Annotated in this window: 84 protein-coding genes and 1 riboswitch; of the genes, 46 read left to right on the top strand and 38 right to left on the bottom strand. The window is 72.5% G+C overall.

Translation table 11 applies throughout. From position 1 onward, the window contains the following. Positions 1-1,443 precede the first annotated feature (1,443 nt). Positions 1,444-2,658, top strand: a complete 1,215-nt coding sequence (serB, locus tag ACWD0J_RS19580; RefSeq protein ID WP_451497069.1) for a phosphoserine phosphatase SerB — start codon at positions 1,444-1,446, stop codon at positions 2,656-2,658. Positions 2,659-2,728: 70 nt separating this feature from the next. Here serB and ACWD0J_RS19575 read toward each other — a convergent pair whose 3' ends face one another. The 4 genes from ACWD0J_RS19575 to ACWD0J_RS19560 form a co-directional block, all read right to left on the bottom strand. Continuing rightward, positions 2,729-3,247, bottom strand: coding sequence for a SixA phosphatase family protein (locus ACWD0J_RS19575; protein ID WP_451497068.1), 519 nt, complete (start codon positions 3,245-3,247; stop codon positions 2,729-2,731). A gap of 65 nt (positions 3,248-3,312) precedes the next feature. Continuing rightward, on the bottom strand, positions 3,313-3,519 hold the full coding sequence (locus tag ACWD0J_RS19570) for a hypothetical protein (RefSeq protein WP_451497067.1): 207 nt from the start codon (positions 3,517-3,519) through the stop codon (positions 3,313-3,315). Positions 3,520-3,694: 175 nt separating this feature from the next. Next, positions 3,695-3,811, bottom strand: a complete 117-nt coding sequence (locus ACWD0J_RS19565; RefSeq protein ID WP_086023195.1) for an SGM_5486 family transporter-associated protein — start codon at positions 3,809-3,811, stop codon at positions 3,695-3,697. Positions 3,812-3,859: 48 nt separating this feature from the next. After that, positions 3,860-5,194: a CynX/NimT family MFS transporter gene (locus ACWD0J_RS19560; protein WP_451497066.1), complete on the bottom strand. Its 1,335-nt coding sequence runs from the start codon at positions 5,192-5,194 to the stop codon at positions 3,860-3,862. Between the two features lie 70 nt (positions 5,195-5,264). Between ACWD0J_RS19560 and ACWD0J_RS19555 the strand changes: the two genes are divergently transcribed. Continuing rightward, entirely contained in the window at positions 5,265-5,951 is a 687-nt protein-coding gene (locus tag ACWD0J_RS19555) for a FadR/GntR family transcriptional regulator (protein ID WP_451497065.1), read from the top strand. Here ACWD0J_RS19555 and ACWD0J_RS19550 read toward each other — a convergent pair. The 3 genes from ACWD0J_RS19550 to fabG all read right to left on the bottom strand — a co-directional run bounded on the left by ACWD0J_RS19550 (position 5,935) and on the right by fabG (position 8,040). Next, positions 5,935-6,312 carry a hypothetical protein gene (locus ACWD0J_RS19550; protein WP_451497064.1) on the bottom strand — a complete coding sequence of 126 codons (378 nt, stop codon included), beginning with the start codon at positions 6,310-6,312 and terminating at the stop codon, positions 5,935-5,937. The genes ACWD0J_RS19555 and ACWD0J_RS19550 overlap by 17 nt on opposite strands. Before the next feature lie 250 nt (positions 6,313-6,562). Continuing rightward, on the bottom strand, positions 6,563-7,330 hold the full coding sequence (fabI, locus tag ACWD0J_RS19545) for an enoyl-ACP reductase FabI (protein WP_451497063.1): 768 nt from the start codon (positions 7,328-7,330) through the stop codon (positions 6,563-6,565). Between the two features lie 5 nt (positions 7,331-7,335). After that, positions 7,336-8,040, bottom strand: a complete 705-nt coding sequence (gene fabG / locus ACWD0J_RS19540; protein WP_451497062.1) for a 3-oxoacyl-[acyl-carrier-protein] reductase — start codon at positions 8,038-8,040, stop codon at positions 7,336-7,338. A 244-nt stretch (positions 8,041-8,284) separates the two neighbouring features. On the opposite strand from fabG, the gene ACWD0J_RS19535 reads away from it, so the two are divergent. The 3 genes from ACWD0J_RS19535 to tyrS are packed head-to-tail and all read left to right on the top strand — an operon-like array spanning position 8,285 to position 12,526. Then, complete coding sequence (locus tag ACWD0J_RS19535) at positions 8,285-9,808, top strand: TldD/PmbA family protein (protein ID WP_451497061.1); 1,524 nt, start codon at positions 8,285-8,287, stop codon at positions 9,806-9,808. Continuing rightward, entirely contained in the window at positions 9,805-11,199 is a 1,395-nt protein-coding gene (locus ACWD0J_RS19530) for a metallopeptidase TldD-related protein (RefSeq protein WP_451497060.1), read from the top strand. Before ACWD0J_RS19535 ends, ACWD0J_RS19530 begins: the two co-directional genes overlap by 4 nt. A 58-nt stretch (positions 11,200-11,257) precedes the next feature. Continuing rightward, complete coding sequence (gene tyrS, locus ACWD0J_RS19525) at positions 11,258-12,526, top strand: tyrosine--tRNA ligase (RefSeq protein WP_451497059.1); 1,269 nt, start codon at positions 11,258-11,260, stop codon at positions 12,524-12,526. 58 nt (positions 12,527-12,584) lie between these two features. Here the strand turns inward: tyrS and ACWD0J_RS19520 are convergent, their stop codons facing one another. After that, positions 12,585-12,863, bottom strand: a complete 279-nt coding sequence (locus ACWD0J_RS19520) for a GlsB/YeaQ/YmgE family stress response membrane protein (protein WP_451497058.1) — start codon at positions 12,861-12,863, stop codon at positions 12,585-12,587. Between the two features lie 244 nt (positions 12,864-13,107). Here ACWD0J_RS19520 and ACWD0J_RS19515 point away from each other — a divergent pair, with 244 nt between their 5' ends. Together ACWD0J_RS19515 and ACWD0J_RS19510 are read left to right on the top strand one after the other, a co-directional pair. Next, positions 13,108-13,506 (top strand): DUF3099 domain-containing protein, encoded by a 399-nt coding sequence (locus tag ACWD0J_RS19515; protein WP_451497057.1) that lies wholly within the window; start codon positions 13,108-13,110, stop codon positions 13,504-13,506. 257 nt (positions 13,507-13,763) lie between these two features. Then, positions 13,764-13,985 (top strand): hypothetical protein, encoded by a 222-nt coding sequence (locus tag ACWD0J_RS19510; RefSeq protein WP_451497056.1) that lies wholly within the window; start codon positions 13,764-13,766, stop codon positions 13,983-13,985. Here the strand turns inward: ACWD0J_RS19510 and moaA are convergent. From moaA to ACWD0J_RS19495, 3 genes are all read right to left on the bottom strand, one after another. Continuing rightward, complete coding sequence (moaA, locus tag ACWD0J_RS19505; RefSeq protein ID WP_451497055.1) at positions 13,982-14,971, bottom strand: GTP 3',8-cyclase MoaA; 990 nt, start codon at positions 14,969-14,971, stop codon at positions 13,982-13,984. The two genes, ACWD0J_RS19510 and moaA, sit on opposite strands and share 4 nt — an antisense overlap. Positions 14,972-15,123: 152 nt before the next feature. Beyond that, entirely contained in the window at positions 15,124-16,749 is a 1,626-nt protein-coding gene (locus ACWD0J_RS19500) for a solute symporter family protein (protein WP_451497054.1), read from the bottom strand. Continuing rightward, on the bottom strand, positions 16,746-17,102 hold the full coding sequence (locus tag ACWD0J_RS19495) for a DUF485 domain-containing protein (RefSeq protein ID WP_451497053.1): 357 nt from the start codon (positions 17,100-17,102) through the stop codon (positions 16,746-16,748). The genes ACWD0J_RS19500 and ACWD0J_RS19495 overlap by 4 nt, the downstream gene beginning before the upstream one ends. Before the next feature lie 263 nt (positions 17,103-17,365). Between ACWD0J_RS19495 and ACWD0J_RS19490 the strand changes: the two genes are divergently transcribed. The 9 genes from ACWD0J_RS19490 to ACWD0J_RS19450 all read left to right on the top strand — a co-directional run bounded on the left by ACWD0J_RS19490 (position 17,366) and on the right by ACWD0J_RS19450 (position 28,256). Next, complete coding sequence (locus ACWD0J_RS19490) at positions 17,366-18,895, top strand: S8 family peptidase (RefSeq protein ID WP_451497052.1); 1,530 nt, start codon at positions 17,366-17,368, stop codon at positions 18,893-18,895. 119 nt (positions 18,896-19,014) lie between these two features. After that, the gene (locus ACWD0J_RS19485) at positions 19,015-20,580 is read left to right on the top strand and encodes a S8 family peptidase (protein ID WP_451497051.1); all 1,566 of its coding nucleotides are present in this window, start codon (positions 19,015-19,017) and stop codon (positions 20,578-20,580) included. 129 nt (positions 20,581-20,709) lie between these two features. Then, complete coding sequence (locus tag ACWD0J_RS19480; RefSeq protein ID WP_451497050.1) at positions 20,710-22,089, top strand: CoA transferase; 1,380 nt, start codon at positions 20,710-20,712, stop codon at positions 22,087-22,089. Between the two features lie 100 nt (positions 22,090-22,189). Further along, on the top strand, positions 22,190-23,197 hold the full coding sequence (locus ACWD0J_RS19475; RefSeq protein ID WP_451497049.1) for a CopD family protein: 1,008 nt from the start codon (positions 22,190-22,192) through the stop codon (positions 23,195-23,197). 310 nt (positions 23,198-23,507) lie between these two features. Continuing rightward, positions 23,508-24,500: a DEDDh family exonuclease gene (locus tag ACWD0J_RS19470; RefSeq protein WP_451497048.1), complete on the top strand. Its 993-nt coding sequence runs from the start codon at positions 23,508-23,510 to the stop codon at positions 24,498-24,500. Between the two features lie 79 nt (positions 24,501-24,579). Continuing rightward, entirely contained in the window at positions 24,580-24,813 is a 234-nt protein-coding gene (locus ACWD0J_RS19465) for a hypothetical protein (protein WP_071528763.1), read from the top strand. Between the two features lie 49 nt (positions 24,814-24,862). Beyond that, positions 24,863-25,654, top strand: coding sequence for an SURF1 family cytochrome oxidase biogenesis protein (locus ACWD0J_RS19460; RefSeq protein WP_451497047.1), 792 nt, complete (start codon positions 24,863-24,865; stop codon positions 25,652-25,654). 56 nt (positions 25,655-25,710) lie between these two features. Next, a complete protein-coding gene (locus ACWD0J_RS19455; RefSeq protein ID WP_451497046.1) occupies positions 25,711-27,495 on the top strand; it encodes a glycoside hydrolase family 15 protein in 1,785 nt (594 codons plus the stop codon). A gap of 5 nt (positions 27,496-27,500) precedes the next feature. Then, positions 27,501-28,256, top strand: a complete 756-nt coding sequence (locus ACWD0J_RS19450) for an SDR family oxidoreductase (protein WP_451497045.1) — start codon at positions 27,501-27,503, stop codon at positions 28,254-28,256. Positions 28,257-28,293: 37 nt separating this feature from the next. On the opposite strand, the gene amaP is transcribed toward ACWD0J_RS19450, so the two are convergent. The 5 genes from amaP to ACWD0J_RS19425 all read right to left on the bottom strand — a co-directional run bounded on the left by amaP (position 28,294) and on the right by ACWD0J_RS19425 (position 30,663). After that, positions 28,294-28,881, bottom strand: a complete 588-nt coding sequence (amaP, locus tag ACWD0J_RS19445) for an alkaline shock response membrane anchor protein AmaP (protein ID WP_451497044.1) — start codon at positions 28,879-28,881, stop codon at positions 28,294-28,296. After that, entirely contained in the window at positions 28,878-29,543 is a 666-nt protein-coding gene (locus tag ACWD0J_RS19440) for a DUF6286 domain-containing protein (protein ID WP_451497043.1), read from the bottom strand. Before ACWD0J_RS19440 ends, amaP begins: the two co-directional genes overlap by 4 nt. Next, positions 29,540-29,923, bottom strand: coding sequence for a hypothetical protein (locus tag ACWD0J_RS19435; protein WP_451497042.1), 384 nt, complete (start codon positions 29,921-29,923; stop codon positions 29,540-29,542). The genes ACWD0J_RS19440 and ACWD0J_RS19435 overlap by 4 nt, the downstream gene beginning before the upstream one ends. Beyond that, positions 29,923-30,114 carry a hypothetical protein gene (locus ACWD0J_RS19430; RefSeq protein WP_451497041.1) on the bottom strand — a complete coding sequence of 64 codons (192 nt, stop codon included), beginning with the start codon at positions 30,112-30,114 and terminating at the stop codon, positions 29,923-29,925. Before ACWD0J_RS19430 ends, ACWD0J_RS19435 begins: the two co-directional genes overlap by 1 nt. A gap of 63 nt (positions 30,115-30,177) precedes the next feature. After that, positions 30,178-30,663: an Asp23/Gls24 family envelope stress response protein gene (locus ACWD0J_RS19425; protein ID WP_451497040.1), complete on the bottom strand. Its 486-nt coding sequence runs from the start codon at positions 30,661-30,663 to the stop codon at positions 30,178-30,180. Positions 30,664-30,749: 86 nt separating this feature from the next. Between ACWD0J_RS19425 and ACWD0J_RS19420 the strand changes: the two genes are divergently transcribed. Further along, positions 30,750-31,460 carry a nucleopolyhedrovirus P10 family protein gene (locus ACWD0J_RS19420; RefSeq protein WP_451497039.1) on the top strand — a complete coding sequence of 237 codons (711 nt, stop codon included), beginning with the start codon at positions 30,750-30,752 and terminating at the stop codon, positions 31,458-31,460. A 4-nt stretch (positions 31,461-31,464) separates the two neighbouring features. On the opposite strand, the gene ACWD0J_RS19415 is transcribed toward ACWD0J_RS19420, so the two are convergent. The 3 genes from ACWD0J_RS19415 to ACWD0J_RS19405 form a co-directional block, all read right to left on the bottom strand. Further along, positions 31,465-32,277 carry an enoyl-CoA hydratase/isomerase family protein gene (locus ACWD0J_RS19415; RefSeq protein ID WP_451497038.1) on the bottom strand — a complete coding sequence of 271 codons (813 nt, stop codon included), beginning with the start codon at positions 32,275-32,277 and terminating at the stop codon, positions 31,465-31,467. Positions 32,278-32,394: 117 nt separating this feature from the next. Next, positions 32,395-32,616 (bottom strand): helix-turn-helix domain-containing protein, encoded by a 222-nt coding sequence (locus tag ACWD0J_RS19410; protein WP_004002281.1) that lies wholly within the window; start codon positions 32,614-32,616, stop codon positions 32,395-32,397. 375 nt (positions 32,617-32,991) lie between these two features. Further along, entirely contained in the window at positions 32,992-34,590 is a 1,599-nt protein-coding gene (locus tag ACWD0J_RS19405; protein WP_451497037.1) for an ABC-F family ATP-binding cassette domain-containing protein, read from the bottom strand. 283 nt (positions 34,591-34,873) lie between these two features. Here ACWD0J_RS19405 and ACWD0J_RS19400 point away from each other — a divergent pair, with 283 nt between their 5' ends. Continuing rightward, complete coding sequence (locus ACWD0J_RS19400; RefSeq protein WP_451497036.1) at positions 34,874-35,287, top strand: VOC family protein; 414 nt, start codon at positions 34,874-34,876, stop codon at positions 35,285-35,287. A gap of 13 nt (positions 35,288-35,300) precedes the next feature. Here ACWD0J_RS19400 and ACWD0J_RS19395 read toward each other — a convergent pair whose 3' ends face one another. The 3 genes from ACWD0J_RS19395 to ACWD0J_RS19385 form a co-directional block, all read right to left on the bottom strand. Next, on the bottom strand, positions 35,301-36,725 hold the full coding sequence (locus tag ACWD0J_RS19395) for a hypothetical protein (RefSeq protein ID WP_451497035.1): 1,425 nt from the start codon (positions 36,723-36,725) through the stop codon (positions 35,301-35,303). Positions 36,726-36,942: 217 nt separating this feature from the next. Beyond that, complete coding sequence (locus tag ACWD0J_RS19390) at positions 36,943-38,070, bottom strand: alpha/beta hydrolase family protein (RefSeq protein ID WP_451497034.1); 1,128 nt, start codon at positions 38,068-38,070, stop codon at positions 36,943-36,945. An 88-nt stretch (positions 38,071-38,158) separates the two neighbouring features. Next, positions 38,159-38,890: a class II aldolase/adducin family protein gene (locus tag ACWD0J_RS19385; RefSeq protein ID WP_451497033.1), complete on the bottom strand. Its 732-nt coding sequence runs from the start codon at positions 38,888-38,890 to the stop codon at positions 38,159-38,161. A 430-nt stretch (positions 38,891-39,320) separates the two neighbouring features. Between ACWD0J_RS19385 and ACWD0J_RS19380 the strand changes: the two genes are divergently transcribed. From ACWD0J_RS19380 to cobI, 9 genes are all read left to right on the top strand, one after another. Continuing rightward, complete coding sequence (locus tag ACWD0J_RS19380) at positions 39,321-40,571, top strand: anion permease (protein WP_451497032.1); 1,251 nt, start codon at positions 39,321-39,323, stop codon at positions 40,569-40,571. Between the two features lie 43 nt (positions 40,572-40,614). Continuing rightward, positions 40,615-40,836, top strand: coding sequence for a hypothetical protein (locus ACWD0J_RS19375; protein WP_451497031.1), 222 nt, complete (start codon positions 40,615-40,617; stop codon positions 40,834-40,836). Positions 40,837-41,017: 181 nt separating this feature from the next. After that, positions 41,018-41,157: riboswitch (cobalamin riboswitch) on the top strand. Positions 41,158-41,258: 101 nt separating this feature from the next. After that, positions 41,259-42,200 (top strand): cobalamin biosynthesis protein, encoded by a 942-nt coding sequence (locus ACWD0J_RS19370; protein ID WP_451497030.1) that lies wholly within the window; start codon positions 41,259-41,261, stop codon positions 42,198-42,200. Further along, a complete protein-coding gene (locus tag ACWD0J_RS19365; protein WP_451497029.1) occupies positions 42,197-43,705 on the top strand; it encodes a cobyric acid synthase in 1,509 nt (502 codons plus the stop codon). Before ACWD0J_RS19370 ends, ACWD0J_RS19365 begins: the two co-directional genes overlap by 4 nt. Further along, a complete protein-coding gene (gene cobN / locus ACWD0J_RS19360) occupies positions 43,702-47,373 on the top strand; it encodes a cobaltochelatase subunit CobN (RefSeq protein ID WP_451497028.1) in 3,672 nt (1,223 codons plus the stop codon). Before ACWD0J_RS19365 ends, cobN begins: the two co-directional genes overlap by 4 nt. Further along, positions 47,370-49,385 (top strand): putative cobaltochelatase, encoded by a 2,016-nt coding sequence (locus ACWD0J_RS19355; protein ID WP_451497027.1) that lies wholly within the window; start codon positions 47,370-47,372, stop codon positions 49,383-49,385. Before cobN ends, ACWD0J_RS19355 begins: the two co-directional genes overlap by 4 nt. Then, positions 49,385-49,984, top strand: a complete 600-nt coding sequence (gene cobO / locus ACWD0J_RS19350) for a cob(I)yrinic acid a,c-diamide adenosyltransferase (protein ID WP_451497026.1) — start codon at positions 49,385-49,387, stop codon at positions 49,982-49,984. The genes ACWD0J_RS19355 and cobO overlap by 1 nt, the downstream gene beginning before the upstream one ends. After that, the gene (locus ACWD0J_RS19345) at positions 49,981-51,420 is read left to right on the top strand and encodes a cobyrinate a,c-diamide synthase (RefSeq protein ID WP_451497025.1); all 1,440 of its coding nucleotides are present in this window, start codon (positions 49,981-49,983) and stop codon (positions 51,418-51,420) included. Before cobO ends, ACWD0J_RS19345 begins: the two co-directional genes overlap by 4 nt. Beyond that, positions 51,417-52,148 carry a precorrin-2 C(20)-methyltransferase gene (gene cobI / locus ACWD0J_RS19340; protein WP_451497024.1) on the top strand — a complete coding sequence of 244 codons (732 nt, stop codon included), beginning with the start codon at positions 51,417-51,419 and terminating at the stop codon, positions 52,146-52,148. Before ACWD0J_RS19345 ends, cobI begins: the two co-directional genes overlap by 4 nt. Before the next feature lie 17 nt (positions 52,149-52,165). On the opposite strand, the gene ACWD0J_RS19335 is transcribed toward cobI, so the two are convergent. Beyond that, complete coding sequence (locus ACWD0J_RS19335; RefSeq protein ID WP_451497023.1) at positions 52,166-52,936, bottom strand: ZIP family metal transporter; 771 nt, start codon at positions 52,934-52,936, stop codon at positions 52,166-52,168. A 102-nt stretch (positions 52,937-53,038) separates the two neighbouring features. Between ACWD0J_RS19335 and cobM the strand changes: the two genes are divergently transcribed. From cobM to cobC, 6 genes are read left to right on the top strand one after another with little or no spacing between them, the layout of a single operon-like run. Further along, positions 53,039-53,857, top strand: a complete 819-nt coding sequence (gene cobM, locus ACWD0J_RS19330) for a precorrin-4 C(11)-methyltransferase (RefSeq protein WP_451497022.1) — start codon at positions 53,039-53,041, stop codon at positions 53,855-53,857. Continuing rightward, positions 53,854-55,086 carry a precorrin-6y C5,15-methyltransferase (decarboxylating) subunit CbiE gene (cbiE, locus tag ACWD0J_RS19325; protein WP_451497021.1) on the top strand — a complete coding sequence of 411 codons (1,233 nt, stop codon included), beginning with the start codon at positions 53,854-53,856 and terminating at the stop codon, positions 55,084-55,086. The genes cobM and cbiE overlap by 4 nt, the downstream gene beginning before the upstream one ends. Beyond that, complete coding sequence (gene cobJ / locus ACWD0J_RS19320) at positions 55,083-56,804, top strand: precorrin-3B C(17)-methyltransferase (protein WP_451497020.1); 1,722 nt, start codon at positions 55,083-55,085, stop codon at positions 56,802-56,804. The genes cbiE and cobJ overlap by 4 nt, the downstream gene beginning before the upstream one ends. After that, positions 56,801-57,391: a precorrin-8X methylmutase gene (locus tag ACWD0J_RS19315; RefSeq protein ID WP_451497019.1), complete on the top strand. Its 591-nt coding sequence runs from the start codon at positions 56,801-56,803 to the stop codon at positions 57,389-57,391. The genes cobJ and ACWD0J_RS19315 overlap by 4 nt, the downstream gene beginning before the upstream one ends. Continuing rightward, complete coding sequence (locus ACWD0J_RS19310) at positions 57,388-58,314, top strand: sirohydrochlorin chelatase (protein ID WP_451497018.1); 927 nt, start codon at positions 57,388-57,390, stop codon at positions 58,312-58,314. The genes ACWD0J_RS19315 and ACWD0J_RS19310 overlap by 4 nt, the downstream gene beginning before the upstream one ends. Next, positions 58,304-59,395: an Rv2231c family pyridoxal phosphate-dependent protein CobC gene (gene cobC / locus ACWD0J_RS19305; RefSeq protein WP_451497017.1), complete on the top strand. Its 1,092-nt coding sequence runs from the start codon at positions 58,304-58,306 to the stop codon at positions 59,393-59,395. Before ACWD0J_RS19310 ends, cobC begins: the two co-directional genes overlap by 11 nt. 190 nt (positions 59,396-59,585) lie before the next feature. Here cobC and ACWD0J_RS19300 read toward each other — a convergent pair whose 3' ends face one another. From ACWD0J_RS19300 to ACWD0J_RS19285, 4 genes are all read right to left on the bottom strand, one after another. Next, positions 59,586-60,677, bottom strand: a complete 1,092-nt coding sequence (locus tag ACWD0J_RS19300) for an amidohydrolase family protein (RefSeq protein ID WP_451497016.1) — start codon at positions 60,675-60,677, stop codon at positions 59,586-59,588. Between the two features lie 132 nt (positions 60,678-60,809). Then, positions 60,810-61,601 carry an amino acid ABC transporter ATP-binding protein gene (locus tag ACWD0J_RS19295; RefSeq protein WP_451497015.1) on the bottom strand — a complete coding sequence of 264 codons (792 nt, stop codon included), beginning with the start codon at positions 61,599-61,601 and terminating at the stop codon, positions 60,810-60,812. Further along, positions 61,598-62,431 carry an amino acid ABC transporter permease gene (locus ACWD0J_RS19290; protein WP_451497014.1) on the bottom strand — a complete coding sequence of 278 codons (834 nt, stop codon included), beginning with the start codon at positions 62,429-62,431 and terminating at the stop codon, positions 61,598-61,600. The genes ACWD0J_RS19295 and ACWD0J_RS19290 overlap by 4 nt, the downstream gene beginning before the upstream one ends. A gap of 4 nt (positions 62,432-62,435) precedes the next feature. Further along, positions 62,436-63,287 (bottom strand): transporter substrate-binding domain-containing protein, encoded by an 852-nt coding sequence (locus ACWD0J_RS19285; protein ID WP_451497013.1) that lies wholly within the window; start codon positions 63,285-63,287, stop codon positions 62,436-62,438. A gap of 206 nt (positions 63,288-63,493) precedes the next feature. On the opposite strand from ACWD0J_RS19285, the gene ACWD0J_RS19280 reads away from it, so the two are divergent. The 6 genes from ACWD0J_RS19280 to thpD all read left to right on the top strand — a co-directional run bounded on the left by ACWD0J_RS19280 (position 63,494) and on the right by thpD (position 68,792). Continuing rightward, a complete protein-coding gene (locus ACWD0J_RS19280; protein WP_451497012.1) occupies positions 63,494-64,594 on the top strand; it encodes a pyridoxal-phosphate-dependent aminotransferase family protein in 1,101 nt (366 codons plus the stop codon). Between the two features lie 152 nt (positions 64,595-64,746). Continuing rightward, positions 64,747-65,274: a DinB family protein gene (locus ACWD0J_RS19275; protein ID WP_451497011.1), complete on the top strand. Its 528-nt coding sequence runs from the start codon at positions 64,747-64,749 to the stop codon at positions 65,272-65,274. A 315-nt stretch (positions 65,275-65,589) separates the two neighbouring features. Next, positions 65,590-66,108, top strand: a complete 519-nt coding sequence (gene ectA, locus ACWD0J_RS19270; protein WP_451497010.1) for a diaminobutyrate acetyltransferase — start codon at positions 65,590-65,592, stop codon at positions 66,106-66,108. 27 nt (positions 66,109-66,135) lie between these two features. Further along, entirely contained in the window at positions 66,136-67,407 is a 1,272-nt protein-coding gene (ectB, locus tag ACWD0J_RS19265) for a diaminobutyrate--2-oxoglutarate transaminase (RefSeq protein ID WP_451497009.1), read from the top strand. A 55-nt stretch (positions 67,408-67,462) separates the two neighbouring features. Continuing rightward, the gene (locus ACWD0J_RS19260; RefSeq protein WP_451497008.1) at positions 67,463-67,867 is read left to right on the top strand and encodes an ectoine synthase; all 405 of its coding nucleotides are present in this window, start codon (positions 67,463-67,465) and stop codon (positions 67,865-67,867) included. A 7-nt stretch (positions 67,868-67,874) separates the two neighbouring features. Continuing rightward, positions 67,875-68,792 (top strand): ectoine hydroxylase, encoded by a 918-nt coding sequence (thpD, locus tag ACWD0J_RS19255; RefSeq protein WP_451497007.1) that lies wholly within the window; start codon positions 67,875-67,877, stop codon positions 68,790-68,792. Positions 68,793-68,884: 92 nt separating this feature from the next. Here the strand turns inward: thpD and ACWD0J_RS19250 are convergent, their stop codons facing one another. From ACWD0J_RS19250 to ACWD0J_RS19235, 4 genes are all read right to left on the bottom strand, one after another. Further along, a complete protein-coding gene (locus tag ACWD0J_RS19250) occupies positions 68,885-69,934 on the bottom strand; it encodes an aminotransferase class V-fold PLP-dependent enzyme (protein WP_451497006.1) in 1,050 nt (349 codons plus the stop codon). 97 nt (positions 69,935-70,031) lie between these two features. Then, positions 70,032-70,748 carry a DsbA family oxidoreductase gene (locus ACWD0J_RS19245; protein ID WP_451497005.1) on the bottom strand — a complete coding sequence of 239 codons (717 nt, stop codon included), beginning with the start codon at positions 70,746-70,748 and terminating at the stop codon, positions 70,032-70,034. Between the two features lie 260 nt (positions 70,749-71,008). Continuing rightward, on the bottom strand, positions 71,009-71,617 hold the full coding sequence (locus tag ACWD0J_RS19240; RefSeq protein ID WP_451497004.1) for a DUF1349 domain-containing protein: 609 nt from the start codon (positions 71,615-71,617) through the stop codon (positions 71,009-71,011). Positions 71,618-71,739: 122 nt separating this feature from the next. Further along, positions 71,740-73,269 (bottom strand): aldehyde dehydrogenase (NADP(+)), encoded by a 1,530-nt coding sequence (locus ACWD0J_RS19235; protein ID WP_451497003.1) that lies wholly within the window; start codon positions 73,267-73,269, stop codon positions 71,740-71,742. 145 nt (positions 73,270-73,414) lie between these two features. Between ACWD0J_RS19235 and ACWD0J_RS19230 the strand changes: the two genes are divergently transcribed. From ACWD0J_RS19230 to ACWD0J_RS19220, 3 genes are all read left to right on the top strand, one after another. Next, on the top strand, positions 73,415-74,188 hold the full coding sequence (locus ACWD0J_RS19230; RefSeq protein ID WP_451497002.1) for an IclR family transcriptional regulator: 774 nt from the start codon (positions 73,415-73,417) through the stop codon (positions 74,186-74,188). A gap of 4 nt (positions 74,189-74,192) precedes the next feature. Next, the gene (locus ACWD0J_RS19225) at positions 74,193-74,663 is read left to right on the top strand and encodes a GNAT family N-acetyltransferase (protein WP_451497001.1); all 471 of its coding nucleotides are present in this window, start codon (positions 74,193-74,195) and stop codon (positions 74,661-74,663) included. Between the two features lie 94 nt (positions 74,664-74,757). After that, positions 74,758-76,209 carry a peptidoglycan D,D-transpeptidase FtsI family protein gene (locus tag ACWD0J_RS19220; RefSeq protein WP_451497000.1) on the top strand — a complete coding sequence of 484 codons (1,452 nt, stop codon included), beginning with the start codon at positions 74,758-74,760 and terminating at the stop codon, positions 76,207-76,209. Between the two features lie 47 nt (positions 76,210-76,256). Here the strand turns inward: ACWD0J_RS19220 and ACWD0J_RS19215 are convergent, their stop codons facing one another. After that, positions 76,257-77,714 carry an NCS2 family permease gene (locus tag ACWD0J_RS19215; protein WP_451496999.1) on the bottom strand — a complete coding sequence of 486 codons (1,458 nt, stop codon included), beginning with the start codon at positions 77,712-77,714 and terminating at the stop codon, positions 76,257-76,259. A 273-nt stretch (positions 77,715-77,987) separates the two neighbouring features. On the opposite strand from ACWD0J_RS19215, the gene ACWD0J_RS19210 reads away from it, so the two are divergent. From ACWD0J_RS19210 to ACWD0J_RS19200, 3 genes are all read left to right on the top strand, one after another. Continuing rightward, positions 77,988-78,557 (top strand): SigE family RNA polymerase sigma factor, encoded by a 570-nt coding sequence (locus ACWD0J_RS19210; protein ID WP_451496998.1) that lies wholly within the window; start codon positions 77,988-77,990, stop codon positions 78,555-78,557. Beyond that, on the top strand, positions 78,554-79,402 hold the full coding sequence (locus tag ACWD0J_RS19205; RefSeq protein ID WP_451496997.1) for a hypothetical protein: 849 nt from the start codon (positions 78,554-78,556) through the stop codon (positions 79,400-79,402). The genes ACWD0J_RS19210 and ACWD0J_RS19205 overlap by 4 nt, the downstream gene beginning before the upstream one ends. Positions 79,403-79,482: 80 nt before the next feature. Then, positions 79,483-80,313, top strand: a complete 831-nt coding sequence (locus tag ACWD0J_RS19200) for a pectate lyase (RefSeq protein WP_451496996.1) — start codon at positions 79,483-79,485, stop codon at positions 80,311-80,313. A 129-nt stretch (positions 80,314-80,442) separates the two neighbouring features. Here the strand turns inward: ACWD0J_RS19200 and ACWD0J_RS19195 are convergent, their stop codons facing one another. Beyond that, positions 80,443-81,597, bottom strand: a complete 1,155-nt coding sequence (locus ACWD0J_RS19195) for a right-handed parallel beta-helix repeat-containing protein (protein WP_451496995.1) — start codon at positions 81,595-81,597, stop codon at positions 80,443-80,445. Between the two features lie 236 nt (positions 81,598-81,833). Between ACWD0J_RS19195 and ACWD0J_RS19190 the strand changes: the two genes are divergently transcribed. Next, positions 81,834-84,065 (top strand): family 43 glycosylhydrolase, encoded by a 2,232-nt coding sequence (locus ACWD0J_RS19190; protein ID WP_451496994.1) that lies wholly within the window; start codon positions 81,834-81,836, stop codon positions 84,063-84,065. A gap of 87 nt (positions 84,066-84,152) precedes the next feature. On the opposite strand, the gene ACWD0J_RS19185 is transcribed toward ACWD0J_RS19190, so the two are convergent. The 5 genes from ACWD0J_RS19185 to ACWD0J_RS19165 all read right to left on the bottom strand — a co-directional run. Further along, on the bottom strand, positions 84,153-85,265 hold the full coding sequence (locus tag ACWD0J_RS19185) for a right-handed parallel beta-helix repeat-containing protein (RefSeq protein WP_451496993.1): 1,113 nt from the start codon (positions 85,263-85,265) through the stop codon (positions 84,153-84,155). Between the two features lie 44 nt (positions 85,266-85,309). Beyond that, a complete protein-coding gene (locus ACWD0J_RS19180) occupies positions 85,310-86,470 on the bottom strand; it encodes a dienelactone hydrolase family protein (protein ID WP_451496992.1) in 1,161 nt (386 codons plus the stop codon). Next, positions 86,457-87,734 (bottom strand): pectate lyase family protein, encoded by a 1,278-nt coding sequence (locus ACWD0J_RS19175; RefSeq protein WP_451496991.1) that lies wholly within the window; start codon positions 87,732-87,734, stop codon positions 86,457-86,459. The genes ACWD0J_RS19180 and ACWD0J_RS19175 overlap by 14 nt, the downstream gene beginning before the upstream one ends. Next, on the bottom strand, positions 87,727-88,764 hold the full coding sequence (locus ACWD0J_RS19170; RefSeq protein WP_451496990.1) for a pectinesterase family protein: 1,038 nt from the start codon (positions 88,762-88,764) through the stop codon (positions 87,727-87,729). Before ACWD0J_RS19170 ends, ACWD0J_RS19175 begins: the two co-directional genes overlap by 8 nt. A gap of 1 nt (position 88,765) precedes the next feature. Beyond that, positions 88,766-89,822 (bottom strand): pectinesterase family protein (locus ACWD0J_RS19165; RefSeq protein WP_451496989.1); only part of this gene is annotated, 1,057 nt, incomplete at its 5' end.

Genomic DNA, 89,822 nt, shown 5'->3' with positions numbered 1-89,822 from the left:
GCTACGGGACCGCGCTGTTCGCCGGCGCCTGGCTGAATCTCCAGTGGGGCTTCACGCCCACACCGGAAAGGACGCTGGGCTGGAGCGCCGGAGGCCGGGGGTGGCGGAGGTGCTCGGTACGGGGGTGGGGCCGGGCGCTCGTACGAGGGGGCGCCGGGCGGTCGGGGCGCGGCTCGGGCTCGGCCTGGGGCGGGACCGTACGCCGGGGTGCCCGGAGGTCCGTACGGGAGCGAACCCGGGAGCCGGCACGCGGCCGAGGCCGGAGGACCACCCGCCGGGGAGACCGGGCGGCGGCCGTACGGAAACGAGCCAGGGCGGTCGCACGACGGTGCGCCGGGGGATCCGGGGCCGTACTCCCCCGGCTCGCCGTACCGGCCGCCCAACCCGGCCACCAATCCGTATCTGCGGATGCCGGAGGACGCGCGGGAGCCGGAGGACGCGCGACCACCGGGGGCTGGGCCGGCGCCCGGGGACGGGCGGACTCCCGCGGACGGGCCGGCCGATGGGCGCCCGCCCGGATACGAGGCCTCGGGCTCGGGGTGGGGCTCCGGTGCGGCCGAGTCGGCCAGGAACGCCGGGCGGGGCGGTGGTCCCGGGGCAGACCCTGGTCCGGGGTGGGCCGCAGGTGCCGGCCCGGATCACAGCCCCGGGCCGGCGGCCGGTGCCGGGCGGCCGCACGACGAGCCGCGATGGGTCGGCGGCCCGCGAACGCCCCGCGACGGCCGGGCCGCCGGTCACCCCGCAGCCGCCCCCGGCGGTGCGGCCGGTGGCGGTCCCGGAGCTGCCCCGGCCGGCCCTGGCCATGACCGGGGGCATGACTCCGCCGCGGCCCGTGACGACCAGGCATCCGGCGAGACGCCGCGGCCCGGCGGCCCGCGGTCGCCCGGTGACGACCTGTACGGCGCGCCCACGGTGGCCAGGCCGCTCGGCCCTCCTCCCCGTTCGCCCCGGCGGCCTCCCCCGTCGCGGCCCGACCACGGCTCGACGTCCGGGCCGGACGACGGGCCACCGCCGCCACCACCACCGCCACCGCCGCCTCCCCCACCGCCCGGGAGGCCGAAGGGGCGACGGTGACGGAATGCTCCGGTGCGGAGGCGGCGGACCTGCCTGGCCTGGCCGCGGCTGGGACCCGGCAGTCACCGCCGCAGGGCCAGTGTCGGCGCGTCGCAGCTGTTCGGGCCACCCCGACGCCCCGCTCGCCCCCCGCCGGCACCGCCCCTGCACCCCGCCTGGCGATGCCGCCCGGTCGCCCCGCCCGCGGCATGCCGGTCGCGCGGGCTCCGACGGCCGGGTCGGCCCGTCCCCGGCGGCCCGGTGGCCCGCGCCGCGCACTCGTGGTCAAGACGTGAGGTCAGGGCCATCGACCCGCCATCCAGTGTTCCCTGTCCGTCAGCCGGACCTCGGAAGCGGCAGGCACCGCGTGCCGGATACGGTGGGAGCACCATGAGCGCTTCGCAGACTTTGTCCTCCGACGTCCCCACCCTTCTCGTCAAGATCTTCGGCAAGGACAGGCCGGGCATCACGGCGGGACTCTTCGACACCCTTGCCGCCTACTCCGTCGACGTGGTCGACATCGAGCAGGTCGTCACCCGTGGCCGGATGGTGCTGTGCGCGCTCGTGACGGCGCCGCCCCGCGGGCTGGACGGCGATCTGCGGGCCACCGTCCACAGCTGGGCGGAGTCGATGAGGATGCAGGCGGAGATCATCTCGGGGCTCGGTGACAACCGGCCGCGCGGCCTGGGGCGTTCCCTGGTGACCGTGCTCGGGCATCCGCTGACCGCGGAGGCGACGGCGGCGGTCGCCGCCCGGATCACCCGGACCGGCGGCAACATCGACCGCATCTTCCGACTGGCCAAGTACCCCGTGACCGCGGTGGAGTTCGCGGTGTCGGGCGTGGAGACGGAGCCTCTGCGCACCGCCCTGGCGACGGACGCGGCGGCGCTCGGCGTGGACGTCGCCGTCGTCGCGGCCGGTCTGCACCGGCGGGCCCAGCGGCTGGTCGTCATGGACGTCGACTCGACGCTCATCCAGGACGAGGTGATCGAGCTCTTCGCCGCGCACGCCGGCTGCGAGAAGGAGGTCGCCGAGGTGACCGCGGCCGCGATGCGCGGCGAGCTGGACTTCGAGCAGTCGCTGCACGCGCGCGTGGCGCTGCTCAAGGGGCTGGACGTCTCGGTGGTGGACAAGGTGCGGGCCGAGGTGCGGCTGACGCCGGGGGCGCGCACGCTGATCCGCACGCTGAAGCGGCTGGGCTTCGAAGTCGGGGTGGTGTCGGGTGGGTTCACCCAGGTCACCGACGACCTGAAGGAGCGGCTGGGGCTCGACTTCGCCCAGGCGAACACGCTGGAGATAGTCGACGGGAAGCTGACCGGCAGGGTCACCGGGGAGATCGTGGACCGCGCGGGCAAGGCGCGGCTGCTGCGCCGGTTCGCCGCCGAGGCGGGCGTACCGCTGTCCCAGACGGTGGCGATCGGTGACGGCGCGAACGACCTGGACATGCTCAACGCGGCCGGACTCGGGGTCGCCTTCAACGCCAAGCCGGTGGTGCGGGAGGCCGCGCACACCGCGGTGAACTTCCCCTTCCTCGACACGGTCCTGTATCTGCTGGGCGTCACCCGCGAAGAGGTCGAGGCGGCGGACGCGCACGAGGAGGGCTGAGCGGTCCCGCACGGTGAAGGGGCCCGGCGCGATCACGCTCCGGGCCCCTCGCGCGTTCGCGGGGGCCGGGTCAGTCGGACGGCGCCCAGTAGTCGAGGAGGGTCGCCACGCCCGGCTCCAGGGCCTTCCAGGATCCGCTGAACGACAGGACGGCGAAGGCGGCGGCCGGGAACCCGCGCCGGCTCAGCCGGTCCCGGGTGTCGCCCTCGGCCGAGCCGGCCAGGACGTCGGCGAGGCCCTGGATGCCCGGGTTGTGGCCGACCAGGAGGATGTTCCGCGCGTCGTCGGGGGTCTCGTTGAGCACGGCGATCAGTTCGCCGGGCGAGGCCTCGTAGATCCGCTCCTCATAGACCGTTTTCGGCCGCTGCGGGAACTCCTGGACGGCGAGCTTCCAGGTCTCGCGGGTCCGGACCGCGGTGGAGCACAGGGCCAGGTCGAAGGAGAGGCCCGTCTCGGTCAGCCTGTGTCCGGCGACCGCGGCATCCGTACGGCCCCGCTCCGCGAGCGGCCGCTCGTGGTCGGTCACCTGCGGCCAGTCGGCTTTCGCATGCCGGAACAGGACGATCCGGCGGGGTTCTGCGTCGCTCATGGGATCCAGCTTCGCATGAAACAGGCCATGGGGCGCAGGGAGTTGGCGGGTGGCTCTGGCCGTGTTCAGCGCGATATCAGCTGCTGGAGGCGCTCGAAGAACACAGTGACAGCCGGGTCGCCGGTCGCCGCCCGGGCGTCGGTCGGGTTCAGGATCAGCGCGAGGAGCACGACGAACGCGAGCGTCGGCAGGGCGAGGGCCCACCAGGGCAACCGGATGTCGACGCCGCCCCGGGAGGCCGGGTGGGGCCGGGTGTGCGTAGGGGCCGGCATGGGTGCCTCCGCTGGTCTTCGAGTGGTCCGTGGTCCGCCTCTCGCGGCCTCTTCTCGAAGCTACGGAACCCGCGCTCCTCAACCCATCCGGTGATCCACCCAGTTGACCCTGACACTCACCCCCTAGGGGATGGGGGTGCCAGCCCCACCATGGGGCCGCGGACGCGGGGCACGGTCAGGGTGAGGCGATCGTCGCGATGATGGCGATGATCACGAAGATGGCGAAGAACGAGCCGAAGACCAGGAGCATCTTCTTCTGGCCGTTCTGGGGGTTCGGATCGAGCACTGGCATACGGCAAGTCTCGCATCCGCTGCCGCCGGGATGCGCGCCGGGGCGGGGTCAGCGCGCCGCCTCGTCCTCCACCGTGCGGTCGCGCCCCGCGAGGACGCCCACGACCATCTGCGGGATCATCAGGGCGGTCATCAGCGCGATCGGCAGTCCCCAGCCGCCGCTGCTCTCGTAGAGGATGCCCACCAGGAGCGGACCCGGGATGGAGATCAGATAGCCGGTGCTCTGCGCGAAGGCCGACAGCTGGGCGACGCCGGCGCCGGTCCTGGCCCGCATGCCGACCAGGGTGAGGGCGAGCGGGAAGGCGCAGTTGGAGACGCCGAGCAGCACGGCCCAGGCCCAGGCACCGCCGGCCGGCGCGAGGTACAGGCCGGCGTAGCCCGCCAGACCGCAGACGCCGAGCGCGAGCACGATCGGGCCCTGGTGCGGCAGCCGGGTGGCGACGCGGGGTATGACGAAGGCCAGCGGCACGCCCATGACCATCGTGACGGCGAGCAGCAGTCCGGCCGTGCCCGCGGGCACGCCCGCGTCCCGGAAGATCTGCGCCATCCAGCCCATGGTGATGTAGGCGGCGGTGGCCTGGAGCCCGAAGAAGACCGCGAGCGCCCAGGCGGTACGGCTCCGGGTGATCCGCAGCGCGGCCGGCGGCCGCTCGCGCGCGGGTGCCCGCTCGGCCGGCGCCTCGCGCGCGGGTGCGTGCTCCGCCCGCGCCGGCCCTCGTTCCCGTACCAGCGGGATCCACGGCACCACGGCCGCCGCCGCCAGGACGGCCCACACGGAGAGTCCCGACTGCCAGCTTCCGCCCAGTGCCCGGGTCACGGGGACGGTCACGGCCGCCGCGGAGGCGGTGCCGAGGGCGAGGGCCATCGAGTACAGGCCGGTCATGGAGCCGACCCGGTCCGGGAACCAGCGCTTGACGATGACCGGCATCAGGACGTTGCTGACGGCGATGCCCATGAGGGCGAGGGCGCTGCCGGCCAGGAATCCGGCCGTGCCGCCCGCGTACGGCCGGATCAGCAGGCCCGCGGCGATGGCGGCCATGCCCGCGCACACCACCGCGCCCGCCCCGAAGCGGCGGGCGAGCCGCGGGGCCGTCACGCCGAAGACGGCGAAGCAGAGCGGGGGGACGGACGTGAGCAGTCCGGCCACGCCGCCGCTCATGCCGAGCCCGTCGCGGACCTCTTCGAGGAGGGCGCCGAGGCTGGTGATGGCGGGGCGCAGGTTGAGGGCGGACAGCACGATGCCGACGACGACCAGGCGGGCCGCCCACGCGCGCGTGCCGGCCCCCTTGGGCACGACAGTTCCCCGGGAGTCGTCGGCGGCCGGGCTGCGTACGCTCGTGGACTGCGTCGTCCGGGTTTCCTCGCTTGCCATGCCGCCCATCATAGAATCATGGGATGATTGGTTGTCCACCGCCGCGTCGTCCGCTCCGGTCCCGCCCGTGCGAAGGTGTGCCATGCCTCTGAGCCATCCCCGCCGGTCGGCACTGTCCGAGCAGGTCATCGCCGCGCTGCGGCACCAGATCACCTCGGGCGAGTGGCCGGTCGGAGCCCGGATCCCCACGGAACCCGAGCTGGTCGAGCAGCTCGGTGTCGCCCGCAACACCGTCCGCGAGGCCGTCCGCGCGCTGGCGCACAACGGCCTGCTGGACATCCGTCAGGGCTCGGGCACGTACGTCGTGGCGACCAGTGAGCTGGCGGGGGTGATGCACCGCCGCTTCGCGGACGCGGACCCCCGGCACATCGCGGAGCTGCGGTCCACGCTGGAGTCGTCCGCCGCCCGGCTCGCCGCCGAGCGGCGCACGGAGAAGGACCTCAGGCAGCTCGACACGCTCCTGGTGCGGCGCGAGGAGGCCTGGGAGTCGGGCGACGCGGAGGCGTTCGTGACGGCGGACGCGACCTTCCACCTGGCGGTGGTGGCCGCCTCCCACAACGACGTGATGACGGCGATGTACGCCGATCTGGGCGAGGTGCTGCGCGACTGGCTGCGCGAGGACATCGGCGAGGAGCTGACTCCTCAGACGCACATGGACCACGCGCGGCTCGTCGACGCGATCCGCGCGGGCGACGCCACGACGGCGGCCACGGAGGCCGCCGGCTACCCGTTCCGGTGCCGTCCGGGCCGGTTCAGCGCTCCTGCTTGAAATGGGTCTGCCTGGTGTGGCTGACCCACACCGAGCGGACCTCCTTCCAGCAGCGGCCGGTGAGCCGCACGGTCTGCGCCGGACCGGCCACGACCGGGGCGCCGTCGCCGTCGACGTCCCACCAGCGGGCGCACTCGATGTGCAGGCTCACGCGGTCCGCCTGCGGGTACGGGTTGTGGCAGTACGCGGTCACCTGGGAGCCGGTGACCCGGCTGCGGCACGTCGCGCCGAACGGCTCCGGCGCGGCGGCCTGGTGCGCCTCCCCGCGCGCGTGCGGTGTCGCCTCGTAGGACTCGCAGGACAGGGACAGCACCAGACAGACGCCGACGGTCACTGGGGCCAGGCTGCGGGACAGGTGCACAAGGGGACCTCCTCGGCCGGGCTGGGGAGGGAGACGCGTGGTGAACGCCTACTCCAGGGTGCCCAGTTGCGGCCCCCGCCCGCCCGGCCGGGTGGTCCGAACGGGTGACGCCCCGCTCCCCGCGCGCTGCGGGGGACGGGGCGTCGACGACGTACCGGAGAGGCGTACGCGGAAGTCGTACGGAAAAGGCCGTACAAGAAGGCCGTACAGGCCGTACAAGAAGGTCGTACGGAGAGCCCTCGCGGGAGCGTCACGCACCGATGGCGTGCAGACCGCCGTCCACGTGGATGATCTCGCCCGTGGTCTTGGGGAACCAGTCGCTGAGCAGGGCGACGACGCCCTTGCCGGCCGGCTCGGGGTCCTTGAGGTTCCACTCCAGGGGGGCACGGTCGTCCCACACGGAGGCCAGCTCGGCGAAGCCCGGGATGGACTTGGCGGCCATCGAGCCGATGGGGCCCGCGGAGATGAGGTTGCAGCGGATGTTCTGCTTGCCCAAGTCGCGCGCCATGTAGCGGCTGGTGGCCTCCAGGGCGGCCTTGGCCGGGCCCATCCAGTCGTACTGGGGCCAGGCGTACTGGGCGTCGAAGGTGAGACCGACGACGGAGCCGCCGTTCTGCATCAGCGGCAGGCAGGCCATGGTCAGCGACTTCAGAGAGTACGCCGAGACGTGCATGGCCGTGGCGACCGACTCGAACGGGGTGTTGAGGAAGTTCCCGCCGAGCGCGTCCTGCGGCGCGAAGCCGATGGAGTGCACGACGCCGTCCAGGCCGCCGAGCTCCTCGCCGACGATGTCCGCGAGCCGGCCCAGATGCTCGTCGTTCGTCACGTCCAGCTCGATGACCTTGGTGGGCTTCGGCAGCTTGCGGGCGATGCGCTCGGTCAGGGTGGGCCGCGGGAACGCGGTCAGGATGATCTCGGCGCCCTGCTCCTGGGCCAGCCTGGCGGTGTGGAAGGCGATGGAGGACTCCATCAGCACACCGGTGATCAGGACGCGCTTGCCCTCGAGAATTCCGCTCATGGTGATCAGTGACCCATTCCCAGTCCGCCGTCAACGGGGATGACGGCTCCAGTGATGTACGAGGCGTCGTCCGAGGCGAGGAACCGCACCGTCGCGGCGACTTCCTCCGGCTGCGCGTACCGGCCGAGCGGCACCTGCGACACGATGCCGGCGCGCTGCTCGTCGGTGAGCACCTTCGTCATGTCCGTGTCGACGAAGCCGGGGGCGACGACGTTGAAGGTGATGTTGCGGGATCCCAGCTCGCGCGCCAGGGAGCGGGCGAAGCCGACGAGGGCGGCCTTGGAGGCGGCGTAGTTCGCCTGCCCCGGGGAGCCGTACAGCCCGACCACCGAGGAGATCAGGACGACGCGGCCCTTCTTGGCGCGCAGCATGCCGCGGTTGGCGCGCTTGACGACCCGGAAGGTGCCGGTGAGGTTGGTGTCGACGACCGAGGTGAAGTCCTCCTCGGACATCCGCATCAGCAGCTGGTCCTTGGTCACGCCGGCGTTGGCGATCAGCACCTCGACCGGACCGTGCTCGGCCTCGATCTCCTTGTAGGCCTGCTCCACCTGCTCGGAGTCGGTGATGTCGCACTTCACGGCGAGGAAGCCGGCCGGCGGCTCACCCGAGCGGTACGTGATGGCGACCTTGTCGCCGGCGTCGGCGAACGCGCGGGCGATGGCGAGGCCGATGCCCCGGTTGCCTCCGGTGACGAGAACCGAGCGGCTCAACGGATCACCCTTTCGATAGCGGTCTGGCACACCCGCCCGGACACCTGGATGACAGGCGGCTTCCTCGAAAACCTATCGGTCCCGGCCCGGACTCGGACAATCGGGCACCGACAGTGGCTCAGGGGCCGGACTGTCGGGTCCCTACAGAACGATGCGGACGCCGGTCGCAAACGTGTGGTCCGTGAGCGGAACGGCACGACATGATCGGAGCGACCACGGGTCACGACAACAAGGAGAGACCTCGGTGCCTCATACGATCGACGAAGCCTTCACGGCGCTTCCCCTACGCGCTCTGGCCGACGCCGCGCTCGCCCGCGCGCGTGCCCTCGGCGCCGAGCACGCCGACTTCCGTTTCGAGCGGGTGCGCAGCGCCTCCTGGCGGCTGCGGGACGCCAAGCCCTCGGGTTCGTCGGACACCACCGACCTCGGGTACGCGGTGCGGGTGGTGCACGGCGGGACCTGGGGGTTCGCGTCCGGGGTGGACCTGACCCTCGACGCCGCCGCCAAGGTCGCCTCGCAGGCCGTGCAGATGGCCAAGCTCTCCGCCCAGGTGATCAGGGCGGCCGGGTCGCGGGAGCGCGTCGAGCTGGCCGACGAGCCCGTGCACACGGAGAAGACGTGGATCTCGTCGTACGAGATCGATCCGTTCAGCGTGCCCGACGAGGAGAAGTCGGGGCTGCTCGCGGACTGGAGCGCGCGGCTGCTGGCGGCGGACGGCGTCAACCACGTGGACGCCTCGCTGCTCACCGTGCATGAGAACAAGTTCTACGCCGACACCGCGGGAACGGTGACCACTCAGCAGCGGGTGCGGCTGCACCCGCAGCTGACCGCCGTGTCGGTGGACGAGTCGAGCGGCGAGTTCGACTCGATGCGGACCATCGCGCCGCCCGTCGGCCGCGGCTGGGAGTACCTCACCGGCACCGGCTGGGACTGGGACGCGGAGCTGGCGCGGATCCCGGAGCTGCTCGCCGAGAAGATGCGCGCGCCGAGCGTCGAGGCGGGCGTGTACGACCTGGTGGTCGACCCGTCCAACCTGTGGCTGACCATCCACGAGTCCATCGGGCACGCCACCGAACTCGACCGCGCGCTCGGCTACGAGGCCGCCTACGCCGGCACCTCGTTCGCCACCTTCGACCAGCTGGGCACGTTGCGCTACGGCTCCGAGCTGATGAACGTCACCGGCGACCGCACCGCCGAGCACGGCCTGGCCACCATCGGGTACGACGACGAGGGCGTCGAGGGACAGTCCTGGGACCTGGTGAAGAACGGCACCCTCGTCGGCTACCAGCTGGACCGGCGGATCGCGCGGCTGACCGGGTTCGAGCGGTCCAACGGGTGCGCCTTCGCCGACTCCCCCGGCCATGTGCCCGTGCAGCGGATGGCCAACGTGTCCCTGCGGCCGGACCCGGCCGGGATGTCCACCGAGGACCTCATCGGAGGCGTGGAGCGCGGGATCTACGTCGTCGGCGACCGGTCCTGGTCGATCGACATGCAGCGCTACAACTTCCAGTTCACCGGGCAGCGGTTCTTCAGGATCGAGAACGGGCGGCTCGCCGGACAGCTGCGGGACGTCGCCTACCAGGCGACGACCACCGACTTCTGGGGCTCGATGGCCGCGGTGGGCGGTCCGCAGACGTACGTCCTGGGCGGCGCCTTCAACTGCGGCAAGGCCCAGCCGGGGCAGGTCGCAGCGGTCTCGCACGGCTGCCCGTCGGCCCTCTTCCGGGGCGTCAACATTCTGAACACCACGCAGGAGGCCGGTCGATGAGCCCGCGTACGAACAAGCCGCACGAGATCGTCGAGCGTGCCCTCGAACTGTCCCGGGCCGACGGCTGTGTGGTGATCGCCGACGAGCAGTCGACCGCGAACCTGCGCTGGGCGGGCAACGCCCTGACCACGAACGGCGTCACCCGCGGGCGCACGCTCACCGTCATCGCGACCGTCGACGGCAAGGAGGGCACGGCCTCCGGTGTGGTGTCGCGGTCCGCCGTGACCCCGGACGAGCTGGAGCCGCTGGTCCGGGCCGCCGAGGCCGCCGCGCGTGGGTCCGGGCCCGCCGAGGACGCCCGGCCGCTGGTCACGGGCGTACCGGTGTCGCCCGACTACCTGGACGCGCCCGCCGAGACCTCCTCGGCCGTGTTCGCCGACTTCGCGCCGGCGCTCGGGGAGGCGTTCGCCCGCGCGCGGGCGGGCGGCCGTGAGCTGTACGGCTTCGCCAACCACGAGCTGGTCTCCAGCTACCTCGGCACGTCGACGGGGCTGCGGCTGCGGCACGACCAGCCCAACGGGACGCTGGAGCTGAACGCCAAGTCGCCGGACCGTACGCGTTCGGCGTGGGCGGGGCGCTCCACCCGGGACTTCAAGGACGTCGACCCGGCGGCGCTCGACGCCGAGCTGGCCGTACGCCTCGGCTGGGCGGAGCGGCGGATCGACCTGCCCGCCGGACGGTACGAGACGCTGCTGCCGCCGACCGCCGTGGCGGACCTGCTGATCTACCAGATGTGGTCCGCGTCGGGCCGGGACGCCGTGGAGGGCCGCACGGTGTTCTCCAAGCCGGGCGGCGGCACGCGCCTCGGTGAGAAGCTCACCGATCTGCCGCTGACGCTGCGCAGCGACCCGAACGAGCCGGGCCTGGAGTCCGCGCCCTTCGTGCTCGCGCACTCCTCCGGCGGCGACCAGTCGGTGTTCGACAACGGGCTGCCGCTGACCGCCACCGAGTGGGTCCGCCGAGGCGAGCTGGGCAACCTGCTGACCAGCCGGCACAGCGCCGAGCTGACCGGACTGCCGGTCGCGCCGGCCATCGACAACCTGATCCTGGACGGGGGCGAGGACCGCTCGCTGGAGGAGATGGTCGCGCACACCGGGCGCGGTCTGCTGCTGACCTGCCTGTGGTACATCCGCGAGGTCGACCCGGCGACGCTGCTGCTGACCGGGCTGACCCGGGACGGCGTGTACCTCGTCGAGAACGGCGAGGTGGCCGGCGAGGTCAACAACTTCCGGTTCAACGAGTCGCCGGTGGATCTGCTGGGCCGGGCCGTGGAGGCCGGGCGCACGGAGAAGACGCTGCCGAGGGAGTGGAGCGACTGGTTCACCAGGGCCGCGATGCCCGCCCTGCGCATCCCGGATTTCAATATGAGCTCTGTCAGCCAGGGCGTATAACCTCGTAGTCGGCTGTCACTCGACCGCCCCGAGCATCATCCAAGGAGATACGAGAACCGTGACGGACATCGTCGACGAGCTGAAGTGGCGCGGCCTGTGGGCCCTGTCCACTGACGAGGACGCTTTGCGCAAGGCGCTCGCGGACGGTCCCGTCACGTTCTACTGCGGTTTCGACCCGACGGCGGCCAGTCTGCACGTCGGCCACCTGGTGCAGGTCCTCACCATGCGCCGGCTCCAGCAGGCGGGCCTGCGCCCGCTGGCCCTGGTGGGCGGGGCGACCGGTCAGATCGGTGACCCCCGTCCCACGGCGGAGCGCACGCTGAACGACCCGGAGACGGTCGCGAACTGGGTGACCCGGCTGCGCGGGCAGATCGAGCCGTTCCTGTCCTTCGAGGGCGAGAACGCCGCGGTGATGGTGAACAACCTGGACTGGACGGCGGGCCTGTCGGCCATCGAGTTCCTGCGGGACATCGGCAAGCACTTCCGCGTCAACAAGATGCTGACGAAGGACTCGGTCGCCCGCCGCCTGGAGTCCCAGGAGGGCATCAGCTACACGGAGTTCAGCTACCAGCTGCTCCAGGGCATGGACTTCCTGGAGCTGTACCGCCGGTACGGCTGCACGCTCCAGCAGGGCGGCAGCGACCAGTGGGGCAACCTCACGGCGGGCCTGGACCTGATTCACCGGCTGGAGCCCGAGGCCGAGGTGCACTGCCTGGCCACGCCGTTGATGGTCAAGGCGGACGGGACCAAGTTCGGCAAGACCGAGGGCGGCGCCGTCTGGCTCGACCCGGAGATGACGACGCCGTACGCGTTCTACCAGTTCTGGCTGAACGTGGACGACCGGGACATCTCCACGTACCTGCGCATCCTGTCCTTCCGGTCCCGTGCGGAGCTCGAAGAGCTGGAGAAGCAGACCGAGGAGCGTCCGCAGGCCCGGGCCGCCCAGCGGGCGCTCGCCGAGGAGCTGACGACCCTGGTGCACGGCGCCGGTCAGACGGCCGCCGTGATCGCCGCGTCGAAGGCGCTCTTCGGCCAGGGCGAGCTGGCGGAGCTGGACGAGAGGACGCTGGCCGCGGCCCTGTCCGAGGTGCCGCACATCCAGGTCGCCGAGCTGGCTCCGGTGGTCGACCTGTTCGCCGAGGTCGGCCTGGTCGCCAGCAAGTCGGCCGCGCGCCGCACGGTCAAGGAGGGCGGTGCCTACGTGAACAACGTCAAGGTCGCCGCCGAGGACGCCGTCCCGGCCCGGGAGGACCTGCTGCACGGACGCTGGCTGGTGCTGCGCCGGGGCAAGAAGAACCTGGCGGCGGTGGCGGTCACGCCCTCCTGAGCAGGGCGAAGGGGGCGGTCTCCCGGATGGGAGGCCGCCCTCTTCGCCGTGTGGGCCCTCAGGTTCTCCGCTTGTTGCGGCCGAGCGTCGCCATGTACGCCATGTCGCCCAGGAAGACGATGACGACCGCGGCGATGAGCTGGAACAGGTGCCTCATCCAGTCGATGCCGGACGTGGCCTCGACGCCGGCCGCCCGGGCGATCGCGTTGCCGACGATCGCACCGAGAATGCCGAAGATGGTGGTCAGCCAGAGAGGGCTGTGCTGCTTGCCGGGGATGATCGCCTTCGCGAGCAGACCCAGCACGAATCCCACAATGATCGCCCACAACCAGCCCATGGATGCCTCCTCGTACGGCGCTACGTGAGCATTACGCCCAGTGTCGGCCCGCCCGCTCTACGCCGCATGTCGGGTACCGCCGTACGCGGTATGCCCGAGGATGTCCGCGCAGGCCGGAGGTGCCCCGCTCTCGTAGACGGCGCAGCCGGGGCGTACCGTGGAAGTGGTCCGGATCCCGTTCTTCGACCGGAGGCGGACCTGGTACGGGCGGAGAGGGTCCGATGCGGGCGGATGGTGGAATGTGATGCGGAAGCAGCATGGCGGTGGCAGCACCGAGGTCTTCCGGATCACCGGAGCCCGGACGGGCCTCCAGGAGGACGTACGGGGACGGCAGCGCCGGTACGTCATCTCGATGACGGTCCGCACGCTCTCGGTGATCCTCGCGCTCACGCTCTGGAACGTGGAACGGCACGTCGCGATCGTCGCCCTGGTGCTCGGCGCGATCCTGCCCTACGTCGCCGTGGTCATCGCCAACGCGGGGCGGGAGAACGCGCCGTCACTGCCGTCGACGTTCGTGACCGCTCCTATCCCGCCGATGATCATGCCTCCGCGCGCGGACGGCGGCGCCGCGGAACCCGTCCCGCAGGACGTGGCGGGCGATCCGGCAGCGGGCGCGGACCACGAGCCGCACCACCGGACGTGATCATGGCGCGTCCCGGTGGGCGCGTCGTAACCGGAAGTCAGGCTCCCGCCAAGCTCAAGAAAAGCTCAGATCAATCATGTTGTTCCAGTGCCGGGCGACGGGCTGGCCGTGACATACTTCGTAGGCGCTCCGCATCCCCCGTCGGAGCGACGGACCGACGCCGGGCAGCTCCCCCCGTGGCTGCTCGGCGTCGCCTTTGTACCGATCTTTTCCGTCGCGCTCAGCGCGCGTGCGCACCGTTCCTGTGAGACGAACCTGTGAGTGACGAGACCCCGATCTGCTCCGCCAAGGGCTGCCGCGCCGACGCCGTGTGGGTGCTCGCGTGGAACAACCCGAAGCTCCACTCGCCAGAGCGGCGCAAGACCTGGCTGGCCTGCGAGGAGCACCGGGAGCACCTGTCGCAGTTCCTCGGTGTGCGGGGGTTCCTGAAGGATGTCGTCCTGCTGGCGGAGTGGGAGGCTCCCGACGCCACGGCCTAGCCGCCGATCGCCGACATCGGCCGGTCCGGCTGGACGAACGACGGGTCGTCCAGGCCGGCGCCCGCCTTCTTGCCCCACATGGCCAGGCGCCAGACGCGGGCGATCTCCTCGTCGGGGGCGCCGGAGCGCAGGGCCGCGCGCAGGTCGGTCTCCTCGCGGGCGAACAGGCAGGTGCGTACCTGGCCGTCGGCCGTCAGGCGGGTGCGGTCGCAGGCCGCGCAGAACGGGCGGGTGACGGAGGCGATGACCCCGACGCGGTGCGGGCCGCCGTCGACGAGCCAGCGCTCGGCGGGGGCCGAGCCCCGCTCGCCGGACCCCTCCTCGGTGAGCTCGAAGCGGGTGCGCAGGGAGGCGAGGATGTCGCCCGCGGTGATCATTCCGTCGCGCTTCCAGCCGTGCTGGGCGTCCAGGGGCATCTGCTCGATGAAGCGCAGTTCGTAGTCGTGTTCCACCGCCCAGGCCAGCAGGTCGGGGGCCTCGTCCTCGTTGAGGCCCGGCATCAGGACCGCGTTGACCTTGACCGGGGTCAGGCCGGCGTCCCGGGCGGCGTCCAGGCCGGCGATGACGTCCTGGTGGCGGTCCCGGCGGGTGAGGGTCTTGAAGACGTCCGGACGCAGGGTGTCCAGGGAGACGTTGACCCGGTCCAGGCCGGCCGCCTTCAGGGCGGTCGCGGTGCGCTTGAGGCCGATGCCGTTGGTGGTGAGGGACATCTGGGGGCGCGGCTCAAGGGCCGCGACCCGCTCGACGATGCCGACCAGGCCGGGGCGCAGCAGCGGTTCGCCGCCGGTGAAGCGGACCTCCTCGATGCCGAGGGAGGTGACGGCGATGTCGATCAGGCGGACGATCTCGTCGTCCGTGAGCAGGTCCGGCTTGGCCAGCCACTGCAGGCCCTCCTCGGGCATGCAGTAGGTGCACCGCAGGTTGCACCGGTCGGTCAGCGAGACCCTCAGGTCGGTGGCCACCCGGCCGTAGGTGTCGATGAGCATGCGGCCCCCTCCCTCTCGGATCACAGGTCTTCCGACACCTGTGAGCCTACGCGACCCCGCTGACATCGCCAGGGCCCGATCCCACGGGACAGGACGCGGCCGCGTCGTAGGGATCTACGACGCGGCCGCGGTGGCGTGTCCGGGCGGCGGGCTCAGTGCGCGCCGGTGCCGGTCAGGGACCGCACCTCCAGCTCCGCGAACTTGGCGGTGTCGGGCTCCTCCTTGGACAGGACCGTGCCGAGCCAGCCCATCAGGAAGCCGAACGGGATCGAGATGATGCCCGGGTTCTTCAGCGGGAACCAGGCGAAGTCGACGCCGGGGAACATCGCCTTGGGGTCGCCCGAGACGACCGGCGAGAACAGCACCAGGCCGACGGCCACGACGAGGCCGCCGTAGATCGACCACAGGGCGCCCTGGGTGGTGAACCGCTTCCAGAACAGGCTGTAGAGGATCGTCGGCAGGTTGGCGGAGGCCGCGACCGCGAAGGCGAGGGCGACGAGGCCGGCGACGTTCAGGTCGCGGGCGAGGGCGCCCAGCAGGATGGAGGCGGCGCCGATGCCGATGGTCGCCAGCCGGGCCGCCCTCATCTCCTGCTTCTCGGTGGCCTTGCCCTTCTTGATGACATTGGCGTAGATGTCGTGCGCGAAGGACGACGACGAGGCCAGGGTGAGGCCGGCGACCACGGCGAGGATCGTCGCGAAGGCCACCGCCGAGATCACGGCGAGCAGGATGGCGCCCCAGGCGGAGTCGACGCCGCCGAGGTGGAGGGCGAGCAGGGGGGCCGCCGTGTTGCCGGACGGGTTGGACTCGATGATCTCTTCCTGCGAGATCAGCGCCGCGGCACCGAAGCCGAGGGCGATGGTCATCAGGTAGAAGCCGCCGATGATGCCGATGGCCCAGTTCACGGACTTCCGGGCGGCCTTGGCGTTGGGCACCGTGTAGAAGCGGATCAGGATGTGCGGCAGGCCGGCGGTGCCGAGCACCAGGGCGATGCCGAGGGAGATGAAGTCCAGCTTGGTGGTGCCGGTCGCGCCGTACTGGAGGCCGGGCTCCAGGAAGGCGGTGCCCTTGCCGCTGTTCTCGGCGGCGGTGCCGAGCAGGTCGGAGATGTTGAAGTTGAACTTCAGCAGCACCAGGAAGGTGATCAGGATGGTGCCGGTGATGAGCAGCACGGCCTTGACCATCTGGACCCAGGTGGTGCCCTTCATGCCGCCGATGGAGACGTACACGATCATCAGGACGCCCACGAGGGCGACGATGAGGATCTTGCCGGCGTCGGAGGTGATGCCGAGCAGCAGGGAGACCAGGACGCCCGCGCCCGCCATCTGGGCCAGCAGGTAGAAGATCGAGACGACGATGGTGGAGGTGCCGGCCGCCGTGCGGACCGGGCGCTGGCGCATGCGGTACGCCAGCACGTCACCCATGGTGTAGCGCCCGGAGTTGCGCAGCGGCTCCGCCACCAGGAGCAGCGCCACCAGCCAGGCGACCAGGAAGCCGATGGAGTAGAGGAAGCCGTCGTACCCGAAGAGGGCGATGGCGCCGGCGATGCCGAGGAAGGACGCGGCCGACATGTAGTCGCCGGAGACCGCGAGGCCGTTCTGGAAGGCGCTGAACTGGCGGCCGCCCGCGTAGAAGTCGGCGGCGTCCTTGGTCTGGCGGCCCGCCCAGACCGTGATGACGAGCGTCGCGACGACGAAGACCGCGAACAGGGAGATGATCAGCGGCCGGTGCTCGCTGGCCTCCCCCGCGGCGAGGAAGGTCTGCTGTGCGGGGCTCATGCGCCGCCCTCCATTCGGGACTTGATGGCCTCGGCCTTGGGGTCGAGCTTGGCGGCGGCGTGCCGCGAGTACCACCAGGCGATGAGGAACGTGGTGAGGAACTGGGCGATGCCGAAGACGAAGGCGACGTTGATGTTGCCGAAGAGCTTGGTGCCCATGAAGCCGCCCGCGTAGTTGGACAGCAGGACGTAGAGCAGGTACCAGGCGATGAAGCCGATGGTGAGCGGGAAGGCGAACGTGCGGTAGGAGCGGCGCAGTTCACCGAACTCCGCGCTCTCGTGCACCTCGGTGAACTCCTCGGGTGAAGGGAGCCGGTGCTGTTCTTTCGAGGGTGGCGGTGTGTCGGTGGCCACGGAGTCTCCTCGCGGTGCGGATGCGGATGCGGTTGTGACGGGGATGGGGGGCGAGTGTCCTCGCGCTCCCTGCTCAAGGTCACGGCGGCGCGCGAGGGCCGGTTCAACAACGAGGGCGTCTTTCCGAAGTCACCTCGGGTAAGTCATTGCTGGCCAGCGACTTCGGCAGATAGCTTCGGGCCTGCACCACCCGTCATGTACCTGCCCGAGCAGTCACCTGCGCCTCGGGCCGGTTTCGTTTTCCGGATGAATGTGGAGACCCCATGCCTCATCTGCGTTCCAGACGCCGCCTGGCCCTCGCGGTACCCGTCGCGCTGTCGCTGACGGCCTCGCTCGGTTTCCTGCCGGCGGTCGCGTCGGCCGCCCCGGGCACGGAGAGCGCCGTGCGGACGGCGGACGCGCCGAACCTGGCGTACGTCGTCAACACCAAGGTGGACCACCGCACGATCGCCGCGGTGGAGAAGGCCGTCCCGGCGGCCGGCGGCACGGTCGTGACCACGTACGAGAAGATCGGCGTGATCGTCGTCCACTCCTCGAACCCCGACTTCGCCCGGCAGATGCGGGCGGTCCGCGGGGTGTGGTCGGCGGGGGCCACGCGCACCACGCCGCTGACCGCCGCGGGGACGACGGACGAGGGCGCGGCGCAGTTCCTGTCGAAGGAGCAGGCCGCGAAGGCCGCGAACGCCTCCGCCGCCACGCCGGACAGTGAGCCGCTGGAGGCCGACCAGTGGGACCTGCGCGCGATCGGCGCCGACCAGGCGGCGAAGATCAACCCGGGCAGCCGCAAGGTGACCGTCGCCGTGATCGACACCGGTGTCGACGACACCCACCCGGACCTCGCCCCGAACTTCTCCGCGTCCCAGTCGGCCAACTGCGTCGGCGGGGTGGCGGACACCAGCGCGGGTGCCTGGCGCCCGTACACCGCGGAGGACTACCACGGCACGCACGTGGCCGGTGAGATCGCCGCGGCCCGCAACGGCATCGGCGTCGCCGGAGTGGCCCCCGGCGTCAAGGTGTCCGGCATCAAGGTGAGCGACCCCGACAACGGCCTCTTCTACCCGGAGAGCGTCGTGTGCGCCTTCGTGTTCGCCGCCGACCACGGCGTGGAGATCACGAACAACAGCTACTACGTCGACCCGTGGCTGTACAACTGCATGGACGACCCCGATCAGAAGGCGATCGTCGACGCGGTCAACAGGGCCCAGCTGTACGCCCAGAAGAAGGGCACGCTCAACGTGGCCTCGGCGGGCAACTCCAACCACGACCTGGACTCCGACGCGATCGTCGACGACTCCAGCCCCGACGACTCCACGCCGGTGACCCGGACCATCGACCCGCACGAGTGCTTCGACGTGCCGACGCAGCTGCCGGGTGTCGTCACGGTCAGCGCGACGGGCGTCAAGAACCTCAAGTCGTACTACTCGACCTACGGCAAGGGCGTGGTCGACGTCGCGGCGCCGGGCGGCGACCGGCTGTACCAGATACCGGACACGCCGTCGAAGAACGGCCGCATCCTGTCGACGATGCCGAACGGCGAGTACGCCTTCCTCCAGGGCACGTCGATGGCCTCGCCGCACGCCGCCGGTGTCGCCGCGCTGCTGAAGTCGACGCACCCGCACGCCACCCCGGCCCGGCTCCAGGCGCTGCTGAAGGCCCAGGCCGACAACCCCGGCTGCCCCGCGTCGTACGACCAGGACGGTGACGGCACGCCGGACGCGGTGTGCGAGGGCGGCGAGCGGGTCAACGGCTTCTACGGGTACGGCATCGTCAACGCGCTGCGCGCGGTGAAGTAACCCGGCGCCCGGCCCTCCCACCGGCCCGCCCACCTGCCCGCCCGCCCGCCCGCCCGCAGGGCTTCCCGACCTCCCGCACGGTCCGCTCGTATCCCGAACGAACTGGAGAATCTTCCACCATGACAGGGCCTCACCCGCGCCACCGGCGCGCGCTCACCGTTCCGCTCGGCATGGCCATGGCCACGGCTGTGGCGTTCCTGCCCCACCCGGCCGCCGCGGCCGACGTGCCCGGCACCGTGGCCGGTGTCACCGGCGCCGTGAACGACATCCTCGCCCCGGCCGCGGGGGCGGACGCGACCGCGCTCAGCTACGTCGTCAACGTCCGCCCCGGGCACGGGCCTTCCGCACAGGTGAAGAAGGCCATCGCCGAGGCCGGCGGCACGATCGTGACGTCGTACGACCAGATCGGCGTGATCGTCGTCCACTCGTCGAACCCGGACTTCGCCAAGACGATCCGCACGATCCGCGGGGTCGACTCGGCGGGCAACACCCGCAACGCGCCGCTGCCCGCGCAGTCGACGACCGATCTGGGCGCGCCGAAGGTGCTCAGCGCGGCGGAGGCCGCCGACGCCCGGGCCGACGCCACCGCCGCGCAGGACCCGCTGGAGTCCCTTCAGTGGGACCTGCCGGCGATCAAGGCGGACAAGGCGCACGAGAAGTCGCTGGGCAGCAGCAAGGTGACGGTCGCCGTGATCGACACCGGTGTCGACGACACGCACCCGGACATCGCGCCGAACTTCGACCGGGCCGCGTCGGTCAACTGTGTGACGGGCAAGCCGGACACGACCGACGGGGCCTGGCGGCCGAGCGCGTCCGAGAGCCCGCACGGCACGCATGTGGCGGGTGAGATCGCGGCCGCCAAGAACGGCGTCGGCATGACGGGGGTCGCGCCCGGCGTGAAGGTGTCCGGCATCAAGGTGTCGACGACCGCCGGCTACTTCTACACGGAGGCCGTGGTCTGCGGCTTCATGTGGGCGGCCACGCACGGCGTCGAGGTCACCAACAACAGCTATTACACCGACCCCTGGTACTTCAACTGCAAGAACGACCCGGACCAGAAGGCGCTCGTGGACGCCGTCTCCCGGGCCTCGAAGTACGCGGAGAAGAAGGGCGCGGTCAATGTCGCCGCGGCCGGCAACGAGAACTACGACCTCGCGGCCGACGAGATCACCGACCCGGTCTCGCCGAACGACGCGACGCCCTCGGACCGGGTGATCGACCCGTCGGAGTGCCTCGACATACCGACCCAGCTTCCGGGTGTCGTGACGGTCGCGGCGACCGGCGCCAAGGGCATCAAGTCGTCCTTCTCCAACTACGGCCTCGGGGTCGTCGACATCGCCGCGCCCGGTGGCGACTCGACGGCCTACCAGACGCCGGCGCCGCCCGCGACCAGCGGTCTGATCCTGGGCACGCTGCCCGGCGGCAAGTGGGGCTACATGGCCGGTACGTCGATGGCGAGCCCGCACGTCGCGGCCGTCGCCGCGTTGATCAAGTCGACGCACCCGTACGCCTCGCCGGCCCTGGTGAAGGCCCTGCTGTACGCCGAGGCGGACGCCACGCCGTGCACGGACCCGTACGACATCAACAGCGACGGCAAGATCGACGCGGTGTGCGAGGGACCGAAGAACCGCAACGGCTTCTACGGCTGGGGCACCGCGGACGCGCTGGACGCGGTCACGAGGTAGATCAACGCAGATCAACGCAGATCAACGTAGATCGACGTGGATCGACGTGGATCGACATAGATCAACGGCGGTCACGACGGGTGAGCGCGGACTCATCTGTTGATTCAGTCAATACCGCATAGTGCGGTCATGACTGGAATCGCGTCCGCCTGGTCCGCCGTGGGCGGCGATCCCGCCCTGCTTCCCGCTGTGTCGGCCGTGGTGCGGGAGGGCGCTCTTCAGGGGCGCCTTCCCGTACGGGAGCTGGCGCGGGCCTGCGTGGGCGCGTGCGCGCTGGCCGCCGCCGAGCTCGCGGCGCGGCGGGTCCGCCCGGCGGTCGTGCCCGGGGTGCGGGTGGACGACGGGGCCGTCGCGACCGCGTTCGCCAGCGAGCGGCAGCTGCGGGTCGACGGGCGGGCGCCGGTCACCTTCGCGCCGCTGTCCCGGTTCTGGCGGACGACGGACGGATGGGTGCGCACCCACGCGAACTATCCGCATCACCGGGCCCGGCTGCTGGGCGCGTTGGGCGTGCCGGAGGGCGAGGGCGCCGCGGCGGCCGTGGAGTCGGCGCTCGCCGAGCGGTCCGCCGCGGAGGTCGAGGAGAGCGTGTACGCGGCCGGCGGCCTCGCCGTCGCGCTGCGCACGCCCGAGGAGTGGGCCGCGCACGAGCAGGGAGCGGCGGTGGCCGGACGGCCACTGGTGGAACGCGCGCGGCTGGACTCCGCGCCCGCGCGCGTGCTGGCCCCGCTGGACGGCGGCCGTGCTCCTCTCCTGCCCGCCGCCGGGCTGCGCGTCCTGGACCTGACCCGGGTCGTCGCGGGACCGGTCGCCACCCGCACGCTCGCCCTGCTGGGCGCCGACGTGCTGCGCGTGGACGCCCCCCGGTGGCCCGAACTTCCCGACCAGCACGCCGACACGGGCTTCGGGAAACGGTCGGCGACCCTCGACCTCGCGGCCGGCCGACGGACCTTCGAGGAACTGCTCGCGGCGGCGGACGTGGTCGTCACCGGCTACCGGCCGGGGTGCCTGGACCGGTTCGGCCTGTCACCGCAGGCGTTGGCCGAGCGGCGGCCGGGGGTGGTCGTGGCGCAGCTGTCGGCGTGGGGCGCGTACGGGCCGTGGGGCGGGCGGCGCGGGTTCGACAGCCTGGTGCAGGCGGCGACCGGGATCGCCGCGGCGGAGGGATCGGTTCAGCGGCCCGGCGCGCTGCCGGCGCAGGCGCTGGACCACGGGACGGGGTATCTGCTGGCGGCGGCCGTGCTGCGGGCGCTGACCGAGCAGTCGGACGAGGGCGGCAGCCGGTCGGTGCGGCTGGCCCTGGCACGGACGGCGCAGTGGCTGATGAGCGGTGTCGAGGGCGACGGCACCGAGGACGCGGCGTACGACGGGGCCGGTCCCTGGCTGGCCGAGAGGGACAGTGCGCTCGGGCGGCTGCGGTACGCCCGTCCGCCCGTCTCCTTCGCGGGCGGGCCACTCGACTGGACGCGGCCGCCGGCGCCCTGGGGGGCGGATGCGCCGCGCTGGAGCTGAGTGACGGCGGGGCCGGAACCGTACAAAGGGGCGCAAGGGTGTTCCGCCGGTCGTTTTCCAGGACTTGCCCGGTTCTGTCGCGGCTGGTGAAGATCGTGAGGTGACGTTGATACGACCGACCACCGAGGTGGCCGACGCGAGCGGCCCCGGGCGCCCTCCCGGCACGGGCCGGGCCGTCGCTCTTCTCGCCCTGGTGGCCCTGGGCGCGCTGATCCCGCTGCTCGGGCCGTCCGCCGCGCTGCACGGCACCGGGGAGGCCGCCGCGCCCGGCGCCGGCGGCATCGCGCTGCTGCGCACCGTCCTGTTCGCGGCGCTCAGCGTCCCGGTGGGCGAGCTGTTCGTGCGCGGGCTGGCCCGTGCCGTGCCCGGCGCTCCCCGGGCCGCGCCCCGCGACTGGGCTCCGTACGCGGCCGGCGCCGGTTTCCTCGCCGCCCTCGGACTCGCGTCGGTCGTGGCCACCGGCAACCTCGTGCCGGACAGCGTCGCCGCGATCGACGTCGGCGGTCTGTACGAGTCGCGCGAGGGCAAGCTGGCGCTGATGGAGGTCAACGCGTTCCTCGCGGCCGGCCTGTGCGCCCTCTCGCGCCGCCCGGCCACCCAGGTCTGGCCGCTGGCCGCGGTGGTCGTGGCGGAGGCCCTGCGGGCGCACCCCGCGACCGAGGACGGCGCACTGCTCGGGTCCGGGCTGACGCTGGTTCACCTGACGTGCGCGGCCCTGTGGACGGGCGGCCTGGTGTACGCGCTGCGCACCCTGCGGCACTGGCGTTCCCCGGCGGCGGGCGCGGCCCTGCTCGGGCTCTACGCGCGCGTGGCGGCCGTTCTGCTCGCCGCCATCACGGCGACCGGGGTGTGGAGTTCGCTCCGCCGCATGCCGTCGGGCCCGTTCCTGGACCAGCTGACGACGACGGCGTACGGGCGCGCCCTGCTCGCCAAGGTGCTCCTCGTGGCCGCCGTCGCCGCTCTCGCGCTGTGGGCGCGGATCCGGCTCGGCCGCGCGGCCGACCCGCTGACCGCCTGCTCCCCCGCGCGCGCGGAGGTCGTCGCGCTGGGGCTGGTGGTCGCGGTGTCGGGGGTACTGACGGCGTTGCCGCTGCCGATCAGGTGGTGAGCCCGCACCAGGGCGCGGTGGAGCACGGCCGGGCCGCCCCCACACGCCCGCCGTCCCCGGCAGCCACCCCGCCGCGTGCCACGGGTGGCCGGGTCCGTCCGGGCCGGCGTTGAGCTCCACGCGCCCGTGCGCCCGCGGCGCTCACCTTCCGTCAACCGGACGGCGGCCACCGCACGGTCCGAACCGCCCGCCCGGTCACGGGACTTCGGCACGCGACAGTGCTCGGCACGCGAACACGCGGACGAGGCGCGGTACCTGACGGACGGGTACGGGACGGCACTGTCAGTCGCGGCCCGTATCCTCATGAACCATGCTCGAAGACCGCACCGCAGTGTCCCCCGCCACCGGGTGGCCGACCGTGTATCCCCAGGGATACGCGGTCGTTGACGTGGAGACCACCGGCCTGGCCCGCGACGACCGGATCATTTCCGCGGCCGTCTACCGTCTGGACGCGCACGGCGAGGTCGAGGACCACTGGTACACGCTGGTCAACCCGCAGCGCGACCCGGGCCCGGTGTGGATCCACGGCCTGACGAGCGACGTGCTGGCGGGCGCGCCCCTTTTCGGTGACATCGCCGAGGAGTTCTCGGCCCGCCTCGACGGCCGGGTGCTCGTCGCGCACAACGCGGTCTTCGACTGGCAGATGATCGCCCGGGAGTACGCGCGCGCGCAGCGCGAGGCACCGGTGCGGCAGCGGCTGTGCACCATCGCGCTCTCCAAGGAGCTGGGCCTGCCGCTGCCCAACCACAAGCTGGAGACCCTGGCGGCGCACTTCGGCGTCGTCCAGCAGCGGGCGCACCACGCGCTGGACGACGCGCGCGTGCTGGCGGAGGCGTTCCGGCCGAGCCTGCGGGCCGCGGCCGCGGGCGGCGTACGGCTGCCGCTGCACGAGTGCCGGCCGCTGACCGAGTGGTCGGACCGCCCGGTGCCCCGGATCGGGCAGCAGGCGGGGTCCGGGTACGGCGGCCACCGGGCGGGCGGGTGGCGCCCCGCCCGCAAGAGGCCGGCCTGCCCCTACCCCAACCCGGGCCGCTACGAAGCGGGCGGACGACTCAAACAGGGCATGCGGATCGCGTTCTCCGGGGACACCTCCGTCGAGCGCGAGCTGCTGGAGGACCGCGCGGTCGAGGCCGGTCTGCATGTCGCCACCAGCATCTCCCGGCTGACCAGCCTGCTCGTCACCAACGACCCGGACTCGGGCACGTCGAAAGTGGTCAAGGCCCGGCAGTTCGGCACGCCGGTGGTCGACGAGGCGGCGTTCGGGCAGTTGCTCGGGGATGTCGAACCGGCGTCCGAGCGGTGACCGTACGGACGGGTGATTGCCGGGCGACTCGCCCGGCGCCGGCACGCCCGCACGCCGCCGACGGCTCACCCTGTGGCCCATGGCGACCTGCGAAGTATGTGGCAACAACTACGGAATGACCTTCGAGGTGCACGCGCAGGGCGCGGTGCACGTCTTCGACTGCTTCTCCTGCGCGATCCACCGCATGGCACCCATCTGCGAGCACTGCCGGGTGCAGATCATCGGCCAGGGCGTCGAGGTCGAGGGCCACTGGTACTGCGGTGCCCACTGCGCCCGCGCGGAGGGAAGGGCGGGCATCGTCGACAAGGTCTGAAGCGGCCCCCACCTCCGGACACCCCACGACCGAGTTGTACCGTCGTGGGGTGTACCGCTTCCTGTTGTCCCGGCAGTGGGTGATCCTCACGCTGGTCGCCCTCCTCCTCATCCCCACGATGATCAGGCTGGGCATCTGGCAGATGCACCGCTACGACGAGCGCACCGCCCGCAACCAGCTGGTCGCCGACGCGCTGTCCGCCGAGCCGGTCCCCGTGGAGACGCTGACCACCCCGGGACACACCATCACCACGACCGAGCGGTACCGCACGGTGACCGCGATAGGCCGCTTCGACACCGACGACGAGGTCGTCGTCCGCCGCCGCACCAACTCCGACGACGAGGTCGGTTTCCACGTCCTCACCCCGTTCGTCCTCGCCGACGGCAAGATCGTGCTCGTCAACCGGGGCTGGATCCCCTCGAACGGCCCGAGCCAGACCGCGTTCCCCGAGATCCCCGCCCCGCCGCGCGGCGAGACCACCGTCACCGGGCGGCTGATGCCCGACGAGACGACCGCGGCGAGCGGCATCAAGAACCTCAGGGGCCTGCCGGACCGGCAGATCATGCTGATCAACAGCGAGCAGCAGGCGCGCCGCCTCGGCGCCGACGTGCTCGGCGGCTACGTCGTGCAGACGGCGCCCGAGCCGAAGGGCGGCACCCCGGAGCTGATCGGCGCGCCCGGCAACGAGGACGCCGCGCTGAACTACGCGTACGCGATCCAGTGGTGGCTGTTCGCGGCCGGCGTCCCGGTCGGCTGGGTGGTCCTGGTCCGGCGCGAGCTGCGCGACCGGCGGGAGACGGCGGCCGGGCAGCCGGCGGAGACACAACCGGCGGCGGTGTGACGGCCTCCTCCGGTCCGCCCGGATTGGTCACCGGATCCGCCGGGAACCCGGACGGGATGCACCCCCGTATCGAGGACTACGCCCTCATCGGCGACGAACAGACCGCCGCCCTGGTCGGCCGGGACGGCTCCGTCGACTGGCTCTGCCTGCCCCGCTTCGACTCGGCCGCCTGTTTCGCCCGGCTCCTCGGCGACGAGGACAACGGTCACTGGCGGATCGCCCCCGAGGGCGCGGAGCGGTGTGCGCGGCGTGCCTACCGCCCCGACACCCTCGTCCTCGACACCGAGTGGGACACCCCCGAGGGCAGCGTGCGCGTCACCGACCTGATGCCGCAGCGGGACCGCTCCCCCGACCTGGTACGCGTCGTGGAGGGCCTCAGCGGCGAGGTCACCGTGCGCAGCACCCTGCGGCTGCGCTTCGACTACGGCTCGGTCGTGCCGTGGGTGCGCCGGTCCGACGGGCACCGGGTGGCCGTCGCGGGACCCGATTCGGCGTGGCTGCGCAGCGAGCCCGAGGTGCGCACCTGGGGCGAGGACTTCGGCACCCACGCGCAGTTCACCGTCGCCGCGGGCGAGAAGGTCGCCTTCGTGCTCACCTGGCACCCCTCGCACGAGCCCCGCCCGCCGCTCGTCGACCCGTACGAGGCACTCGAGCACAGCCTCACCGACTGGCGGGCCTGGGCGTCCCGTTGCCGCTACGACGGCCCGCACCGGGACGCCGTCGTGCGGTCCCTGATCACCCTGAAGGCCCTCACCTACGCGCCGACCGGCGGCATCGTGGCCGCCGCGACCACCTCGCTGCCCGAGGAGATCGGCGGGGTGCGCAACTGGGACTACCGCTTCTGCTGGCTGCGCGACTCCACCCTCACCCTGGGCGCCCTGCTGTCGTGCGGCTACCTGGAGGAGGCCGAGGCCTGGCGGAACTGGCTGCTGCGCGCGGTCGCCGGCGACCCGGCGGACCTGCAGATCATGTACGGCCTCGCGGGCGAGCGGCGGCTGCCCGAGTACGAACTGCCCTGGCTGTCCGGCTTCGCCGGCTCGGCCCCCGTACGGATCGGCAACGGAGCGGTGAAGCAGCTGCAGCTGGACGTGTACGGCGAGGTGATGGACTCGCTGTCGCTGGCGCGGGAGACCGGCCTGCCCACCAAGGCGGACATGTGGGCGGTGCAGAGCGCCCTGATGACGTTCCTGCGGTCCGCCTGGCGGCAGCCGGACGAGGGGCTGTGGGAGGTGCGCGGGCCCCGCCGCCACTTCGTCCACTCGAAGGTGATGGTGTGGGTGGCCGCCGACCGTGCCGTACGCACCCTGGAGGCCCATCCCGAGCTGCACGGCGACCAGGACGGCTGGCGGGCGATGCGCGACGAGGTGCACCGGGAGGTGTGCGAGAAGGGCTACGACCCCGAGCGGAACACCTTCACCCAGTACTACGGCTCACGCGAGCTCGACGCCTCGCTGCTGCTCATCCCGCGCGTCGGCTTCCTCCCGCCCGACGACCCCCGCGTGATCGGCACCATCGACGCGGTCCGCGACGAACTCGGCCACGGCGGCCTCCTGCACCGCTACAGCACGGGTGAGGGCGGTGTCGACGGGCTGCCGGGCGGCGAGGGCACGTTCCTCGCGTGCTCGTTCTGGCTCGCGGACGCCCTGCACATGACGGGCCGCACGAAGGAGGCGCGGGAGCTGTTCGAACGGCTGGTCGGGCTCGGCAACGACGTGGGACTGCTGTCCGAGGAGTACGACCCGGTGGCGGACGTCCAGCTCGGGAACGTCCCGCAGGCGTTCAGTCACATCGGCCTGGTGAACACCGCCCTGGCCCTGTTCGGGCCGGACGAGGCAGGATAGCGGCCATGGATCTTGGACTGAAGGACCGGGTGTACGTCGTCACCGGGGCCACCCGCGGCCTCGGCAACGCCGCCGCGCGTGAGCTCGTCGCGGACGGCGCGAAGGTGGTCGTCACGGGGCGGGAGGAGGAGAGCGTCGCCGACGCGGCCGCCGCGCTGGGGCCGAACGCGGTCGGGGCCGCCGCCGACAACGCCGACCCGCAGGCGGCGGAGCGGTTGATCGCGACCGCGCGCGAGCACTTCGGCCGCTTCGACGGCGTACTGGTCAGCGTCGGGGGGCCGGCGCCGGGGTTCGTCGCCGACACCACGGACGAGCAGTGGCAGGCGGCGTTCGAGTCGGTGTTCCTGGGGGCGGTCCGGCTCGCGCGGACGGCCGCGGCGGAGCTGGAGGCGGGGGGTGTCATCGGGTTCGTGCTGTCCGGGTCGGTGCACGAGCCGATTCCGGGGCTGACGATCTCCAACGGGCTGCGGCCGGGGCTGGCCGGGTTCGCGAAGTCGCTGGCCGACGAGCTGGGGCCGCGGGGGATCCGGGTGGTGGGCCTGCTGCCGGGACGCATCGACACGGACCGCGTGCGCCACCTGGACGGGCTGTCCGCGGATCCGGAGGCCACGCGGGCCGCGAACGAGTCCCGCATCCCGTTGCGGCGGTACGGCAGGCCGCAGGAGTTCGGGCGGACGGCCGCGTTCCTGATGTCGCCGGCCGCGTCCTTCCTGACCGGGGTCATGCTGCCGGTCGACGGAGGGATGCGGCACGGATTCTGACGGCGTCCGGATGACGGCCCCGCGCGCCTCGGATGCCTCAGCTGACCCTTTCCGGGCGGTGCCTGACCCCGTTCAGGCGGACCTCGGCCGGGAGTGAGGCGAGGCCCGCGGAGTCCCGGGCGTGGGCCAGGACCCCCGTCGTCAGGCCGTGCAGGGCCGTGCCCGGGTCCACGTGGGGTTCCAGCTGGAGGCGCACGCGGGTCCGCGGGGCGGTCGGGCGGCCCTTGAGGCGGGCCTGGGCATGGGCCACGCCGTCCAACTCGCCTGCCTGGCTCGCCAGGACGCCCTCCAGGGCGCGGCCCCGCAGCAGCGCGCCCTCGCCGTCGCCGGTGTCGACGAGTACCTCGCTCAGGCGGTGCCTGCGCAGGACCGCGGTCAGCCACCACAGGGCGAGCAGGACGAGGACGGCGAGTGCGGCGAGGACGGCCGGCCACCACCAGCCGGCGTCCCGCCAGCGGGTGCGCTCGGCGTCGGTGAGCAGCACGTCGTGCCGGCCGTCGCGGATCCACCAGGAGGGCGCCGGGGCGCCCAGTCCCACGGCGAGCACCGAGCCGCCGAGCAGCACGAGGACGAGGCCGGCCACGGCGAGCAGTACGCGGTTGAGGGTCCTGAGCACGGTCCTCACCCCTTTCGTCCGGGTCGTGTCACGCGCACCGCCAGCGCGGGCGGCCGGTCCAGGCCCAGTCCGGTGACCGCGTGGGCGAGCGTGGCGTCCAGGTCGGCGCGGACGTCGTCGAGTTCGCGGAAGTGGGAGACGGCGCGGACGTCGGCCCGGGTACGGCCCACCCGCACCCGGGCGGACTGCACACCGGCGACCTCCATGGCCCGGTCGCGCAGGACCGTGGCCGCCGCGGCCCGGTGCAGTCCGGCGCGGACGTCGGGCCGCGGGCGCCGCATCGGCAGGACGGCGCGCAGGCCGGGGGTGACGGCCAGCACGACCAGCCACAGGCCGAGGGCCGCGGCGACGCCCGCGCCGACCAGCACCCAGACGTCGTCCAGGGGCCGCTCGGCGAGCTGCCGGGCCAGCTGCCGGCGCCAGGACAGGGCGTCCCGGTCCGCCCGTACGGCGGCGACGTCGTACAGGAAGGCGCCCGCGACGACCAGGAGCAGCAGCGCCACGATCCCCGCGGGGACACGGCGCGCCGACCAGAAGCGGCCGCTGCCGGCGGTCTCGCCCGGCTCGCCGTCGAGCACCGGCAAAGTCTCGTACTCCCCGCCGGTGTCGGCCGGCTTCTCGATGACCGGCAGTCGTCGTGTGGTGCCCTCGGAGCCGTGGGGCTCGCTCATCGCGTCCTCCCCTGTGCCAGGCCGTGCGCCCGTGCCGGATGCAGCCGCTCCACCTGGACGGCGACCTCCAGCACCTCGATACCCACCAACGCGCCTACCCGCTCGACGACATGACGACGCACCCGAGAGCATCGGGCGCCGATGTCGCTGGGGTAGTCCAGTTCGAGGTGCACGCGGATACGGGCGGTCTCGTGGTGCACGACGACGGTGGCGTGCGGGGGCCCGGCGTCCTGGGGCAGTTCACCGAGCGCCTCGTGCGCCGCGCGACCGGCGATCTTCGCGACGACCCGGTCGGCGATCCGGGTCACGCCGCGCTCCCCCGGCGGGACGACGGCCAGGGGCCCGCGGATGTCACCGATTCCGCCGCCCACGGACGTCATCACCGCCGGTCGCGCCGCTCGTCACGGGTGCGGAACAGGTCGCCGAGCTCCAGATCGCCCTCCAGGAACCGGCCGACGACGAACCCGACGGCGCCCAGGGCGGCGACCAGCAGGAAGGCGCCGAAGCCGCCGAAGTATCCGGCGAAGCCCAGCGCCATACCGGCGATCATGCCGACCACGGCCATGCTCATGTGCGCTCCTCAGCTCGTCAGCTCGTCAGCTGGACACTCGTCACTCGTCACGGTTCGTTCGCGTCACTGGAGCCGGGACTCCGGCTCCTCGTCCTCCTCTTCGTCCGGCAGTTTCACGTCGCTCACCGCGATGTTGACCTCGACGACCTCCAGGCCGGTCATCCGTTCCACCGCCGCGATGACGTTCTCCCGCACGGCCTGGGCCACATCCGCGATCGCCACGCCGTAGTCGACGACGATCTCCAGGTCGAGCGCGGTCTGCACCTCACCGACCTCGACCTTGACCCCGCGCGTCACCGACTTCGCCCCGCCCGGGACCCGGTCCCGGACGGCGCCGAAGGTCCGGCTCAGCCCACTGCCCATCGCGTGCACGCCGACGACGTCCCGGGCGGCCATCCCGGCGATCTTCTCCACCACGCCGTCGGCGATGGTGGTCCGTCCCCGGCTCGCCGGGTCCCCGCCGCCGCGCTTGACCGTCTTGCGGGCCTGCACCGGCGGCTCGATCTCGTTCTCGTTCTGCGTCCGGTTCCGCTCCGTCATGTCACTCATCGCCGTACGTCCCTTCCGCTGGTCCTCTCCGACCACCGTAAGTGCGGTGACGCGATCGCGCGCCGGTGATGCGGCAGGCTGGAGTAATGACGGCGCAAGAGTGGACGCGGACGGTACGGCAGCAGCTGCGGCTCGGCAGGTTCCTGCCCCTGGGAGGCGCGCGCGACGGCGCGTGGATCGCGGAGACGGCGGCCGGCGCGGTGCTGCGGCGCGCGGCCGAGGACCTGCGCGGGGTACGGCTGGACTCGGTGCGGATCGGGCTCGCCGATCCGCAGGACACGCACGAGCCCGCCGTACCGCCGCCGCCGAGCGCCCTGCCGCCCGGCCCGCTGCTCGTGACGGCACAGTTCGCCGCCAGGGCGTCCGAGCCGCTGCCGGCGACGGCGGCCCGCCTGCGCACCCTGCTGGTGGCCGCGGCGGAGGGCCTCGGCCTGGCGGTGGCGGAGGTGGACCTCAAGGTGACGGGACTGCTGGACCAGGACCCGGAGCCCCGTGCGGTACGTGCGCCGGAACCGGCCTCCGCCACGGCGAGCGGGGACGCCGACGAGGAGCGCGCGGCCGAAACGGCGCTGGCCGTCCCGGGCGTGCACCGGCTGACGGGCACGCTGGGCCGCCCGGCGCACATCGAGGAACGGCAGCACGGATCCACCGCCCTGCCCCGCCGCCACGTCCGCCTGGAACTGGCGGTGGGCGCGGACCACCGGGCACTGGAGGTGGTCCGGGAGGTCCGCGGGCGGGTGGAACAGGCGCTGCCGGATCATCCGACGGTGGCGGTCCTGGTGACCGCCGTCGAGTGAGGTCCTACTCGCCGACGCCGGCCAGGTCCCGCAGCCGTCGGGCCTGCGCGGCCCGCTCGGCGGCGCGCTGAGCCTCGTAGTCGCGGTCCTGTGCGCCGCGCAGCAGTGCCTTCGTCTCGATCACCGCGTCCCGGGGCGCGGCCAGGATCGCCGAGGCGAGGTCCCGTACCGCGCCGTCGAGCTGGTCCGACGGCACCGCGACGTTCGCCAGGCCCGTGTGCACGGCCTCCTCGGCGTGCACGAAGCGTCCGGTCGCGCAGATCTCCAGCGCCCGGGCGTACCCGACCAGTCCCACCAGTGGATGCGTACCGGTCAGGTCCGGCACCAGTCCGAGGCTGGTCTCGCGCATGGCGAACTGCACGTCGTCCGCGACGACGCGCAGGTCACAGGCGAGCGCGAGCTGGAAGCCCGCCCCGATGGCATGTCCCTGCACCGCGGCGATGGACACCAGGTCGCTCCGTCGCCACCAGGTGAAACCCTCCTGGTACTCGGCGATGGCCGCGTCCAGCTCGGCGTCTTCACCCCGTGCGAGGTCGATGAACGACGGCTCGCCGTCGAAACCCTCGGGCGTGAACGCCTGCCGGTCGAGACCGGCGGAGAAGGACTTGCCCTCGGCACGCAGCACGACGACCCGGACGGAGCCCGGCAGGACCCGCCCGGCTTCTGCCAACGCCCGCCACAGAGCAGGACTTTGGGCGTTGCGTTTGGCCGGGTTGGTCAGCGTCACCGTGGCGATCGCGTCGTCGACGGTGAGCCGTACGCCGTCCTTGTCGAGTGCGGGAGCTTCGGGAACACGGTCCTGGTCGGGCGAAGCCATGGGGCGCCTCCGATGGGTGCGGTCAGCAGAGCGATGCTAAGTGACTGCACAGTAACCACCCGGCCGATCAGTCGACCGACCGGGTGGCCACCATCGAAGCCGATGGGCCGCCCGGGTTCAGGACGAAGCGGCCTTCTTGCCCCGCGTCGCCCCGCCACGCCCACGCAGCGTGACACCCGATTCGCTGAGCATCCGGTGCACAAAGCCATACGAGCGGCCGGTTTCCTCGGCCAGCGCCCGAATGCTCGCACCGGAGTCGTACTTCTTCTTCAGGTCTGCCGCGAGCTTGTCGCGCGCGGCGCCGGTTACCCGGCTGCCCTTCTTCAGAGTCTCGGCCACCCGGTCCTCCTCATGGGAAGTGCGCTCTGGTCTCCTCATGATCACCCCTCCGGGGCTTCATGGCCACCCATTCGGCAAGGTCCGTGCGACATGGTTGTGACGACAGGAGCACGTCCCCACATGCGGAACCGGGGATTCCAAGACGTGCCGTTCGTACCGCCGAACGGGTTCTTCCGTGAAAGGCCAGGTCAGAGACGCGCGATGGCCGAGCCCTTGTCGATAAAGGACTCGGCCGGAACATTGATGTAGGACACACCTCGGTACGAGGAGATCTCACACAGATGATGGATCACGGATCGGCCGAATGATCCATACGCAGTGGATCACCCCTTCGATCACGCGGTCGATCACGCGGTCGACCGCCGGGACCGGTCCTCAGGCGAGGGCGACGAGGTCCGCGTAGTCGGCACCCCACAGGTCCTCGACGCCGTCGGGCAGCAGGATGATCCGCTCCGGCTGGAGCGCCTCGACGGCGCCCTCGTCGTGGGTGACCAGGACGACCGCGCCCTTGTAGGTGCGCAGCGCGCCGAGGATCTCCTCGCGGCTGGCCGGGTCCAGGTTGTTGGTCGGCTCGTCGAGCAGCAGGACGTTCGCCGACGACACCACCAGGGTCGCCAGCGCCAGCCGGGTCTTCTCGCCGCCGGACAGGACACCGGCCGGCTTGTCGACGTCGTCGCCGGAGAACAGGAACGAGCCGAGCGTCTTGCGGACCTCGACCAGGTCGAGGTCGGGGTTGGCGGAGCGCATGTTCTCCAGGACCGTGCGCTCGGGGTCCAGGGTCTCGTGCTCCTGGGCGTAGTAGCCGAGCTTGAGGCCGTGGCCCTCGATGATCTGGCCGGTGTCGGGCTTCTCGGCGCCCCCGAGCAGTCGCAGGAGGGTCGTCTTGCCGGCGCCGTTCAGACCGAGGATGACGACGCGCGAGCCCTTGTCGATGGCCAGGTCGACGTCGGTGAAGATCTCCAGCGATCCGTACGACTTGGACAGGCCCTCGGCCATCAGCGGGGTCTTGCCGCAGGGCGCGGGCTCCGGGAAGCGGAGCTTGGCGACCTTGTCGGACCTGCGCTCGGCCTCAAGGCCGGCGAGCAGCTTGTCGGCGCGGCGGGCCATGTTCTGCGCGGCGACGGTCTTGGTGGCCTTGGCGCGCATCTTGTCGGCCTGGGAGTGGAGCGCGGAGGCCTTCTTCTCCGCGTTCTGCCGCTCGCGCTTGCGGCGCTTCTCGTCGGCCTCGCGCTGCTGCTGGTAGAGCCGCCAGCCCATGTTGTAGACGTCGATCTGGGCCCGGTTGGCGTCCAGGTAGAAGACCTTGTTGACGACCGTCTCGACCAGGTCGACGTCGTGGGAGATCACGATGAAGCCGCCGCGGTAGGTCTTGAGGTAGTCGCGCAGCCAGACGATCGAGTCCGCGTCGAGGTGGTTCGTCGGCTCGTCGAGCAGCAGCGTGTCCGCGTCGGAGAACAGGATGCGCGCCAGCTCGATCCGGCGGCGCTGACCGCCGGAGAGCGTGTGGAGCGGCTGGCCGAGGACCCGGTCGGGCAGGTTGAGCGCGGCGGCGATGGTGGCGGCCTCGGCCTCGGCGGAGTAGCCGCCCTTGGTGAGGAACTCCGTCTCGTGGCGCTCGTACTGCCGCAGGGCCTTCTCGCGGGTGGCGCCCGAGCCGTTCGCGATGCGCTGTTCGTTCTCGCGCATCTTGCGGATCAGTACGTCGAGGCCGCGCGCGGAGAGGACGCGGTCGCGGGCGAGGACGTCGAGGTCGCCGGTGCGGGGGTCCTGCGGGAGGTAGCCGACCTCGCCGGAGCGGGTGATGGTGCCGCCGGCGGGGACGCCCTCGCCCGCCAGGCACTTGGTGAGGGTGGTCTTGCCGGCGCCGTTGCGGCCGACCAGACCGATGCGGTCGCCCTTGGCGACACGGAAGGTGGCGGACTCGATGAGGACGCGCGCACCGGCGCGCAGCTCGATACCGGAGGCGGAGATCACGGACAGACTCCAGAGCGGAGGGGGCGGGTGGACGGCTGAGGACGTTCCCGCCGTCTAATGCGCGAGGAGAATGGCCATGGGGCCAGTCTAACGGGGCCGTGCAAGCACTTCTTCTGCGTTCAGGTGTTCGGGCCGCGCGACGACGGCCGGTCCGGGGGCCGGGCGGCGCCCGGGACGTGGACGTACGGGCGCCGCGGCGGCGGCCGGCGGGGCGTTGTCAGTGGTCGCTGCGAGACTGGACGGCGGAGGGATTTCCGGTGGGTGTCACAAAGGAGTGATCGGCATGGCGGCAACGAGCGGCGGGCGTCCGAGCATCTATCCGACCCTGCTGTACACGGACGCGAGGGCGGCGATCCGGCAGCTCACGGAGGCCTTCGGCTTCATGGAGCTGTCGGTCTACGAGAGCGAGGACGGCTCGGTGATGCACGCCGAGCTGGTCCAGGGCAACGGCGCGGTCATGGTCGGTTCCAAGGGCCGCGGCGGCGTCTTCGACGCGGCGATGAAGGACGCGGGCACGGCCGGGGTCTACGTCGTGGTGGACGACGTGGACGCGCATCACCGGCGTGCCGTGGATCACGGCGCGGAGATCCTGATGCCCCCGACGGACCAGGACTACGGCTCACGGGACTACATGGCCCGGGACGTCGAGGGCAATGTGTGGAGCTTCGGCACCTACGCGCCCGAGATCGGGGGCTGACGGCCGGGGCGGTTCAGCTGCCCCCGGTGTGCACCTGGAAGGCGGCACGGCGGACGGCCTTGGCCAGGGCCGGGTCGGGGTGTGCGGCGGCGAGCGCGACCAGGACCTGCACGGTGCGGGGGTGACCGACGGCACGCACCTCGTCCAGGAGCGCGGGGACGGTCGGCTGCAGCGCGGACTCCAGGTGCCGTACGAGCATCGGGGCCTCGCCGTGGTCGGCGACGGCGGCGGCGGTGTCGACCCACAGCCAGGTCGCCTCCTCCCGGGTGAGCACCTCGTGGGCGTCCTCCGGGTCGATCCCGTCGTGCTCGGCGAGCCACAGCAGGGCGTACGGCCGGAGCGTCGGCTCGTCGGCCACGGCGCGGACGTCGGGCTCGGCGGGGGCCCCGACGACCCGCAGGGCCTCGAAGGCGAGGCCGCGCAGCAGGGCGTCCTCGCCGCGGGCGGCGTCGAGCAGTTCGCTGACCGCGCTGCCGACGGGGCGGGCGGCGAGCCAGGCGCGGTATTCGGCGCGGGCCGCGTTCGGGCGCAGCTGGGCGCAGCCGCGGAGCATGTCCTCGGCCGCCTGCTCGATGTTCCCTGCGGGGCTCTGCGCGGCCACGCAGATCTGCTCCAGCTTGACCCACACCGCCCAGTTGCCGAGCGGGGTGAGCGTGGCCTGTCCGTCGCCGTAGGTCAGTGCGCCGACGGAGGCGAGGGCACGCAGGGCCCATTCGAGAAGGGGGGCGAGGGGCGCGAGGGGGGCGTCGGCGGCGGACTCCGGCGGCGCGGGGGCGGTCTCGGCCGGTGCGGACTGGGGGCCGTAGGGGACTTCGCAGCGCTCCGTGCGCAGTTCGGTGACCCGCTGCTCCAGGAGGTCGAGGAGCTGCTCGACGGGGACGGGGCCGGCGGACAGCTGGAGGAAGGAGAGCACCTGGGGCATGGCCGAGACGACCTCGGCGACGGCGGCCGGCTCGTGGTCGGAGGGTTCCGGGTAGGCGAGCGACCAGGCGTCGAAGAGGGCCACCCAGCCGCGCAGGACGGCGCTGTCGTCGCGGTTCCAGGCGCGCAGCCGCCAGCCGGGGCGGGCGCTGTCGCCGTGCACCTCGACGAGTCCGGCGAGGCGGGCGGTGTCCCAGTCGGCGCGGACCTGAGCGGCGGTCAGCCCCAGGTCGGCGGCGGCCCGTTCGGCGGTCTCCGCGGAGAGCGCGCCCTTGCCGTCGGGGCTCGCGCCGTCGCGCCCGGGGCGCAACGCGGCGTCGGCCCAGCGGGCGACGCGGGCCGCGGCGGCGAGACCCGAGCGCGCCATTCTGGCCAGTTCCGCGGGGGCCGGTGTGCCCTCCGGCGGCCGGGGCGCGGCGCGGCGGGGACGCCGCTGGTTCACTGCTGTGGGGGCGGCGGCCAGGGGTCGCGGGCGGACGAGTCGAAGCCTGGAGTCGCGCGGGATACGGGACGTCACGGGTGCAGTCTTCCGGTTGACGGTCCGAAAACCCAAACGGAATGTCACGGCGGGCGACGGGGAGGGCCGGTACCGGGCCCGTGCGGGTGGCCGTAAGCCGAGTTCAGGCCACTGGTACGGCGTTAAACGGAACCTGTGGGGCGGGGCGTGGACGCGGTGCCGCGCGCCGGGTGGAGCGCGGCCGGCCGAGCGGGGCGCGCGACCGGTTTCGGCGCGGTCACATCAGCGGGGTCAGGAAGCGGCGCAGCGTCTCCTCGTAGACCGCCGGGTCGGCGTTCCACATGGCCGCGTGGGGCGCGTGCCGGACCGGGTGGAGGATGACGCGGCGGGGATGGGCGTCGGCGAGGCGGCGGGAGTGGCTCCAGGGGGCCACCCGGTCGTCCGGGCCGTGGAAGACGAGGGTCGGCGGGAGGGGCCGGCCGGGGGCGGGGACGCCGGCGAGGCGGTCGGCGGACAGACCGGTGCGGCCCTGGACGGCGCGTACCGCGAGCGGCAGCAGGGCGCCGGGGGTGCGGCGGGCCGTGGCGAGGGCGCGCAGGGTCGCCTGCCAGTCGAGGACCGGGGAGTCCAGGACGAGCCCCGCGATCCGGTCGTGCGCCGTGGAGCGCGCGGCGGCGCGCAGCGCCATGGTGGCGCCGGTGGACCAGCCGTGCAGGACGACCTGGCGGGCACCGTTGCGCAGGGCGTACCGGACGGCGGCGTCCAGGTCGCGCCACTCGGTCTCGCCGAGGTGGTTCAGCCCGTCCGGCGGGCGGGGGGCGCCGAGGTCGCCGCGGTAGGCGAGGGTGAGCACCGGGAAGCGGAGACGGTGCACGAACTCCAGCACGTTCAGGGGGTGTTCGCGGGTGGTGCCCAGGCCGTGCACCGCGATCACCCAGATGTCCCGCACGCCGGGCGTCAACCACGCGGGCAACGGGCCCAGTTCGCCGGGCACCTCGACGTCCGTGTGGTCCAGGCCGAGGGCGGTGCCCGGGTCGCCGACGTGCACGTTGGGGGTGAACCAGACCTTGTCCCCGGGTTTCAGGGTGCCGCGCGTGACGCGTTCCAGACGGCGTACGACGGTGTCGGCGGAGTGGGCCTCCGTGCCGAGGACGGGACCGACGACCGCGTGCGAGCCGTCGCCGGCGAGGCCGTAGGTGCCGGGGCGCAGGGCCGCCAGGTCGCGGGTGACGGCGATGCGGCCGGCCGCGGTGGCGTGCACGGTGAGCCTGGGTTCGGTGGGCAGCGGGCGGCCGGGCGGCGCCTTGAGGGCGGCGTCGCCGGCGAGACGGCCGGCGACGACCGCGGCGGCGCCGACGCCCAGCACGGCGGTGACGGCAGCGGCCGTCGCTCTGACAGTGCGCACGGCACCAGTGTCCTGGCGCACCGCGCCCGCGGCCAGCGGGAGGACGGCCCGGAGTGACACTTTCCGCGCGGATCTCACCGAAGCCCCCTCAGCCCCGCTGCCCGTACGTCCGCAGCCGCTCCCCTGCCTCCGTCACCTGTGCCTCGGTCAGCAGCGTCGGTGACAGTCCCGGCACCGAGGACGCCGTCAGCCACAGGCGGCACATCCACTCCAGCTGGGCGGTGCGGTCGTAGGCCTGGTCGAGGGTGGCGCCGTAGGTGAGGGTGCCGTGGTTCTGGAGGAGGCAGCCGGTGCGCCCGGCGAGGGCGTGGAGCACGTTCTCGGCCAACTCGCCGGTGCCGTAGGGGGCGTACGGGGCGACCCGGACGGTGCCGCCGAGCGCGCCGGCCATGTAGTGGATCGCCGGGAGCTCGGGGACGAGCGTGGAGACGGCCGTGGCGTGCACGGCGTGGGTGTGGACGACGGCGCGGGCGTCGGTGGTGCGGTGGACGGCCAGATGCATGGGCAGTTCGCTGGTGGGGACGAGCGTGCCGAGCACCTGCCGGCCGTTGAGGTCGACCCCGGTGACGTCCGTGGGCGTGAGCCGGTCGTAGGGCACGCCCGACGGTGTGACCAGCACGGTGTCCTCGACGCGCACCGAGACGTTGCCGGAGGTGCCGACGACCAGTCCGTCGGACACGGTGCGGCGGGCCGTCGCGACGAGCGCCTCCCAGGCGTGCGCCTCCTCGGGGCGCACGCTCCTCCCCCGCGGCTCCGGCACGTCCGGTGCGCCCGCTCGCGCGCCTCGTCCACCCCGCGGGTCCCGCTGCTCCTCGGCCATGCGGCGATCCTGCCAGGCCCGGCGCCGACTCGCCGCCGGGCGGAGGCACTTCGGGCCACTGGCGGAGGGCCACGGCCAAGTGGCGCCGCGTTCGCGCATGTGCCACGGGCTGAGCAGGACCCGGATGACCGGGTGGATCAAGGCGTTCAGCGACGAGGTGAAGCGGCACACCGGCCGCCGCCCGGTGACGGCGGCAGCCCGCCGGGTGACCAACATCTCTTCGACGGGTCTTTGAACCGGCTGAGGGAGTTCGCCGACGGCGGGTGGCCAAGGGGTGCCCGGGCCGCACGGGGCCCACGGAGCCGGCCGAAGCGCGGCGGTGCGAGAACCGCAGCATCCGGACACCGTGCGGCCCGCCTCAGTTCACCTTCCGTTCACTCAGGTTGCTTACGTTCGTCCGGCCAATGACCTCGAACGATTGCCTGGGTAAATGGAAAACTTCTCGCTGATCCTCGCGATTGTGGTAGTAACCGCACTCGCGTTCGATTTCACGAACGGTTTCCACGACACCGCCAACGCGATGGCCACGACCATCTCGACCGGCGCGCTCAAGCCCAAGGTCGCGGTGGCCATGTCCGCCGTGCTCAACCTTGTGGGCGCTTTCCTCTCCGTGGAGGTCGCCAACACGATCTCCAAGGGTCTCGTGGACGAGAGCGGCATCCGTCCCGAGGTCATCTTCGCCGCCCTGGTCGGCGCGATCCTCTGGAACCTGCTGACCTGGCTGGTCGGACTCCCCTCCAGCTCCTCGCACGCCCTGATGGGCGGCCTCATCGGCGCCACCGTCGCCTCCGCGGGCTTCGGCGGGGTGCACGGCGACGTGCTCGTCACCAAGGTGCTGATCCCGGCGATCGCGGCCCCGCTGGTGGCGGGCCTGGCCGCGATGCTCGCGACGCGCCTGTCGTACAAGCTCGGCAAGAAGGCCGACGGCAAGGCGGCGGAGAAGGGCTACCGGGCGGGCCAGATCGCCTCGGCGGGCCTGGTCTCGCTCGCCCACGGCACCAACGACGCGCAGAAGACGATGGGCATCATCACCCTGGCGCTGGTCGCCGGCGGCGCCGTCGCCCCCGACTCGGACCCGCCCACCTGGGTCATCCTCTCCGCGGGCATCGCCATCGCGCTCGGCACCTACCTCGGCGGCTGGCGCATCATCCGCACCATGGGCAAGGGCCTGACCGACCTCCAGCCGCAGCAGGGCTTCGCCGCCCAGACCAGCGCGGCCACGGTCATCCTGGCCTCCTCCCACCTCGGCTTCTCCCTCTCCACCACGCACTCCGTCTCCGGCGCGGTGATGGGCGCGGGCCTCGGCCGCAAGGGCGGCGTGGTCCGCTGGTCGACGGCGACCCGGATGTTCGTGGCGTGGGGCCTGACCCTGCCCGCCGCGGCCCTGGTCGGCGCGATCGCGGAGTACGTGACCGGCTTCGGCGCCTGGGGCACGGCGCTCGTGGCGGTCTTCCTCGTCGGCTCCAGCGCCGCGATCTGGAAGGTCTCCCGCCGCGAGGTCGTCGACCACACGAACGTCTGCGACACCGAGGAGCCGGCCGGAGTGGTGACCGCGGCGATGGCCGCGGTGACCCCGCCGCCGACGGGCACGGTGACCGAGGACCTGACGGCCACGATCCCGGCCCCGGCCGTCGCGGTCGCCGCCGACCCCGCGGCCCCGCCGGCCACGACCACCGTCTGAGCCCCGCCACCCCGGCACGAACCGGTACGAAGGAAGAAGCAGCATGAAGATCGACTGGGCGGCCCTCGGCTCCGTCTTCGGTGTCAGCCTCGTGGTCACCGTGGCCCTGGTGGGCCTGTTCACCCTCGCCGTCATGGGCCTGTCGCGACAGGAACGGGCCGCGCAGCAGGGCGGTTCGGCCGCCCTCGCGGTCACGGGCGCGTACGCCTGCTTCGCGGCCTGCACCGCGGCGGTCGCGTACGGGATCTACCTGATCGTGGCCTGACACGGGCACCTGGCCGCCGGGCGGGTCCGGAACTTCGGTTCCGGGCCCGCCCGGTCGGCGTTCCGGGACCGCCGCCCGGCCCCGCGGGCGCCCTTCGGGCCGGTCCCGCGGATGCCCTGGCCACGTCGGCGATGTGGGGTTCTCCACAGTCCCCCCGCGCAGGTCAACGGCAAGTTGACGGCTCTTCCAACCCCGTGGTGGACTGCCGGGGCCATGTACGGCGGCAGAAGAGGAAGCCGGTGCGAGTCCGGCGCGGTCCCGCCACTGTCACCGGGGCAGAAAGCCCCGGGAGCCAGGAACTCTCGTCGCCGGTCTCGTCGAACCAGGGCGTGGACACCCTGAGTGAGGACATATCGCCATGCTCGGCTGCCGTTCGAGGTTCAGTAGCGTCTCCCCGTCTGTGACAGCGGTCGGCTGACCCCATGCGTGCCGATCGCGTCTACGCGTACGGCGCCGCCGCCGGGCTCCTCGGTGACCTGCTCCTCGGTGATCCTCACCGCGGGCATCCGGTCGCCGTGTTCGGGCGGGCCGCGGGCGCCGTGGAACGGGTGCTGTGGCGGGACCACCGGGGGTGGGGCGCGCTGCACGCCGTGGTGTGCGCCGGTGGCGCCGTCGCGCTCGGGGCCGCCGCCGCCCGTGCCGTACGTCCCTCCCCCGCCGCTTCCCTCGCGCTGACCGGCGCCGTCACCTGGGCCGTCGTCGGGGGGACGTCGCTGGCCAGGGAGGCGCGGAGCATCGGGCGGGCGCTGGAGGCGGGGGACGTCGAGGCCGCGCGGGCCCGGCTGCCGCACCTGTGCGGGCGGGATCCGCAGTCCCTGGACGCCGACGGGATCGCGCGGGCGGTCGTGGAGTCTGTCGCCGAGAACACCTCCGACGCCGTGGTGGGGGCGCTCGTGTGGGGGGCCGTGGCCGGTGTGCCGGGGCTGGCCGGGTTCCGGGCCGTCAACACCCTCGACGCCATGGTCGGGCACAAGTCGCCCCGGTACCGGCGGTACGGGTGGGCCTGCGCACGGCTCGACGACGTCGCCGGGTGGCCCGGAGCGCGGCTGACCGCCGTCCTCGCGGCGCTGGCCGGCCCGGATCCGCGCGGTGCCGTGCGCGCCTGGCGGGCGGACGCGGCGAACCATCCGAGCCCCAACGCCGGGCCCGTGGAGGCCTCGTTCGCGGGGGCGCTCGGCGTGCGGCTGGGCGGGACGCTGTCGTACGGCGGCCGGGTCGAGCACCGGCCGGTGCTGAACGCGCGGGGGCGGGCCGTGGTGACCGAGGACGTCGAACGGGCCGTACGGCTCTCGCGCCGCGTGGGCCTGCTCGCGCTCGGGCTCACGGTCGCCGCACGCCGCGTGGTGAAGGGGCGTGCCTCGTGAACGGTGGTCTCCTGGTCGCCGGTACCACCTCCGACGCCGGCAAGAGTGTCGTCACCGCCGGGATCTGCCGGTGGCTGGTGCGCCAAGGGGTCAAGGTCGCGCCCTTCAAGGCGCAGAACATGTCCCTCAACTCGTTCGTCACCCGGGAGGGCGCCGAGATCGGGCGGGCGCAGGCCATGCAGGCGCAGGCCTGCCGGGTCGAGCCGACCGCGCTGATGAATCCCGTGCTGCTCAAGCCGGGCGGCGAGCAGAGCAGCCAGGTGGTGCTCATGGGCAAGCCCGTGGGCGAGATGAGTGCGCGCGGCTATCACGGCGGGCGCCAGCAGCGGCTCCTCGGGACCGTGCTGGAGTGTCTGGCCGCGTTGCGGGGCACGTATGACGCGGTGATCTGTGAGGGGGCCGGCAGTCCCGCCGAGATCAATCTGCGGCGGACGGACATCGTCAACATGGGGATCGCGCGCAACGCGCGGCTGCCGGTGCTGGTGGTGGGCGACATCGACCGTGGCGGGGTCTTCGCCTCCTTCTTCGGCACCGTGGCCCTGCTGTCCCCCGAAGACCAGGAACTCGTCGCCGGGTTCCTCGTCAACAAGTTCCGCGGGGACGTCTCGCTGCTGGAACCCGGGCTGGACATGCTGCACGGGCTCACCGGGCGGCACACCTACGGCGTCCTGCCCTTCCGGCACGGGCTCGGGATCGACGAGGAGGACGGGCTGCGGGTCTCCCTGCGCGGGACGGTCCGGGAGTCGAACGTCGCGCCGCCCGTCGGCGAGGACGTGCTGCGGGTCGCCGTCTGCGCGGTCCCGCTGATGTCCAACTTCACGGACGTGGACGCGCTGGCCGCCGAGCCGGGCGTCGTCGTGCGGTTCGTGGACCGGCCGGAGGAACTGGCCGACGCCGACCTCGTGGTGATCCCGGGGACCCGCGGGACCGTCCGGGCGCTGGAGTGGCTGCGGGAGCGGGGACTCGCAAAGGCGCTGCGGCGCAGGGCCGCCGAGGGGCGGCCGATCCTCGGGCTCTGCGGCGGTTTCCAGGTGCTCGGCGAGCACATCGAGGACGACGTCGAGAGCCGGCGCGGACACGTCGGCGGACTCGGCGTCCTGCCCGTCCGGGTCCGGTTCGCCCGCGAGAAGACCCTCACCCGGCCGGTCGGCGAGGCCCTCGGCGAACACGTCGAGGGGTACGAGATCCACCACGGGATCGCCGAGGTGACGGGCGGGGAGCCCTTCCTGGACGGCTGCCGGGTCGGGCAGACCTGGGGCACGCACTGGCACGGCTCGCTGGAGTCGGACGGTTTCCGGCGGGCGTTCCTGCGCGAGGTGGCGGCCGCCGCGGGCCGCCGTTTCGTGCCGGCCGCCGACACCTCGTTCGCCGCGCTGCGCGAGGAGCAGCTCGACCGGCTCGGCGACCTGATCGAACAGCACGCGGACACCGACGCGCTGTGGCGGCTCATCGAGTCCGGCGCGCCGCAAGGACTGCCTTTCATCCCACCGGGAGCGCCCGCATGAGCACAGTGTTGTTGTTGTCCACCGCCGACACGGACCTGCTGGCGGCCCGGGCCGCTTCCGGCGCCTCGTACCGGATCGGCAACCCGACCCGCGTCGACGTCACGGAGGAACTTCCGGGGCTGGTCGACGGCGCGGACATCGCCGTCGTACGGCTGCTCGGCGGCAAGCGGGCCTGGGAGGACGGGCTCGCCGCGCTGCGGGCCTCGGGCATCCCCACCGTCCTCCTCGGCGGGGAGACCGTGCCCGACGCGGAGCTGATGGCCGAGTCGTCGGTGCCCGCCGGCGTCGTGGCGGAGGCGCTCAGGTACCTCGTCGAGGGCGGCCCCGCCAACCTCACCGAGCTGGCGCGCTTCCTGTCCGACACCGTGCTGCTGACCGGTGAGGGGTTCGACGAGCCGCACAAGATGCCCGAGTACGGCGTCCACGGGGACCGCGCGCTCCAGGACGGCCGTCCGACCGTGGGCGTGCTCTTCTACCGCGCCCACCACCTCAGCGGCAACACCGCCTTCGTGGACACGCTGTGCGACGCGATCGAGGCGCGGGGCGCCAACGCCCTGCCCGTCTACTGCGGTTCGCTGCGCGGTGCCGACCCTGGGCTGTACGAGATCCTCGGCGAGGCCGACACCCTCATCGCCACCGTCCTCGCCTCCGGCGGCACACACGCCTCGCAGGCCTCGGCCGGCGGCGACGAGGAGGCCTGGGACATCGGGGCCCTCGCCGATCTCGACGTCCCCGTGCTCCAGGGCCTGTGCCTGACGTCCTCCAGGAAGGCCTGGGAGGAGTCCGACGCCGCCCTGTCCCCCATGGACGCGGCGATGCAGGTGGCGATCCCGGAGTTCGACGGGCGGCTGATCACCGTGCCGTTCTCCTTCAAGGAGCAGGGCCCGGACGAGGTCCCGGTGTACGTCGCCGACCCTGAGCGGGCCGCGCGGGTCGCCGGGATCGCCGTGCGGCACGCCCGGTTGCGGCACAAGCCGAACGCCGGCAAGAGGCTCGCGCTCGTCTTCACCGCCTACCCGACCAAGCACTCGCGCGTCGGCAACGCGGTCGGGCTGGACACGCCCGTCTCGGCGGTGCGGGTGCTGGACGCGCTGCGGGACGCCGGGTACGCCGTCGAGGGGCACCCCGACGACGGGGACGAGCTGATCCACCGGCTGATCAACGCCGGTGGCCACGACGTCGAATGGCTCACCGAGGAGCAGCTCGCCGCGGCGCCCGCGCGGGTGCCGCTCGCCGACTACCGGGCCTGGTTCGACCGCCTCGACGCGGGCCTGAGGGACGCCATGCTGGAGGCGTGGGGCGAGCCGCCGGGCAGCCTGTACGTGGACGGCGACGACATCGTGCTGGCCTCCCTCCAGTTCGGGAACGTCGTCGTCATGATCCAGCCGCCGCGCGGCTTCGGCGAGAACCCGATCGCGATCTACCACGACCCCGACATGCCGCCGTCGCACCACTACATGGCGGCGTACCGGTGGCTGGAGACCGCGACATCAGAGGGCGGCTTCGGGGCCGACGCGATCGTGCACATGGGCAAGCACGGCACGATGGAGTGGCTGCCGGGCAAGGGACTGGGCCTGTCCAGGGCCTGCGCGCCGGACGCCGTCCTCGGTGAACTCCCGCTCGTCTACCCCTTCATCGTCAACGACCCCGGCGAGGGCACCCAGGCCAAGCGGCGCGGGCACGCCACCGTGGTCGACCACCTGGTGCCGCCGATGGCCCGCGCCGACACCTACGGCGACCTGGCCAAGCTGGAGCAGCTGCTCGACGAGTACGCGCTCGTCTCCGACCTGGACCCGACGAAGGCACCGGCGGTGCGGGCGCAGATCTGGACGCTGGTGAAGGCGGCCGAGCTCCACCACGACCTGCACGTCGACGACCAGCCGGACGACGAGGCGTTCGACGAGTTCGTCATGCACATCGACGGCTACCTGTGCGAGATCAAGGACGTCCAGATCCGGGACGGCCTGCACATCCTCGGCGGCGGACCGGTCGGCGAGCCCCGGGTGAACCTCGTGCTGGCGGTGCTGCGCGCCTCCCAGGTGTGGGGCGGGCAGGCGAACGCCCTGCCGGGGCTGCGGGCCTCGATCGCCGCGCACTTCGGTTTGGCGGAGAAGGAGTTGCTCGCCGAGCCGGGGGCGCCGGTGAAGGTGCCGGCGGAGCTGACGGACCTCGTGCAGGGGCCCGCGCGGTCCGCCGCCGACGCGATCGACCTGCTGGAGCAGCTGTGCCGGCGGGTCGCGGAGGGGATGGAGGCCCGGGACTGGGCGGTTGCCGAGGCGGCCCCGCTGGTCCGGGAGGTCCTGGGCACCGACCTCCCCGAGGCGGTGGCCGTGGTGGAGTTCGCCTGTACCGAGGTCGTGCCGCGTCTGGAGAGGACCACCGACGAGATCGGGCACATCCTCAAGGCTCTGGACGGCGGTTACGTCCCGGCCGGCCCGTCCGGTTCGCCGACGCGCGGGCTGGTCAACGTGCTGCCGACCGGCCGCAACTTCTACTCCGTCGACCCCAAGGCCATTCCGTCCCGGCTGAGCTGGGAGGTCGGGCAGGCGCTCGCCGACTCGCTGGTGCAGCGGTACCTCCAGGACACCGGCGGCTACCCGGAGTCCGTCGGCCTGACGGTCTGGGGCACGTCCGCGATGCGCACCCAGGGCGACGACATCGCCGAGATCCTGGCGCTGCTGGGCTGCCGCCCGGTGTGGGACGACGCCTCCCGCCGGGTGACCGGCTTCGAGATCGTGCCCTGGGCCGAACTCGGGCGGCCCCGGATCGACGTCACGGTCCGCATCTCCGGCTTCTTCCGGGACGCGTTCCCGCACGTCGTCGCGTTGATCGACGACGCGGTGCGGGCGGTGGCCGAGCTGGACGAGCCCGCCGGCCAGAACTACGTGCGCGCGCACGCCGACGCGGACACCGCCGAGCACGGTGACCGGCGGCGCGCGACCGCCCGGATCTTCGGCTCCAAGCCGGGCGCGTACGGCGCCGGGCTGCTGCCGCTGATCGACGCCCGCAACTGGCGCTCCGACGCCGACCTCGCCGAGGTGTACGCGGTGTGGGGCGGCTACGCCTACGGACGCGGGCTCGACGGGCGGGCCGCGCGCGGCGACATGGAGACGGCGTTCAAGCGGATCGCGGTGGCCGCCAAGAACGTCGACACCCGCGAGCACGACCTCGTCGACGCCGACGACTACTTCCAGTACCACGGCGGCATGGTCGCCATGGTCCGCCACCTGACGGGCGCGAGCCCCGAGGCGTACGTCGGCGACTCGGCCACCCCCGACCAGGTCAAGACCCGCACGCTCGGCGAGGAGACCCACCGGGTCTTCCGCGCCCGGGTGGTCAACCCGCGCTGGATGGCGGCGATGCGCCGGCACGGCTACAAGGGCGCCTTCGAGATGGCGGCGACCGTCGACTACCTCTTCGGGTACGACGCCACGGCCGGGGTCGTGGACGACTGGATGTACGAGAAGCTCAGCGCCGAGTACGTCTTCGACCAGGAGAACCGGGACTTCATGAAGAAGTCCAACCCCTGGGCGCTGCGCGGCATCACGGAACGGCTCCTGGAGGCCGCCGAGCGCGGGCTGTGGGCCGAGCCGGACGCGGACACCCTGGAACGGCTGCGGGCCACCTACCTGGAGCTGGAAGGCGACTTGGAGGGCGACGACAAGTGAGTACCCCGTTCCCGTTCACGGCCGTGGTCGGCCAGGACGACCTGCGGCTCGCGCTGCTGCTGAACGCCGTCTCCCCGGCGGTCGGCGGTGTGCTGGTGCGCGGCGAGAAGGGCACCGCCAAGTCGACGGCGGTACGGGCCCTTTCGGTGCTGCTGCCGGAGGTCCCCGTCGTCCCCGGCTGCCGTTTCTCGTGCGATCCCGCCGCGCCGGACCCGGCGTGCCCGGACGGCCCGCACGAGCCGGGGCCGGGGGTCGAACGGCCCGCGCGGATGGTCGAGTTGCCGGTCGGCGCCTCCGAGGACCGGCTGGTGGGCGCCCTGGACATCGAGCGGGCGCTCGCCGAGGGCGTGAAGGCCTTCGAGCCCGGCCTGCTGGCCGACGCGCACCGCGGGATCCTCTACGTCGACGAGGTCAACCTGCTCCACGACCACCTGGTCGACCTGCTGCTGGACGCGGCGGCGATGGGCGCGTCGTACGTGGAACGCGAAGGTGTCTCCGTACGGCATGCCGCGAAGTTCCTGCTCGTCGGGACCATGAACCCCGAAGAGGGCGAGCTGCGGCCGCAGTTGCTGGACCGGTTCGGGCTGACCGTCGAGGTCGCGGCCTCGCGGGAGCCCGACCAGCGGGTGGAGGTGGTGAGGCGGCGGCTCGCCCACGACGACGACCCGGCCGGCTTCGCCGCGCGGTGGGCCGACGAGGAGGCCGCCGTACGGGCGCGGATCGTGGCGGCGCGGGAGCTGCTGCCGTCGGTGCGGCTGGGCGACGGGGCGCTGCGGCAGATCGCGGCGACCTGTGCCGCGTTCGAGGTGGACGGCATGCGGGCCGACATCGTGATGGCGCGGACGGCGGTCGCGCTGGCCGCGTGGGCCGGGCGGACCGACGTGCTCGCCGAGGACGTCCGGCAGGCCGCGCTGCTCGCGCTGCCGCACCGCAGGCGCCGCAACCCCTTCGACGCGCCGGGTCTGGACGAGGACAAGCTCGACGAGACGCTGGAGCAGTTCGGGGAGCCGCAGGACGACGATCCCGGTCCCGACGGGGGCGGCGGGGGCGGCGGACAGCCGCCGCAGGACGGGTCCGACGGGCCGCAGGGCGGTGACACGGGCGGTGACACCGGTGCGCGGCCGGAGGCCGGGGAGGACGGGGAGCCGCAGCCGTCCGGCACGGGTTCGGGCGAGCAGCAGCCCGTGCGGGCCGCCGAGCCCTTCCGTACGAAGGTGCTGAGCGTGCCCGGCCTCGGCGAAGGCGCCGCGGGGCGGCGGTCCCGGGCGCGGACCGAGCACGGGCGGACCACCGGGGCGCGCCGGCCCCGGGGAGCGCTGACCAAGCTGCACCTGGCGGCGACCGTGCAGGCGGCGGCGCCGCACCAGCGGGCGCGCGGGCGGTCGGGGCGCGGGCTGGTGGTGCGCCGGGACGATCTGCGGCAGGCGACCCGGGAGGGGCGTGAGGGCAACCTCGTGCTGTTCGTGGTCGACGCCTCGGGCTCCATGGCGGCCCGGCAGCGGATGAGCGCCGTGAAGGGTGCCGTGCTGTCGCTGCTGCTGGACGCCTATCAGCGGCGGGACAAGGTGGGTCTGGTGACCTTCCGGGGATCCGCCGCGGAGGTGGCGTTGCCGCCGACCTCTTCGGTGGACGCGGCGGCGGTGCGGCTGGAGTCGCTGCCCACCGGCGGGCGGACGCCGCTCGCGGCGGGCCTGCTGCGGGCGCACGAGGTGCTGCGGGTGGAGCGGCTGCGGGATCCGGCGCGGCGGGCGCTCGTCGTGGTCGTGACCGACGGGCGGGCCACGGGCGGTCCGGAACCGGTCGCCCTCGCCGGGCGCGCGGCACGGCTGTTCGCGGCCGACGGGGTCGCCTCGGTGGTCGTCGACTGCGAGGCGGGGCCCGTACGGCTGGGTCTGGCCGGGCAGCTCGCGGGTGAGCTGGGCGGTACGGCGGTGACGCTGGACGAGCTGCGGGCGGACTCGATCGCCGGGCTGGTCAGGGACGTGCAGGGCAACTCCGGGAGGGCCGCGTAATGCCGCAGGGACAGCCGAGTGTGGTGCCGGACGACGGACTGACGACCCGTCAGCGGCGGAACCGGCCGCTGGTCGTCGTGCACACGGGCGTGGGCAAGGGCAAGTCGACCGCCGCGTTCGGGCTGGCGCTGCGGGCCTGGAACCAGGGGTGGCCCATCGGGGTGTTCCAGTTCGTCAAGTCGGCGAAGTGGAAGGTCGGCGAGGAGAACGCGCTGCGGGTGCTGGGGGCCAGCGGTGAAGGCGGGTCCGTCGCCTGGCACAAGATGGGCGAGGGGTGGTCCTGGGTCCAGCGGGATTCCCAGATGGACAACGAGGACAAGGCCCGGGAGGGCTGGGAGCAGGTCAAGCGGGACCTGGCGGCCGAGACCTACAAGCTGTACGTGCTCGACGAGTTCGCCTACCCCATGCACTGGGGCTGGATCGACACCGACGAGGTCGTCTCCGTGCTGCGGGACCGGCCCGGGACCCAGCATGTCGTGATCACCGGACGCAACGCGCCGGAGAAGCTGGTGGAGTTCGCGGACCTCGTCACCGACATGTCCAAGGTCAAGCATCCGATGGACGCCGGCCAGAAGGGGCAGAGGGGCATCGAGTGGTGACGTCCTCCGTCCCCCGGCTGGTCATCGCCGCGCCCTCGTCGGGCAGCGGCAAGACCACGGTGGCCACGGGGCTGATGGCCGCGTTCGCCGCGCGGGGGCTCGCCGTGTCCCCGCACAAGGTCGGACCGGACTACATCGATCCCGGGTACCACGCGCTCGCCACCGGGCGGGTGGGGCGCAACCTCGACGCGTACCTGTGCGGGCCGGAACTGATCGGGCCGCTGTTCCTGCACGGGGCGCGCGGGTGCGACATCGCCGTCGTCGAAGGTGTGATGGGGATGTACGACGGGGCCGCCGGGGAGGGGGAGCTGGCGTCCACCGCGCAGGTGGCGAAGCTGCTCGGGGCGCCGGTGGTGCTGGTCGTCGACGCGTCGTCGCAGTCGCGGTCGGTGGCGGCGCTGGTGCACGGGTTCGCCTCGTGGGATCCGGGGGTGCGGATCGGGGGCGTGATCCTGAACAAGGTCGGGTCGGACCGGCACGAGTCGTTGTTGAGGGAGGCTCTGGACTCGGCCGGGGTGCCGGTGCTGGGGGTGCTGCGGCGGGCGCCGCAGGTGGAGACACCGTCGCGGCATCTGGGGCTGGTGCCGGTCGCCGAGCGGCGGGCCTTGGCGGTGGAGGCGGTCGCGGCGATGGCGGAGCAGGTGCGGGCGGGGTGCGACCTGGACGCGCTGGCCGCGCTGGCGGGGAGTGCGGGTGCGTTGGCGTGTGCGGCGTGGGACGCGGCTGAGGTTCTGGCTTCCTCGCCCCCTGCGCCCCTTCCCGTCCCGTCCCTGAGGGCTGCGCCCCCAGACCCCCGCTTTCGGCCCGAAGGGCCTCGTCCTCACACGCCGGACGGGCTGAAAGTGGCCGTCGCCGGTGGAGCGGCGTTCACGTTCTCCTACGCCGAGCACGCCGAGCTGCTCGCCTCCGCCGGTGCCGAGGTCGTCGTCTTCGATCCCCTGCGGGACGAGCGGCTGCCCGACGGCACCGACGGGCTGGTCATCGGGGGCGGGTTCCCCGAGGTGTACGCCTGCGAGCTGTCGGCCAACGAGCCGCTGCGCAAGGCCATCGGTGAACTCGCCCGGGGCGGTGCCCCCGTGGCCGCCGAATGCGCCGGGCTGCTGTATCTGTGCCGTGAGCTCGACGGGCTGCCCATGTGCGGGGTGCTCGACGCCACCGCGCGGATGGCGGAGCGGCTCACCCTCGGATACCGGGACGCCGTGGCCGTCAGTGACAGCGTGCTCGTCGAGGCCGGGACGCGGATGCGGGGGCACGAGTTCCACCGCACCGTGGTGGAGCCCGGGTCGGGAGAGGTCGCCGCCTGGGGCGTGCGCACCCCTCGGCGGCGGCTCGAAGGTTTCGTACAGCGGGGTGTGCACGCCAGTTATCTGCACACGCACTGGGCGTCCGAGCCCGGTGTCGCCCGTCGGTTCGTGGAGAGGTGCCGGACGTCATGAGCAGCAGGCTGATCGGAGTCGGGGTCGGTCCCGGTGACCCGGAGCTGGTGACCGTCAAGGGCGTCAACGCCCTGCGCGCCGCCGACGTGGTCGTCGTCCCCGTCATGGACACGGGCGAGCGGGGGCGGGCCGAGGCGACCGTCCTGCACTACGTGCCCGAGGAGAAGGTCCTGCGGGTCGTGTTCGCGCTCAACGAGCGCAGCGACCGGGGGCGGCGGGAGGCCGCGTGGGACGCGGCCGGCGAGCGGGTGGTCCGGTTGCTGGCGGCGCACGGCTGCGTCGCCTTCGCGACCATCGGCGACCCCAACGTCTACTCCACCTTCACCTACCTCGCGCAGACCATCGCCGAGCTGGTGCCGGGGACGGTCGTGGAGACGGTGCCCGGGATCACCGCGATGCAGGACCTCGCGGCGCGGTCGGGAGCGGTGCTGACGGAGGGCACCGAACCGCTGACGCTGGTGCCCGTGACCGCCGGGGCCGCCGTGCTCAAGGACGCGCTGAACGGGCCCGGGACGGTGGTCGCGTACAAGTTCGGGCGGCAGGCGCGGGAGGTCGCCGAGGCGCTGCGGGAGACCGGGCGGCTCGACGACGCCGTGTGGGGGTCGGCGCTGGGGCTGGAGTCCGAGTCCATCCGGCCGGCCGCCGACCTCGACGGCGCTCCCCTGCCCTACCTGTCGACGCTCATCGCGCCCCCGCGGCGCGACGGGGGGCGGGGCGGCAAGCTGTGAGCCCTTCCAGAGCCACGTCATTCGGCGACGCCCACCACCAGCCAGATGAACACCACCCCGGCGACCGTGCACAGCAGGGTCGGGCGGGCGGGGTGCTCGTGGTGGGCCTCGGGCAGGATCTCGGCGGCCGCGAGGTACAGGAGCGCGCCGCCGAAGAGGCCGAGATAGCCGCCGAGCAGCCCCTGAGGGATCGTGACGAGGAGCGTGGACGCCGCGCCCGCCACAGGGGCCACGGCGTCCGCGAACAGCATCGCGAGCGCCCGGCGGCGGGCGTTCCCGTACAGGCTGGTGATCGTGTACGTGTTGAAGCCGTCCGCGAAGTCGTGGGCGACGACGGCCAGGGCGACCGCCGCGCCCATGCCGCCGCCGATCTGGAAGGCCGCGCCGATCGCCACGCCGTCCATGGCGCTGTGGGCGACCATCGCGGCGGCCGCCGTCAGGCCCACCTCGGGGGTCCGGCCGTCGCGCAGTCCCCGGCCCGGGTGCTCCGGGGACGCGGCCGTGTACACCGCCCGGGCGCCGTGCGCGGCCTGCCGGGCGGCCAGCAGACGTTCCACCAGATGGGCCAGCAGAAAGCCGGCCACGAACAGCAGCAGCGCGGCCGGGACGCCGAGGACCTCCGTGCCCGCCGCCTCCAGTGCCTCCGGCAGCAGGTCGAGGCCGACCACGCCCAGCATCAGGCCGCCGGCCAGGCCCAGCACGAGATGGCGGCGGTCGGTCACGCGCAGCGCCGTCCAGCCGCCGGCCAGCGTCATGAGGAACGCGCCGAGCGCGACGAGGACAGCCATGTGCTCTTGCTATCCGATCACCGCCCCGTCCCGCACCTCCGGCGCCGGCGCCGGCCGGACGCGTAAGACCTTGAACAGACCGTGAAGAGAGGACCGTTTCCCATGGCCGATGCCCCCACCGGCAAGGTGACCTTCGTCGGTGCCGGCCCCGGCGCCGCCGACCTGCTGACGTTCCGTGCCGCGCGCGCCATCGCCGAGGCGGACGTCGTGATCTGGGCGGCCAGCCTGGTCCAGGCGGAGGTCCTGGAGCACGCCCGCGAGGGCGCGGAGATCCTCGACTCGGCGACGATGTCGCTGGAGGACGTGGTGGCCGTGTACGAGCGGGCCCGGGCCGAGGGCCTGCGGGTGGCCCGCATCCACTCCGGCGACCCCGCGCTGTGGGGCGGCACCCAGGAGCAGCTCGACCGGTGCGCCCGGATCGGCATCGACACCGAGGTGGTGCCCGGGGTCTCCGCCTTCTCCGCCGTGGCGGCGCTGGCGCGGCGCGAGCTGACCATCCCCGAGGTCGCGCAGTCGGTCGTGCTGACCCGCCTCGGCGGCGGCAAGACGCCGATGCCGCCCGGGGAGGAGGTGCGGGAGTTCGCCAAGCACGGCACCACCATGGCGATCTTCCTGTCGGCCGCCCGCAGCGGGCAGCTCGTGCGGGAGCTGCTGGAGGGCGGCTATCCGACGAACACGCCCGTCGTCGTCGCCTATCAGGCGACCTGGCCGGAGGAACTGGTCGTGAAGTGCACGATCGGCACCCTGGAGGAGACGGTCAAGGAGCACAAGCTCTGGAAGCACACCCTGTTCCTGGTCGGTCCGGCGCTCGACGCCGAGGGCACCCGCTCGCACCTGTACCACCCCGGTCACTTCCACGGGTACCGCAAGGCCGACCCGGAGGCCAGGAGGGCGTTGCGCTCCCGGGGTGCGAGCACGTGATCACGGTGGTCGGCACCGGGACGGGAGCGCCGCCGTCCCCGGACGTCCTCGCCGGGGCGGAGCTGGTCGTGGGCGGACGCCGGCACCTGGACGCGGTACGGCTGCCGGAGACGGCCGAGCGGATCGTGCTGGGGCCGCTGGCGCCCGCGCTGGACGCCATGGAGGACTACGTCGGTACGGGCCGCCGGGTCGTCGTGCTCGCCTCGGGCGACCCCGGGTTCTTCGGGATCGTGCGGGCGCTGGCCGAGCGGTTCGGTGCCGGGCGGCTCGATGTCCGGGCCGGTGTCTCCTCCGTCGCCGCCGCCTTCGCGCGGGCCGGGCTGCCGTGGGACGACGCGGTGGTGGTGAGCGCGCACGGGCGTGAGCTGCGGACGGCGGTCAACGTGTGCCGGGCCCGGCCGAAGGTCGCCGTGCTGACCGGGCCGGGGTCCGGACCGGCCGAACTGGGCGCCGCGCTCGCCTCGGACGCCCGGGTCCTGGTGGTCGCCTCCGCGCTGGGCTCGGCGGACGAACGGGTGGAGCGGGTGACTCCGGCCGAGGCCGCGGGCCGGGACTGGGGGCCGGCGGTGAGCGTGGTGCTGTGCCTGGACGAGGCGCGGGCGCTCGGTGGCGTGCGGACGGTGGCCGGGGCGCCGCCCGGTCCGGCCGGCTGGGCCCTGGACGAGGGGGCCTTCGCCCACCGCGACTCGATGATCACCAAGTTCGAGGTCCGGGCGCTGGCGCTGGCCCGGCTCGGGCCCCGCCTCGGCGACCTGGTCTGGGACGTCGGCGCGGGCTCGGGTTCGGTGGCCGTGGAGTGCGCGCGGCTCGGCGCGGCCGTGACGGCCGTCGAGAAGAGCCCCGACGGGGTGGAGCGGATCCGGGCGAACGCCGCCGCGCACGGAGTGGACGTGCGGGTGGTGCACGGGACGGCGCCGGACGCGCTGGCCGGCCTGGACGAGCCCGACGCGGTGTTCGTCGGCGGCGGGGGGCGCGAACTGCCCGCCGTCGTCACGGCGTGCGCGCGGCGGGCCCGGCGCACCGTCGTGGTCGCGATGGCCGCGCTCGACCGGGTGCCCGCCGCGCGCGCGGCCCTCACCGGCGCCGGGTTCGACTGCGACGGCGTCCTGCTCCAGTCGTCCCGGCTCGCGCCGCTGCCGGGAGACGTGACCCGGCTCGCGGCGACCAATCCCGTTTTCCTGCTGTGGGGCGTACGGCCCCCGGCACATGCTGAAGGAGTTGCCCAGTGATCGGCCTCATCTCCGCCACCTCGGCGGGCGCGGCTGCGCGGGACCGGCTGGCCGCCGCGTGGCCGGACCGGGTGCGCGTGTACGAGGGTCCCGTGGGGGACGCCGTACGGGCCGCGTTCGCGCAGTGCGAGCAGCTCGTGTGTTTCCTCGCCACCGGCGCGGTCGTACGGCTGGTCGCGCCGCTGCTCGGTGACAAGGCGTCGGACCCGGGTGTGGTGTGCGTCGACGAGGGCGGGCGGTTCGCCGTGTCCCTGGTGGGCGGGCACGGCGGGGGTGCCAACGACCTCGCCGTCGCGGTCGCGGAGGTCCTCGGCGCGCGGCCCGTGGTGACGACGGCGACCGACGCGGCCGGGCTGCCGGGGCTGGACACGCTCGGGTTCCCGGTGGAGGGGGATGTCGCCGGGGTCTCGCGGGCCCTGCTCGACGGTGAGCCGGTGGCCCTGAAGGCGGAGGTGGCCTGGCCCCTGCCCCCGCTGCGGGTGGCCGGCGCCGGGACGTACGCGATCCGCGTCACGGACCGTCTCGTCGAGGCGGCCGCGCACGAGGTGGTGCTCCGCCCGCCGTCCCTCGTGGTCGGCGTCGGCGCCTCCCGGGGCGCCCCGGCCGAGGAGGTGCTGGAGCTGATCGGCGGCGCGCTGCGCGAGGCCGGCCTCTCCCCCGCGTCCGTCGCCGAACTCGCCACCGTCGACGCCAAGGCGGACGAACCGGGGATCGTGCAGGCCGCGCGGCACCTCGGGGTGCCGCTGGTCACCCACTCCGCCGAGGAGCTGGCGGCCGTCGACGTGCCCCACCCCTCCGACGCGCCGCTCGCCGCCGTCGGCACCCCCTCCGTCGCCGAGGCCGCCGCGCTGCTGCGCGGGGGCCGCGGGGGTGAACTCCTCGTCCCCAAGCGGAAGTCGCAGCGGGCGGACGGGCGGCCCGCGATGGCGACCTGTGCCGTCGTCCGGCGTCCCGCGCGCGGGCGGCTCGCGGTGGTCGGGCTCGGACCGGGCGCCCGGGACCTGGTCACCCCGCGGGCGAAGGAGGAGCTGCGGCGCGCGTCCGTGCTCGTCGGGCTCGACCAGTACGTCGACCAGATCCGTGACCTGCTGCGGCCCGGCACCCGGATCCTGGAGTCGGGGCTCGGCGCCGAGGAGGAGCGGGCCCGCACGGCCGTCGAGGAGGCCCGCAAGGGGCAGGCCGTCGCCCTGATCGGCAGCGGGGACGCCGGCGTGTACGCCATGGCCTCCCCCGCGCTCGCCGAGGCCTCCGACGACATCGACGTGATCGGTGTGCCCGGGGTCACCGCCGCCCTCGCGGCCGCCGCGATCCTCGGCGCGCCGCTGGGCCACGACCACGTGTCGATCAGCCTGTCCGACCTGCACACGCCGTGGGAGGTCATCGAGCGGCGGGTACGGGCGGCGGCCGAGGCGGACATCGTCGTGACGTTCTACAACCCGCGCAGCCGGGGCCGGGACTGGCAGCTGCCGAAGGCCCTCGCGATCCTCGCCGGGCACCGGGAGCCGACGACGCCGGTCGGTGTCGTACGGAACGCGTCCCGGCCGGACGAGTCCCGTCGCCTCACGACGCTGGCCGCCCTCGACCCGGCGACGGTCGACATGATGACGGTCGTGACCGTCGGCAACACGGCGACCCGCGAGATCGCGGGACGCATGGTGACGCCGCGCGGCTACCGCTGGCAGGAGAGCCGGCCGGAGAAGCAGGAGGAGGCCCGGTGAACCGCGTGGTGCATCCCATCGAGCAGGAGTCCTTCCGGCGGCTGCGCGCCCGCCTGGACACCTCGCACTTCCCGCCGCTGACCCGCGCGGTCGTGGAGCGGGTCATCCACTCCGCGGCCGACCTGGAGTACGCCGACGACCTCGTCCTCGACGAGGGCGAGCTGGTGGCGGCGCACGCCGCGCTGCACGCCGGGGCGCCCGTCGTCGTCGACGTGGAGATGGTCGCGGCGGGCATCACCCGGCGCGAGACCGTGTGCCGGCTGCGGGACGCCCGGTCCGGCCCGGACCTGACGCGTTCGGCGCACGCGGTCCGGCTGGCCTACGAACAGGTCGGGCCCGGCGCCCTGTGGGTGATCGGCTGTGCGCCGACCGCCCTGGAGGAGCTGCTGACCCTGGACGCCTCCCCCGCGCTCGTCATCGGCCTGCCCGTCGGCTTCGTCGGCGCGGCCGAGTCGAAGGCCGCGCTCCGCGCGAGCGGGCTGCCCGCCGTGAGCAACGTGTCCGAGAAGGGCGGCTCGGCGGTCGCCGCAGCCGCCCTCAACGCCCTGCTGTACCACCCCACTTCGCTTTCCGAGGAGAAACAGTGACCACCCCGCCGCCCGCCCTGCTCATCGCCGGCCATGGGACCCGGGACGATGCCGGAGCCGAGGCGTTCCGCGACTTCGTACGGGAGCTCGGCGCCCGCCACCCCGGCCTGCCCGTCGCGGGCGGCTTCATCGAACTGTCCCCGCCGCCGCTGGGCGACGCCGTCGCCGAGCTGGTGGAGCGGGGGGTACGCCGCTTCGCCGCCGTCCCGCTGATGCTGGTGTCCGCCGGTCACGCCAAGGGCGACATCCCGGCCGCGCTGTCCCGCGAGAAGGAGCGGCACCCCGGGATCTCGTACACCTACGGCCGTCCGCTGGGTCCGCACCCGGCGCTGCTGAGCGTGCTGGAGCGGCGGCTGGACGAGGCGCTCGGGGAGTCGGTGCGCACGCCCGAGGACCGGGCCGACGTGACCGTGCTGCTGGTCGGGCGCGGCTCCACGGACCCCGACGCGAACGCCGAGGTGCTCAAGGCGGCGCGGCTGCTGTGGGAGGGACGCGGGTACGCGGGCGTGGAGACGGCGTTCGTGTCGCTGGCCGCGCCGGACGTGCCGAGCGGCCTGGACCGGTGTGTGCGGCTCGGGGCCCGCCGGATCGTGGTCCTGCCCTACTTCCTGTTCACCGGGATCCTGCCGGACCGGGTGCGGCACCAGACGGAGGGCTGGGCCGCGGCGCACCCGGACGTCGAGGTGCGGTCGGCGGACGTGATCGGTCCGGAGCCGGAGCTGCTGGACCTGGTGATGGAGCGGTACGAGGAGGCCGTCAAGGGCGACCTGCGGATGAACTGCGACTCGTGCGTGTACCGGATCGCGCTGCCCGGGTTCGAGGACAAGGTCGGCCTGCCGCAGCAGCCGCACTTCCACCCGGACGACGACGGCCACCACCACGGGCACCACCACGGGGGACACGCACACTCCCATGCGCACTGAGGGACACGGCACGGACGGGCACGGCACGGCGGGGCACGACCTGCGGCACCACGGTGACGCCGAGGTGCGCGACGACGGCTCGGCACTGGTCGACCTCGCCGTGAACGTGCGGGCGGACACGCCGCCCGGGTGGCTGCGCGAGCGGATCGCCGCGTCGCTGACCGGGCTGGCCGCCTATCCCGACGGGCGGGCCGCGCGGGCGGCGGTGGCCCAGCGGCACGGGCTCCCGGCGGAACGGGTCCTGCTGACGGCGGGGGCCGCGGAGGCGTTCGTGCTGCTCGCGCGCGCCCTGAAGGTCCGCCGGCCGGTCGTGGTGCACCCGCAGTTCACGGAGCCGGAGGCGGCGCTGCGGGACGCCGGTCACACGGTGGACCGGGTGCTGCTGCGGGCCGAGGACGGTTTCCGGCTGGATCCGGCGGCCGTCCCCGAGGACGCGGACCTGGTCGTGATCGGCAACCCGACGAACCCCACGTCGGTCCTGCATCCGGCGGCCGTGATCGCCCGGCTGGCGCGTCCGGGGAGGACGGTGGTGGTGGACGAGGCGTTCATGGACGCGGTGCCCGGCGAGCGGGAGGCGCTGGCCGGGCGCACGGACGTCCCCGGGCTCGTGGTCCTGCGCAGCCTGACCAAGACGTGGGGGCTGGCCGGGCTGCGGATCGGTTACGTGCTGGGCGCCCCGGAGACCGTCGCGGACCTGGAGCGGGCCCAGCCCCTGTGGCCGGTGTCCACCCCCGCCCTCGTGGCGGCCCAGGCGTGCGTCTCGCCGCGGGCGCTGGCCGAGGCCGCCCACGCGGCCCGCCGCATCGCCGCCGACCGGGCCCATCTCGTCGCGGGCCTTGAGAAGTTCGCCGCCGACGGACTGCGGGTGGCCGGGCCCGCCGAGGGGCCGTTCGTCCTGGTACGGCTGCCTAGGGCCGCCGCCGTCCGCCGGCACCTGCGCGACCTCGGGTTCGCGGTCCGGCGCGGGGACACGTTCCCCGGGCTGGGCGAGGAGTGGCTGCGGCTGGCGGTACGGGACCGGGCGGTCGTCAACTCCTTCCTCCAGGCTCTGGACCGAGCGGTGACACTGGCGCGTCGCTGAGCCGGGGCACCCGCTCCGGGGTGCCGTCCGGGAAGCGGTCGTGGTGGTGCCGTCCGCGTCGGTGGCGCGGACCTGCGCGGCCGTGCCCCCGGCCTCGCCCGGCGTCGCTTCGGCCGTACAGGCCAGCCGCCTGCGCGGACCGGGGCGAGACGGGGGAGGGCGCTGCTCTTCCCCGGGGACGGCGCGTGCCTCAGCCGACGACCCGTCCGTTCAGCACGATCCTCCGGGGCGCCGACAGGACCCGTACGTCGGCCCTCGGGTCCGTGTCGTACACCACCAGGTCGGCGGGGGCGCCCTCGTCCAGACCCGGGCGGCCGAGCCACTCCCGGGCCGCCCAGGACGTGGCCGCGAGGGCCTTGAGCGGGGGAATGCCGGCGGTGACCAGCTCCGCCACCTCGGCGGCCACCAGGCCGTGGGGCAGGGTGCCGCCGGCGTCGGTGCCGACGTACACCGGGATGCCGGCGTCGTAGGCGGCGCGGACGGTGTCGTAACGGCGCTCGTGCAGCCGGCGCATGTGGGCCGACCAGCGGGGGAACTTCGCCTCGCCGCCGTCGGCGAGCCGGGGGAAGGTGGCGATGTTGACGAGGGTCGGGACGATCGCGACGCGGTGCGAGGCGAACAGCGGGATCAGCTCCTCGGTCAGTCCCGTCGCGTGCTCGACGCAGTCGATGCCCGCCTCGACGAGGTCCCGCAGGGAGCTCTCGGCGAAGCAGTGGGCGGTGACGCGGGCGCCGAGGCGGTGCGCCTCGGCGATGGCGGCCTCGGCCGCGTCCCGCGGCCAGCTGGGCGCCAGGTCGCCGAGGTCGCGGTCGATCCAGTCGCCGACCAGCTTCACCCAGCCGTCGCCGCGCCGGGCCTCCCGGGCGACGTACGCGACCAGGTCGCCGGGCTCGATCTCGTGGGCGTAGCCGCGGATGTAGCGGCGGGTGCGGGCGATGTGCCGGCCCGCGCGGATGATCTCGGGGAGGTCCGCGCGGTCGTCGGTCCACCGGGTGTCGGAGGGCGATCCCGCGTCGCGGATCAGCAGGGTGCCCGCCTCGCGGTCGGTCAGCGCCTGCTTCTCCGCCGTGTCCCGGTCGACCGGGCCGTGCGGTCCGAGGCCCACATGGCAGTGGGCGTCGACGAGGCCGGGCAGCGCCCAGCCCTCGACGGTGCGCACGTCACGGGCGCCGCCGGGACGGTCGTAGGAGATCCGGCCGCCGACGACCCACAGCTCGTCGCGGACGTCGTCGGGCCCCGCCAGGACCCGTCCCTTCACGTGCAGCACGGCGCGTTCACTCATGCATCGCACCTTAGCCAGCGGCCCGGACCGCCTGGTCCGGGGCCGCCCGCGTCGCCGGGTGCCGTCATGCCCCGCACGACGGCGTCCGCGGGACCGGGGGCGGCGCAGGCGCGTATGCCCTTTTCCGCCGCGTCAGCCGCTGCCGCCCACCTGGTCCGACGTCTCCTCCTCCACCTCGGCCATCGCGGGGTCGAGGAGCCGGGAGAGGAAGTGGCGGGTGCGTTCGTGCCGGGGGGCGGCGATGACCTGCTCGGGGGTGCCGTCCTCGACGATCACGCCGCCGTCCATGAAGACGACCCGGTCGGCGACCTCGCGGGCGAAGGACATCTCGTGGGTGACGACCATCATGGTCATGCCCTCGTGGGCGAGCCTGCGCATCACCGCGAGGACGTCCCCGACCAGTTCGGGGTCGAGCGCCGAGGTCGGCTCGTCGAAGAGCATCACCGCGGGGCCCATGGCCAGGGCCCGGGCGATCGCGACGCGCTGCTGCTGGCCGCCGGAGAGGGAGGCGGGATAGGCGTCCGCCTTCTCGGCGAGCCCGACCCGCTCCAGGTTCTCGGCGGCCACCTTCGCGGCCTCGGCCTTGCCCCGCCGCAGCACCCGGCGCTGCGGCAGCGTGAGGTTCTCGGTCACCGACAGGTGCGGGAAGAGGTTGAACTGCTGGAAGACCATGCCGATCCGGCGGCGTACGGCGTCGATGTCGACGTCCGGGTCGGTGAGTTCGGTGCCGCCGACGAAGACCCGGCCCCGGGTGGGTTCCTCCAGCAGGTTCACGCACCGCAGCAGGGTCGACTTGCCGGAGCCGGACGGGCCGATCACGCAGACGACCTCGCCCTGGCCGATCTCCAGGTCGATGCCGCGCAGGACCTCGTTGTCGCCGAAGGACTTGTGCAGGTCCTGGACGCGGATCTCCGGTCGGCTCATTTCACGGCCTCCTGGGCCTTGGCCTCCATGCGGCGCACGACGAAGCCGAGCGGGATCGTGACCAGCAGGTAGCACAGGCCCGCGACCAGGATCGGCGTGGAGTTGGCGGTCGTACTGGCCAGATCGCGGCCGTACTTGGACAGTTCGCGCTCCTCCAGGGTGACGCCGAGGAACAGCACCAGCGAGGAGTCCTTGAACAGGAGCACCAACTCGTTGGTGAGCGGCGGGAGGATGATCCGGAACGCCTGCGGGATGATGATCGAGACCATCGCCCGGGCCGGCGAGAAGCCCAGCGAACGGGCCGCCTCCAGCTGTCCCTTGGGCACGGCCTGGATGCCCGCGCGGATCGTCTCCGCCATGTACGCGGCGGCGACCAGGCCGAGCGCGAGGGCGACCTTGCCGTAGGTGCCGCCGATGATCTCCGTGCCCGGGAAGGCGAGCGGGACGGCGACGCCGATGAAGATGAAGATCAGCAGGGCGGGCAGACCGCGGAAGATCTCGATGTACACACCGGCGAACCAGCGGTACGGGCCCACCGACGACAGCCGCATCAGCGCGATCAGCATGCCGAGCACGAGTCCGACGACGAAGCCGGACAGCGTGTAGAGCACGGTGTTCTTCAGCGCCAGCGTGATGACGTCGGGGAACATCTGCTCGGCGATGTCCGCCTGCGCGAACTGGTTCTTCAGCCGCCCCCAGTCCGCCGAGACCGCGAAGGCGATCACGGCGGCGACGAAGACGGCGTACTGGATGCCCTGCGACAGCCGGCGCTTCTGCCGCCGGGTCAGGCCCTTCTTCCTGGGCTGGAGTGGTACGTCCGCGTCGGTCATGGGGTCAGGAGGCGGACGGCGAGGCGGCGGACTCGTCGTAGGGGCCGATCCACTTCTCGTACAGCTCCTTGTACGTGCCGTCGGCCTTGGCGTCCGCGATGGCCTTGTTGACGGCGGCGAGCAGTTCGGTGTTGCCCTTCTTCACCGTGAAGCCGTACTGCTCCCCGGTGCTGAGGTTGTCGACGACCTTGAAGGCGTCCGCGTTGGCCTTGTTCTTCAGCCAGCCCTGGACGACCGGGTAGTCGATGACGACGGCCTTGACCTGGCCGGAGCGCAGGCCGTTGAGGACGGCGTCGGAGGACTCGAAGGAGACCGGGTCGAAGCCTTCCTTCTTCGTGTAGTCCTCGCCCGTGGTCTGGGCCTGGGCGCCGAGCTCGGCGCCCTTGGACTTCACGTCGGCGAGGGAGCCGAGCCCGCTGTCCTTGTCGACCAGGACGGCCTGGGTGGCGTCGAAGTACGGGTCCGAGAAGTCGACGTTCTTCTTGCGCTCCTCGGTGATGGTCATGCCGGCCGCGGCCAGGTCGCACTCGCCGGCGTTGAGGAAGGCACCGGTCTTGAAGTTCTCGAAGGGCGTGTCGAGGATCTCCTGCTTCACGTCCAGGTCCTTGGCGACCAGGTCGATCAGGGAGACGTCGAAGCCCTGCACCTTGCCGTCGATCTCCGACTGGAAGGGCGGGTACGGCAGGTGCGTGCAGGTGGTGATCTGTCCGGCCTTGACCAGTTCGACCCCGCCGGCGGCGGTCTTCGAGCCGCTGCCGCCGTTGTCGCTGGAGGTGCAGGCGGACACGAGCACCAGCCCGGCCGTCGCGGTGATGGCGGCCAGGACACGGGTCCGGCGCCCGATGAGCGTGTTCACGGCGGGCCTTCCTGTGGGAGAAACGGGAGGTTCTGATTATAAGGATGGGTTTGAGTGCCTCCAACCAAACCGATGGTCAGGCGGCCGTCCGGCCTAAGAGTCATCGGTCCGGGGGGATCCGGATCACCGGCCGAAGGCCCCGAAGCGGACGGGAACGCGCCGGTTACCCTCGACTCGTCTACCCCGCGAGTGAAGAGAGCACCGCCGTGACCCACCCGTTTCTGGATCTCGCCCCGTTGACCGCGGCGCGCTTCGCGTCCATCGAGGACCGCGTGGCGCGGCTGCTGCGCACCGAGCAGGACGTCGTGATCATGCAGGGCGAGGCGCTGCTGCCGCTGGAGGGCGCGATCCGCTCCACCGCCGGACCCGGCACCACGGCACTGAACGTGATCACCGGCCCGTACGGGCAGACCTTCGGGGACTGGCTGCGGGACTGCGGCGCCACGGTGATCGACCTGGCGGTGCCCTTCCACACGGCGGTCACGGCCGGGCAGGTCCGGGAGGCCTTCGCCGCGCACCCCGGGATCGACTTCGTGTCCCTGGTGCACGCGGAGGCGGCGACCGGGAACACCAACCCGGTCGCGGAGATCGGCGAGGTCGTGCGGGAGCGGGGCGCGCTGTTCTACCTGGACGCCGTCGCCTCCGTCGGGGCCGAGCCGGTGCTGCCGGACGCGTGGGGTGTGGACCTGTGCGTGATCGGGGCGCAGAAGGCGATGGGCGGGCCGGCCGGCGTGTCCGCGGTGTCGGTGAGCGAGCGGGCGTGGGCGCGGATGGCTGCGAACCCGAGGGCGCCGCGACGGTCGTACCTCTCGCTGCTGGACTGGAAGGAGCGGTGGCTGGACGGGGGCCGCGCGGCGCTCCCGCACGCCCCGGCCCAGCTGGAGATGCTGGCGCTGGAGGCCTGCGTCGAGCGGATCGAGGCGGACGGCCTGGACGCCGTGATGACCAGGCACCGGCGCGCCGCCGAGGCGACCCGGGCGGGAGCGCGGGCCCTGGGCGGGGGGCTGGAACCGTACGTGTACGAGGACGCCGAGGCCGCGCCGGTCGCCACGACGCTGCGGGCACCGTCGGGTGTCGACGCCTCGGAGCTGGTGGCCCGGGCCCTGCGGGCCGACCCCGGGGTGCCGCTGGCCGCGGGCGGGGGCGCGCTGGCCAAGGAGATGATCCGGGTCAACCACTACGGGGTGGACGCGACGCGCGGAGCGGTGCGGGCCGGCCTCTCCGCGCTGGGCGCCGCGCTGGCCTCGGCGGGGCAGCGGGTGGACGTCGAGGGGGCGCTGCGGGTCGCGGAGGACGCGTGGCGCTAGAGGGTGTTGCGGAGGCCGCGGGCTGAGGGCTCGGCCCCGCCGCCCTCCGCCCCTGCCGGCCCGGGGGCCGCGCTCCCGGGTCCTCTACCGGCCCGGCGGTCCTCACCCTCGAACGCCGGACGGACCGGAACGTCCCGTGCCATGCTCGGCCCATGACCACCGGCTCCCCCCACACCCTGCCCGACGGCCGCCCCGTCCCCCTCCTGACCGGCGACGAGCGCCCCATGCTCGAAAGCTGGCTCGCCTTCCACCGCGCCACGCTGGAGCTGAAGTGCGCCGGGCTGGACGACACGCAGGTGCGGACCGCGTCGGCCGAGCCGTCGTCCCTGACGCTGCTGGGGCTGGTGCGGCACCTCGCCGAGGTGGAGCGGAACTGGTTCCAGCGGGTGGCCGCGGGGCTCGGCGTACCACCGCTGTACGGGGAGGGGAACGGGTACGTCCTCGATCCGGAGCGAGGGCTGGACGAGGCGGTGGCCACCTGGAAGCGGGAGATCGCCCGCGGGGACGAGCTGTGCGCCGGTCGGTCGCTGGACGACGTGGGCCGCATCGCCGACGGGTTCATGGCCGGGGTGGAGGTCAGTCTGCGGTGGGTGTATGTGCACATGATCGAGGAGTACGCGCGGCACAACGGGCACGCGGACATCTTGCGAGAACGGATCGACGGAATAACCGGAGCCTAATTACCGGTTAATCCCGAGTATATTTCTGAATTCATTCCGAGCGAGTCTCCCGTATTCTCCTGCCCGGTTTCCATCGGCCTAAACGCGAAGATTCCGCGAACACCCACGGGTGCAATTCGGGTAGGTCTCGTGGGGGTTACACGGTTGTGACGCGTTACACAACGTGATCCATTTGCCCTTAATTTCCCGGCCAAACCGGTCATACCGGATCGTTTTCACGCGTCCGCATGCGCCTGCGTGATAACACAGGCAACGCCCGTACGTAACCCCACCCGGCGATGCATTTTTCCATTTCCCTGGGTAAATTCGATTTGCATGACCGCCGCACACGCAGACCTGCACATAGACCGTCCGACGGTGGCGGACGGCGCCGCGCTGTGGCGGATGGCCCGGGACTCGAAGGTCCTCGACCTGAACTCGTCCTACAGCTATCTGCTGTGGTGCCGCGACTTCGCCGCCACGTCGGCCGTCGCACGCGACGAGCACGGCGAGCCGGTCGGCTTCGTCACCGGGTACGTCCGCCCGGACCGTCCGGACACCCTGCTCGTGTGGCAGGTGGCCGTGGACGGGACACGCCGCGGGCGCGGGCTCGCGGCCGCCCTGCTGGACGGGCTGGCCGCGCGGACCGCCGCCGAGCGCGGGCTGACCGTCGTCGAGACCACCATCACGCCGGGCAACACCGCCTCCGAGCGCCTGTTCACGTCGTTCGCCGAGCGCCACGGCGCCCGGCTGGAGCGCGAGGTGCTGTTCGACACGGGCCTGTTCCCCGACGGCCCGCACGATCCCGAGGTGCTGTACCGCATCGGCCCCCTGTCCCTCACTCCCTCCGCCTGACCCCCACGCAACGAGGAGCCATTCGTCGTGACCATCACCCAGCCCGACCTCAGCGTCTTCGAGACCGTCGAGTCCGAGGTACGCAGCTACTGCCGCGGCTGGCCCGCCGTCTTCGACCGTGCGCAGGGCAGCCGCATGTACGACGAGGACGGTCATGAGTACCTCGACTTCTTCGCCGGCGCCGGGTCGCTGAACTACGGCCACAACAACCCCGTCCTCAAACGGGCGCTCATCGACTACCTGGAGCGGGACGGCGTCACGCACGGGCTCGACATGTCGACCACCGCCAAGCGGGCCTTCCTGGAGTCCTTCCAGAACATGGTGCTCCGGCCGCGTGATCTGCCCTACAAGGTCATGTTCCCGGGGCCGACCGGCACCAACGCCGTGGAGTCCGCGCTGAAGCTGGCGCGGAAGGTGAAGGGGCGCGAGGCGATCGTGTCGTTCACCAACGCCTTCCACGGCATGTCGCTGGGCTCGCTCGCCGTGACCGGCAACGCCTTCAAGCGGGCCGGCGCGGGCATCCCGCTGGTCCACGGGACGCCGATGCCGTTCGACAACTACTTCGAGGGCAGGATCCCGGACTTCCTGTGGTTCGAGCGCCTGCTGGAGGACCAGGGCTCCGGCCTCAACAAGCCGGCCGCGGTGATCGTGGAGACCGTGCAGGGCGAGGGCGGCATCAACGTCGCGCGCCCGGAGTGGCTGCGCGCGCTCGCCGACCTGTGCGAGCGGCAGGACATGCTGCTCATCGTCGACGACATCCAGATGGGCTGCGGGCGCACCGGTGCCTTCTTCTCCTTCGAGGAGGCCGGGATCACCCCCGACATCGTCACCGTCTCCAAGTCCATCAGCGGCTACGGCCTGCCCATGTCGCTGTGCCTGTTCAAGCCCGAGCTGGACATCTGGGAGCCGGGCGAGCACAACGGCACCTTCCGCGGCAACAACCCCGCCTTCGTCACGGCCACCGCCACCCTGGAGGCGTACTGGGCGGACGGGTCCGCGATGGAGAAGCAGACCCGCGCCAAGGGCGAGCAGGTCGAGCAGGCCTTCATCTCCATCACCGAGGAGAACCTCGCCGACGTGAAGGAGTACCGGGGCCGCGGCCTGGTGTGGGGCATGGAGTTCCACGACAAGGAGCGCGCGGGACGCATCGCCAAGCGCGCCTTCGAACTCGGCCTGCTCATCGAGACCTCGGGCCCGGAGAGCGAGGTCGTGAAACTGCTTCCGGCGCTCACCATCACGCCCGATGAGCTGGACGCCGGGCTGAGCATCCTCGCCCGCGCCGTCCGCGAGACCGTCTGACGCCGGCAGACGCCCGATCCCACCGGCACATCCACCTAGGAGGCATCGCAGCACCGTGATCGTCCGTTCGTTCAAGGACCTCGAAGGCACCGACCGGCACGTGAAGGCCGCGTCCGGCACCTGGGAGAGCAAACGCATCGTCCTCGCCAGGGAGCGGGTCGGCTTCTCGCTGCACGAGACGATCCTGTACGCGGGCACGGAGACGTCGATGTGGTACGCGAACCACGTCGAGGCCGTCGTGTGCGTCGAGGGCGAGGCCGAGCTCACCGACGACGAGACCGGGCAGAAGTACACGATCACGCCCGGCACCATGTACCTGCTCGACGGTCACGAGCGGCACACGATGCGGATCAAGGAGGACTTCCGCTGCATCTGTGTCTTCAACCCGCCCGTGACCGGACGGGAGGACCACGACGAGAACGGCGTCTACCCGCTGCTCACCGAACCCGAGGAGGTGTGATCTCACCATGACCACCACCACGCCCGCCACCACGCCCACCGCCACCGTCACGGATCTCTATCCCAGCCGTGGCGCCACCGAGGTGTCCCTCCCGCGCCTGGACCCGGTCGTCTGGTCCCCGCCCGGCACCGCCGGCCCGGTCTCCGACACCGACCTCCAGGCCTTCGAGCGCGACGGCTTCCTCGCCGTCGACCAGCTCATCGGTCCCGACGAGGTGTCCGTGTACCACCAGGAGCTGGAGCGGCTGGTCACGGACCCGGCGATCCGCGCCGACGAACGCTCCATCGTCGAGCCGAAGTCCCAGGAGATCCGCTCCGTCTTCGAAGTGCACAAGATCAGCGAGGTGTTCGCGCGGCTCGTGCGCGACGAGCGGGTCGTCGGCCGGGCCCGGCAGATCCTCGGCTCGGACGTGTACGTCCACCAGTCGCGGATCAACGTCAAGCCGGGCTTCGGCGCCAGCGGCTTCTACTGGCACTCCGACTTCGAGACCTGGCACGCCGAGGACGGTCTGCCGAACATGCGGACCGTGTCCGTGTCGATCGCGCTCACCGAGAACTACGACACCAACGGCGGCCTCATGATCATGCCGGGGTCGCACCGGACGTTCCTCGGGTGCGCGGGGGCCACGCCGAAGGACAACTACAAGAAGTCCCTGCAGATGCAGGACGCGGGCACGCCCTCGGACGAGGCGCTGACCAGGATGGCGTCCGAGTACGGCATCAAGCTCTTCACGGGCAGGGCCGGTTCGGCGACCTGGTTCGACTGCAATTGCATGCACGGCTCGGGCGACAACATCACGCCGTTCCCGCGCAGCAACGTGTTCATCGTGTTCAACAGCGTGGAGAACAAGGCCGTCGAGCCGTTCGCGGCTCCGGTACGGCGGCCCGAGTTCATCGGGGCGAGGGACTTCACTGCGGTGAAGTGAGCCCTGTGCTCGGAGGAGCGGGCGGTGTCACCGGCGTGACGTGCTGTAAGGCCGTGCCGGTGACACCGCCCGCTGTGGTGCGTTCCGCACTCTCAGGGGGACAGCACGTCCAGCAGTCGGTCGACATCCGTGGGCGTGTTGTACAGGTGGAAGGCCGCGCGCAGGTTGCCCGCGCGGTCCGAGACCTCCACGCCGGCACTGCTCAGCTCCCCCTGGCGGTGGCCGAGCCGGGGAACGGAGACGATCGGGGAGCCGGGGGACGGGACGGGTTCGTGGCCGAGGGTGTGCAGCCCCGCGCGGAAGCGGTCGGCCAGGGCCAGGTCGTGTGCGCGGACCGCGTCCACGCCCAGTTCCTCCACCAGCGCGAGGGAGCGGCGGGCGCCGGCGTAGGAGAAGAGGGCCGGGCTCTCGTCGAACCGGCTGGCGGAGTGGGCGAGTTCCTCGACGGGGCCGTAGCAGGCGTCCCAGGGACGCTCGCCCGCCACCCAGCCGGCGAACAGCGGCGGGAGTCCGCCGAGGTCCTCCGGGACGACCAGGAACGCCACCCCGCGCGGGCACAGCAGCCACTTGAAGGCGACGGAGGAGACGTAGTCGTACGCGTCCGCGGTGAAGTCCAGCCAGCCCGCTGCCTGGGACGCGTCGACGTAGGTGCGCGCCCCGTGCTCGCGGGCCGCCGCCCGGATCGCGGCCAGGTCGGCGACCCGGCCGTCCGCCGACTGGACGGCGCTGACCGCGACCAGGGCCGTGCCGGGCCGCACCGACTCGGCGACGCGGTCCAGCGGCACGCTGCGCACCTTGAGGTCGCGGCGGACGTGGAAGGGGTTCACCAGGGAACTGAAGTCGGCCTCGGCGGTGAGGACTTCGGCGCCCTCCGGCAGCGAGGCGGCGACCAGCCCGCTGTAGACGGCGACCGAGGCCCCGGCCGCGACCCGGCGGGCGGGGACCCCGGCCAGCCGGGCGAAGGCGGCCCGGGCCGCCTCGACATCGGCGAACATGTCGGTCGGCTGCCCGGCCGCGGCCGCCTCGACGGCGGCGTGCATGGCGGCCACGGTGCGGGCGGGCATGAGCCCGGTGCTCGCGGTGTTGAGGTAGGTGTTCTTCGGGGCGAACTCGGTGCGGACGAGGCTCTCGAAGGTCTCCATGGACCCACTGTGGGCCCGGGGTGACCTCCCGGTCCATTGCGAATTCTTACGCGATTCCCCTAAGGAACGCTTATACGTGGGCCCTGACCCGCGCTGTTCAGGACCGCGGCACCGCGCACCCGTCCGGGCCGCACGCCTCCGCGCCGCCCTCGTCGACCAGCTTCAGCGGTGACCGCTCGCCCCACGCCTGGTCCAGCGCCTGGGCGAAGACCTCGGCGGGCTGGGCGCCGGAGACGCCGTACGTGCGGTCCAGGACGAAGAAGGGCACACCGCTCGCCCCGAGCCGGGCGGCCTCGCGCTCGTCGGCGCGGACGTCGTCGGCGTACGCGGTGGGGTCGGCGAGCACCGCGCGGGCGGCCTCGGCGTCCAGGCCGGCGGCGACGGCCAGCTCCACCAGCCGCTCGTCGCCCTCGGCGAAGAGGGACCGCTCCTCGGCGAAGTTGGCCCGGTAGAGGAGCTGGATCAGCGCGTCCTGCTTTCCCCGCTCCTTGGCGAGGTGGAGCAGGCGGTGCATGTCGAAGGTGTTGCCGTGGTCACGGCCCCGCGTCCGGTACTCCAGTCCCTCGGCGGCGGCCTGGGCGCCCAGGTTCTCCTCGCCGGCCTGGGCCTGCGCCTCGCTCATGCCGTACTTCTTGGTGAGCATCGTGAGCACGGGCTGGACGTCACCCTTGGCCCGGTTGGGGTCCAGCTCGAACGACCGGTGCACCACCTCGACCTGGTCGCGGTGCGGGAAGGCCTCCAGCGCCTTGTCGAAGCGGGCCTTTCCCACGTAGCACCAGGGGCAGGCGATGTCCGTCCAGATCTCGACGCGCATGGTCTCGGCTCTCTCCGGGTCGGGCGGGTGACGGAGCTCCTCCGCCGAGTGGATGAACCTTCAAGCAGCGGGGGGTATTCCCCGGGAGGGCTTCGGCGGGCGCCCGGGCGGGATGCCTGCGGCGGCCTGTGCGGGCGGGGGTGGGATGTCCGGGGGCCTGGGGATCGCCGTGCCCGGGGCGCCGGTCCCCGACGGTTTCGCCGAGGGGACGCGGCTGAGCCTCGCCACCAGCGCGGCCCCGCTCGTGGTGACGTTCGCCCTCAGCTGCCGTCTCGCAGGTCGCCCGGCGCGCCGGACCGGAACGCGAGGTGGTCGTACGTCACCACGCACCCCTCCCCCACCGGCGCCTGCGCCATGAAGCCGACCAGGGCGGCGCCGGTCTCCTGCTCCTCCCCGAGGGCGAAGAACCGGACGAAGGTCCAGCGCTCGCCGTCGAGGGAGGCGTGGAAGGCGAAGGCCCGGCCGGTGCGGGTGACCCGAAGCCACACCGAACTGCCGTCCACCGGGAAGGAGTTGGCGTCGTCGGAGTGCCCCCGGGTGACCACCGTGCAGACGGTCGGCACGTCCGGGGAGTACTCCAGGCAGAGCTTCGCCCAGGCCCGCTCCCCGACATGGACGTACAGCACCCCGGCGTCGAAGTCCCCGGCGAACCCGACCGTGACCCGGGCGATCAGCTGGAAGTCCCCTTCGGGCGCCCCGAGCAGCCGGGGCGCGTCGGAGGCCGGGTCCAGCGCCTCGCCGGTGGGCGGCACGAAGCGGTCCTGGCGCGGGCCGGCCCGCCCGGTGAGGACACCGTCCGCGTAGGTCCAGTCACCGTCGGGCCCGAAGGCACGCAGGGGGAAGGGCAGTTCGGGAAGTACGACGTCCATCGGCCAGGTCTCCAGGGGCCAGGTCTCCAGGGGCCAGTTGAGTCACCCAGGGGGCGCGGGGAACCGCGCCACCGGCCACGACGGACCGGCAGCGCGCGAACGACCCGCACCCCAGCGGGGCGCTACCGCTCCAGACGCCCGTTGAACCGGCGGGGCAGCCCCAGCGGGTTGTCGTCCCGCAGCTCGGGCGGCAGCAGCGCCTGCGGCGCGTTCTGGTACGCGACCGGCCGCAGCCACCGCTCGATCGCGGTACCGCCGACGGACGTGGACGTGGACGTGGTCGCCGGGTACGGACCGCCGTGGTGCTGGGCCGGAGCCACCGCCACCCCGGTCGGCCACCCGTTCACCAGCACGCGCCCGGCGAGCGGCGTGAGCTCGGCGAGGATCTCCGCGCCGCGCCCCTCCCCGGCCGCCTCCTCCTCGGACAGCTGCACGGTCGCCGTCAGGTTGCCCGGCAGCCGCGACAGCACCGACTTGACCTCGGCCTCGTCGTCGTAGCGGGCCACGACGGTGACCGGCCCGAAGCACTCCTCCAGCAGCAGGTCGTGCTCGCCCTCCTGCGTCAGCTTGCCGGCGGGCACCGTCAGGAAGCCCGGGCTGACCGTGTGCTCGCCGCCCGCGCCCGGCGTCACCGGCGAGTCCACGTCGGCGAGCTCGGTCCGCTCGGCGACACCCGCGATGAAGTTGTCCCGCATCCGGTGGTCGAGCAGGACGCCCGCGTCGGTGTCGCTCACCGCGTCCGTGAGCGACTTGACCAGACCGTCGCCCGCGGCGCCGGACGGCACCAGCACCAGGCCCGGCTTCACGCAGAACTGCCCGACGCCCAGCGTCATCGACCCGGCGAGGCCGGTGCCGATCGCCTCGGCGCGCTCGGCGGCCGCCGCCTCCGTGACGACGACGGGGTTCAGCGAGCCCAGCTCGCCGTGGAAGGGGATCGGCACCGGTCGCGCGGCGGCGGCGTCGAACAGCGCGCGCCCGCCCCGGATGGAGCCGGTGAAGCCCGCGGCGGAGACCAGCGGGTGCTTGATCAGCTCGATGCCCGCCTCGAAGCCGTGCACGAGGCCCACGACGCCCTCGGGGATGTCCTGCGCGGCGGCGGCCCGGCGCAGCACCGACACGACCAGCTCGGACAGGCCCGGGTGGTCGGGGTGAGCCTTGACGACCACCGGGCAGCCCGCGCCCAGCGCGCTCGCGGTGTCGCCGCCGGCGACGGAGAAGGCGAAGGGGAAGTTGGAGGCCGAGTAGACGGCCACGACGCCCAGCGGCACCTTGTACCGGCGCAGGTCCGGGATCGGCGGGGTCGCGGTGTCGTCGGGGTGGTTGATGACGACGTCGAGGAAGGCGCCCTCGTCGACGATGTCCGCGAAGGCCCGCAGCTGGTAGCAGGTGCGGGCGAGCTCGCCGGTCAGCCGGACCGGACCGAGCGCGGTCTCCGCGTCGGCGGCCTCGACGAGGTGGTCCTTGGACGCCTCCAGGCCGTCGGCGGCGGCGCGCAGGAAGGCCGAGCGGACCGCGCGGTCGGCGAGAGCGCCCCGCGCGGCGTGCGCGGCGCGGACGGTGGCGTCCACCTCCTCAGCTGTGGCCTCCACCGCAACCTGCTCACGCTGCTTCCCGGTTCGGGGGTCGACACTCCAGACTGGTGCTGCTGCCACCGCGGGTCCCTCCACGTATGTATTGCCGCTGCTTTGCCGCAGTTTTTGGGTCATCCACCAGGGTCGTTCGATATGCTGAACGCTGTCTCTGATGATGAATATGCTGTTGGAGACTATTTCCCGTCGAACGAAGGGGTCAAGGGCGATGTCGGCAGTCGAGACAGGCGGCGGGGCGCAGGTCAAGTCCGCGGTACGGACGGTTGAACTGCTCGAGTACTTCGCCGGTCGCCCCGGTATGCACTCCCTGGCTGCGGTCCAGGAGGCCGTCGGGTACCCCAAGTCCAGTCTGTACATGCTGCTGCGCACCCTCGTGGAGCTGGGCTGGGTGGAGACGGACGCGACGGGCACGCGCTACGGCATCGGCGTCCGGGCGCTGCTGGTGGGCACGTCGTACATCGACGGCGACGAGGTGGTCGCGGCGGCCCGGCCGACGCTGGACCGGCTGTCGGACGACACCACGGAGACCATCCACCTGGCCCGGCTGGACGGCACCAACGTCGTCTACCTCGCCACCCGGCAGTCGCAGCACTACCTGCGCCCCTTCACCCGGGTCGGCCGCCGTCTCCCCGCGCACTCCACCTCGCTCGGCAAGGCGCTGCTCAGCACCTACACGGACGAGCAGGTGCGCAAGATGCTCCCGGAGACACTGCCGGCGCTGACCGAGAACACGATCACCGACCGGGAGAAGCTCATCGAGGAGCTGCGCCAGGTCAGGGACCAGGGCATCGCCGTCGACCGCGAGGAGAACACGCTGGGGCTGCGCTGCTTCGGCGTGGCGATCCCGTACCGCACGCCCGCGCGGGACGCGATCAGCTGCTCGGTGCCGGTGGCGCGGCTCACCCCCGCGCACGAGCAGATGGTGAAGGACGCGCTGTTCGACGCCCGTGACCGGCTGACCCTCGCCACCCGGAGGCTCTGAATCCGTGGACGTCGTACTCCGTGAGGTCCACGACAGCGACCTGCCGGTCTTCTTCCGGCAGCTGAACGACCCGGAGGCGCTGCACATGGCGGCCTTCACCCCGGCGGATCCCGCCGACCGGGACGCCTTCGACGCCCGCTGGAAACGGATCCGGTCCTCGGACGTCGTCGCGCGGGCGGTCCTGGCCGACGGTGACGTGGTGGGCAGCGCGATGGTGTACGGGGAGCCGGGCGAGCGCGAGGTGACGTACTGGGTGGACCGCGCGTACTGGGGGCGGGGCGTGGCCACCGCCGCCCTGCGCGGGCTGCTGGCCGAGGTGCCGGAACGTCCGCTGTACGCCCGCGCCGCCGCCGACAACCAGGGGTCGTTGCGCGTCCTGGAGAAGTGCGGCTTCCGGGCGACCGCGCGGGCGCGGGACGTCGCGAACGCCCGGGGCGAGGCTATCGACGAGGTCGTGCTGGCCCTGACCGGGTGAGGTGTTTCCCGTCGGGCGGGCGTTCATGAACGCCCGATGAGAAATCCGGCGGAAGGGAACGTTCCGATCGTTCTCGCTCGTCTGTCCGGGTGGGATGAACAAGACGATCAGGCGCGCCTCCGTCTTCACGCTGCTGCTGGTGCTCGCCCTGCTGGGCAGGGCGACCTGGGTGCAGTTCTACGACGGCCGGGCGCTCGCGGACGACAAGGACAACCGGCGCAACGCGATCGAGACGTACGCGGAGCCGCTGGGGAACATCATCGTGGCCGGCGAGTCGATCACCGGTTCCGCGCGGACGAAGGGCAGCGACCTCAGGTACAAACGCACGTACACGGACGGCAGCCTCTACGCCGCGGTGACGGGCTACGCCTCGCAGGCGTACGCGCCCACCCAGCTGGAGGGCATCTACCAGGACCTCCTCAACGGCACGGACACCCGGCTGAGGACGGTGATGGACACGGTCACCGACGAGCGGGCCGAGCCGGGCAACGTGGTGACGACGATCGATCCGGACGTGCAGAAGGCGGCGTACGACGCGCTCGACGGGAAGAAGGGCGCGGCCGTCGCGATCGACCCGGCCACCGGGAAGATCCTCGCGGTCGTGTCGACGCCGTCGTACGACCCCTCGTCGCTGACCGACGCCAACACCGCCGGGCCGGCCTGGAAGAAGCTCAACGCGGACGCGGACAAGCCGCTGACCAACCGCGCGCTGCGCCAGCCGCTGCCGCCGGGGTCGACGTTCAAGCTGGTCGTGGCGGCGGCCGCGCTGGAGGACGGGCTGTACGCGTCGGTGGACGAGAGGACGGACAGTCCGAACCCGTTCAAGCTGCCGGGCACGACCAGGTACCTGGACAACGAGAACGCGAGCGCGCCCTGCGCGGACGCCACGATCCGCACGGCGCTGCGGTACTCGTGCAACAACGTCTTCGGGAAGATGGCCGTCGACCTGGGCCAGGACAAGCTCAGGGCGATGGCGGAGAAGTTCGGCTTCAACGACCAGGCACAGGACGTACCGGTACGGGCCTATCCGAGTGTCTACCCCTCGGACATGAACGCGTCGTCCACGGCCCTGACCGGCATCGGCCAGTTCGACGTCACCGCCACCCCGCTCCAGATGGCCATGGTGTCGGCCGCGATAGCCAACGGCGGCAAGCTGGTCTCGCCGCACATGGTGTCGCAGATCACCGACAGCGGCGGTGACGTCCTGGCGGACTACGACGACCAGGCGGGCTCCCGGGAGATCGTCAGCTCCTCGACCGCCGAGCAGTTGCGGTCGGCGATGCGGACGGTCGTCGAGGAGGGCACCGGTACGAACGCGCGGATCTCCGGCGCGACCGTGGGCGGCAAGACGGGCACGGCCCAGCACGGCGAGAACAACAGCCGGACGCCGTACGCCTGGTTCACGTCGTACGGCGAGGCCGACGGCAAGGAGGTCGCCGTGGCGGTGGTGGTGGAGCAGTCGGACGCGGCGCGCTCGGAGGTCAGCGGCAACGGGCTGGCGGCGCCGGTGGCCAGGGCGGTGATGGAGGCGGCGCTCAGGACGTAGGCGGCGGGGGCGGCTGGGGCGGCTCCGGAGGGAACCGCCCCCTCACCTCACTTGACGCCCAGGATCTGCTCGATCGGGTCGATGGCGAAGTACACCAGGAACAGCGCGGCCGTCCCCCACAGCAGCCAGTGGACCTCCCTGGCCTTGCCGAGGACGGTCTTGATCAGCACGTAGGCGAGGAAGCCGGCGCCGATGCCGTTGGTGATGGAGTACGTGAACGGCATCACGGCGATGGTCAGGAACGCCGGGATGGCGATCTCGTACCGGTCCCAGTCGATGTGCTTGACCTGGGTCATCATCAGGAAGCCGACGGCAACCAGGGCCGGCGCCGCCGCCTGGAGCGGGACGATGGTGAGCAGCGGGGTGAGGAAGAGGGCCAGGGCGAACAGGCCGCCGGTGACCAGGTTGGAGAAGCCGGTGCGCGAGCCCTCGCCGACACCGGCCGCCGACTCGATGTAGGAGGTGGCGGAGGAGGACGAGGCCGCACCGCCCGCGACCGCGGCGGCGCCGTCGATGAGCAGCACCCGGCCGAGGTGGGGGACCTTGCCCTCCTCGTCGAGGAGACCCGCTTCGGCGCTGACGCCGACGACCGTGCCCATGGTGTCGAAGAAGTCGGACAGGATCAGCGTGAAGATCAGCAGGACGACGGTGATGACGCCGACACCGGGCGCGTCGAAGGCGCCGAACAGGCTGAAGTGACCGATCAGTCCGAAGTCGGGCGTGTCGACGATCTTGTCCGGCCACGCGGGTGTGGTCAGGCCCCAGGTCTTCACGTCGGCGGCGGAGTTGATGATCACCGCGAGGACCGTCATGGTCACGATGGAGATCAGGATGGCGCCCTTGACCTTGCGGGCGAGCAGTCCGATCGTCAGCAGCACGCCGAGGCAGAAGACGAGGATCGGCCATCCGGTGAGGCTGCCGGTGCCGCCGAGCTGGACCGGGACCGTGGTGCCCGCGATGTCCGGGATCCGGGTGACGAAGCCGGCGTCGACGAAGCCGATGAAGGCGATGAACAGGCCGATGCCGACGCTGATCGCCTGCTTGAGCGGTTGCGGGATGGCCCGCATCACGGCCTCGCGCAGGCCGGTGACCACCAGGAGGCAGATCAGCAGGCCCTCGATGACGATCAGGCCCATCGCGTCGTCCCAGCTCATCAGCGGGGCGATCTGGAAGGCGACGACGGCGTTCAGTCCGAGGCCGGCGGCGAGCGCGAGGGGCAGATTGCCCCCGATGCCCATGATGACCGTCATCACCGCGGCCACCAGGGCGGTGGCCGTGGTCAGTTGGACCGCATCCAACTGGTGGCCGAACTTGTCCTTCGCGCTGCCGAGGATGAGGGGATTCAGGACAAGGATGTAGGCCATCGTGAAGAAGGTGGCGAAGCCGCCGCGTATCTCCCGGCCGACGGTGGATCCCCGCTCGGAGATCCGGAAGAACCGGTCGACGCCGTTCGCCCCCGGTGGCGGGGCACTTGGCCGGTCGGCCGTCTTCTGGGTCTCGGACATGGCTGTCGCTCCTCGGTGCCTGGATGATCGGTGTGCGGATGCTGGCTGGATTGTTCCCTCGTTGAACCCGGTTCAGGTTTTCTCCGTGTTACGGAATCGGGGCCGGCCAGGGCCGGACGACCCTACGGTGTTCGAAGGCCCGTACGAACCGGGCGGTTGATCGCTGCTACGCTTCCGGATCTCATCCGGGCACCTCCGGATGGTCACATGTCAGTCACATGACACGCACAGGCGCCCTGAGGGTGCCCGAGCCGCCGTGAGGAGAGGTCGCCCGTGGGCACAGTCGTCGACGACGCCGCCTCGGTGGAGTTCCATGCCTTCTTCGAGCGTCACTACGCCGAACTGTCGCGCCTGGCCCACCTGCTGACCGGTGAGGCGGACGCCGCCGACGACCTGGCGGCGGACGCGTTGCTTGCCCTGTGGCACCGCTGGGACCGGGTCCGCGCGGCCGACCACCCGGCGGCGTACGCGCGCGGTGTGGTCGCCAACCTGGCCCGGACCCGGATCCGCACCGCGGTCCGCGAGCGGCGGCGCGTCGCGCTGTTCTGGTCGCAGCGCGAGGAGAAGACCGAGAACCCGGATGTGGCCGGTGTGATCGACGTGCAGGAGGCGTTGCGTAGACTCCCGTTCCGCAAACGCGCCTGCGTGGTGCTGCGGCACGCCTTCGACCTCTCGGAGAAGGACACCGCGCTCGCCCTGGGCGTCTCGGTCGGTACGGTGAAGAGCCAGACCTCCAAGGGGATGGCCGAATTACAACGGTTGCTGGGCACACAGGCGGCTGCTCCGCAGAAGGTGCACGCGGCCATGGCGCGTACCGGTGAGGCCGGAGGAAGGGACCGATGACCATGCGGCGGGACGTGCACGACGAGCTGCGCGCCCGGCTGCACGAGGCGGCCGGCGCGCACGAGGCCGACCGCGCGCGCATCCTGGCGCGGATCGAGCGCGGCATGACCGAGCAGACCCGTTCCGACCACCGGGCGACCCGGCCGCCGGTGTTCGGCTGGGTGCGGGTGGTGAGCGCCACGGCCGCGGTCGCGGGTGTGCTCGGTGTCGGCGGTTACGCGGTCGCCTCGGCGGTGAAGGACGACGTGTCCCCGCAGAAGACGGTCGCGGTCACGGCGACGCCCGCCCCGTCCCCGGACGCCACGAGCCGGGCGCCCGTGCCGCCGGTGGATCCGGTGCCGAGCAGCCCGCGGGAGCCTCGCGAGTCGAGCGCGTCCCCCGCGCGGACGCCGAGCGTGTCGGCCACCCCGCAGCCGCCCGCCGCCTCCGGCACCGAGGACGGCCCGCTGTGGTCGGACGGTTCGGTGGACCCGCACAGCAACGAGTTCTGGGCGCAGAGCAACGTGACCGTGAAGACGAGCGAGAAACTCACCGCGCTCACCGTGCGGTTGAAGGTCAGGCAGACCGGCGGGGTCACCTCGGCCGGTGCCTGGCGGTCCGCGCCCGAGGACGACTTCACGGCGACCGTCGCCGAGCGGGACGGCTTCCTCGTCTACACCTGGGTGCTCAAGCCGGGCCGTTCGGTGTGGCCGGGCGAGTGGGTGTTCGCGGGCCAGTTCGACCACGACCGCGGCGGCCGGGACGCGAAGGACGACGGCTACACGGTCACCGCCGCCGCGGACGGCGAACAGCTGGCCGTGGCGGGCGATTTCGCCGCTCGTGGAGACGACGAGGACGACTCGTAAAAAAATTCCGAGGACCCGGCAACCCTTTCCTCACCGGTGGCGACCAGGAAGCGCAAGGTTCCCCACGCAAGGAAAAGGGCATGACTGCACCAGCTGAACAGCGCGTCCGCCACCGTCGCCGGCTCACCAAGCGGCGGGCGGTGATCGCCGGAGCCGCCGCTTTCGGCATCACGGGAGCGGCGATCGTCACCACGACGATGCTGTCCTCCGCGGGCGCCGCCTCGACCTGGCCGACCGCCACGGGCAGCAAGGCCGTGTCGTCCACGATCAAGGTGTCCGGCACCTACGACGGCAAGCTCACGAAGTTCTACGGCTCCGGCGCCCTGGGCGGCAGCGGCCAGGAGGAAGGCCAGGACCCGGTCTTCGAGCTGGCCGACGGCGCGGTCCTGAAGAACGTGATCATCGGCACGCCGGCCGCGGACGGCGTCCACTGCAAGGGCAGTTGCACCCTGCAGAACGTGTGGTGGCTGGATGTCGGCGAGGACGCGGCCAGTTTCAAGGGGACGTCGTCCTCGGCCGTCTACCAGGTCATCGGCGGCGGCGCGAAGAACGGCGCCGACAAGGTGCTCCAGTTCAACGGCGCCGGCAAGCTGACGGTGACCGGCTTCCAGGTCCACAACTCGGGCAAGCTGGTCCGCACGTGCGGCAACTGCAAGACGCAGTACAAGCGCACGGTGGTGCTGAGCGACATCGACGTGACCGCGCCGCTGAAGGCGATCGTCGGCGTCAACGCGAACTACGGGGACACGGCCACGCTGTCGAAGATCCGGATCCACGGCGACACCAAGAAGAAGACCAAGACGTGCGTCCGCTTCCAGGGCAACAACACCGGTAAGGAGCCGACGGAACTCGGCACCGGCCCCGACGGCACGACCTGCAAGTTCAAGACCTCGGACGTCACGTACGACTGACCCCAGAACGCCGGCCGGCCCGGAGCCCCCCTTCGGGCCGGCCGGAAGCACTGGTCGAACCCCCTTCGGCCGGTCACCAGAACGCCCCCGCCGGTGACGACCGGCGGGGGCGTTCACCTGCGGGTGAGGCTAGGTCATCGTCGTGCCGATGGCCGTCGACCCGGTCGTGAGGAACGGGGTGGCCGGCAGCGCCCCGTCCGGCCTGCGGGCCCCGTGCGCGCTGGTGGCGTCCGTCGACCTGAACGCCGGCGCGCTGACCCCGCTGTCCCAGTTGTTCGCCGCGGAGACGGCGGACGGACTCAGCCTGGACAGGCCTTGCTTGTTGCCCACCGCGAGGTTCCGCGCGAGCCGCGCCTCGCCCGTGGCGAAGAAGAACCCGGCGCCCGTGTTGGCGTACGCGGTGTTGCGGTTCAGCACGACGGCCCCCGGGTTGGAGTTCTCGGTGAACCCGTGCAGCGTGTTGTCCCAGGCCGCGTTGTGGTTGACGACGTGAGCGACGGTGACCCCGCCGCCGCCCAGCTTGAACCCGTTCCCGTTGCCCTCGAACGCGGGGTCCCCCCACCGGTTCTCGCCGTTGCCGAAGGCCCAGGTGTGCTCGACGGTGACCGGCGAGGAGAACTGCCACAGGTCGAGACCGTCGTCGGAGTTGCCGTACAGCCGCGCGCCGGTGATCCGGTTGCCCGTGCCGGAGCCGAACTTCACGGCGATCCCGTCGGCGTTCTGCCCGTGCCCGGCCGGGTCGTAGTTGCCGTGACTGTCCAGGTTCTGCACGAGGTTGCCGACCGTGCCGTCGCCGCGCAGCGTGAAGCCGGAGTCGCCGTTGTCCGCGGTGACCAGGTTCCGGAAGACACCGCCCACGGAGGACGTGACGACCAGGCCCTGCGCCGGGGAGTTCTGGAAGGTGAGGTCGCGTACGGTCCAGTGGTCGCCGTGGATCGCGGCCAGCCAGGAGCCGTCGGGCAGCCGGGAGCCGTCGATCCGCACCTTCTCGGCGCCGTACGCCTCCAGCGTGATCCGCGCCGAAGGGGTGCCGTCCGCCGTGGACTTGAGGGTCGCCGCCGGGGTGTACGTGCCGCCGCGCACCTGGATGACGGTGCCGGCGGCCGCGTTCCTGACGGCCGACTCCAGCTGAGCGGTGGTGGACACGGTGACCGTCGCCGAGGCGGCCTGGGCTCCCCCCTCGGAGAGGCCGAGGTACACACCGCTCGCGCACGCGGCGACGGCCACCGCCGCGGCGATCGAGAGGGTCCGTGTCCTGCGGTGGCGGCCGGTGCTGAGACGCACGGGGGCGTTCCTTTCCTGGGGGACGGTGACGAAACGGGCCGGAGGGGCCGCCCCGGCCCGTTTCTGGGATCTGGTCGCCGCCGACGGCCGGGAAGGTTGCCGCCATCCGGCGAAAACGTTCGAAACTTTCGCTCGCGCCCGTCCCGTCCGCACCGATTGACGCGCTGTTTCGCTCCCCTGACACTCCGAGAGCACAGCGACTCAACAGAAACCCCCACAGTCCCACAGGATGTGTCATGCGACTCCCCGGACGCCGCACCCCCCGCACGCTCCTGGCCCCCGTGCAGGCCGTGCTCCTCGCCTTGCTCTGCTCCCTCCTCGCGATCCCCCCGAGCACCGCCCAGTCAGGAGCGCCACCCGTGAAACAGCCCAGGTACGCCGGGTATCTCTTCGCCTACTTCACCGGTGAGGGCACCGCCGACGGCGAGCAGATCCGCTACGCCCTCAGCCGCGGCAACGACCCGCTGCACTGGCGCGAGCTGAACGCGGGCAAGCCGGTCCTGACGTCCACCATCGGGGAGAAGGGGCTGCGGGACCCGTTCGTGATCCGCTCCCCCGAGGGCGACAGGTTCTACCTGATCGCCACCGACCTGAGGATGTACCGCGACAGCAGCGGCAGTTGGGACGAGGTCCAGCGGCACGGCAGCAAGTCGATCATGGTGTGGGAGTCCACCGACCTGGTGCACTGGACCGACCAGCGGCTGGTGAAGGTCGCCCCGGACAATGCGGGCAACACCTGGGCGCCGGAAGCCTATTGGGACGACTCCCTGGACGCGTACGTCGTCTTCTGGGCGTCGAAGCTGTACGCCGACGACGATCCCGGCCACACGGGATCGACGTACAACAAGATGCTGTACGCGACGACGAAGGACTTCCGTACCTTCAGCGAGCCGAAGGTCTGGGACGACCCCGGCTACTCGGTCATCGACTCGACGGTCGTGAAGCACGAGGACACCTACTACCGCTACACCAAGGACGAACGGGACCCGTCCTCCAGCTCCCCGTGCTCCAAGTTCATCACCGGGGAGAAGTCGGCGAGCCTGACCGACACCTCGTACGACTTCGTCTCCGACTGCATCGGCAGCGGCTCGATCGACCGCGGCGAGGGGCCGACGGTCTTCAAGTCCAACACCGAGAAGAAGTGGTACCTGTTCATCGACGAGTACGGCGGTCGCGGCTATGTCCCCTTCGAGACCACCGACCTCGACTCGGGGAAGTGGACGATGTCCACGGACTACCAGCTGCCCGCCAGCCCGCGGCACGGCACGGTGCTGCCGGTGACGCAGGCCGAGTACGACCGGCTGCTGGCCGCCTATCCGTCGACGCCGGCGTCGGTCGTGGACGCGACCGCCAAGGGGCAGAAGGGGTACGCGGTGGTCACCGAGGCCGCGTCGAAGGTCGTGCTGCCGATGGAGCCGGGCGCGGATGTGGCACGTCTCGCCCCGCGGATCCACGTGGGTGCGGGCGCGACGCTCAGCCCGAGGTCGGGCACCCGCCGGGACTTCCGCAGGCCGCAGACGTACACCGTGACGGCCGCCGACGGCACGACCCGCACCTGGACGGTCGAGGCGGTGCGCACCGGCAGCCCGGCCCTTCCCGGCCTCAACGCCGACCCGGACGTGCACCATCTGAACGGCGAGTACTGGATCTACCCGACGACGGACGGCTTCCAGGGCTGGGGCGGGACGCGGTTCAAGGCGTACTCGTCCAAGGACCTGGTCCACTGGAAGGACCACGGGGTCATCCTGGACCTCGGCCCCGACGTGGCCTGGGCGGACAAGTACGCGTGGGCGCCGGCGATCGCCGAGCGCGACGGGAAGTACTACTTCTACTTCTGCGCCGAGCAGCAGATCGGCGTGGCGGTGGCGGACTCCCCGGCCGGCCCGTTCAAGGACGCGCTGGGCAAGCCCCTGGTGGCGAAGGGCGGTTCGCTGAGCGGCCAGATGATCGACCCGGCCGTCTTCACGGACGACGACGGGCAGGCGTACCTCTACTGGGGCAACGGGCGCGGTTACGTGGTGCCGCTGAACGACGACATGGTGTCCTTCGACGCCTCACGGGTGAAGGACATCACCCCGGACGACTTCCGCGAGGGGTCCTTCGTGATCAAGCGGAAGGGCACCTACTACTTCATGTGGTCCGAGGACGACACCCGCAGCGAGAACTACCACGTCGCCTACGCGACCGGTCCCTCCCCGCTCGGCCCGTGGACCAAGCGGGGGACGATCCTGTCCAAGCGTCCCGAGTACGGCATCCTCGGCACCGGCCACCACTCCGTGGTGAACGCGCCCGGCACCGACGACTGGTACGTCGTCTACCACCGGTTCGCCCTGAACGGCCCCGGCAGGCCGGGCGGTGACGGCATGCACCGCGAGACCACCGTGGACCGCCTGGAGTTCGCGGCCGACGGGACGATCAAGCCGGTGGTGCCGACACTGGAGTCGATCGCACCCGTGCGGTCCCCCTGACGAAGCGGGCCGGTCACGGCTCGCTCCCGGTGCCGGACCCGTACCGCGCGGTGGTATGGGCCCAGGCACCCGGCGGCGTGTGACGGCTCAGTTCATCGTCGCGCCGATGGTCGTGCTGCCCGTGGTCAGGAACGTGGTCGCGGGCAGAGTGCCGTTCGTGCCACGGGCGTTGTACGTGCTCGACGCGTCCGTCGACCGGAAGGCGGGGGTGCTGACGCCGCTGTCCCAGTTGTTGCCCGACGAGACCACCGAGGAGCTCTTGCTCACCGTGCCGCTGCCGTTGCCGACGGCGAGGTTCTTGCCGAGGCGGGCCGTGCCGGTGGCGAAGTAGTAGCCCCACTTGGCATTGGCGTAGGCGGTGGTGCGGTTGAGGGAGATCGCGCCCTTGTTGGAGTTCTCGGTGAAGCCGCTGCCCGCGTTGTCCCAGGCGGCCGAGTTGTTGATGACGTGGGCGACGACCTCGCCGTCGCCGCCCAGCTTGTAGCCGTTGCCGTCGCCCGCGAACGCGGAGTCGCCCCACCGGTTCCTGCCGTTGCCCATGGCCCAGGTGTGCTCGACGGTGACCGGCGAGGAGAAGGACCAGAAGTCCAGGCCGTCGTCGGAGTTGTTGTAGAGGCGGGCGCCGGTGATCAGGTTGCCGGTGCCGGAACCGAACTTCACGGCGATGCCGTCGGCGTTCTCGCCGTGGGTGGCGGCGTCGTAATGGCCGTAACTGTCGAGGTTCTTCACCGTGTTGTCGACCGTGCCGTCTCCGGTGAGCGTGAAGCCGGAGTCGCCGCCGTTGAGGGTCTTGATGTTGTTCCAGGTGGTGCCGGTGCAGGACTGGCAGACGACCGCGCTGTCCGGGGAGTTCTGGAAGGTCAGGTTGGAGACGTTCCAGTAGTCCGCGGTGAGCTTGAAGATCCAGGAGCCGGAGGGCAGCGACGAACCGTCGATCTTCACCGTCTCCGAGCCGTACGCGGTGAGCGTGATCGGCGATGACGAGGTGCCGTTGGCCGTGGACTGGAGGACGGCGGTCGGGTAGTAGGTGCCGCCGCGGACCTGGATGACGGTACCGGGTGTGGCGTTCTTGACGGCGTTGGACAGGTCGGTCGAGGTGCTGACGACCACGGTCGCGGCCTGTGCCTGGGCGGGGAGGACGGCGAGGCCGGCGCCGAGGGTCACGGTCGCGAGGGCCGTGAGAGCGGTACGACGAGACATGGAGTGCGGGTCCTTTTGCGTCGTGGGGGGGGGTGGGGAGGGGGTTACAGGACGCGGTCCAGCCAGGTGAGGACCTCGTCCTGCATGCGGTCGACGAAGACGTGGCCGAGGTCGGGCCAGGTCTTGAGGTGCAACCGCTCCTCGGCGTGGCGTGAACGCCAGACGGCGCGCAGCTTGTCGTGGGCCACCCGGACGCCGTCGGCGGGGAAGAGGGTGTCCAGGGCGCCGTCGAAGAAGAGCATCGGCCTGGGTGCGGCGATGCCCGCCACGTCGGGGAAGTCGAGGAACCGGGGCAGCCCGGGGTGGAGCATGTAGTACGACGACTGCCCGCGCAGCGTGTTGTTGCCGGGCACCATCATTTCCCTCAGCCCGGTCATCCAGCACACGCTCGCCGCGGCGGCGACGTGGTCGCTGAGCGCGGCGGTCTGCCAGGCACGGTAGGCGCCCATGGAGAACCCGACGGCCGCGACCCGGTGGGCGTCCACTCGGTCGAGGCCGGCCAGGAAGGCGGCGGCGCGGACGTCCTCGCGGGCCATGAGCCCGGCCAGGGAGGAGCCGAGGTTGAAGAAGTTGGAGGCGAGGGCCTGCTGCTGGTCGTAGGCGAGGGGGCCGCGGTCGCCCCAGCCGAGGGCGTCCAGGCACAGGACGACATAGCCGCGCCGGGCCAGTTCGTCGCCGACGAAGCGTCCGCTGAAGTACTTGTCCGCCCACGTCTGCGCGGAGGCGAGCCGCGTCTCGTCGTACCAGGGGCGGACGAGTTTCTCCTTGCCGATGTCGAACCTGGCGCCGTGGTCGTGCAGGAGCAGGACGGCGGGGAAGGGGCCGGGGCCGTGCGGGGTGAGCAGGGCGCCCCGGACACGTTCGTAACCCGTCAGGGACACCGTCACCAACTGCCGTGTGTATCCCTCACCTTGAGGGCCGGCGGTGAACTCGGGCGCGTACGGTGTTCCGTCCTGGCGTCCCACGATGAGGTGGTCCTCCACCACGGCCCGGGCGGCGCGGCGCCAGGCCCGGAAGTCGCGGACCGGTGACGTGCCCCAGGCGAGGGGGAAGTTCAGCTGGTCCTTGAGCGCCGGGTGGAAGTCGGGCAGGTTGCCGCCCACCAGGCCGGCGGCGTCGGCGGTCCCGGTGGCCGCTCCGAGGAACGCGGCCGCCGCGGCTCCCGCGACGAAGGTCCGGCGCCCCAAGGGCTCACGGCTGTCCATACGGCCTCCCGGTTCCGGCGTGGTTCAGGACGTGGCGCTCGACCGCCGCCCGGGACGTGAGCGCCCGGTGGTCGTAGACCCCGGCGGGATCCCAGCCGGCCTCGCTCGTGAGTCCGAGGCCGCTCGCCACGGCGTTCAGGCGGGCGGGGCGGCCGTTGAACCAGGAGCCGGTGTCCCAGAAGTGCTCGCCGCCGTAGTCCGCGACCGCGAGAGCGGGGCCGCCGTTCCGATAGTGGAACACATTGCGCTCGGAGAAGATCGCGGACTCCAGGCCGGCACCGAGCGCGTACAGGGTGCCGTCCGCCCGGCCCCGGTAGACGTTGTTGACGACGTGCACCTGTCCGAAGCGGACGCGGGGGCCGCGCTGCACGATGTCGGTGAAGAGGTTGCGGGCGAGGGTGACCTTCAGGTGTCCCCGGTCCCGGTCGCCGCGCCCGTCCCCCGATCCGATGAGGATCGCCTTGTCGTGGTCGGTGAACCGGCTGTCGGAGACGGTGACGAAGTCGGAGCCGTCCTCGATGTCCAGCAGCCCGTCGTGCCGCTGGACGTGTTCCCCGTGGAAGCCGAGGGGCGCCTCGCGGTCCGGGAACCGGCCGTCGGTGAAGGTGCAGTGGTCGATCCAGATGTGCTTGCCGGTGATCACGGTCATCGCGTCGAAGCGGGCGTTCCAGCTGCCCCTCGTGCCGTCACCCGGCGACCAGGTGGTGAAGTGGTCGACGGGAGCCTCGAGACGCAGGTTGCGGACGATGATGTTCGTGCCGGTGTTGACGGTGAGGAAGACTCCGAGGAGCCGGGCGTCGTCGCCCGCGCCGACGAGCGTGGTGTTGCTCGGCACGGTCAGCTGGATCCGCGCCTTCTCGTTGTTCGAGCCCGTCTGGCGCAGCCGGCGCTGCTGCCCGCAGTACGCGAAGCGGGTGTCGGACCAGACGGCGCCGTCCTCGCCGAAGCAGGACATGTACATCGCGAGGTCGTACCCGGGCGCGTAGTCCTGCTCGCCGAGCAGGGAACCGTCGTCCGCCTCATGGCCGTTGACGTCGCCCACGACCCGGATCACCTTGGGGGCGGCGGGGTCGCCCCGGTTGGCGAGGGCCTCCTTGAGCTCGGCGCGGGTGTGCACCGTCCAGGTCGTGCCGCCCGCGCCTCCGGTGGTGCCGGTGCCGGTGGCGGCCCAGCCGACGGGGGCGCGCTCGGCGGCGACGGCCGGCGACGGCGTGCCCAGCAGTCCCAGGCACAGGCACGTCAGGAGCACGGCGGCGCTACGCATGGGGCCGCCAGTCGCCGAGGTAGGCCGCTCTGGTGTGCGACCCGGCTTCCGCGCGCGTCAGGTGCGGCCGGTTCTCCGGCACCGGGATCGCGGCGCCCGGCCCCGAGTTGCGGTACTCCCGAAACCTCATGGTCTGCCAGGGGTACGCCTCCCGCATGTTCGTGTACGGCGCCACCGCGTCGATCCCGGGACCGATCCGGGTGTCCCGCACGACGAGCGACGGCCAGGCGGTCGTCTCGTACGTCGGCACCCAGGGCCGGGCCAGCTTGTACGCCCCGTCCTCGGCGCCGGAGGTGATCCGGCAGCGGACCGCGAGGATGCCGTGCGGGTTGGCGCGGGCCGTGGACGGGGCGAAGACCATGCCCTTGGGCGTGAAGGCGACGTCCCGGCGCAGCGTGCGGAAGTGGCAGTCCTCGAAGACGGCGGTCGCCCGGCCGAAGACGAAGTCGACGTCGCCCTCCACATGGCAGCGGTGGAAGTACTGCCGGCCGAAGACGTCGAGCGCGGTCGTCTCGACGAAGAGGGTGTCCTGGTGGCCCAGCAGCCGCACGTTCTCGAAGTGGGTGCGGTCGCCGTAGGTGTACGCGGCCACCGCCTGGGTGCCGGTGATCCCGGGGTGGTCGGCGCGCAGCCAGTCGTTGGCGAGGGTGAGGTCGCGGACGGTGAGGCCGGGAGCGGCCGAGGTGAAGGTGGCCGAGCCCGCCGTGCCGTGGGTTCCCGAGCCGTCGGGCTTCGGGGTGCCGTTGGCGTTGTCGTACACGATGACGGCGTCACGCGGGTCCCGGGTGGCGCCACGCAGCGTCAACTCGGCGGCGGAGGCGGGGACCTTGACGACCTCTCGATAGGTCCCCGGGTGCACGACGACGGTCCAGCCGGGGCCGGACACCGCGTCCACGGCCGCCTGCACGGAGTCACCGGGGCGCACGTGCAGGACGCGGCGGCCGACGGCGAGGGCCTGCCCTGGAGCGGCACCGGCGCCGGCGGCCACGAGTCCGCCCGCGACGCCGGCCAGAAGGGTGCGCCTGCGCATCTCAGCGCGCTCCCTTCCAGGGTGTCCAGTCCCCGAGGTGGTCGGCGCGGGTCGCCGACCGGGCCTGTGCGTCGGTGAGCTGGGGGCGGTTCTCCGGGACGGTGATCCGGGCGCCGGGACCGGTGTTGCGGTACTCGGCGAACCGCTGGTCCTGCCAGGGGAAACCCGCCGACATGGTGGCGTACGGGGCGACCGCGTCGATCCCGGGGCCCATCCAGGTGTCCCGGACGGTGAGCATCGGGCGGGCGGTGGTGTCGGAGCTGGGCACCCAGGGCCGGGCGAGCTTGTAGTACGCGTCCGGTGCCTCGCTGCTGATCCGGCCCCGGACGACCAGGTAGCCCCGCGGGTTGGCGCCCGCCGTCGAGGGCGCGAAGACGAAGCCGTAGGGCGCGTTCGTCAGGTCGGTGCGGTTCAGCGTGCGGAAGTGACAGTGCTCGTACACCGCCGTCGCCCGGCCGAAGACGAAGTCGACGTCGCCCTCGACGTAGCAGTGGGAGTAGTACTGGCGGGCGAAGACGGTCAGGGCCATGGAGTCGGCGTACAGGGTGTCCTGGTGGCCGAGGAAGCGGCAGTGGTGGAAGGCCGAGCGGTCGCCCTGGACCTTGACGGCGACGGCCTGGGTGCCGGAGACCCCTGGATGGTCGGCGCGCAGCCAGTCGTTGGCGAAGGTGATCCAGCGGGCGGTGAAGCCGGCCGCCTGCACGGTCGTGGTGGCCGAGCCGGTGGTGCCGTAGGTGCCGCCGCCGGGCTTGGGGGTGCCGGCCGCGTTGTCGTACACGATCACCACGTCCCGGGGGTCCTGCGAGGCTCCGATCCAGGTCGCCTCCGTCCGGGTGGCGTCGACGGCGACCGTCTCGCGGTAGACGCCGGGGGCGAGGACCAGCGTCCGGCCGGTGCCGGTCGCGGCGGTCACCGCGGCCTGCACGGAGGTGAAGTCGCCGCGGCCGTGCGGGTCGACGTACAGGGTCCCGGGGGTGAGGCGGGCGGCCGGGGATCCGTACCGGCCGAACGGGCGCCGGCCGCCGGTGGCGCGCGCGGGGGCCGGCGCGAGGGATCGG

It is taken from the genome of Streptomyces sp. NPDC003011, from assembly GCF_053591515.1.
The sequence above is the reverse complement of the archived record's forward strand: the minus strand, read 5'-3'. Positions and strand labels throughout refer to the sequence as shown.

What these genes read in the sequence shown, in the direction of transcription:
- serB (WP_451497069.1), top strand. Translation starts at nt 1,444, where the DNA reads ATGAGCGCTTCGCAGACTTTGTCCTCCGACGTCCCCACCCTTCTCGTC.
- ACWD0J_RS19575 (WP_451497068.1), bottom strand. Translation starts at nt 3,247, where the DNA reads ATGAGCGACGCAGAACCCCGCCGGATCGTCCTGTTCCGGCATGCGAAA.
- ACWD0J_RS19570 (WP_451497067.1), bottom strand. Translation starts at nt 3,519, where the DNA reads ATGCCGGCCCCTACGCACACCCGGCCCCACCCGGCCTCCCGGGGCGGC.
- ACWD0J_RS19565 (WP_086023195.1), bottom strand. Translation starts at nt 3,811, where the DNA reads ATGCCAGTGCTCGATCCGAACCCCCAGAACGGCCAGAAGAAGATGCTC.
- ACWD0J_RS19560 (WP_451497066.1), bottom strand. Translation starts at nt 5,194, where the DNA reads ATGATGGGCGGCATGGCAAGCGAGGAAACCCGGACGACGCAGTCCACG.
- ACWD0J_RS19555 (WP_451497065.1), top strand. Translation starts at nt 5,265, where the DNA reads ATGCCTCTGAGCCATCCCCGCCGGTCGGCACTGTCCGAGCAGGTCATC.
- fabI (WP_451497063.1), bottom strand. Translation starts at nt 7,330, where the DNA reads ATGAGCGGAATTCTCGAGGGCAAGCGCGTCCTGATCACCGGTGTGCTG.
- ACWD0J_RS19530 (WP_451497060.1), top strand. Translation starts at nt 9,805, where the DNA reads ATGAGCCCGCGTACGAACAAGCCGCACGAGATCGTCGAGCGTGCCCTC.
- ACWD0J_RS19520 (WP_451497058.1), bottom strand. Translation starts at nt 12,863, where the DNA reads ATGGGCTGGTTGTGGGCGATCATTGTGGGATTCGTGCTGGGTCTGCTC.
- ACWD0J_RS19515 (WP_451497057.1), top strand. Translation starts at nt 13,108, where the DNA reads ATGCGGAAGCAGCATGGCGGTGGCAGCACCGAGGTCTTCCGGATCACC.
- moaA (WP_451497055.1), bottom strand. Translation starts at nt 14,971, where the DNA reads ATGCTCATCGACACCTACGGCCGGGTGGCCACCGACCTGAGGGTCTCG.
- ACWD0J_RS19500 (WP_451497054.1), bottom strand. Translation starts at nt 16,749, where the DNA reads ATGAGCCCCGCACAGCAGACCTTCCTCGCCGCGGGGGAGGCCAGCGAG.
- ACWD0J_RS19490 (WP_451497052.1), top strand. Translation starts at nt 17,366, where the DNA reads ATGCCTCATCTGCGTTCCAGACGCCGCCTGGCCCTCGCGGTACCCGTC.
- ACWD0J_RS19485 (WP_451497051.1), top strand. Translation starts at nt 19,015, where the DNA reads ATGACAGGGCCTCACCCGCGCCACCGGCGCGCGCTCACCGTTCCGCTC.
- ACWD0J_RS19480 (WP_451497050.1), top strand. Translation starts at nt 20,710, where the DNA reads ATGACTGGAATCGCGTCCGCCTGGTCCGCCGTGGGCGGCGATCCCGCC.
- ACWD0J_RS19470 (WP_451497048.1), top strand. Translation starts at nt 23,508, where the DNA reads ATGCTCGAAGACCGCACCGCAGTGTCCCCCGCCACCGGGTGGCCGACC.
- ACWD0J_RS19465 (WP_071528763.1), top strand. Translation starts at nt 24,580, where the DNA reads ATGGCGACCTGCGAAGTATGTGGCAACAACTACGGAATGACCTTCGAG.
- ACWD0J_RS19455 (WP_451497046.1), top strand. Translation starts at nt 25,711, where the DNA reads ATGCACCCCCGTATCGAGGACTACGCCCTCATCGGCGACGAACAGACC.
- ACWD0J_RS19450 (WP_451497045.1), top strand. Translation starts at nt 27,501, where the DNA reads ATGGATCTTGGACTGAAGGACCGGGTGTACGTCGTCACCGGGGCCACC.
- ACWD0J_RS19440 (WP_451497043.1), bottom strand. Translation starts at nt 29,543, where the DNA reads ATGAGCGAGCCCCACGGCTCCGAGGGCACCACACGACGACTGCCGGTC.
- ACWD0J_RS19435 (WP_451497042.1), bottom strand. Translation starts at nt 29,923, where the DNA reads ATGACGTCCGTGGGCGGCGGAATCGGTGACATCCGCGGGCCCCTGGCC.
- ACWD0J_RS19430 (WP_451497041.1), bottom strand. Translation starts at nt 30,114, where the DNA reads ATGAGCATGGCCGTGGTCGGCATGATCGCCGGTATGGCGCTGGGCTTC.
- ACWD0J_RS19425 (WP_451497040.1), bottom strand. Translation starts at nt 30,663, where the DNA reads ATGAGTGACATGACGGAGCGGAACCGGACGCAGAACGAGAACGAGATC.
- ACWD0J_RS19420 (WP_451497039.1), top strand. Translation starts at nt 30,750, where the DNA reads ATGACGGCGCAAGAGTGGACGCGGACGGTACGGCAGCAGCTGCGGCTC.
- ACWD0J_RS19415 (WP_451497038.1), bottom strand. Translation starts at nt 32,277, where the DNA reads ATGGCTTCGCCCGACCAGGACCGTGTTCCCGAAGCTCCCGCACTCGAC.
- ACWD0J_RS19400 (WP_451497036.1), top strand. Translation starts at nt 34,874, where the DNA reads ATGGCGGCAACGAGCGGCGGGCGTCCGAGCATCTATCCGACCCTGCTG.
- ACWD0J_RS19385 (WP_451497033.1), bottom strand. Translation starts at nt 38,890, where the DNA reads ATGGCCGAGGAGCAGCGGGACCCGCGGGGTGGACGAGGCGCGCGAGCG.
- ACWD0J_RS19380 (WP_451497032.1), top strand. Translation starts at nt 39,321, where the DNA reads ATGGAAAACTTCTCGCTGATCCTCGCGATTGTGGTAGTAACCGCACTC.
- ACWD0J_RS19375 (WP_451497031.1), top strand. Translation starts at nt 40,615, where the DNA reads ATGAAGATCGACTGGGCGGCCCTCGGCTCCGTCTTCGGTGTCAGCCTC.
- ACWD0J_RS19370 (WP_451497030.1), top strand. Translation starts at nt 41,259, where the DNA reads ATGCGTGCCGATCGCGTCTACGCGTACGGCGCCGCCGCCGGGCTCCTC.
- cobN (WP_451497028.1), top strand. Translation starts at nt 43,702, where the DNA reads ATGAGCACAGTGTTGTTGTTGTCCACCGCCGACACGGACCTGCTGGCG.
- cobO (WP_451497026.1), top strand. Translation starts at nt 49,385, where the DNA reads ATGCCGCAGGGACAGCCGAGTGTGGTGCCGGACGACGGACTGACGACC.
- cobI (WP_451497024.1), top strand. Translation starts at nt 51,417, where the DNA reads ATGAGCAGCAGGCTGATCGGAGTCGGGGTCGGTCCCGGTGACCCGGAG.
- ACWD0J_RS19335 (WP_451497023.1), bottom strand. Translation starts at nt 52,936, where the DNA reads ATGGCTGTCCTCGTCGCGCTCGGCGCGTTCCTCATGACGCTGGCCGGC.
- cobM (WP_451497022.1), top strand. Translation starts at nt 53,039, where the DNA reads ATGGCCGATGCCCCCACCGGCAAGGTGACCTTCGTCGGTGCCGGCCCC.
- cobC (WP_451497017.1), top strand. Translation starts at nt 58,304, where the DNA reads ATGCGCACTGAGGGACACGGCACGGACGGGCACGGCACGGCGGGGCAC.
- ACWD0J_RS19300 (WP_451497016.1), bottom strand. Translation starts at nt 60,677, where the DNA reads ATGAGTGAACGCGCCGTGCTGCACGTGAAGGGACGGGTCCTGGCGGGG.
- ACWD0J_RS19295 (WP_451497015.1), bottom strand. Translation starts at nt 61,601, where the DNA reads ATGAGCCGACCGGAGATCCGCGTCCAGGACCTGCACAAGTCCTTCGGC.
- ACWD0J_RS19290 (WP_451497014.1), bottom strand. Translation starts at nt 62,431, where the DNA reads ATGACCGACGCGGACGTACCACTCCAGCCCAGGAAGAAGGGCCTGACC.
- ACWD0J_RS19275 (WP_451497011.1), top strand. Translation starts at nt 64,747, where the DNA reads ATGACCACCGGCTCCCCCCACACCCTGCCCGACGGCCGCCCCGTCCCC.
- ectA (WP_451497010.1), top strand. Translation starts at nt 65,590, where the DNA reads ATGACCGCCGCACACGCAGACCTGCACATAGACCGTCCGACGGTGGCG.
- thpD (WP_451497007.1), top strand. Translation starts at nt 67,875, where the DNA reads ATGACCACCACCACGCCCGCCACCACGCCCACCGCCACCGTCACGGAT.
- ACWD0J_RS19250 (WP_451497006.1), bottom strand. Translation starts at nt 69,934, where the DNA reads ATGGAGACCTTCGAGAGCCTCGTCCGCACCGAGTTCGCCCCGAAGAAC.
- ACWD0J_RS19245 (WP_451497005.1), bottom strand. Translation starts at nt 70,748, where the DNA reads ATGCGCGTCGAGATCTGGACGGACATCGCCTGCCCCTGGTGCTACGTG.
- ACWD0J_RS19240 (WP_451497004.1), bottom strand. Translation starts at nt 71,617, where the DNA reads ATGGACGTCGTACTTCCCGAACTGCCCTTCCCCCTGCGTGCCTTCGGG.
- ACWD0J_RS19230 (WP_451497002.1), top strand. Translation starts at nt 73,415, where the DNA reads ATGTCGGCAGTCGAGACAGGCGGCGGGGCGCAGGTCAAGTCCGCGGTA.
- ACWD0J_RS19220 (WP_451497000.1), top strand. Translation starts at nt 74,758, where the DNA reads ATGAACAAGACGATCAGGCGCGCCTCCGTCTTCACGCTGCTGCTGGTG.
- ACWD0J_RS19215 (WP_451496999.1), bottom strand. Translation starts at nt 77,714, where the DNA reads ATGTCCGAGACCCAGAAGACGGCCGACCGGCCAAGTGCCCCGCCACCG.
- ACWD0J_RS19205 (WP_451496997.1), top strand. Translation starts at nt 78,554, where the DNA reads ATGACCATGCGGCGGGACGTGCACGACGAGCTGCGCGCCCGGCTGCAC.
- ACWD0J_RS19200 (WP_451496996.1), top strand. Translation starts at nt 79,483, where the DNA reads ATGACTGCACCAGCTGAACAGCGCGTCCGCCACCGTCGCCGGCTCACC.
- ACWD0J_RS19190 (WP_451496994.1), top strand. Translation starts at nt 81,834, where the DNA reads ATGCGACTCCCCGGACGCCGCACCCCCCGCACGCTCCTGGCCCCCGTG.
- ACWD0J_RS19185 (WP_451496993.1), bottom strand. Translation starts at nt 85,265, where the DNA reads ATGTCTCGTCGTACCGCTCTCACGGCCCTCGCGACCGTGACCCTCGGC.
- ACWD0J_RS19180 (WP_451496992.1), bottom strand. Translation starts at nt 86,470, where the DNA reads ATGGACAGCCGTGAGCCCTTGGGGCGCCGGACCTTCGTCGCGGGAGCC.
- ACWD0J_RS19175 (WP_451496991.1), bottom strand. Translation starts at nt 87,734, where the DNA reads ATGCGTAGCGCCGCCGTGCTCCTGACGTGCCTGTGCCTGGGACTGCTG.
- ACWD0J_RS19170 (WP_451496990.1), bottom strand. Translation starts at nt 88,764, where the DNA reads ATGCGCAGGCGCACCCTTCTGGCCGGCGTCGCGGGCGGACTCGTGGCC.